This window comes from Hydrogenophaga sp. NH-16 (genome assembly GCF_004006415.1).
In the GTDB taxonomy this organism is placed as follows: Bacteria; Pseudomonadota; Gammaproteobacteria; order Burkholderiales; family Burkholderiaceae_C; genus Hydrogenophaga; species Hydrogenophaga pseudoflava.
The window spans coordinates 2462888-2569677 of record NZ_CP029344.1 but is presented as its reverse complement, the minus strand read 5'-3'; the positions used below and the strand labels follow the sequence as shown (position 1 = coordinate 2569677).

Below are 106790 nucleotides of genomic sequence, written 5' to 3'. Positions count from 1 at the left end.
ACCCACGATCAGCACCAGCCCGCGCTTGAGCATGGACAGGCGGCTGATCGACGCCGGCAGTTTGAGTGTCTCCAGCGAGGGAATGCGGGCGTTGACGTGCCGCACCACCACGGCCACCTCGCCGCGCTGGCGGAACACATTGATCCGGAAGCGGCCCAGGCCGTTGATGGCGACGGCCAGATCGCACTCCAGTGTGGCCTCGAACTCGCGGATCTGCGACTCGCGCATCGCGGAGTACGCCAGCCGCTTGATGCGCTCCGGGTTCAGGGGGTCTTCCTGCAGGCGCCGCATGACGCCATGCACCTTGAGGGCGGGCGGGGTGCCGGCCGAGAGAAACAGGTCGGACGCCCCGTGCGTGACCATGGCCGACAGGTAGTGGCTGAGGTCGTCTTCGGGCGAAGGGAAGAGGGGGTCCATGGTCAGGAAAAAGACGGCTTTTTATCCATATCGGCCGCCGGTGCCCTGTCTTGACCACTTCTGATCTGTGTCAGTTCCCTTCCGGCCGGACCGGGGCACACTGGTGCGCATCCACACCATGAGCAAGCGTTTTCCCGCCAACCCGCCCCATCCCGAGCGCAACTGCTGGGGCTGCGACCGCTATTGCGCGGCGAACAGCATGCTGTGTGGCAATGGCTCGGAGCGCACCCAGCACCCGGCCGAGCTGTTCGGGCCGGACTGGGCGGCGTGGGAGGCGCCCGCCGAAGCGGAGGCCGGAGCCCCGCTCAGCGGGGCTGAAGCACCGCCATCGTGATGCGGGAGACGCAGGTCAGCTCGCCCGCGTCGTTCTTCAGTTCGATCTGCCAGACCTGGGTCGTCCGGCCGATGTGCACCGGCCGCGCGGTGCCCGTCACCCAGCCGCTGGTGGCGCCCTTGAGGTGGTTGGCGTTGATGTCCAGGCCCACCGCGCGGTAGCCTTCCGGCACGCTGAACGCGGCGCCGCAGGAACCCAGCGTTTCCGCCAGCACCACGCTGACGCCGCCGTGGAACAGGCCGTAGGGCTGGATGGTCCGTCGGTCGACCGGCAGGCGGGCGGTGATGAAATCGTCGCCCACCTCCAGGAATTCCATGCCCAGATGCTCGTTGGCCGTGCCGCGGCTGACGGCGGTGAGGATCTCGCAGGAGATGGGTTGCTTCCACACACGCGCCATGGTTCAGGCCTTCTTTCGTCCGATCAGCGCCCACAGCAGAATGGCGCCGAAGGTGGCGGTGCCGATGCCGCCCAGCGCGAAGCCGCCGAACTTGAGCGTGTAGTCGCCGGTGCCCAGCACCAGGGTGATGGCGGCCACCAGCAGGTTGCGGTTGTCGGAGAAGTCGACCTTGTTGTCGACCCAGATCTTGGCGCCTGCAATCGCGATCAGGCCGAACACCACGATGGACACGCCGCCCATCACGGCCAGCGGAATGGCCTGGATCAGGGCGCCGAACTTGGGGCTGAAGCCCAGCAGGATGGCCATCAGGCCGGCCACCAGGAACACGGCGGTCGAGTAGATCTTGGTCGCGGCCATGACGCCGATGTTCTCGGCGTAGGTGGTCACGCCGGTGCCGCCGGCGCTGCCGGCCACCATGGTGGCGACGCCGTCGCCGATGAAAGCGCGGCCCATGTACTGGTCCAGGTTCTTGCCGGTCATGGCGGTCACGGCCTTGATGTGGCCCAGGTTCTCGGCCACCAGGATGATGGCCACCGGCGCGATCAGCAGCATGGCGTTGGCGCTGAACACCGGGGCGCTGAAGTTCGGCATGCCGAACCAGGCGGCGCTGGCGATGCCGCTCAGGTCCAGCGGCTTGCCCAGGCCCATGCCGTTGGTCAGCACGGCGTAGACGACGCTGGCGACGATCAGGCCGACCAGGATCAGCAGGCGCTGCACCATGCCGCTGCTGAACACGGCCACCAGGGCGACGCAGACGAAGGTGATGCCCTGCATCCACTTGTCGAAGTCGGTCGGCGCCATGTTCTTGATCGGGATGCCGGCCAGGTTCAGGCCGATCACCGCCACCACCGCGCCGGTCACCACCGGGGGCATGAAGCGTTCGATCCAGCCGGTGCCGATGGCCTGCACCACCACGCCGATCAGGGTGTAGAGCAGGCCGCAGGCGATGATGCCGCCCAGCGCCACGCCGATGTTGGCGTTGGGGCCGGAGCCGGCGTAGCCGGTGGCCGCGATCACCACGCCGATGAAGGCGAAGCTCGAACCGAGGTAGCTGGGCACCTTGCCGCCGGTGACGAGGAAGAAGATCAGGGTGCCGATGCCGCTCATGAGGATGGCGACATTGGGATCGAAGCCCATGAGGATGGGGGCGAGCACCGTGGCGCCGAACATGGCGATCAGGTGCTGCACGCCCATCACGCCGGTCTGCGGCCAGGGCAGGCGTTCATCGGGTCCGACGACGCCGCCGTTGGCAAGGGTGGTGGGGGATTTTTCGGTCCAGCTGAGCAGGCCCATGGTTTCTCCTTCTCGTGTTGTGATGGGCCGGGATTCTGCGCGCAAATCGGCCGGCGCACCCATCCGGTGCGGGACAGGCGGGCCGGGCCGCCGCTCAGCCGCCGATGGCCGGCAGCACCTCGCCCCGGCATTCGCCGAAGCCGATGCGCGCCGCGCCGGGCTTCTCGCACCAGCCGCGCAGCACCACGGTGTCGCCGTCCTCGAGGAAGGTGCGCGTCTCGCCCGTGGCGGCCAGGGGAATCTGCCGGGTGCCGCCCAGCGAGAGTTCCACGATGGCGCCCGCTTCCTCGTAGGTCGGGCCGGAGATGGTGCCGGTGCCCAGCAGGTCGCCGGGCTGCAGGTTGCAGCCGTTGTTGGCGTGCTGCGTCAGCATCTGTGCGATGGTCCAGTACTGGTGGCGGAAGCTCGTGGCCGACAGCCGGTCGGGCGCCACGCCCTTGGCGCGGTGCTGCGCCGATTCCAGCAGCACCTCCAGCTGCACGTCCACACCGCCCTGCGCGCTGTTGGCGGGGCTGTCCAGGTAGGGCAGGGGCTGGGGCTCGTCGGCCGGGTGGGCGAAGGGCACGCGGTAGGGCGCCAGCGCCTCCATGGTCACGATCCAGGGCGAGACGCTGGTGCAGAAGTTCTTGCCCAGGAAGGGGCCGAGCGGCGCCATTTCCCAGAACTGGTGGTCGCGCGCCGACCAGTCGTTGAGCAGGCACATGCCGAAGATGTGCTGCTCGGCCTCGGCGATCGGAATGGGCTGGCCCAGGGCGTTGCCGGGGCCGACGTAGAAACCCATTTCCAGCTCGTAGTCGAGCCGGCGGCAGGGGCCGTACACCGGCGCCGACGCGCCCGGGGCCATGGCCTGGCCGTGCGGGCGGTGGAAGGGCGTGCCGCTGATCACCACGCTGGACGCCCGGCCGTGGTAGGCGATGGGAATCCACTGGAAGTTGGGCGTGAGCGGGTCGTCGGGCCGGATCACGCGGCCCACGTTGCGGGCGTGGTGGATCGAGGTGTAGAAGTCGGTGTAGTCGCCGATGCGCGTGGGCACGCTGTGTTCCACGGCGCTTTGTGGCACCAGGCAGGCGTGCAGGGCGCCCACCACGGTGGCGTCGGCGTCGTGGCGCAGCGCCGCAAACAGCGCGTGGCGCAGCGCGCGCCAGGCGGCTGGTCCCGTGGCCAGCAGGTCGTTGAGCGAGGGCTGTGCCGCGGCCCGGGCCGCGTCGGCGGCCAGGCCGTCCAGCACGCCAGACGCCGACACCGCCGCCAGGTCGATCACCTGGTCGCCGATGGCCACGCCACCGCGGAAGGGCTCGTCCGTGCCTCGGCGGCGGAACACGCCGAAGGGAAGGTTCTGGATCGGGAAGTCGGTGCCCGGCTCGTTGGCCGAGGTCAGCCAGCTGCGGGCGGCGGGGTCGTGGGTGTGGTTGAGCGTCATGGCGGACTCCGTTCAGGCCGAGGGCATCAGGGCGTCGTCGAAGATCGCGACCGCGCGCGTCCAGCCGGCCGAGGCGCCGCGGATCTTGTGCGGGAAGCAGCTGATGTAGAAGCCGGTCGGCGGCAGGGCTTCGAGGTTGTGCAGCTTCTCCAGGTGGCAGTAGCCGATGTCGCGGCCGGCCTTGTGGCCTTCCCAGATCAGGCTGGCGTCCTTCGATTCGGCGTACTTCTGCGCGGTGTAGACGAAGGGCGCGTCCCAGCTCCAGGCGTCGGTGCCGGTCAGGCGCACGCCGCGTTCGAGCAGGTACATGGTGGCGTCGTAACCCATGCCGCAGCCGGCGCTGACGAAGTCGTTGTGGCCGTAGCGGCTGCCGGCGCGGGTGTTGACCACCACGATCTCCAGCGGGCTCAGGGTGTGGCCGATGCGCGCCAGCTCGGCCTCGACGTCGGCGGCGGTGACCACGTAGCCGTCGGCGAAGTGGCGGAAGTCCAGCTTCACGCCGGGCTGGAAGCACCACTCCAGCGGCACCTCGTCGATGGTCCAGGCCTTCTTCTTCTCGCCCAGCGCCTTGTCCATGGTGCTGTGGAAGTGGTAGGGCGCGTCCAGGTGGGTGCCGTTGTGGGTCGAGAGCTGAATCGTCTCCACCGCCCACACGTCGCCGTCGGGCAGGTCTTCCTGCTTGAGGCCGGGGAAGAACGGCGCCATCTGCTCGAACGAGTTCTTGTGGTCGAAGTACTGGATCTTGGGCGCGAAGGCCGGTGGGTCGGAGATGACGTCGTTTTCCAGGTAGATCGAGAGGTCGACGAATCGGCGGGTCATGGGGTGCTCCTTGGGTTTCTGTGTGGGGGTGCGCTCAGGTGCTCACTTGAGCAGCACCAGACTCAGCGACGGGAAGGCCATCAGCAGCAGCAGCACGCCCACCATGATCAGCGTGAACGGTCCGGTGCCGCGGAAGATGTCACCCAGCGTGATGCGCGGGTCGTTCAGCGAGCTCTTGACCACGTAGGCCGAGAGCCCGAACGGTGGCGTGAGCAGGCCGATCTCCACCGCCACCACGGTGACCACGCCGAACCAGATCAGGTCCATGCCGAACTGCTCGGCGATGGGCAGCATCAGCGGCAGCACGATCAGCAGGATGGACGACGAGTCGATCACCGTGCCCAGCAGGACGATGATGAACACATAGACCAGCATGAAGGCGAACGGGCCGAAGCCGGCGTGGCTGATCAGCTCCATCAGGAACTGCGGCATGCCCGACATGGCCAGCATGCGGGTGTAGATGCTGGCGCAGATGATGAGGAAGCTGACCGCCACCGTGACGTGTCCGGTTTCGGTCAGCACCTCCCAGAACGCCCTGGCCGTGAGCTTGCGCCGCAGCACCGCGATCAGCAGCGCCAGCGCCGCGCCCACCGCGCCGGCCTCGGTGGCGGTGAACAGGCCGCCGTACAGGCCGCCCAGCACGCCGCCGATCATCAGCACGATGGGCACCAGCTTGAGCACCATGGTCAGCGGGCTCATGTCCTCGCCGTCGGGCACCGGCATCTCGCCGCCAGCGTAGACCATCGAGGGTTTGAAGTAGGCCGCCAGCACGATGCCGATGGCGAACGCCGCGGCCAGCAGCAGACCCGGCACGATGCCGGCGGTGAACAGGTCGCCCACCGACTGGTTGGCCAGGAAGCCGTAGAGGATCATCAGCAGGCTGGGCGGGATCAGCATGCCCAGCACCGACGAGCCGGCCACCACCCCCACGGCGAACCTGGGCTGGTAGCCGAAGCGCATCATCTGCGGCACGGCCACGCGGGTGAACACCGCGGCAGACGCGATGGAGATGCCGGTGATGGCGGCGAACACCGCGTTGGACGCGACGGTGGCCACGCCCAGGCCGCCGCGCAGGCGGCGGAACAGCTGGTTGGCGACCTCGAAGGCGTCCTTGCCGATGTCGGCCCGCGCCACCAGGAAGCCGGTCAGCACGAACAGCGGCACCACGCCGAAGATGTGGCTGGCGATGGCGTCGCTCGACGCCTGCGCCAGCAGGTTGGCGGCCACGCCGATGTCGTCGCGGATGATCCAGACGCCGACGAAGGACACCAGGCCCAGCACCACGGCCACGTGCAGTCCGCCCCAGATCAGCAGCAGCATCAGCACCAGCGAGAGCACGGCGACGGTGGTGGCGCTCATGGGCGATCCTCCCGCCCGGCCGCCAGACGTTGCCCGCGCTGCAGGTCGAGCACGGCCAGCAGCACAAAGGTCAGCGCCGTCATGGCCAGCCCGATCAGCATCATCAGCCGCACCGGCCAGACCGGCGCCATGAAATCGCCCAGCGCCCCCACGTACTCGCGCGAGGCGATGGACTCGATCAGCGAGGGCCAGGCGGCCCAGAGAATCACGGCCATCAGCAGCGCCCCCAGACCGTGGTACAGCGCCTGCAGCCGCGCGGCCAGCACCGGCCGCTCGCGCTTGAGCCGGTCCAGCAGCATGTCGGCGCGGGTGAAGCGGCCGCAGCGCAGGGTGTCGGCCAGCTGCAGGAACACGATGCCCACGATGGACAGCGACACCAGCTCGGTCACGCCGCGCACCGGCGCATCGAAGCCGGTGCGCCCGACGATGTCGGTGTTGATCAGCAGCATCAGGCCGATGATGAGCAGCGTGCCCAGGGCGTTGAGCGCCTGGGTGATCCGGTGCAGCCCGAAGGGCAGGGGCAGGTTGTAGGCATCCTGCGGAGGGTGGCTCATGGGGTCTCCGGGCAGGGGCTTACTTGACCGACCAGTCGCGTGGCAACTGGGCACCGCTCTTCTTCAGGCCTTCCATGTAGGCCTTGAGAATCTCGGTGCCCGGCACGCCCTTGCCCTGCAGGTCGGCGGCCCAGGTCTGCGCCACGTTGGGAATGGTGTCGGCCCAGCGCTGGCGCTCGGCGGCGGGCAGCTCGCTGACGGTGGCGCCGGCGGCGGCCATCTTCTGCAGCAGCGCGTCGGCGGTGGAACGCTGCGCTTCGGCAAAGCGTTTGTCGTATTCCAGGCCGACCTCGCGGAACACCTGCTGCACCTCGGGCGGCAGGGCGTCGAAGCGGCGCTTGTTCATCACGATGGCGCCCGCGTACATGGAACCGAAGTTCACCTTGGTCACATAGGGCGCCACCTCGTGCAGCTTGGCACCCCAGGCGCCGGTGCTGAAGGTGATGGCGCCGTTGGACACGCCCGACTTGATGTCCTCGTAGTAGGTCGGCAGCGAGCCGGCCACGGCGACCGCGCCGGTGTTCTTGATCCAGTTGGCCGAGGGGCCGGGCGCACTGATCTTCTTGCCCTTGAGGTCGTCGATGGACTTGACCGGGAAGTTGGTCCAGAGGTGGTAGGTGTCCAGCGCGGTGCCGCCCAGGTAGACCAGGCCGCTCTTGGTCCACGTGTCGCCCATGGCCGGGATCTTCTTCTGCATGTCGGCCACGATGGTGCCGACCGCGCCCAGGTTGTCGGTGCCGAACGGCGCCACATAGCTCACGTTCTGCATCGGGAACTTGGCCGCTTCGAACAGCGTGCCGACGAAGCCGAAGTCGGCCACGCCATCGGAAATGCCCTTGGACTCGCTGCCGATCTTGATCAGCGTGCCGCCCCAGGCCTTGGTCCATTCCACCTTGTGCTTGCCGCCGGCCGCGGCCAGGCGCTTGTCCACCTCGGGGATGTAGAACTCGTCCAGCAGCTTGACCCACAGGAACACCGGCGGGTGGCCGCCCGCGGCGGTGAGCTTGATGGTCTGCTGCGCGTGCGCGCTGTGCAGGCCACCGAGGGTGAGGGCGGAGGCCAGCAAAGTGGCCTGGAAGATGCGACGTTTCATGTGTGTCTCCTACGGGATGGGGGGGCGGTTTTTGGGGGGGCTGGGACAGGGGGAGCGGGCAGGGCGGCGCGCAGGCCGCCCACGATGAATCGCACGAGCCGGTCGGCGGCCGCCGGGTCTCCGGCCAGGCTCTGCCCTTGCGACAAGCGGTGCACCCGGTCATCGACCAGGTGGTGCAACAAGGCGCCGAGCGCGAACTGGTAGGCCCAGGCCACGTCGGCCAGGCTGGCGGTTTGAAAGACGGTGCGCAGGGCCTCGATGAAACGGTGGGCCAGCGGGTCGAAGAACTCGCGCAACACGCGGTCGGCCTCCGCGCTGCCATAGGCCAGCTCGCGCCCCACCAGCTGGGCGTAATAAAAACCCTCTTCGCTGTGCCGCAGGCGGATCACCGGCCTCACGAAGGCTTCGATGATGCGGTTCAGCGTGTCGGGGTCGCCCGGGTCGCCCGAGGCGGCGTCCAGTGCGGTCAGGCGCTCTTCGATGGTCTGGTTCCAGTGCGCGAAGATGGCGTGGAACAGTTCGTGTTTGGGGCCGTAGTAGTAGCCCACCAGCGCGAGCGGGACGCCCGCCTCCTCGGCGATCTGGCGGATCGTCACGCCGTGGTAACCGTGTTGCGCAAACAGCTTTTCTGCCGCCAGCAGGATGGCGTGCTGGCGGTCAGGCCTGGCCGCACCGCGCGTCGTCGCGGGTTTGGAGCGGGCGGGGGTGGATCCGGTGACCATGGAGCGGTATTGAACGTTTGTACAAAAATATTGAACATCCGTACAAACCCTTGCGCACGCCGAGCTGACAAACGCGCGATAGGTGCCGCCGCCCACCCGCTGCTACCCTGCGCCGCAGGAGACAACAAATGGCCACGACACCGCCCCCGTACGTTCCCCAGATCCACCTCTACCGGGACTGGCTGGCCCGCGAGCGCGGCCTGCGTTTTGACAGCTACGACGCGCTCTGGCGCTGGTCCACCACCGAGCTGGACGCCTTCTGGCAGAGCATCTGGGACTACTTCGACCTGCGCTCGCCCACGCCGCACACGGCCGTGCTGGAGAAAAACGTGATGCCCGGTGCGCGCTGGTTTCCGGGAGCGCAGTTCAACTACGCGCAGCAGGTGTTCCGCCATGTCGATGCCGCGCACGCGGCGGGCTTTGCGGCCGTGATCTCGGACAACGAAAAAGGCCAGCGGCGCGAACTGAGCTGGCCCGAGCTGCGGCGCCAGGTCGCGTCGCTCGCGCTGCACCTGCAGGACCAGGGCGTGATGCCCGGCGACCGCGTGGCCGCCTACCTGCCCAACGTCCCCGAGACCATGGTCGCCTTCCTGGCGGTGGTCAGCATCGGCGGCGTGTGGAGCGTGTGCGCGCCCGACATGGGGACCAACGCCGTGCTCGACCGTTTCAAACAGATCGAGCCTGTGGCGCTGATCGCCTGCGACGGCGTGAGCTACGGCGGCAAGGACCACGACCGCCTGGCCGTGGTGGCCGAGCTGCGCGCCGCGCTGCCGACCGTGCGCCACGTGATCCTGCACACCAACCTGGCGCAGGAGCCGGCCGAGGTGGACCACGCACTGGAGACGGCGCAACCTTGTGCCGACTTCCACACCGCCACCGCGCGCGGCGATGCGGCGGTGGCCGCGTTCGAACCGCTCTGGCTGCCCTTTGACCACCCGCTGTGGATCGTCTACAGCAGCGGCACCACGGGCCTGCCCAAACCCATCGTGCACGGCCACGGCGGCACCGTCATCGTGGCCATGGCGCTCAAGACCCTGCACAACGACGTGGGCTGCAGCTACGCGCCCAACAGCTTCGGCGAGCGCTACCACTGGTACAGCTCCACCGGCTGGGTGATGTGGAACGCCCAGGTCAGCGGCCTGCTCGCGGGCACCACCTGCGTCATCTACGACGGCAACCCCGGCGGCTCGAAAGACCGGCCCGACTGGACCGTGCTCTGGCGCTTCGCCGCGCGCGAAGGCGTGACCTTCTTTGGCGCCGGTGCGGCGTTTTTTGCGAACTGCCTCAAGGCGGGCGTGGACCTCGCGCAGTGCGGCGACCTGTCTTCGATACGGGCCCTGGGCACCACCGGCTCGCCGCTGTCGGAAGACGCGCAGCGCTGGGGCACAGCGCAGTTCGCCGCCATCGCGAAGACCGACGCACAGAAGGACATCTGGTGGTGCAACATCTCCGGCGGCACCGACTTCGCGGGCGCCTTCATCGGCGGCAATCGCGAACTGCCCCAGACCCCCGGCCGCATGCAGTGCCGCCTGCTGGGTTGCGCGGTCGAGTCCTGGGACGAGCAGGGACGCCCGGTGACCGACGCCGTGGGCGAGCTGGTCTGCGCGCAACCCATCCCGTCCATGCCGCTGTACTTCGTCGGCGACACCGACCACCAGCGCCTGATCGGCAGCTACTTCGACACCTTCCCGCCAGGCCATGGGCGCAAGCCCGGTGGCGGCGATCTTGGAAAAGAGGCCGGCGCCGTCTGGCGCCACGGCGACTGGCTGCGCATCTTCCCCGACGGCTCCTGCGTCATCTATGGCCGCTCCGACGCCACCATCAACCGCCACGGCCTGCGCATGGGCACCAGCGAGCTCTACAGTGCGGTCGAGGCCCTGCCCGAGGTGCTCGACAGCATGGTGGTGGACCTCGAATACCTGGGCCGCGAGAGCTTCATGCCGCTGTTCGTGGTGCTGCGCCCTGGCCTCACGCTGGACGAGGCGCTCAACGCGAAGATCGCCGGCGCCATCCGCACCGCGCTCTCGCCGCGCTTCGTGCCCGACCAGATCCTGCAGGTCGCCGAGATTCCGCGCACCCTCTCGGGCAAGAAGCAGGAGCTGCCGATCAAGAAGCTGCTGCTCGGCCAGCCACTGGAGAAAGTGATCAACCGCGAGGCCATGGCCAACCCGGGCTGCCTGGACTGGTACGTGGCCTACGCCCGCCAGCGGGCCGGCACCACCCCCGCCTGAAGCCCCGCCGTGTACATGGTGAAACGCTTGGTTACTGGTCAAGCCGCCCGCTTTGTTGAACACTTTCGGGTGATCGCACTGCGCATGACCCATTCCGGCGCGCAGCCACCGATCAGATCGGAGGACGCAGATGAACCGCGGCATTTCTCCTGTACAGCCCGAGGGCCTGGTTGCGCCTCTGGACATCGACATCGACATCCTGGACCACGCGCTGATGGACCTCCTGACCAGCGACTGGCAGACACTGGACGACGGCGCTCCCCAAGACGCGCCCCTGGTCACTCCAGAGCACGTCCCCACCGCGCCCGACACCTTGAGGTGAGCGTGCCTGCAGGGGTGCGGGGTCTGGCGTAGCATGCCGGACCTCACCTTCCACCCGCCTGCAAGACCATGCCCATCACCCTCTCGTCCGTCAGCCTGCCCGTCTTCCAGACCGCCCTGTCCAACCTGCTGCACTGCCTGAAAAAGGCAGAGGCCAATGCGGCCGCGCGAAAGTTCGATCCCAACGTGTTCGTCACCATGCGGCTGGCGCCCGACATGCTGCCGTTTGCGGCGCAGATCCGCATCGCCTGCGACGCGGCCAAGAACGGCACCGCGCGCCTGGCCGGCATCGAGGCGCCGAAGTTCGAGGACAACGAAACCACCTTCGCCGAGTTGCAGGCCCGCATCGGCAAGACGCTGGACTGGCTGGCCACCGTCCCGGCCACGTCCATCGACGGCCGCGAAGAAGCCCAGATCACCTTCCCGGTCGGCCGCGACAAGACCCGCACCATGACCGGTGAGGCGTATCTGAAGCACTGGGCCATCCCCAACCTGTTCTTCCACGTCACCACCGCCTACGCCCTGCTGCGGCACGCGGGGGTGGATGTGGGCAAGACGGACTACCTGGCGGGGGCGCAGGCGGGGGCCTGAACCCGGTTCCCCGTGGGCGCCGGACTCCTCCGCCGAAGGGTATGACCGCTTCCCGGTTCGACGACCTGCTGCACCGCGTCCGTGCGTGCAGCGTCTGCGCCGAGCATCTGCCCCATGGGCCGCGCCCGGTGCTCCAGGCGCACCCCTCGGCGCGGCTGCTGATTGCCGGGCAGGCGCCTGGCCGCAAGGTGCACGCCAGTGGGGTGCCGTTCGATGACGCCAGCGGCGAACGCCTGCGCGACTGGGTGGGCGTGTCGCGCGAGATCTTCTACGACCCGCACCAGGTCGCCATTCTTCCGATGGGCTTCTGCTACCCAGGCGCCGGACGCGCGGGCGACCTGCCGCCGCGCCCGGAATGCGCGCCCACCTGGCGCGCGGCACTGCTCGCGGGCATGCCGCACATCCGCCTCACCCTGGTCATCGGGCAATACGCCCTGGCGCATCATCTGCCGGCGGACCCCCGCGCCCTCACCGACGTGGTGAAAGCCTGGCGCGATCTGCCCCCCGCGCTCATGGTGCTGCCCCACCCCAGCCCGCGCAACAACCCCTGGCTCAAGAAGCACCCGTGGTTCCAAACGGAATGCGTTCCGCAGCTGCGCCAGCGGGTGGCAGCGGCACTCTCGATGTGAGTGTATGAAGCACATTCTCAAGGCCGAGAAGGCGACGATCGAGCGGCTGGGGCTGGCGGCGGGATGCCCGGTGCAGTCCGTCACCTTCTGCTGTTTTTCCGCGGCCGACCTGGCGGTTTACCAGGCGGTCCTGGCCTGAGCTGCCGCCCCATGTCCCGCTTCGCCGTCCTTCTCCGTGGTGTCAACGTCGGCAAGGCCAACCGCGTGCCGATGGCCGAGTTCCGGGCGATGCTCGAAGCGCTGGGCCACAGCGATGTGAAGACGCTGCTCAACAGCGGCAATGCGGTGTTCACCTCGATCCGCCGCGGCACGGACAAGCTGGCCGACGAGATCGGCGCCGGTCTGCGAGAGCGCTTCGGCGTCACCACGCCCGTCGTCGTCAAGTCCGCCAGCGAGCTCCAGGCGATCGTGGACGGCAACCCCATCGTTCCCCCTGAAGCGGAACACGGGCGCTTCCTCGTGGCCTTCGCGATGGCGCCGGACCGGTTGACGGCGCTGGAGAGCCTGCGGCCCCTGCTGCTCCCGGGCGAGCGCCTTGCCGTCACGGCGCATGCCGCCTACCTGCATTGCGCGAACGGCCTGCTGGAGAGCCGGGCCGGGGAGGCGCTGCTGGGCAAGGTGGGCAAGGGCGTCACCAGCCGCAACTGGGGCACGGTCATCAAGCTGGCCGCGCTGGTCTGACGCCAGAATGCGGCCATCCCACCCACTCCCACCGGTGCCGCCCATGCTTCCATTCACTGTCGAACGCATCGATCACGTCGTGTTCCGCGTGCGGGACCTCGCCGCCAGTGTGGCGTTCTACGAGCGCGTGCTGGGCTGCCATGTTGTGCGCGAACGGCCGGACCTTGGCCTCATGCACCTGCGGGCGGGCGCGTCCATGGTGGACCTGGTGTCCATCGACGGCAAGCTGGGTCGGCTGGGCGGGGAAGGGCCGAGGGCGGACGGGCGCAACGTGGACCACCTCTGCCTGCGGGTGGAGCCCTTCGACGAGCCGCGCATTGTGGCGCACCTCGCCGAACACGGCGTCGTTCCCAGGGGGCCGGCGAGCACCAACTTCGGCGCGGAGGGGGAAGGGCTCTCCCTGTACTTCTCGGACCTGGACGGCAACGTCATCGAACTCAAAGGGCCGGCCCATGGCGTCGACGGGTGATGTATGAAACAAATACAATTCGTATATGTTTCATATGGAGTCCTCAAATGGGCATCGTCAAGATTTCCGACCAGATGCATGAGAACCTGCGGGTCGCGGGCACGGCGCTGAGCCGGTCCATCAACGCGCAGGCCGAGCACTGGATGCGCGTCGGCATGCTGACCGAGATGCACCCCGACCTCGACTATCGCGCCATCTGCCAGCTGCTGATACAGGCCGAACTCAGCGGCGGCCTCGACCTCACCAACGCCGCCACCCTCGGCACGGCCGCGCCACCCAAGACCGCCGCCGCGGCCACCGCCAAAGGCCGCCACTGATGGCGCGCAACGTTCCGATCCTCAGCGCCGACGAACTGGTCATGGCGCGGCGGTCCGCACAGCTGGCCGCCGAGGTGCTGGCCATGATCGAGCCCCACGTCGTCGCCGGCGTCAGCACCGAAGCGCTGGACCGCATCGCCCACGACCACATCGTGAACGCCCAGGGCGCCATCCCCGCCAACCTCGGGTACCACGGCTACCCCAAGACCATCCTCACCTCGGTCAACCACGTGGTCTGCCACGGCATCCCCGCGGCCGACAAGATCCTCAAGGCCGGCGACATCGTCAACATCGACGTCGCCGTGCTCAAGGACGGCTGGTTCGGCGACACCAGCCGCATGTTCTGCGTCGGCACGCCAAGCACCCTGGCGCGGCGGCTGGTCTACACCACCTACGAAGCCATGCTGGCCGGCATCCGGCAGGTGCGGCCCGGCGCCACGCTCGGCGACGTGGGCCACGCCATCCAGAGCGTCGCGCACCGCGAGCACTTCAGCGTGGTGCGCGAGTACTGCGGCCACGGCATCGGCCAGATCTACCACGACGAACCCAACGTGCTGCACTACGGCCAGCGCGGCCAGGGCCTGCGGCTGGAGGCCGGCATGGTCTTCACCATCGAACCCATGCTCAACGCCGGCAAACGCGAGACCCGCCAGTTGGCGGACGGCTGGACGGTGGTGACCAAGGACCGCTCGCTCTCGGCGCAGTGGGAACACATGGTGGCGGTGACGGAGGAGGGATGTGAGGTGCTGACGGTGCGGGACAAGTCGTTGATTTGAAAGAATTCACCTGTTGGATGGCGGTTTTGGTTTGCAACAGGTGAATGAGCCACGTTTCACCGTCCAGCGAACTGCCTGATTGACCTAGCTGAAGGTGCCCATAGCAGGCACGGGGCACCTCAGATGCAAACTGTCCGATGACTGATTGGCGAAGGTTTGCTGCAAGTCCCCTGTGCCAATATCGCCTTTCACTTGCTTTAGCGCGGCAACATCGATTGAGATCATGGCTGGTTGGCGCGTTTCGACTCGGGAGATCACCTTGATACCATCTTCTTTCAACCAGTTTCTGGAGGAGAGATGCAACGTCAAAAATATGCTGCGGCCGCTTTAGTGCTGTTTCTATCTGGGTGTACGTCTACAACTGGTGTCATTCAGATTGGACAAGACACCTACATGATCGGTAGTCAGGGCAAGAGTCCTGGAGGTTTTAGCGGTACGGAAGCAAAGGCATTGGCTTTCGCGGAGGCGCAAAAGCACTGTGCTGCTCTTGGCAAGAAGGTTCAGGTGATAAACACCCAACAGTCAGACATGGCCTTCGGCAAGAACGCAACTGCGGAAGTTCAGTTCATGTGTCTTGCTGAAGGTGATCCGCAACTCGGCAGACCAAGGTTGGAAAAGGTGCCGGATCAAGTCATTGAAGTGAAGTCCCCTCTTGCGTCTCAGCCATCGGGCTCCGTTCAGGCGCCCAAAGACTTGTACTCGGAACTGCTAAAGCTGGAGGATCTGAAGAAGCGAGGCTTGCTCAACGATGTTGAGTTTGATCAGCAGAAGAAGCGGCTACTGAGTGGTCAATAGTAGGTTCATTGCTGCTCCGCAGCTTATCGACCAACACTTGTGCGGGGGCTGTTGTTGCTGTGTCTATGACGGGCGCTCATGTCAACAACTAGCCGGCTGACTTTTCGCGTCCGGGCTGTAGTTCCAGAGGATGCAACGGCGATATGTGACCTACTGCGAGAGTCCATTGCGGACTGCTGCAAGGCAGACCACCATGACGATCCGGTCGTCGTTGCGCGCTGGCTTGCCAACAAAACGGTGGAGAACGTCAAGCAATGGATTGCTGCTCCGGACTCAGTGGCGCTGGTTGCATTGCGCGGAGATGACATGCTAGGCGTCGCACTGCTCTCTGGCCAGGATCTTGCGCTGTGCTACGTCGCTCCCAGGGCGCTGTTCCAGGGTGTTGGCAAGGCGCTCCTGCGGTCGATAGAAAAAGAGGCCTCAGCGCTCGGAGTTGAAACGATGACGCTCGACAGTACGAAAACCGCGCTCCCCTTCTACTCCCGCAACGGATTTTTGACGTGCGGCCCAGTGCGCAAATGGGCAGGGCTCGAAGCACAGCCCATGTCCAAACGCCTGTCGGCGAATGGCCCGTCAACAACCCTCCCCGGGTAAACCCTCCATTGACACCACCCCGCGCTGATCCGAAGGTGCAAGGCTTTCTGAAGCCTGCCAGCCTTCACCCCGGAGACGCGCCATGCAACAACACGCCACCACCAGCCCGCACCAGCACATCGCCACCGTGATGCAGGTGGCCGCGGACGGGGTGGGGGCGCAGATCGCGGCGCGGCATGAGCAGGTGATCCGAGATTCGTGGCTGCGCTGTGTGCAGCAGCACCGGCTGGACCCGACGCGCATGCAGGAGGCGGTCATCCTGCCGCAGGCGCGGCTGCGCGAGCACCAGGACCAGATGGAGGCGCTGCTGCAGATCGCGCGCCACGGGCTGGAGTCGCTCTACAGCAAGGTCGCAGGGCTGGGGTATGTGGTGCTGCTGACCGACGCGCGCGGCGTGACGGTGGACTTTCTGGGCGACCTGGTGTTCGAGCCCAGCCTGCGCAAGGCGGGCCTGTACCTTGGCGCGGACTGGAGCGAGCACCACGCCGGCACCTGTGGCGTGGGCACCTGCATCAGCACCGGTCAGGCGCTGACGGTGCACCTGGACGACCACTTCGACGCCACCCACATTCCGCTGACCTGCACCACCGCGCCGGTGTACGACAGCGCGGGGCAGCTGAGCGCGGTGCTGGACATTTCGCAGCTCAGCTCGAACCAGCCCAAGGAGAGCCAGCACCTGGCGCTGCAGCTGGTGAAGATGTACGCGCACGACATCGAGAACGCGGCCTTCCTGCACCGCCACCGGCACGACTGGGTGCTGCGCCTCTCGCACGCGCCGCAGTTCCTCGACGTACAGCCGGACTACCTGCTGGCGCTGGACGCCAACGGACGCGTGGTGGGCCACAACCGAAGGGCGCAACTGGCACTCGAAAAGGGCGGTCCGCTGATCGGCATGGGCTTCGAGCAACTCTTCGGTCTGCCCTTCGGCCAGATCGGCCGCTTCGTGATGACCCAGCCGTCGGACCAGCGCGCGGTGATGCTGGCGGGCGGCCAGCAGCTGCTGTTTCTCTCGGCGGTGCCGCCGCCCATGCGCCCGGTCGCGAGCGCGCCGCGCGAGGAGCGCCGTGTGCCCGCGCCGCTGGCGGCGCTCTCGGCCGGCGACGCGGCGCTGGACCGGCAGGTGGAGCGCGTGGCGCGGCTGGTGAACACCCCCATCAGCCTGCTGATCACCGGCGAGACCGGCTCGGGCAAGGAGTATTTCGCGAAGGCGGTGCACACCGCGAGCGAGCGGCGCGGCCGGCCCTTCGTGGCGGTGAACTGCGCGGCGATTCCCGAGCACCTGATCGAGAGCGAGCTGTTCGGCCACCTGCCGGGCAGCTTCTCGGGCGCCTCGCCCAAGGGCAAGCGAGGCCTGATCGCCGAGGCCGACGGCGGCACGCTGTTTCTCGACGAGATCGGCGACATGCCGCTGGCGCTGCAGGCGCGGCTGCTGCGCGTGCTGTCCGAGCGCGAGGTGCTGCCGGTGGGCGCGACAAAGCCGGTGCCGGTGAACATCCGCGTGATCGCGGCGACGCACGCGCCGTTGGAGCAGCTGGTGCTGGCGGGGCGCTTCCGCGACGACCTGTACTACCGCCTCAAGGGCGCGCACATCCAGCTGCCGCCGCTGCGCGAGCGCAGCGACCTGGGCGCGATGATCACGCGCCTGCTGGGCGGCCGCGCCATCACGCCCGCCGCGCTGCAGCGCCTGCTGGCGCACCGCTGGCCCGGCAACCTGCGCGAGCTGCGCAACGTGCTCGACTACGCGGCCAGCCTCTGCGGCGAGGGGCCGATTGACCTGGACGATCTGCCGGAGCTGCAGGTGGCGCGGCTGCCGGTGCGCGCTGCGGCCGGCGAGGGCGCGGCCGATGAAGGGCCGGAGGCCCTGCTGCAGGCGCTGCGCGCCGCGCACTGGAACGTGAGCGCGGTGGCGCGGGCGATGGGGCTCTCGCGCATGACGCTCTACCGCCGGATGAAGCGCGCCGGCATCGTGCCGCCCAACCGCATGGAGTGAACGCGTGGGGCTGTGACAGCTGTCACTCGGGGTGGGTGACAGGTGCACGGGGTGTGACACCCATCGCCGCATGAAATCTGCAAGCAGATCAAGCACTTGCGCGCGCCGGCTGCATGGCACGCGTCTTGTGATGCAGAAGGCACCGGCCCGCACCGAGGCCGGCATCACAGGAGACAACCCATGACTGCAAACACGCCCTCCCAGCGGGCCCAGCGCTGGCTGGACGCTTTCGGAGTCGCCCTGGCCTCCGGCCAACCCGACAACGTGCTGCCCCTCTTCGACGCCGACTGCTACTGGCGCGACCTGGTGTCCTTCACCTGGAACATCCGCACGCAGGAAGGCCACGACGCGGTGCGCGACATGCTCGCCGCGCGCCAGGCCGACGCGGGCGCGTCCAACTTCCAGCTCGAAGGCGAGGCCACCGAGGCCGACGGCGTCACCGAAGCCTGGTTCACCTTCGAGACCCGCGTCTCGCGCGGCCGCGGCCACCTGCGGCTCAAGGGCGACAAGGCCTGGACCCTGCTGACCACCATGGTCGAGCTCAAGGGCTTTGAAGAGAAGAAGGGCGCCAACCGCATCAAGGGCGCCGAACACGGCGTGCACAAGGGCCGCAAGAGCTGGCTCGAACTGAGGCAGGACGAGCAGGCCCGGCTCGGCTATGAGGACCAGCCTTACGTGGTCATCATCGGCGGCGGGCAGGGCGGCATCATCCTGGCCGCGCGGCTGCGCCGCCTGGGCGTGCCCACCATCGTGGTGGAGAAGAACCCGAGGCCCGGCGACAGCTGGCGCAACCGCTACAAGAGTCTGTGCCTGCACGACCCGGTCTGGTACGACCACCTGCCTTATCTGCCTTTCCCGGACGACTGGCCGGTGTTCGCGCCCAAGGACAAGGTGGGCGACTGGCTGGAGATGTACACCAAGGTCATGGAGATCAACTACTGGGGCTCCACCACCGCGAAGAAGGCCAGCTACGACGAGGCCAAAGGCGAGTGGACCGTGGTGGTGGACCGCAACGGCGAAGAGGTGACGCTGCGGCCCAAGCAGCTGGTGTTCGCGCTGGGTGTGTCGGGCTACCCGAACGTGCCCAAGATCCCCGGCGCCGAGACCTTCGAGGGCGACCAGCACCACTCCAGCAAGCACCCCGGCCCCGAGAAGTACGCGGGCAAGAAGGCGGTGGTGCTCGGTTCCAACAACTCGGCGCACGACATCTGCGCGGCCCTGTGGGAACACGGCGCCGACGTGACCATGATCCAGCGCAGCAGCACGCACATCGCGCCGTCGAACTCGCTGATGGAGCTGGCGCTGGGCGGGCTCTACAGCGAGGAGGCGCTGAAGAACGGCATCGACCACCACAAGGCCGACCTGATCTTCGCCAGCGTGCCCTACAAGATCATGCACACCTTCCACATCCCCGTGTACGAGGAGATGAAGAAGCGCGACGCCGACCTCTACAGCCGGCTGGAGAAGGCGGGCTTCCTGCTCGACTTCGGCGACGACGGCTCGGGCCTGTTCATGAAGTACCTGCGCCGCGGCTCGGGCTACTACATCGACGTGGGCGCGAGCGAGCTGGTGGCCAACGGCAGCATCAAGCTCAAGAGCGGCGTGAACATCGAGCGCATCAACCCGAAGAGCGTCACGCTCTCCGACGGCACCGAGCTGCCGGCCGACCTCATCGTCTACGCCACCGGCTACGGCTCGATGAACCACTGGCTGGCCGACCTGGTCTCGCCCGAAGTGGCCGACCGCGTCGGCAAGGTCTGGGGCCTGGGGTCGAGTACGACGAAGGACCCGGGGCCGTGGGAAGGCGAGCTGCGCAACATGTGGAAGCCGACCAACCAGAAGCAGCTCTGGATTCACGGTGGCAACCTGCACCAGAGCCGCCACTATTCGCAGTTCCTGTCGCTGCAACTGAAGGCGCGCTACGAAGGGCTGGACACGCCGGTCTACGGGCAGGCGGCGGTGCACCACCTGCGGTGATCGTCTGAAGGGACGTGCTGGTCAGCCCTTGCGGCTCACCAGCACGATCCCCGCCGCCACGCCCAGCAGTGCCAGCACCAGCTGCAGGGTCAGCGGCTCGCCCAGCAGCACCACGCCGAACACCAGCGCGAACAGCGGGGTGAGGAAGGTGAATGTGGCCATCTGCGTCGCGGGGTAGTGGCGCAGCATCCACATCCAGGCCAGGTAGCTGGCGAAGGCGCCCACGGCGGTCTGCAGGAAGACCGAGCCCCAGGCCAGCGCGGAGTAGTCGAAGGACCAGGTCTCGCCCAGCGCCAGCGACAGCACCGGGCAGACCACGGCGGTCACGCTCAGCTGGTAGAACAGCGACTTCTCGGCCTGCACGGTCGCCACTTTGGTCGTGCGGATGGCGATGGTGGTCAGGCCCCAGAACATGCCCGCCGCCAGGCCCATGGCGTCGCCTTTCCACTGCCCTGGCGCGGAGCCGTGCAGGAAGGCTTCGCTGAAGGCGATGCCCACCGCGCCGAAGGCGATGACCAGGCCGACCCACTGGATGCGGCGCAGCTTCTCCGACGGCACGAAGCGCGGCAGCAGCACCGCCACCCAGAACGGGCTGGTGTAGAGGAACACCGTCAGGCGCGAGGCACTGGTGTGCTGCAGCCCGAGATAGATCAGGCAGAACTCGGCCGCGAACAGCAGGCCCACGATCAGGCCGCCCTGGAGCGAGCCGTCGCGGTTGAACAGCTTCACGCCCCGGAACTGGCACCAGAACCAGAGCAGGGCGGTGGCGCCAGCCATGCGCACGGAGGCCTGCCACAGCGGCGGGATTTCACGGCCCGCGAACTTGATCAGGATCTGCTGGAAGCCCCAGAAGGCGCAGCAGGCCACCAGCACGGTGATGGCGAAGGTGTCGAGGTGGTCTTTGCGTTGGACGGCGGTCATGGGGGCAAGAGGGTAGCGCAGGCGCGACGCGACGGGTGTCGCGCTCAGCGCCTTACTGGCCGGACGCGAGCTTTTGCAGGTGTCGCTTGAGCGTTTCGGCCTCGTGCGCCGACCAGCGCGAGAGCAGGTGGCTTTCCTGCGCGCGGGCCTGTTCGATCAGCGCCGCGGCGATGCGCCGGCCTTCTGCGGTGGCGGCCACCAGGGTGCGGCGTTGGTCGGCAGGGTCGGCCAGCAGTTCCAGCAGGCCGTCCTCGGCCATGCGCTGCACGAGCTTGGTGACGGTGGGCTGTTTGGCCAGCACGTCGTGCGCCAGCTGGCCGACGGCGATGGCGCCCTGGTTCTCGGGGTGGCTGAGCGCGGCGTCGTGCAGCACGGCCAGCACGCGCCAGGCGATGTGGGTCAGGCCCTGGGCGGCGATGGCGTTCTCGAAGTCGCGGTAGACCGCGTGGCTGGCCTGGCCGAGCAGGTAGCCCAGGTAGCTGCCGACGAAGCGGCCATCGGGCGGCTGCGGCGCGCTGGCGTCGGCCGGCGCGCCGTGCAGGGGATGCTCGGTGTAGAAGCGGCCGCCGTGGTAGAGCAGGGGCGAGGCGTCGGCCCGGCGCGCGCAGCGCTCGACCTCGCCGACGAAGATCACGTGGTCGCCCTCGGTGTACTGGCTGCGGTTGAAGCACTCGAAGGTGGCGACGCTGCCTTCGAGCAGCGGTGCGCCGCCTGCGCCGTCGATGTAGGCGACCCCGGCCCAGCGGTCGACGCCGCGCGCGGCAAAGCGCTCGGCCAGCGCCTGCTGGTCGGCGGCCAGCACGTTGATCGCGTAGTGCCGGCCGTTGCTGAACACCGCCATCGAGCCGGCCGCCTTGCCCAGGCTCCACAGCACCAGCGGCGGGTCCAGCGAGACGGAATTGAACGAGCTGGCCGTCAGGCCGACGGGCTCACCCTGGTCGTTGCGCGCGGTGACGATGGTGACGCCGGTCGCGAACATGCCCAGCGTCGCGCGGAAGTCGCGCGGCGAGAAATCGGGCGGTTGGGCGGCGTGGCCGGCGGCACGGGACGGGGACATGGCTGCAATTTATATGAAAATTCATCAATAATGTGCGCAGGGCCTGCCGGACTTGCATCCGGGAGGGTATTCCAACGCATCTTTTTCAACGCGCCGGTCTGTGTGGCCAGGATGCCGTGGAACTGGCTCTGCCAGGCCACAGGCATCGCCCCCTGGGGGGTGACGCCGCAGGCGGCGCGGGGGGTACTCATATGTTGCAGGAGCGGATCGAACCCGCCTGGATCGACGCGTTTGAGGCGGTGCTGCGGCGCTGCGCGCTGCAGCCGGGCGACACGGTGGCGATTCTCAACGAAAGCCAGAGCCGTCCGGTGCTGGTCGAGCTGGCGCGTCTCGCGGCGGCGCGGCTCGGGGCCCCGGCCTTCGTGCTGACCCTGCCCTCGGTGTTCGGCGCCGCGGGCGCACCCGTGACGCGCTCCACCGGGGCATCACCGGCCATTCAACAGCAGTTGCCGGTGATCGCGGCATTGCAGGCCTGCACCTTGGTGATCGATTGCACGGTCGAGGGCCTGATGCACGCGCCCGAACTGCCGGCCATCCTGCAGGGCAACGGCATCACCCAGCCGCGCATCGTCTACGTGAGCAACGAACACCCCGAGGCGCTGGCGCGCCTGCTGCCCGACGACGCGACCGAGGAGCGGGTGAAGGCCCATGTGAAGCGCCTGCGCGGTGCCCGTGCCATGCGCGTGAGCTCGCCGGCCGGCACCGAGCTGTCCATCTCGCTGCAGGGTGCGGTGGTCGGTGGCAACTGGGGCAGCACCACGCGCCCCGGCACGCTGACGCACTGGCCCGGCGGCCTGGTGCTGGCCTTCCCGGCGACGGGCAGCGTCAGCGGCCGGCTGGTGCTGGCCGAGGGCGACGTAAACCTGACCTTCAAGCGCTACATCGAACGCCCCATCACACTGACCATCGAGCACGACTACGTGACCCACATCGACGGTGGCGGCGTGGACGCCGAGCTGCTGCGCTCGTACTTCGCGGCCTGGGGGGAGAAGGAAGCCTATGCCGTCAGCCATGTCGGCTACGGCCTGTGCGAGGCCGCGCGCTGGGACAGCATGGCGCTCTACGACAAGCGCGACTTCAACGGCACCGAGTTGCGCGCCTTCGCCGGCAACTTCCTCTACAGCACCGGCGCCAACGAAACCGCCGGCCGCTACACCCGCGGCCACTTCGACTGGCCGATGCGCGACTGCACCGTGGCGCTCGATGGCGCGGTGGTGGTCGACGCCGGAAAGGTGGTCGCGTGAGCAGCATCCCGACGTTCACCACCCTGGGCGACGGCGCCACCACCGTGCTCATGCTGCACGGCATCGGCGGCGGGCACCTGGCCTTCGCGCCGCAGGTCGAGACCCTGGCCAGCGTGGGCTACCGCGCGGTGGCCTGGGACATGCCCGGCTACGGCCACAGCGCGCCCATCGAGCCCTACACCTTCAAGGGGCTGGCGCAGAGCTGCATCAACCTCATCGACGCGCTGCAGTGCGACAGCGTGGTTCTTGTAGGACACAGCATGGGTGGCATGGTGGCGCAGGAAGTCGTGGCCAGGCGCCCAGAGAAAGTGTGCAAGCTCATGCTCTGCGGCACCTCGGCCGCCTTCGGCAAGCGCAGCGACGGCAAGTCGGCCGAGGCCTGGGCGCAGCAGTTCATCGCGCAACGCACCGCGCCGCTGGACGCGGGCCAGAGCATGGCCGACATGGCCGCGAAGCTGGTGCCGCAGATGGTCGGCCCGGGCTCGCTGCCCGAAGGCGTGCGCCTGGCCGAGCAGTGCATGGGCCGCGTGCCGGCCGCCACCTACCGCCGCGCGCTGGACTGTATCGTCACCTTCGACCGGCAGGCCGCGCTGGCCCACATCGGCGTGCCCACGCTGCTGGTGGGCGGCGAGTTCGACCGTGTGGCCTCGCCCGCGGTGATGAAGCAGATGGCGCAGCAGATCCGGAACGCGCGCTACACCGAGATGGCCGGCGTGGGCCACCTGATGAACCTGGAAGCGCCCGACGAGTTCGACCGCATCCTGCTGGATTTCCTCCGCGAGTCCGCGCCGAGGGCGCGCCCGGACCTGCACTGAATCCGACACCCCCACCAGAGGAGACAACCCCGATGAGCACCCGCCCCGTCAACCCGGTCACCGGCCTGGACTTCACCCCCGCCGTGGGCGACATGCCCTTCACGCCGCTGCAGCGCGAGTGGCTGGCCAAGGCGCACGTGCTGGGCCGCGACAAGTTCGCCGCCCGCGCCGCGCAGTGGGACAAAGAAGCCAGCTTCCCCTTCGCCAACTACGACGACCTGCGCGAACAGGGCTTCCTCAAGCTCTGCGTGCCGGTCGAGTTCGGCGGCGCGGGGGCCGACTTCCCGACCTACATGATGGTCGCGGCCGAGATCGGGCGCTTCTGCGGTGCCACCGCGCTGACCTGGAACATGCACATCTGCTCGACCATGTGGACCGGCGTGCTGGCCGACGGCATTGCGATGAGCGACGAGCAGCGCGCCGAACACGCGGCGCGGCGCAAGCTGCACTTCGCGCGCATCGTGAACGAGGGCAAGCTCTACGCCCAACCCTTCAGCGAAGGCACGGCGGCCGCGGCGGGCCGCGCGCCCTTTGGCACCACGGCGAAGAAGGTCGAGGGCGGCTGGCTCATCAACGGCCGCAAGATCTGGGCGAGCCTCTCGGGCGCGGCCGACTACTACGGCGTGCTCTGCACCGAAGACAAGGGCGACCACCACCCCGACGCCCGCGACACGCTCCACATCAGCGTGCCCGCCACGGCCGAGGGCTTCTCCATCAGCGGCGACTGGGACCCGCTGGGCATGCGCGGCACCGTCAGCCGCAACCTCACGTTCAAGGACGTGTTCGTCAGCGACGACGAGCAGCTCATGCCGCGCGGCATCTACTTCAAGGGCGCGCAGACCTGGCCGGCCATGTTCTTCACGCTCTCGCCCACTTACCTGGGCGTGGCGAACGCGGCGTACGACTTCACGGTGCAGTACCTGCGCGGCGAGGTGCCGGGCGAGCCACCGATCAAGCGCCGCCAGTTCCCCACCAAGCAGATCACGGTGGCGCAGATGCGGCTGCAGCTCGAAGCCATGAAGAGCCTGTTCACCCGCGCCATCTTCGAGGCCAAACCCAACCCGAGCAAGGACGAGAAGCTGCGCCTCTACGCCGCGCACCACGCGGTGATGGAGGGCGCCAACGACCTCGCGCGGCTGGCCATCCGCACCTGCGGCGGCCAGAGCATGCTCAAGCACCTGCCGCTGGAGCGCCTGTACCGCGACAGCCGCTGCGGCGCGCTGATGCTGCCCTGGACGGCCGAGCTGATCCTCGACCGCATGGGCCGCGAGACCTTGTACGAGCCCGGCGAAAAGGACGAGTGAGCGGGGCGGGTCCCTAGAATTGCGGGGATGACCCGACGCCGCGCTGCCGCTTCCTCTCAACGCCCGATGCGCCCTGTGCGCCGCCTGCTGGCGGCGCTGGCGCTGCTGCCAACCTTGGGTGGAACCCCCACGGCGGCGCTGGCACAGCCCTTCGCGAAGGCGCCGGTCGACCCCTGCATCGAGTTCGTCGCGCGCCTGCCCAACGTGAAGGCAGCGCTGTGCCGCGCGGCCAAGCTCAAGCCCACCAGCAGTGGCGTGTCGGTGCAGGGCCGCACGCTGTACCAGCGCGACGTGATGGCCCCCGACGCCAAGGTGCGGGTGCTGGTGGTGGGCGCCATGCACGGCGACGAGCTGTCCTCGGCCGCCGTGGCCCTGCACTGGATCCAGCGCGCCGTGGAGACACCGTCCAACGTGCACTGGCGCTTCATCCCGGCGCTCAACCCCGACGGCCTGATGGCGCGGCCGGCCAAGCGGGTCAACGCCCGCGGCGTCGACCTCAACCGCAATTTCCCGACGCCCAACTGGACGCGCGACGCCAAGATCTACTGGGAACAACGGACGCAGAAAGACCCGCGCCGCTGGCCCGGCCCCAAGCCGCTGTCCGAGCCCGAGTCGAAGTTCTTCCACGAAGAGATGGAGCGCTTCCAGCCGGACCTGATCGTGAGCATCCACGCGCCCTACGGCGTGCTCGACTTCGACGGCCCCACCGTGCCGCCGGCGCGCCTGGGCCGCCTCTACCTCGACCAGGTCGGCATCTTCCCCGGCAGCCTGGGCAACTACGGCGGCGTGCACAAGGGCATGCCGGTGGTGACCATCGAGCTGCCCAGCGCCATCCGCACCCCGCTGGACGCCGAGATGCGCCAGATGTGGCTGGACCTGCTGCGCTGGATGAGCGAGCGCGTCATCCCCACCGAGGGTGACGCCAAGGTGCTGCCGGTCAAGGTGAAGAAGACCGGCTGACCACCCCACGCGCGGAGAACGCATGAGCACCTTTGATCCCGACGCCCTGGAGTGTCTGGCCGCCATCATCGAAGAGGGCGGTTTTGAACGCGCGGCGCAGCGCCTGTCGATCACGCAGTCGGCGGTGTCGCAGCGCCTGCGCGCGCTGGAGGCGCAGGTGGGCACCGTGCTCATCGTGCGCAGCCGGCCGCTCAAGCCCACACCCGCGGGGCAACTCATGCTCAAGCACGCCAAGATGATGCGGCTGCTGCGGGCCGATCTGGAGACCGAACTCAGGGAGCTGGCGCCCGGCGCCGGCGGGGCGGGGCGGGACGAGGAGCGCATCTCGATCGCGATCAATGCCGACAGCATCGCCACCTGGGCGATGCCGGCGCTGGACGCACTGGTGCGTCAGGGCCTGCCGGTGGAAATCATCACCGACAACGAGGAATTCACCCAGGAGTGGTTGCGCGAGGGCCAGGTGCTGGGTTGCGTCACCTCGCTGGGGCAGACGCTGCGCGGCTGCAGGATGGTGCCACTGGGCTGCATGGACTATGTGGCCGTGGCGCAGGCGGATTTCGCCCGCAACCGTTGCCCCAAGGGCCTCAGCGCCCACAACTTCCATCAGCTGCCTTTTGTCGCGTTCAATCGCAAGGACTATCAGCAGCACGGCTTCGTGGAGCAGGCCTTCGGCCTGCCGCGAGTGGGGCTCAAGCAGTTGTATGTGCCGTCCAGCGTCGGGCAGCTGCGAGCGGTTCAGGCCGGCTGGGGCGTGAGCGTGCTGCCCGAGCTGCTGGTGCGCGACCAGCTCGCCACTGGCGAGCTGGTGAACCTGGCGCCGCGGCACCGGCTGAGCGTGACGCTGTACTGGCACTGCTGGAACCTGAGTTCGGGCGTGCTGGACGCACTGACTGCGGCGCTGACCGGGGCGGCCAAGCACAACCTGCTGCCCACCGGCACACAAAAAACCCCGCCGGGGCGGGGTTCGAAGCGCAGGGGTGCGGGCGTCACTTCGGCATGATGACGCTGTCGATGACGTGGATCACGCCGTTGTCGGCGACGATGTCCGTCTTCACCACATTGGCGGCATCCACCTTCACGCCGCCGGTGGTGGCCACGGTGATCTCGCTGCCCTGAACCGTCTTGACCTTGCCGGCCTTGACGTCGGCGGCCATCACCTTGCCCGGGACCACGTGGTAGGTCAGCACGGCGGTCAGCTTGGCCTTGTCCGCCAGCAAGGCATCCAGATCGGCCTTGGGCACCTTGGCGAAGGCTTCGTCGGTGGGCGCAAACACGGTGAACGGGCCCTTGCCCTTGAGCGTGTCGACCAGACCGGCGGCCTGCAGAGCCGTGGCCAGGGTCTTGAACGAGCCTGCCGCAACGGCGGTGTCGACGATGTCCTTGGCGTGGGCGGAACCCAGGGTGGCCAGGGCGATGACGGAGGCGATCAGGGACTTCTTCATGGGTAACTCCTAGGAGGGGTTGATGACAGGGGACGGGAAAAAAAGAACAGGGGATCAGGCCGGCGGCAGGATCACCCGGTCGATCAGGTGCACCACGCCGTTGCTGCACAGGATGTCGGTGGCGACGATGGCCGCCTGGCGGCCGCGGCCGTCGGTGATGCGCAGATCGCCGCCGACGGTGAAGCTCGCGCCCTGCAGGGTCGCGATGGGGGTGTTGACCGGCACCTGGTCCTTCAGCACCCGGCCGGACACCACGTGGTAGGTGAGCACGGCGGTCAGCAGCGGCTTGTCGGCCAGCAGCGCTTCCTTGGTGACGCCCAGCTCGGCCAGCAGGGCGGCGAACGCGGCGTTGGTGGGCGCGAACACGGTCAATGGCCCGGGCGCGCTGAGGGCGTCGACCAGGCCGGCCGCAACCACGGCCTCCACCAGGATGCTCAGGTTGGGCGTGGCCTGGGCGGTGGCCACGATGTTGGGTGGTGCGTGGTCGTCGTCACCGCCGCCGCAGGCGGTCAGCAGGCCCGCCGCGGCACCGGCCAGCAACAGGGAACGTCTCGGAATCGGCATCTCGGTCTCCTTCAGGCGTGGGGTGGATAGAGACAGCCGGCGCCGGGGCGGGGTGCTCCGGATTCAGGGTCCGCTGCTGTCCGGGCGGGATATTAGTCGCATAAGATCAAAAAGTGACCAATCAGTATAGAAAATATACTTTTCAGTATGGTTATCTACCTTGGCGTCCATTTGGGGCACAATGCGAGTGCTGCTCAAAGATTGACCATGACCACCGCCGTTTCCTCTCCGACTCCCCGTTCTTCCCCCAAGCGCAGTTTTCGCGAACAGATGCATCTGGCGCGCGAGGACGCGATCGTCTCGGTGGTCAACCGGCTGCTGGCCGAAAAGGGGTTCGAGTCGATGACGGTGGACGAGGTCGCCGCCGAGGTGGGCATCGCCAAGGCCAGCCTCTACAAGCACTTCCCGAGCAAGGAAGACCTGGCCGCTGCCGCGATGGTCAAGGTGATGAACCGGGCGCGGGCCTTCCTGGACACGCTGGACCCGAAGGCGCCGCCGCTGGACCTGCTGCGCCAGGTGGCGCGCTGGACCATGGAGGTGCAACTGGCCGGTGAAATGCCCTCGCTGCCCAGCGAGAACTCCAGCCTGCGCGCGGCGCTGACGACCAACAAGGCCTATGTGGACGGCTTGATGGATGTGAGCGACCGGCTGGGCGCCTGGATCGAGGCGGCCCAGCAACAGGGCAGCGTCAACCCGGCCCTGCCGCCGATCGCGGTGCTGTACACCCTCTATGCCCGGGCCTGCGACCCGGTGCTGGGGTTTCTCAAGGGGTCCGGCCTGTACAGCGACGGCCAGATCATCGACATGGTGCTCAGCACCTGCTTCGACGGATTGCGCCAGCGCTGACGCTGGCGCGGTGCGTCAGCGCACCAGCATCACCGGCACGCCGCAGTGCGCCAGCACCTGCGTGGCGACCGAGCCCATCACCAGGTTGCCCAGGGCGCTGTGGCCGTGCGAGCCCATCATGACCAGGTCGTACTTGCCGGTGTCGGCCTGCTTGGCGATCTGTTCGCCGGGTGAGCCGGTCTTGTGCACGACCTTGGGCTCGATGCCGTGGCGCTTGAGGAACTTCACCACGGGCGCCGTCACCTTCTCGGCTTCCTCGGCGTAGTAGCTGTTGGCGACTTCGGCACCGACGGCGGCGCGCGCGCGCGGAGGCAGGGGCATCTGCACGGTGAAGATGGTGAACTCGTTGTTGGCGCTGAACACCTCGAGGTGGGTGGTCAGGTAGGCCAGCATCTTCTTGGTGTATGCGCTGCCGTCCACAGCGAGCAGGATCTTCATGTTCTCTCTCCGGTTGTGTGCCCCTGAGGCGGGCGAATTGCACCAGTGTACGCGCGGGGTGCAGGGTTTTTCCTATGGGATTTCCACATGCACCGTCAGTGTGGGTCTGAAATCGGCCTGCTCACCCTTGCGCGCGTAGCCCAGCGGATTGGCCATGATGCGGCAGCGGCCGACCTGCGCGTCGGTCGCGCAATGCAGGTGTCCGTGCAGCCAGAGATCGGCCAGGGGCAGCAGGTCGTCCAGCGCATTGCAGAAGCCGGCCGTGCCGGGGGCCAGGCCGTAGCGCGGGTCGGCGCTGTGCAGAGTGGGTGCGAAGTGCGTCACCACGACCGTGGGTCCGTCGTGTGGCTTCGCCAGTGCCTCGCGCAGCCAGTCCTGGCACTCCAGTCCGAGCTCGCGCATGGCGGCCGCGTCGAACAGTGCGCCGCTGCGCAGACCGGCCATCTTGTGCAGGTAGAAATTGGCGGCGCGAAAGGCCTTCTCGCGCAGGCGCAGTCGCTCGGTCTCGGTGGCGTCTGCCGGGGCCAGCGCGTCGTAGTCGCTCCAGAGCGTGGTGCCGATGAAGCGCACCCCGTCGATCTGCAGCGTCTCGCGCTCCAGCCAGGCGATGCCGAGCCGGTCGCAGGCGCGGCGCAGGCCCGCGTGCGCCTCGTCCCAGTCGAGTCCGTCGTATTCGTGGTTGCCCGGCACGAACAGCACCGGGGTCGGCCAGCCGCCGTGCTGGGGCAGGGGCGAGAAGCGTCGCAGGCCCCAGTCGGGCTCGTCCATCACCGTGCCGTCTCGCCGTTTCTGGTAGGAGCCGATGTCGCCTGCCAGCACCAGCAGGTCGGCGTCTGCCGCGGGTGTGGCGGCAAAGCTGGCGTCGGTTTCGAGGTGCAGGTCGCTGAGCAGTTGGAGCTTCATGGCGCGATTGTCGGTGCAGCGTCTGCCGCGGCATCCGCAAAGCCCCGCCGCGCCGCGCGCTCGACCGCCTGCCGCAGCCAGCGGTGCGCGCCGTTGTGCGCCGACTGCCGGTGCCACAGGGCGTCGACGTGCACCGCCGGTACCGGCAGTGGCAGCTCGCGCAGCGTCAGCGCCGACTCGATCCCGGTGACCTCGACGAAGTGCCGCGGCAGCACGGTCAGCAGGTCGGTGCTGGCCACCACCCGACCGGCGGTGAAGAACTGGTTGACGGTGATCACCACCCGGCGCTGGCGCGACATCGCCGACAGCGCCTCGTCGACAAAGCCAAAGGGCCGCCCAGAGAAGCTCACCAGCAGGTGGCGCGCGGCGCAGTAGGCGTCGATGGTGAGCGGTTGTCCCGCCAGCGGATGGTCGCGGCGCATCACCACCACGTACTCGCCGTCGTAGAGCCGCTGGTGCAGGAAGCGCGGGGTGTGTTCCTGCAGGTGGATCGCGGTCAGTTCGGCGATCACGCCGGGGAAATGCCCGACCGCCAGGTCCGCCGAACCGGATTCCAGCAGCTCGCGCGGGTCGCGCGTGGTCAGCGGCACGACGCGCAGGTTCACTCCCGGCGCTTCCTTTTCCAGCAGGTCCACCAGCCCGGGCACCAGCTTGGCGGCAGTGGCGTCGGCCATGGCCAGCACGAAGGCCTTGCCTGCGGTCGACGGGTCGAAGTCGGCCGGCGACAGGGACTCGCGCAGCTGCGCCAGCGCGTCCCGCACCGTGGGCCACAGGGCCTGTGCCACCGGCGTCGCCTCCACACCGTAGCCGGAACGCCGCACCAGTTCGTCGCCCAGGTGTTCCCGCAAACGCTTGAGCGCGTTGCTCACCGCTGGCTGCGTCATCGCGAGGTTGTGTGCCGCGCGGGTGAGGTTGCGCTCGGCCATGACTTCGTCGAACACCCTCAGCAGGTTGAGGTCCAGCGTGCGGAAGTTGAGCTCATTCATCATCTTAGTGAATGTAATTCATCACAAAAATAAATTGGCGTGACATCAGGGTTCACCCTAGTATTCGCCTGTCCAAAAGACAAATTTTTCAAAGGAGTTCGCCATGAGCACCGTCTTCTCTCCATCTTCCGCCCCCGTCGGCATGGGCACCGCTGCCGACCGGGGTATCGGTCGCACCAGCCGCTTCGACGGCTCGCGCAGCCTGGCCACCATGCTTCTCGCCGCCGCCGTGGCCGCCCTTGTCGTGCTGGCCGACCAGATGATCGGCTCCTGGGCCGATGGTCACCTGTTCCTGGGGTGGGTCGCCCTGTGGGTCGTGATCTTCGCGGGCTCCGCCCTGTTCGCCGGCACCGCCCGCCGCGCGGCGAAGGCCACGCTGCGCTCGCTCGACAGCTGGTCGCGTTCGCTGGCCGAGGCCCGCGCCGAAGCCCGCCTCTGGGACCTGGCCCGCACCGATCCGCGCCTCAAGGCCGAGCTGATGCAGGCCCGTGCCCGCGAAGCCGAACTGGCCGAAGAACTGAACCCTTCGCCCGTTGCGGCGAAGAACGACTATGCGGACGCGCTGGCGCCGATGGGCCTGGACACGGGCTTCTCCGCACCGCTGCGCCGCTGGGCCCAGATGGAAGTGCGCCGCCAGACGGGCTACCTGCCCTACCTGTAAGCCTCCGCTTTCGCCCATGAAAAAAGCCCCCCGGCAGGCGCCGGGGGGCTTTTTGTTTTGGTCGGCCCGTACGGGCCGGGATCAGGCGGCGGTCAGGCGCTGTTCCAGGGCGTTCTTGGTGTCGATCAGGGCCTGGGGCATGTGGTAGGCCAGCTGCTCGAAGTGCGCGTCGTGCAGCTTGAACTCCTCGGTCCAGGCGGCCTTGTCGATGCTCGTGACCTGCGCGAACTGCTCGGCGCTGAAGTCCAGGCCGGTCCAGTTGATCTCGGCGTATTGCGGGGCCACGCCGAACATGGTTTCCTGGCCTTGCGCCTGGCCTTCGATGCGGTCGATCATCCACTTGAGGACGCGCATGTTGTCGCCATAGCCGGGCCACACGAACTTGCCCGCCTCGTCCTTGCGGAACCAGTTCACGCAGAAGATCTTGGGCAGGGTGTGGCCGGATTCTTCCAGCTTGTGCTCCATGTCCAGCCAGTGCTGGAAGTAGTCGCTCATGTTGTAGCCGCAGAACGGCAGCATCGCGAACGGATCGCGGCGCACCACGCCCTGGGCGCCAAAGGCGGCCGCCGTGGTTTCGGAGCCCATCGTGGCGGCCATGTAGACGCCTTCCATCCAGGTACGTGCCTCGGTCACCAGGGGCACGGTGGTGGAGCGGCGGCCGCCGAAGATGAATGCGTCGATCGCCACGCCGTCGGCGTCGTCCCACTGCGGGTCCAGTGCGGGGTTGTTGGTGGCGGCCACGGTGAAGCGCGAGTTGGGGTGCGCGGCCTTGGTGCCCTTTTCCTTGGCAATCGCCGGGGTCCAGTCCTTGCCCTGCCAGTCGATCAGGTGCTCGGGCAGCGTGCCGGTGTCCTTCTCCATGCCTTCCCACCACACGTCGCCGTCGTCCGTCAGGGCCACGTTGGTGAAGATGACGTTCTTGTCCAGCGAACGCATGCAGTTCGGGTTGGTGTGCATGTTGGTGCCGGGGGCCACGCCGAAGTAGCCGGCCTCGGGGTTGATGGCGTACATCTTTCCGTCGGCATGGGGCTTGATCCAGGCGATGTCGTCACCGATGGTGGTGACCTTCCAGCCTGCAAAGCCCGCCTCGGGCGGCACCAGCATGGAGAAGTTGGTCTTGCCGCAGGCGCTGGGGAAGGCGGCGGCGACGTGGTACTTCTTGCCCTGGGGGTTGGTCACGCCCAGGATCAGCATGTGCTCGGCCAGCCAGCCCTGGTCGCGGCCCATGTTGGAGGCGATGCGCAGCGCGAAGCACTTCTTGCCCAGCAGCGCGTTGCCACCGTAGCCCGAGCCGTAGGACCAGATCTCGCGCGTTTCGGGGAAATGCACGATGTACTTGGTGGTCGGGTTGCAGGGCCAGGTGGTGCTGTCCTTCTGGCCTTCGGCCAGCGGCGCGCCCACGGTGTGCATGCAGGGCACGAAGTCGCCGCTGTCGCCCAGCACGTCGTACACGGCCTTGCCCATGCGGGTCATCAGCTTCTGGTTCACCACCACGTAGGCGCTGTCGGTCAGCTCGATGCCGATGTGGGCGATGTGCGAGCCCAGTGGGCCCATGGAGAACGGCACCACGTACATGGTGCGGCCCTTCATGCAGCCGTCGAACAGCGGGTTCAGGGTGGCGCGCATCTCGGCCGGGGCCATCCAGTTGTTGGTCGGGCCGGCGTCTTCCTTCTTCTCGGAGCAGATGTAGGTGCGGTCTTCCACGCGGGCCACGTCGGACGGGTCGGTCCAGGCCAGGAAGGAGCCCGGGCGCTTGGCCGGGTTGAGCTTCTTGAAGGTGCCGGCGTCGACCAGTTCCTGGCACAGGCGGTCGTATTCTTCCTGGCTGCCGTCGCACCAGACCACGTTGTCGGGCTTGCACAGGGCCACCATGTCGGCCACCCAGGCGATCAGGCGGGCGTGCTTGACGTAGGCGGGGGTGTTGAGGTTGAGGCCCTGCATCACGGGAGAGTTCATCGAAAAGGCTCCGGTAGTTTGAAAGCGGCGGCCAAGAGACACCAACAGCCGCTGGCCACGGAACGGTGGCGGGCGGCTCTGCAAGATCCCTTGGACAAAAAGGGCGGTCGGCGCTCGGGGCTGCAGGGCGGTTGCGGTGCAGCGCGACAGCCAGAAAGGGGGCGGATGATCCCGGGTTCTGGTCCGCGTGTCGGCCTAACCCATCAATTTTAAAAAAGAAGGTCGGTCAGTTACCGGCAAGTTACATGCAAGACATGCATAACCTGATGCATGAATGCCGGCGGGGGTACGGTGTCGTGCAACCGCTAGAGTGGGGCCATGGAACTCGAACTCATCCTGGAACCCGGTCTGGCGTCCTTGCTGGACGAACTCAGAACCCTTGAAGACCTCTACCACGCGGCCTTCCCGGACGCGACCCTGGCCGACTTCGACCGGCTGGTGGCGCCCGGCTTCTGGGAGACCGGTGCCACCGGCCGCCGCTACAGCCGGGTCTTCGCCCGCCAGGTGCTGGCGCAGCGCCCGGGGCGTCCCGACCCCGGGACATGGCAGACCGACCAGCACCACCTGCAGCGGGTGAGTGAAGACGTCTGGTTGCTGACCTACCGCCTGCGCCAGCCGGGCCGGGTCACGCGGCGCATGACGCTGTGGCGTCGGGAGGCCGGGCGCTGGCAGGCGGTGTACCACCAGGGCACGGTGGTCGCCGGCTGAGCGACGTTCAAAGCAAAAGCCGCCCGGTGGGCGGCTTCTCTTCGCTGGCCGTGCCGGGTTTCAGGCCATGAACACGGCAATGAAGGCCAGCAGGAAGATCAGCACGCCGCCGGCCACGGGCAGCACGATGGGCATGAGCGGAACGATGGACTCGACCACGTCCTGGGGTTCATCGGCGTGGCTGTCGTGGGGGGCGTGGGCCATGGGGCGTCTCCGGAATTGAGAAAAATCAACGCGGATTCTAAAGCCGACGGCCCCGGACCGCACCCGGCCCAACCCTCACAGCAGCGCGTAGGTGGTGCTGGCGCGGCACACGCTCTTGCCGTCGTCGGCGCCGGCGATGTCGATTTCCCCGAACACCAGGTTCTTGCCGGCCCGCACCACACGGGCGGTCACCAGCGCGTCCTGGTTGGACAGCGGCTTGAGGAAGCTGCTGTTCTGCTGCACCGTGGTCATGGGCCGGCGCGTGCCCAGCCGGGTCACGATGGCCAGCACCATCGCCGTGTCGGCGGCGGCCATCATGGCCTGGCCGCAGACCATGCCGCCGATGCGCGCCAGCTGGTCGTTCTGCGGCAGGCGCAGCACCACTTCGTCCGTCTGGAAGGACTCGACGCGCAGGCCCAGGGCCTGGACCCAGGGCGCGAACCAGTCGGACAGGCAGGCCTGCAGGGTGTCGGTGCTGAGGGGGGCTTCGGGTGCGGTCATGGGGTGGTCACATCCGTTGGGTGTCGAAACCGGCGGCCTGCAGCGCGTCGATCACCTGTTGCACATGCTCGCGGCCGCGCGTCTGCAGCACCAGCTCGACCGCCACGTTCTGCGCCGCCAGCAGGGTGAAGGCGCGCTGGTGGTGGACCTCGTCGATGTTGGCGCCGGCCTCGGCGACGATGGCCGTGATGCGCGCCAGGTTGCCGGGCACGTCGCGCGCGCTCACCTGGATGCGCGCCAGCCGGCCGGCCCGCACCATGCCGCGCTCGATGATCGAGGCCAGCAGCATCGGGTCGATGTTGCCGCCGCAGAGCACCAGGCCCACCTTGCGGCCAGCGAAACGCTCGGGGTGCTTGAGTACCGCGGCCAGCCCGGCGGCACCGGCGCCTTCGACCAGGGTCTTCTCGATCTCCAGCAGCATCACGATGGCCTGCTCGATGTCGCCTTCGTCGACCAGCAGCAGGTCGTCGACCTTGTCGCGGATGATCGCCTGCGGGATCACACCCGGCGTGCCGACGGCGATGCCTTCGGCGATCGTGCTGCTGCCCTGCGGCAGGTGGGTGCCCTTGATGGCGTTGTACATCGCCGGAAAGCGCTCGGTCTGCACACCGATGATCTGGATGTCGGGGCGCATGGCGCGTGCCGCGGTCGCCATGCCGGCGATCAGGCCGCCGCCGCCGATGGCGATCACGAGGGTGTCGATGTCGGGTTGCGCGCGCAGCATCTCCAGGGCCACCGTGCCCTGGCCTGCGACGATGGCCTCGTCGTCGTAGGGGTGCACGAACACCAGGCCCTGCTGCTCGGCCAGCGCGTAGGCGTGGGCGCGGGCTTCTTCCAGCGTGTCGCCGTGCAGCACCACCTCGGCGCCGAAACCGCGCGTGCGTTCCACCTTCACGCCCGGCGTGAAGCGCGGCATCACGATCACCGCGCGGATGCCCAGGCGCTGTGCGTGGTAGGCCACGCCCTGGGCGTGGTTGCCGGCGCTCATGGCGATCACGCCGCGTGCCCGTTCGTCGGCCGACAACTGGGAGAGCTTGTTGCAGGCGCCGCGCTCCTTGAAGGACGCGGTGTACTGCAGGTTCTCGAATTTGAGAAACACCTGGCAGCCCGTGAGCTGCGAAAGCGTGCGTGATTCCACGCACGGGGTGTCCAGCACCTGGCCGTTCAGGCGCTCAGCGGCGGCATCGATGTCTCTTTTTTCAAGCATCGGCCGATTGTGCCGCCGGACGATTGTCACAAGTGAGCGGGAAAGGCCCCACAACTCGTCGGACCGCGCTGGATCATGCTCTTCCATGATGGATCAAGCTGGGTTATGGTCCGCTCCAATTCGCATTGCGGACTGCGTGCCCCGTTGTCAAGACTGGAGGTGTCCTCATGAGCAAACGCCTGTTGCAGCGCGCCACGCCGGCGACGCCGCGTCCGGCCGAAGCGCGCCCGAGCCCCGAGCCCCGGCACAGCCCGGCCTTGGAAGCGCGCGTGTTCGTGCCGTCCGGGCTGCGCCAGGCGCCGGTGCTGGACCTGATGTGCTCGCACTTCGTGCTCACGCTCGCCGCCCGCCAGGGTCAGCGCTTCAATGTGCGCCGCGATCTCAACACCCTGCTGGCGCTGGCCGGCCGCCACCTGGTGTGGCCCATGACCGTGCTGGCGCGCCTGCGCGAGTTCCTGGCCCGCCGCTGCAAGGACAACGAACTCTGGACCGGCAACGAACAGCTCTCTACGGCGGCGTTCATGGAGCGCTACGGCGTGTGGCGTGGCCCCTATGAAGAAGGCACGCTGTTCTTCTATCTCGACGAGTACGCCAAGGAATCACCCAAGGACCTGCTGTCGGTGCTGGCCGTGACGGGCGATTGGCTCAACCAGGCGCTCAAGAAGCAGAGCACCCTGGTGGAAAAGAACATCGACGCGCTGGCCAACCTGCTGCAGCTCAACCGCGCCGAGCGCGCGCTGCTGCTCTATGGCACGCTGGCGCGCTACCAGCGCGACCTGCGCTCCATCCTGGTCGAGTTCAAGGTCAACAACGCGCCCGAGGCCTACGCGGCCATCGCCGACGTGGCCGGCGTCAAGGCCAGCGAGGTGGGTGAGGCGCTGCGCGCCGGCTCGCGGCTCGAACGCATCGGCATGGTGGAGAACCTGATCTCCGAGCACAACATCACCGACCTGGCCGACCTGATGAAGGTCAGCGAAAAGCTGCCGCCGGTGCTGATGCGCGAGTACCGCAGCGAGAGCGAGCTGATGGCGGTGTTCACGCGCCCCGCCGCGCGCTCGGCGCTGACGTCCAAGGACTTCGAGTACGTGGCCGATGACGTGCGCCTGCTCAGCGGCCTGCTGCGCGAAGCGGTGGCGCGCAAGGAGCCGGGCGTGAACATCCTGCTCTACGGCCCGCCCGGCACCGGCAAGACCGAACTGGCGCGGGTGGTGGCGCAGGCCGCCGGATTGGAGCTGTTCGAGGTGGAATACGCCGACCGCGACGGCAACGCGCTCAGCGGCCGCGACCGCTACCGCTCGCTGCAGATCGCGCAGGTGTTCCTCAAGGGCACGGCCCACTCGGCGCTGCTGTTTGACGAGGTGGAGGACGTGTTCCCGCCCATCAGCAGCGAGGCGGCGCAGTTCATGGCGCGCGCCGAGCAGGTGTCGGCGCCGCACAGCAACAGCGTCAGCGGCAAGGCCTGGGTGAACCAGATTCTCGAATCCAATGCGGTGCCGACGGTCTGGGTCACCAACCGCATCGAGCAGATCGACCCGGCCTTCCGCCGCCGCTTTGCCTACCACCTCGAACTCAAGAGCCCGCCACCCGGCGCGCGCGAGCAGCTGGTGCGCAAGACGCTGGAAGGTGAGCCGGTGTCCGACGGTCTCGTGGCGCGGCTGACCGCGCGCAAGGGGCTGACGCCGGCGCAGATCCGCACCGCGGTGCGCTTTGCGCATCTGGCGGCCGCGCCCGCGAAGACGCCCGGGCGCCGCAAGAAGGTGGCGGCCGACACCGGCCCCACGCTGGACGAGCTGATCGAGCGGCAGCTGCGCAACGCCGATCTGGCGCTGGGCCGTCGGCCGGACGCCGGCCAGCGTCCGGAAGTGACGCAGTACAGCCTGGACATGCTGAACGTCGAGTCGCGCTACGAGATCGCCCGCATCGTGGCGGCGCTCAAGGCGCGTGGCCATGGCTGCCTGTGTTTCCACGGCGCGCCCGGCACCGGCAAGACGGCGCTGGCCGAGCACATCGCCCGGCAGCTCGAACGCCCGCTGATGATCCGCCGCGCCAGCGACCTGGTGAGCAAGTTCGTGGGCGAGACCGAGCAGCAGATGGCGGCGATGTTCCGCGAGGCCGAGGCCGAGAAGGCGGTGCTGCTGCTGGACGAGGCCGACAGCTTCCTGCAGGACCGGCGCGGCGCGCAGCGCACCTACGAGGTGACCGAGGTCAACGAGATGCTGCAGGGCATGGAGCGCTTCAACGGCATCTTCGTCTGCACCACCAACCTGATGGACGCGATCGACCAGGCGGCGCTGCGGCGCTTCACCTTCAAGATCCGGTTCAAGCCGCTGCGCCGGGAGCAGCGCGAGCGCATGTTCGTGGTCGAGGCGCTGGGCGGTGACGAGGCCGGCCTGACCGAGTCAATCCGTTCACGGTTGGCGAAGCTGGAGCAACTCTGCCCGGGCGACTTCGCCGCGGTCAAGCGCCAGGTGGAGATCCTGGCCGAGACCCTGCCGCCGGAGGAGTTCCTGGCGCAGCTCGAAGCCGAGCACCGCATCAAGCCCGAGGTCCGCGAAGCGCGGACCATCGGATTCACGCACTGAGCGCCAGCCGCGCAAACCGGGGCAGCACCGACGCCGCTTCGGGTGTCGGCCTGAGCGCGTCGGCGATCTGCGCCGCATCCAGCCCCTCTTGGGCCAGCGTCGGGCCCAGGCCTTCCAGGTAGGCGCGCAGCGCCTCGTCGGAAAACTCCGGGTGGAACTGCACGCCCCAGGCGCGTTCGCCGACGCGGAAGGCGTGGTGCGCCTCGTGCGCGCTGCCGGCGAGCAGCACCGCGTCTGCGGGCAGGCGGCGCACCGACTGCCAGTGCACCGCCTGGGCGGGAAAGTGCTCGGGCAGGTCGCCCAGCAGCGGGTCTGCTTCGGAGGCGGCGTGGCGCGCCACCGTCACCGTGCCGATCTCGACGCCATCGGGGTGGTGGGCCACCTCGCCGCCCAGCGCGTGGGCCAGCAGCTGGTGACCGTAGCAGATGCCCAGCAGCGGGGTGCCGGCCTCGACGGCGGCCTGCAGCCAGGGCACCAGCGCCTCGCTCCAGGGCTCGCGCTCGCTGACCATGTGGTGCGAGCCGGTGAGCACCACGCCCGAGAACCGCTGCGGCGCTTCCGGCAACCCGTCAACCTGTGCGTCGTGGGTCGCCAGCACGGTCGCACCGCCAGCGCGCAGCCCGGCGGCGATCCAGTCGTCGAAATCGCCCAGGCGGTCGCGAATGTGGGCGTGGGTGGAGCCGGTCTTGAGGATGAGGAGGGGCGCGTGGGACATGCGCCCGATTCTAGGAAGCCCCCGATGGCCCTGCCTTGTCTGGGGCGCCGGTCAGTGCAACAGGGCCATGGGACCCGACGGCAGTTCCTCGGGCGTGTGGTCCGGGTGGTGGTTCACGAAGAACATCAGCTTCTGGTCCAGCCGGGACACGCGCTGGTGGGCCACACCCTCGCAGTGGTGCTTGGAGATCAGGTTGAACAGCTTGCCGCGCAGGAACCACAGGTCCTGCGGGTTGCGGCAGGCCAGCAGCGCGACGTGCAGCCGCGTGCGCAGAGGGTCCTGGATGTCAGAGACGGCGTCCTCGAACTCGCTCACCAGGAAGTCCATTTCCAGGACCTGGGTGTCGTGGAAGCTGGGTTCTTTCCGTCCGAACCAGGGCAGCTTGAAAAACATGAACGGTCTCCGCTGAAGTCGTGGTGCCGGCACTTCACCGGCTTCCCACGTTTTTTCGGCGCAGGGGGCGGGGTCTTGAGAAAAATGGGCCGGAAAACACCCCCATTTCCGACGGGCGGTCGGGTGGTCAGACGATGGTTGACAGCCGTATCGGCGCAAGGCCGGCAGGCTTTAATCGAAAGCACTCACCACGCGCAGCACCTCGGCGCCGTAGGCCTCGCGCTTTTTCTGGCCGATGCCGGAAATGCCGTCCAGATCGGCCATGGAGCGCGGTTTCTCGGCGGCGATCGCGCGCAGGGTCGCGTCGTGAAAGATCACGAAGGCCGGCAGGTTGTGTTCGCGCGCCACCTCGGCGCGCCAGGCCTTGAGCGCGTCCAGACACTCGCGTTCGGACAGCGACAGCGGCTGGCCGTCGGGCGCCACCGCGTCGCGGGCGGACTTGCGGCTGCTGCGCCGGCTGCCTTTGGATTCGGTGACCTCGCGCAACCAGACCTGGGCTTCGCCCTTGAGGATGGGGCGGGCGCCATCGGTCAGGTGCAGGGTGTTGTACGGGGCGTCGTCCACCCGCACCGCTTCGCGCGCGATCAGCTGGCGCAGCAGGGCGCGCCACTGGCTCTCGCTGAGGTCGGCGCCGATGCCGAAGGTGCTGAGCTTGTCGTGCCCGTATTGCGCGACCTTGTCGGTGGCCTTGCCGCGCAGGATGTCCATCAGGTGGCCGGCGCCGAAGGCCGTGCCGCTGGCCTGCTGCACGCGGTAGATGCAGGACAGCAGCTTTCGCGCCGCCTCGGTGGCGTCGTGCAGGGCCGGGGGCGAGATGCAGTTGTCGCAGTTGCCGCAGGGCTGGCTGGCTTCGCCGAAGTACGACAGCAGCCGCACCCGCCGGCAGTCGCTGGCTTCGGCCAGCGCCAGCAGAGCGTCCAGCTTGCCGCGCAGCACCTGCTTGAACTCGTCGCCCGCCGGGCTCTCGTCGATCATGCGGCGCTGGTTCACCACGTCCTGCAGGCCATAAACCATCCAGGCGTCGGCCGCCTCGCCGTCGCGACCGGCGCGGCCGGTTTCCTGGTAGTAGCCCTCGATGTTCTTGGGCATGTCCAGGTGGGCCACGAAGCGCACGTCCGGCTTGTCGATGCCCATGCCGAAGGCGATGGTGGCGACCATGATCAGGCCCTCTTCGCGCAGGAAACGGTCCTGGTGCTTCTGGCGCACCGCCGAGTCGAGGCCCGCGTGGTAGGGCAGGGCGTTCAGCCCGTGGTCCACCAGCAGCGCCGCCACTTCTTCCACCCGCTTGCGCGACTGGCAGTAGACGATGCCGGCGTCGTGGCCCTGGCTGTTCATGTGTTCGTCGCGTATGAAGCGCAGCAGCTGCTGCGTGCCGTCCTTCTTCTCGACGATGGTGTAGCGGATGTTGGGGCGGTCGAAGCTGCTGACGAAGCGCCGCGCGTCCTGCAGCTGCAGGTGCGTCACGATGTCCTCGCGCGTCAGGTCGTCGGCCGTGGCCGTGAGCGCGATGCGCGGCACGCCGGCGTAGCGCTCGTGCAGCACTGCCAGCTCGCGGTACTCGGGCCGGAAGTCGTGGCCCCACTGGCTCACGCAGTGCGCCTCGTCGATGGCGAACAGGCTGAGCAGCCCGCGCTCGTGCAGCGAGTCGAGCAGCGCCAGGAAGCGCGGCGTGGTCAGGCGCTCGGGCGCGGCGTAGAGCATGGTGATCTCGCCCTTGAGCAGGCGGCGTTCGATCTGCTGCGCCTCGTCCTGCGTCAGGCTGGAGTTCAAAAACGCGGCGTCCACGCCCGCTTCGAGCAGCGCGCCCACCTGGTCGTGCATCAGCGCGATCAGCGGCGAGACCACGATGGACACGCCGTGGCCGGCGCGCTGGCGCACGATGGCCGGGATCTGGTAACACAGGCTCTTGCCGCCGCCCGTGGGCATGAGCACCAGGGCGTCGCCGCCGTCGCTGACGTGGGTGACGATGCCCGCCTGCGGGCCGCGGAAGGCCTCGTAGCCGAAGACCGCCTGCAGCACCTCGGCGCAGGCTTCCAGCGTCTCGCCTTCAGAGGAGATGTCGATCACATCTGTTCCCAGGGCAGACCGTCGAAGCGCCAGCCGTTGAGCGTGCTGCGCTTGAACCGGTCGTCCAGATCGCCTTCGAAGCCATGCACCACGTGCGCCACCTCGGCGAAGCCTGCAGCCTCCAGCGCGGCGGCGGCGTCCTGCGTGCGTTTGCCGCTGCGGCAGATCAGCAGCACTGGGCGGTCCTTGTCACCCGCCTCGGCCTCCACCGCGGCGGCGAAGGCCTGCGGATCGGCGGTCAGGTCCGGGTACTCGTACCAGGCGATGTGCACCACGCCGGGCGGCCGACCGACGTAGAGCGACTCGATTTCCATGCGCACGTCGACGAACAGCGGGGGCTCCAGGCCCTGGGCGGCGCGCTGCGCGGTCTGGTCTTGCAGCCAGGTCCAGGCTTCGGTCGGGAGCAGGTGTTTCATGGGGGCGTATTGTCGTTGAGGCCGGAGCGCCCCTGCGCCTGCCCGGCGGGCGGGTCAGCGCGCCGCCCGGGGCGTCAGCGTGATCGTGAACAGCTGGTTCTGGAACTCGGGGCGGAACACCTGGCGGTCCGGCTCCCCGAGCGAGCGGGTGATGATCGCCCCCGGCATGCGCGGGTAGGTGCCGCGCCAGTAGTACAGGACCACCGGCTTTTCCCGGGCCAGTTGCCCCGCCGTCAGGCGGGCCTCGAAGACCTCGTCGCCCTCGGCGGCGGTGGCCGCAAAACGGGCCGAGGTCGACACCAGCCGCCAGCGGCACCGGTCCTGTCCCGTGCCCACCGCCGGGTGGCCAGGGACGGTGGTTTCGTAGTGGTGCCCGCCCTGGTGGGTGAGCGGCAGCGCCACGCTCAGCTCGCCGCCACCGGATGGCGCACCCGCCGGGCAATCCTCGGCGCGGTAATCCGCGTGCCAGCTCACCTGGCCGAACGGGCCGGGCGCGCGCTCGATCACCGCCGACACTGTGTGGCTGCGCTCGGCGCCCCACGGGCCGCTCCCGTCGCAGCCCGCCAGCAGGGCGCAGAGCCCCCATACGAACACCCGGCGGCCCGGGTGATGGGCGGGTGGAGCCACACGCAGTTGCACGACACACCTCCTGGAAGCGGCGCAGTATAAAAAACAGGGCCGGCGCCGAAGTCCCTGACCACGGCTGGCCGGGGGGCGTTTCCTACAATCGCGGGATCATGAAAACGCCCGTCTACACCCGCGCCCAGGCGCTGCCCCAGATCCTGTCCCAACGCATCGCCATCCTTGACGGCGCCATGGGCACCATGATCCAGCGCTTCAAGCTGGGCGAGGCGCAGTACCGCGGCGAGCGCTTCAAGGACTTCCACAAGGACGTCAAGGGCAACAACGAACTGCTGAGCCTGACCCGCCCCGACGTGATCCGCGACATCCACGAGGGTTACCTGGCGGCAGGCGCCGACCTGATCGAGACCAACACCTTCGGCGCCACGACGATTGCGCAGGAGGACTACGACATGGCCCACCTGGCGCGCGAGATGAACCTGGCCTCGGCCCGCATCGCCCGCGAGGCCTGCGACAAGTACAGCACGCCCGACAAGCCGCGCTTCGTGGCCGGCGCCCTGGGCCCGACGCCCAAGACCGCCAGCATCAGCCCCGACGTGAACGACGCCGGCGCCCGCAACATCACCTTCGAGCAGCTGCGCGCGGCGTATTACGAGCAGGTGGAAGCGCTGGTCGAGGGCGGCGCCGACGTGCTGCTGGTGGAAACCATCTTCGACACGCTCAACGCCAAGGCCGCGCTGTTCGCCATCGACGAGTACTTCGAGAAGAGCGGCGAGAGCCTGCCGGTCATCATCAGCGGCACCGTGACGGACGCCTCCGGCCGCATCCTCAGCGGCCAGACCGTCACCGCCTTCTGGGCCAGCGTGCGCCACATCCAGCCGCTGGCCGTGGGCCTGAACTGCGCGCTCGGCGCCACGCTGATGCGCCCCTACATCCAGGAACTGGCCAAGGTGGCGGGCGACACCTTCATCAGCTGTTACCCCAACGCCGGCCTGCCCAACCCCATGAGCGACACCGGCTTCGACGAGACGCCGGACGTCACCAGCCGCCTGCTGCGCGAGTTCGCGGCCGAGGGCCTGGTGAACATCGTGGGCGGCTGCTGCGGCACCACGCCGCAGCACATCGGCGCGATCCACGACGCGGTGGCCACGCAGGCGCCCCGGGCGGTGGGGCGGGCGATGTTCTACAAGGAAGCGGCCTGAGTAAGGGAGCTTGGGTGCTTGGTCAGGTTTAGATCCTGAGTGATGACCTGATATGACTCAGAAAAAAACTGAGGCGGCCTTTCCACTGCTTGTGAAGATCTACTTTGGATTCTTGATTGGCCTGGTCTTGGCTTGTGTTGCCTATTCCATCGCCACCAGAACTCTAGAAGACTACCTGCTCTACACGGGAGTGCTTACCGGTGTGTGGATGCTCTTTTTCGTCCACTTCTCCTTGAGCTTGGCCTCACAACAGAGCTCAAAGCTGCCTGAACCAAACTTCCGGCATTTCATTCGGGTCATTTCGTCGGCGGTTCCGTCTGCAATAGCTACCTATGGCATTGGTGTTGTGGCCCGAGATGCCTACCCATGGCTTCTTACTGAGCTGAGCGGGCAAGGGCCAGTCGTCGTCGGCCTGGCCGCACTGCTATTTGGACTTCTTCTATTTGCAGTCCGCCAGTGGTCGCGAATTCTGTACGGAGTCTCCGAGGTCATTGTGGGCGTCGTCGTGGCTGTTTATCGACACGCGCCTGGCTCGTCCATCTGGAATCCAGACGCGTTTCTTCTGTTGTTGACAGCGGGCATATATCTTGTTGTCCGTGGACTTGACAACATTCAGCAGGGTAGAAGTCGCAACCCTCCTGATCCGATTGCACGGCTATGGGGAGGACTCTTCAAGCGGGATTGAGCGTAGACAGTAAAGTTCGATGACTGCCAAAGAGTTCTCCATCTTCCATTTTTTTCTGAATGACCTTCGCCTTGTGAGGGCGGTGCGCCGCCCCCACAATCGCGGCTCCCGTCAAGGGGAGTAACCAGCCCGCCACCGGACGCTCCGTCCGGCTTCGGCGGGAGGGGCATCCGTCAGTACGCGGCCTTCAGTGAAAGGCCGCCGGATGCCCCGGGCCAGGCGCCATGCCCGGTCCCGGCCAGACCTTGGAGGGTGTTCTTCATCCGATCAACACCGTCCTCAAGAAAAGGTCTTGTCCATCATGGAAACCATTGCACCCCTGTGGCTCTGGGGCGTCTTCGTCGCCTTCGTGCTCGCGGCCCTGTTCGTCGACTTTGTCGTGCTCAAGAAGCAGGGCGCCCACGCCGTGGGCGTGAAGGAAGCGCTGAACTGGTCGCTCGCCTGGGTGGCGGTGAGCTTCGTCTTCAACGGCCTGCTGTGGTGGGCCATCAAGGACACCACCGGTTCGACCGCGATGGCCAACGAAAAATCGCTGGAGTTCCTGACCGGCTACCTCATCGAGAAGAGCCTGGCGGTGGACAACATCTTCGTGTTCCTGCTGATCTTCACCTACTTCGCGGTGCCGCCGGCCTTCCAGAAGCGGGTGCTGATGATCGGCATCCTGGGCGCCATCGTGCTGCGCACCATCATGATCCTGGTGGGGGCCTGGCTGCTGGAGCAGTTCCACTGGATCCTCTATGTGTTCGGCGCTTTCCTGATCCTCACCGGCATCAAGATGTGGTGGGCCGCCGGCAAGGAAGAAAGCCTGGACGACAACCCGGCGCTCAAGCTGCTGCGCCGCGTGATGCCCGTGAGCAAGCGGTTCGACGGCGAGAAGTTCTTCACCGTCGAAAACGGCAAGAAGATCGCCACGCCACTGCTGATGGTGATCGCCATGGTGGGCCTGACCGACGTGATCTTCGCGGTGGATTCGATCCCGGCCATCTTTGCCATCACCAAGGACCCGTTCATCGTGCTGACCAGCAACGTGTTCGCCATCCTGGGTCTGCGCGCCATGTTCTTCCTGCTGCAGGCCGCGGCCAGCCGCTTCCACCTGCTCAACTACGGGCTGGCCGTGATCCTGGTCTTCATCGGCACCAAGATGATGCTGATCGACATCTTCAAGATCCCGGTGGCGGTGTCGCTGGGCGTGGTGCTGGGCATCCTGGCCATCACCATGGTCTGGAGCGCCAAGACCGCCCCGAATACTTGATGCCTACTGTCACGGTCTCCGTGACACCCTGAATGCGGAATCCTGGGGCAAAAAGGATTCAATTTTCCGTCTTTTCAACCGATGCCAGTGTGTCCGGGACCGACACACTGGCCCCATTGAAGGAGACGTGAATGCAACACTGGCTTCGGCGTTGGTCCATCGTGACCAAGCTGCGTTTCATGGCCCTGATGGGCATCGGTGGACTGGTGCTGCTGGCCACCTGGCTGGGGGCCGAGGAATACCGGCGGGCCCAGCAGGCCCGGGCCGAGGCCACGCGACACACGGTGGAGCTGGCCCACGGCGTGCTGGCCTGGGCCCATGGCCTGGAACGCGCCGGCCAGGTGGACAAGGCCGGTGCGCAGACACTGGCCCGGCAGGCGCTGGCCAGCCTGCGCTACGGCGAGGGTGGGTACTTCTGGATCAACGACATGCAGCCGCGCATCGTCATGCACCCTGAGCAGCCGGCGCTGGAGGGGCAGGACGCCAGCGGCATCCGCGACCCGGACGGGCAGGCGCTGTTCGTCCGCTTCGTCGAAACCGTGCGGCGTGAGCGGCAGGGGTTCGTGCGCTACCAATGGCCACGGCCGGGCAGCGTGGACCCGGTGCCCAAGCTGTCCTTCGTCAAGGGCTTCGAGCCCTGGGGCTGGGTGGTGGGCTCGGGTGTGTACGTGGACGATCTGCGCGACGAACTGGTGGCGTACGTCCAGCGCCTGGCGGTGGTGATCGGCCTGGCGCTGGCGATGACCATCGTGCTCACGCGCAGCATCTGCCGCTCCATCGTCGACGGCCTGAACCAGGCCATCCGGCTGGCGCAGGCCATCGCACGCGGGGACATCGCGCAGGAGGTGGCGCCGCCCGCCGGGCGCGACGAGGTGGGGCTGCTGATGCGGGCCCTGGCCGACATGACGCAGAACCTGCGGCGCATGGTCGGGCAGGTGCGCGACTCGGCCCACCGCATGGACGAAGCGGCCGGCGAGATTGCCGCCGGCAACCGGGCGCTGTCGGCACGGACCGAACAGGCGGCCTCGGCCCTGAAGCAGACCGCGGTGGCCATGTCGGACATCCACGGCACCGTGGCGCGGAATGCGCTGGCGGCGGAGCAGGCCGGATCGATCTCCCAGGCGGCCTCGGTGTCTGCCCGCGACGGGCAGGCAGCGGTGTCCGACGTGGTGGGCACCATGGGCCAGATCACCGCGTCCTCGCGGCGCATCGCCGACATCACCGGCGTGATCGACGGCATCGCCTTCCAGACCAACATCCTGGCGCTCAACGCCGCCGTGGAGGCGGCCCGCGCGGGCGAACACGGCCGCGGTTTCGCGGTGGTGGCGTCGGAGGTGCGGTCGCTGGCCACCCGGTCGGCCGGGGCGGCGCGGGAGGTCCGGGACCTGATCGGCGAATCGGTGCAGCGGGTGGCATCCGGCGGCGCGCTGGTGGACAGCGCCGGCCAGACCATGCAGCAGATGGTCGAGTCGGTGCAGCGGGTGAACGCGCTGGTCGGCACCATGCGCCAGGCCAACCAGGCACAGGCGACGGGCGTGGGCGAGGTGAACCTCGCGGTCGCGAACCTCGATCAGATGACCCAGCAGAACGCGGCGCTGGTGGAGCAGTCGGCCGTGGCCGCCGCCAGCCTGCGCGACCAGGCCGCGCATCTGCTGGAAGCGGTCCAGGTGTTCAAGCTGCGCAGAACGTGAACGGCGCGCCGCGCAGTGCCTCAGCGGCGCTGGTCGGGCGTGGGCATCAGCCGGTCGATCTCCGCCTGCATGGTCTGCACCAGTTGGCTGTAGACCTGCAGCTTGTGGCCGCTGTCGCGCAGGCGCTCGGCCAGGCGCTGGGCCACGGCGGTCATGAGTTTGGCGGCGGTGGCGGGCTGCTCGGCGGTCAGCGCCTCCAGGGCATCGCGCGTGAGCACGGCGCAGGCCACATCGGTGCTGGCGGTGCAGGAGGCCGAGCGGGCGCCGCCGTCGACCAGGGCCATCTCGCCGATCAGGCTGCCCGGGCCCAGCACGGTCACGGTGACCGGGTTGACGCGGCGCGCGATCAGCGTCTCCACCGTGATCTCGCCTTCGAGCACCAGCACCATGTAGCCGGTGTCGGTGGCCTCGCCCTGGCGGATGATGGTCGTGCCGCGCTTGAAGCGCCTGGGCCGCATGAAGCCGACCACGGTCAGCGCCTCGGCCTCGCTGAGCTGCATCAGCGCCGTGGGCGCGCGCAGCAGGTGGGCGGCCTCGTGCGCGGCGGAAGAACCGTTCACGGCGGCCTGGCGGTCGGCGGGCAGGCGCGACTCGGGGTACTCCCGGGCGCGCGCGCCGAACAGTCGGTCAAAAAGGGACATGCCGGCATTGTGCCGTGGCGGCCTGGTGCACGGTGTGACCGAATGCGCGCGGCTTTTCAGGGCAGCGGGATCCACTCGTCATGGTCGTCGGGCGGCAGCGCGAAGCGGCCTTCCCGCCAGTCGGCCTTGGCCTGCTCGATGCGTTCCCTGCGCGAGGACACGAAGTTCCAGAACATGTGGCGCTCACCCAGCGGCTGGCCGCCGAAGACCATCAGCGTGGCGCCGTCGGGGCCGGCCGTCACCGAATCACCCTCGCCGGTGAACACCAGCAGCTGGCCGGGTTCCGCGGTCGTGTCGCCGTGGGTGACGGCGCCCCGCGCCACATACACCGCCTGCTCGGCGTGGCCACCGGTCAGGGCCAGCGTGGCGCCGGGCTGCAGGCGCGCGTGCAGCGCGAACAGCGGGGAATGTGTGCGCACCGGTGTCGTCTGGCCGTAGGCGCTGCCGGCGAACAGGCGCCACCACACGCCGCCGGTCTCGTGCTCGGGCATCAGGGCCTGCGGGTAGTGGTCGAAGGCCGGTTCGCACTCTTCGTCGGCCTCGGGCAGCGCGACCCAGAACTGCATCAGCTCCAGCCCGCCGCCCGCGAAGGACTCGGGGTGGGTGAAGCGCTCGGAATGGCTGATGCCGCGGCCCGCGGTCATCCAGTTCACGTCGCCGGGTTTGATGTCCTGCCGGATGCCCAGGCTGTCGCGGTGGGTGATCATGCCGCTGAGCAGGTAGCTCACGGTCGACAGGCCGATGTGCGGGTGCGGCCGCACGTCGGCGGCGCGCACATGCTCGGGCGCCAGCGTGACCGGGCCGGCGTGGTCCATGAACACGAAGGGGCCGACGTGGCGGCGTTTGGCGTAGGGCAGCACGCGCCGCACGGTCAGGCCATGCCCCAGGTCGCCGGGGCGGGCGGTGATCAGCATCTCCAACATGTCAAAGCCTCCCCATGCGACCGGACTGGAAATCGACGAACGCCTGCTGGATCTCCTGCGGCGTGTTCATCACGAAGGGGCCGTAGCCCACGACGGGCTCGTCGATCGGCTCGCCGCACAGCCACAGCAGGGTGGTGTCGGCCAGCGCGGTCAGCTGCACGCCGGTGCCGTCGCGTTCGTAGACGATCATTTCGGCGTCGCCGGCCTCCTGGCCATCGGCGGTTTTCACGCGGCCCTGGTAGACCAGCGGCACCGTGGTGTGGCCCTCGGGCGCGGGCAGGGTGACGGTGTGGCCGGCTTTCAGCTGCACGTCCCACACCTGCATGGGCGTGAAGGTCTTCGCCGGGCCGCTGGCGCCGTCGAAGCCGCCCGCAATCGGCCGCACCGTGCCGGCGATGGCGCCGTGCACGTCGGTCAGCGGCAGCGTCGGGATCTGCGCCGCCGTGATGCCCTGGTAGCCGGGCGGGGCCATCTTGTCGCGCGCCGGCAGGTTCACCCACAGCTGCACCATGCGGAAGGGGCCGCCCGTGCGCGCATAGGCCTCGCTGTGGAACTCCTCGTGCACGATGCCCGAGGCGGCGGTCATCCACTGCACCTCGCCGGGGCCGATGGTGCCGCCGCCGCCGGTGGAATCGCGGTGCGTGACCTCGCCGTCGTAGACGATGGTCACGGTCTCGAAGCCGCGGTGCGGGTGCGCGCCGACGCCGCGCCGCTTCGTGGTCGGTTCGAACTCGACCGGGCCGCCATAGTCGAGCATGAGGAAGGGCGAGAACGCGGCGGGGTCGTCGTTGTACGAGAACAGGGTGCGCACGGGAAAACCGTCGCCGACCCAGTGGCCTTGCGTGTTGCGCTGGATGAATGACACGGACTTCATCGTGGGGAGTCTCCTGGTGAAAGCGCATTCTGTGCCGGTACTGCGTTCAGGGCGACCCTCAGGGACAATCCCGGGATGCGTATCTCTGACTTGCGCGAGCGCCTCACTGTGCTCGGCGCCCTGCCCAAACACCAGCACCGCGTGCTCCGCCTGTGGAGCAACGCCCTGCCGCAGACGGCCGGCAAGCGGCAGATCGAACACTTCCTGCCGGCCACGTTGCGCGCCGCGCTGCCGGCGCTGGAAGCCGAACTCGCGGGCCTGGCGACGCTCGAATCCGCCCACCCCGGCGACGACGGCTCCGAGCGCCTGCTGGTGAAGCTGGGCGACGGCCAGCTGGTGGAAAGCGTGCTGCTGCTGCCCGACCGCACGCCCGGCCTGTGCGTCTCCACCCAGGTCGGCTGCGCGGTAGGCTGCCGCTTCTGCATGACCGGCACGACAGGGCTGATCCGCCAGCTCGGCAGCGCCGAGATCGTGGCCCAGGTGGCGTTGGCGCGCACGCGCCGGCCGGTGAAGAAGGTGGTGTTCATGGGCATGGGCGAGCCCGCGCACAACCTGGACAACGTGATGGAGGCCATCGAGCTGCTGGGCACGGCCGGCAACATCGGCCACAAGAACCTGGTGTTTTCCACCGTGGGCGACCCGCGCGTGTTCGACGAACTGCCGCGCGGCGCGGTCAAGCCGGCGCTGGCCCTGTCGCTGCACACCACCCGGGCGGATCTGCGGCGCGAGCTGCTGCCACGCGCGCCGCTGCTCACGCCCGAAGAGCTGGTGGAGGCGGGCGAGGCCTACGCCCGCGCCACCGGCTACCCGATCCAGTACCAGTGGACGCTGCTGGACGGCATCAACGACGGCGACGACGAGATCGAGGGCCTCGTGCGCCTGCTGAGCGGCAAGTACGCCATCCTCAACCTCATCCCGTACAACACCACCGAAGGCATGCCCTACCAGCGCCCCAGCTGGGAGAAGGCGGCCGACATGGCGCGCCGCCTGCACCGCCGCCACATCCTGACCAAGCTGCGCATGTCCGCCGGGCAGGACGTGGACGGAGGGTGCGGGCAGCTGCGGGCGCGGGCGGAGAAGCCGGCGCGCCGGGTCATTCCGGTGGTCGCCGCCTGAGGCGGCGCCTCACTCCCGCTCCAGCTCCAGATACGTGCGGCTCGCGTTGCCCGGGTGCAGCTCGGCCGCATTGAGCAGGTCCATCCACGGCTTCGCGTCGAAGGCCTTGATGGCGGCGCCGATGTCCTCGCCGTTCTCCACCGCCCGCTTCATGTGCGTGCGCAGCGCCTGCAGGTAGTCGCGGGTCTGGGCCTGTGCTTTGGGCAGATCGCTCACCTCGCCATGGCCGGGCACGATGCGCGCAGGTTTGATCGCTTCCAGCGCCGCAAGGCTGGCCAGCCAGCGGCCGGTGTGGCTGACCGGGATCACGCCGAGCATGCGGTCCACGTAGACGATGTCGCCGCTGAAGACCACGCGCTGCTGCGGCAGCCAGACCATCAGGTCGCCGGGCGTGTGCGCGCCGCCGCGGTGCTTCACTTCAATGGTCGTGCCGCCCAGGTTCAGGGTCTCGTCGCTGCCCGTGAGCCAGCGCGTGGGCAGGGTGGGCACGGTGCCGTCCAGCTTCTCTTTCAGCACCGGCCTGAGGGCGGCGAGGTGGTCGCCGCCGCGGGCCAGCAGGTCCGCCTTGCCGCTGGCGTGGGCGATGACCTCGGCTCCCTGGGCGATGAAGTGGCCGTTGCCCAGCCAGCGGTGGTCCTGTCCGCCGGTGTTGATGACCCATTTCACCGGCTGGTCCGTCACCTTTTTCACCGCCGCGTGGATCTTCTGCGCGCCCTGGACGCTCGCGCCGCTGTCGATCAGCAGCGCGCCAGCCGGCGTCACCACCAGGCCGATGTTGGCGTTCAGGCCCTCGTTGTCGTAGGTGCGGCCGACCTTCTCGCCGATGAAGGCGTAGACGCCGGGCGCGACGGGCTGGAAGCGCACCTCGATGGCGTGGGCCAGGGGTGAGGTGACGGCCCAGGCGAGCAGGCCGGCGAGCATGGACAGCAGGGAAGAAGGGCGCATGAGCGGTCTCAAAACATCAGAAATCAATTATGTTGTGATGCGTGAATGTCCCGGTGCGCGGGTTTTCCCGGCATGCCCGGCTAAAATTCCCGCCTCTCAAGGAGCGCTGCAGCGCCGTCCCGTCCGCGGGCCGCGTCAGGCTTGAGTCACCGGGCGTCGACGACGCCCCCGCCGGTCCCGGCGGCCACAACGGCGCTCACCAGTCCCCGAATGTCACCTGGTGAGCCCCATGTCCGTTGCTTCCGTCGCCTCTGCTTCCGCTTCCGCCGTGTCGTCCGTCCCCCCCATGCTGCTGTCCGGCCTGGAGCCGCTGCGCATCGGCGAGGGCAGCCTGTTCGTCAACGTCGGCGAGCGCACCAACGTCACCGGCTCCAAGGCCTTCGCCCGCATGATCCTCGAAGGTCGCTACGAGGACGCGCTGGCCGTGGCCCGCCAGCAGGTGGAGAACGGCGCGCAGATCGTGGACGTGAACATGGACGAGGCCATGCTGGACAGCCAGGCCGCCATGGTGCGTTTCCTGAACCTGATCGCCGGCGAGCCCGACATCGCGCGCGTGCCGATCATGATCGACTCGTCCAAGTGGAGCGTGATCGAGGCCGGCCTGCAGTGCATCCAGGGCAAGGGCGTCGTCAACTCGATTTCCATGAAGGAGGGCGTCGAGGAGTTCAAGCGCCAGGCCGGACTGGTCAAGCGCTACGGCGCCGCCGCGGTGGTGATGGCCTTTGACGAAAAAGGCCAGGCCGACACCTACGAGCGCAAGATCGAGATCTGCGAACGCGCCTACCGCGTGCTGGTGGACGAGGTCGGTTTCCCGCCCGAGGACATCATCTTCGACCCCAACATCTTCGCCATCGCCACCGGCATCGAAGAACACAACAACTACGCGGTCGACTTCATCGAGGCCACGCGCTGGATCAAGGCGAACCTGCCGGGTGCCAAGGTCAGCGGCGGCGTGTCCAACGTGTCGTTCAGCTTCCGCGGCAACGACCCGGTGCGCGAGGCCATCCACACCGTGTTCCTGTACCACGCCATCAAGGCCGGCATGGACATGGGCATCGTCAACGCCGGCATGGTGGGCGTGTACGACGAGATCGAACCCACGCTGCGCGAGCGGGTGGAAGACGTGGTGCTGAACCGCCGGCCCGACGCCGGCGAACGCCTGGTGGAAGTGGCCGAGAGCGCCAAGGGCGCGGCCAAGGACGACTCGAAGAAGAACGAGTGGCGCGGCCTGCCGATCCGCGAACGCCTGACGCACGCGCTGGTGCGCGGCATCAACGAGCACATCACCGAAGACACCGAAGAGATGTGGCAGGCCATCAAGGCCGACGGCGGCCGCCCGCTGCACGTGATCGAAGGCCCGCTGATGGATGGCATGAACGTGGTCGGCGACCTGTTCGGTGCCGGCAAGATGTTCCTGCCCCAGGTGGTGAAGTCGGCCCGCGTGATGAAGCAGGCCGTGGCCCACCTGCTGCCCTACATCGAGGAAGAGAAGCGCCAGCTCGAAGCGGCCGGCGGCGACGTGAAGTCCAAGGGCAAGATCGTGATCGCCACCGTCAAGGGCGACGTGCACGACATTGGCAAGAACATCGTCACCGTCGTGCTCCAGTGCAACAACTTCGAGGTGGTGAACATGGGCGTGATGGTCCCGTGCCACGAGATCCTGGCCAAGGCCAAGGAAGAGGGGGCGGACATCGTGGGCCTGTCGGGCCTGATCACGCCCAGCCTGGAAGAGATGCAGTACGTGGCCGGCGAGATGCAGAAGGACGCGCACTTCCGCGAGCAAGGCATTCCGCTGCTGATCGGCGGCGCCACCACCAGCCGCGTGCACACGGCCGTGAAGATCGCGCCGCACTACGACGGCCCCGTCGTCTACGTGCCCGACGCCTCGCGCAGCGTGAGCGTGGCGCAGAGCCTGATCGGCGACGGCCGTCAGCAGACCATTGCCGAGCTCAACGCCGACTACGAGCGCGTGCGCCAGCAACACGCCAACAAGAAGCAGGTGCCGCTGTGGCCGCTGGCGCAGGCGCGCGCCAACGCCACGCCCGTCGATTTTGTGAAGCACGCACCGGTGGCGCCCAAGTTCATCGGCCGCCGTGTGTTCAAGAACTTCGATCTGGCAGAACTGGAGCGCTTCATCGACTGGGGCCCGTTCTTCCAGACCTGGGACCTGGCCGGCCCGTACCCGGCCATCTTGCAGGACGAGGTGGTGGGTGAGCAGGCGCGCAAGGTGTTCGCCGACGCGCAGGCCATGCTCAAGAAGATCATCGAAGGCCGCTGGCTGACCGCCAACGCGGTGATCGGCCTCTACCCGGCCAACCGCGTGAACGACGACGACATCGCGCTCTACGCCGACGAGGGCCGCCAGCAGCCGGTGCTGACGTGGCACGGCCTGCGCCAGCAGACGGAGAAGGAAACTGTCGATGGCGTGACGCGCCCGAGCCGCTGCCTGGCCGACTTCGTGGCGCCCAAGGGCACGCCCGACTACGTGGGCCTGTTCGCGGTGACGGCCGGCGTGGGCGTGGAGAAGAAGGAGCAGCAGTTCCTGGCCGCGCACGACGACTACAACGCCATCCTGTTCAAGTCCCTGGCCGACCGCCTGGCAGAGGCGCTGGCCGAGTGCATGCACGCCCGCGTGCGCACCGACCTCTGGGGCTATGCGGCGGGTGAAGCCCTGAGCAACGAAGACCTGATCAAGGAAAAGTACCAGGGCATCCGCCCGGCGCCGGGTTACCCGGCCTGCCCGGACCACAGCGTCAAGCGCCAGATGTTCGAGCTGCTGCAGGCCGATGAGATCGGCATGGCGCTCACCGAAAGCCTGGCCATGAGCCCGGCCGCCAGCGTCAGCGGTTTCTACCTGGCGCACCCCGAGAGCACCTATTTCAACGTCGGCCGCATCGGCGAGGACCAGGTGGCCGACCTGGCCGCGCGCAGCGGCGTGGCGGTCAGCGAGCTCAAGCGCTGGCTCGGCACCAACCTCTGACCCGGCAACGCCCGTTCGCCACGGCCGCCCGACAGCCCGTCGGTGCGCCGGGCAGCAGGGCCGGGGCTTGTGCTACAACGCCAAGCCCTTCCAGTTCCACCCTCTGATTGTCATGGCCATCGTGTGTCCTTCCTGCGGCAAGGAAAACCGGGACCAGGCCCGTTTCTGCCGGGGTTGCGCCCGCCCGCTGGACCGGCCGGGCGGGGATGCGGGCTCGGACGCAGTGGCCCGCGAGCGCGCCAGCCGCGCGCTGCGCCGCGCCCGCCGGCGCAAGCGCTCGGGCCAGCGCACCGAACAACAGCCCGCCTGGTGGCGCTGGGCGGGCGCCATGACCGCGGGCGTGCTGGTGCTGGCCATCGGCTGGTGGCTCGGTGCCCACCAGTCCACGCCGGCGCCGGTGCAGGCCGCGCCCCTGGCGGGAGCGCCCGTGGCCTCACCGTCAGCCACGCCAACAGCCGGTACCGCGGCACCGGCCACCGCCCCGCAGACCGCCACGGAACCGGTGGGCGCGGACGCCGCATCGCCGAACACCCCCGAAGCCGCCGCCGCGGTCGACCGGCTGCGCCATTCGGTCGAGCTGCTGGAGCAACAGGACCGGGAGCGTGCGGCCGCCCAGGAACAGCAACGCCAGAAGCTGGCACTGGAACAAAAACGACTGGAAGACGCGCGGCGACGGGCTGGCGCAACGCCTGCGGTGGCCAGCACCCATTCGGGTGCGTCCGAGCCCGCGCCCGTGGCGGCGCCCGCACCCGCCGAGTCCGCGCCGGTGGCGGCTGCTGCAGCGCCACCACCCCCCGCCACGCGATCGGTCGCGGGCGTCGACCAGGCGTGCGCAGGCAGCGACAACGTGTTCGCGCGCGACTTCTGCCGCATCCGCGAATGCGGCAAGGCGGTGTTTGCCAACGACCCCGTCTGCGTGCGCTTCCGCCAGATGGACGAGGCGCGGCGCCGTGAGGCCGAGTACCGCTGATCGTTCAGCCCGCGGCGCGCAGCGCCCTCCGGTACTGCACCGCCTCGGCGATGTGCGCCACCTCCACGGACTCGCTGCCCGCCAGGTCGGCGATGGTGCGCGCCACGCGCAGGGCGCGGTGGGTGCTGCGCGCGCTCCAGCCCAGGCGGGCCGCCGCCGTGTGCAGGAACTTGAGCGCGGTGGGTTCGGCCATCGCATGCCGGTCCAGCGCCTGGCCCGACAGCGCCTGGTTGCTCTGGCCCTGGCGCGCCTGCGCCCGCTGCCGGGCGGTGGCCACGCGTTCGCGCACGGTGGCGCTGGGTTCGCCGGCCGGGCTGTGCAGCAGGTCGTGCGGGGGCAGGGCGGGCACCTCGATGTGCAGGTCGATGCGGTCCAGCAGCGGGCCGGAGAGGCGCCCCTGGTAACGCGCGACCTGGTCCGGCGTGTCGCGGCAGGGCTGGCTCGGGTGGCCCAGAAAGCCGCAGGGGCAGGGGTTCATGGCGGCCACCAGCTGGAAACGCGCCGGGAACTCGCTCTGCATCGCCGCGCGCGAGATGCGGATGTGGCCGCTTTCCAGCGGCTCGCGCAGGGCTTCGAGGGCGGCGCGCGGGAATTCGGGCAGTTCGTCGAGGAACAGCACGCCGTGGTGGGCCAGCGAGATCTCGCCGGGCCGGGGCGGTGAGCCGCCGCCCACCAGGGCCACGGCGCTGGCGCTGTGGTGCGGTGCGCAGGTGGGTCGCAGGCCCCAGGCCTCCAGCCGGAAGCGCCCGGCCAGCGAGGCGACCGCGGCCGACTCCAGCGCCTCGGTGGTGTCCATGGGCGGCAGCAGGCCGGCAAAACGCTGCGCCAGCATGCTCTTGCCCGAGCCGGGTGGGCCGACCATCAGCAGCGAGTGGCCGCCCGCCGCGGCGATCTCCAGCGCCCGGCGCGCGCCCGCCTGGCCCTTGACGTCGGCCAGGTCGGCGTAGGTATCGCTGGCCGATACCGGCGTGGGCGACAGACGCGCCCAGCCCGTGTCGTCGGGCGGTGCATCGCCGGTGCCCGCGGCCCCTTCGGGCAGGAACTGCGCCACCACGTCCAGCAGGTGGCGGGCCCGGCACACCTGGGCCTGCGGCACCAGCGCCGCCTCTTCGGCGCTGCCGGGCGGCAGCACCAGCCGTGTGGTCGCGCCCGCGGAACCGTCCCGGTGCAGCGCCAGGCTCATGGCCAGCGCGCCGCGCACCGGGCGCAGCTCGCCGCCCAGCGAAAGCTCGCCCGCGAACTCCCAGCCGGCCAGCTTCGCGCCGTCGATCTGGCCCGCCGCGGCCAGGATGCCCAGCGCGATCGGCAAGTCGAAGCGACCCGAGTCCTTGGGCAGATCGGCCGGCGCCAGGTTCACTGTGATGCGCTTGTTGCTGGGGAATTCAAGCCCGGCGTTGGCAATCGCCGAGCGCACGCGTTCGCGCGCTTCTTTCACTTCCGTGTCGACCAGACCCACCAGCGTGAAGCTGGGCAGACCGTTGGCCAGGTGCACCTCCACCTGCACCGGCCGCGCCTCCAGCCCGATCAGCGCGCGGCTGTGCACCAATGACAAACCCATCCGGTCCTCCATCCCTGTTTCGGTGCATGACCGGCTGGACACCGGCATGCACGTGTTTGGTGCGGCTCTATGGCCGCGGCGCGGGGATCATGTCATGCCCACGGGGTGGGTCGCAGCCCCCGTCGGGAGGACGTTTTCCCTCGGGGCGGCCGCCTCGGGAGCGGGGTGGGTGAGCAGCTGGCACGGTCCCTGCTTCTGGCTGTAAGCGATTGCATCAACCCGTGGTGTCACCCGGCCCCGCCCCGACACCGTCCCACCCTAGAAGAGGTAACACAGCATGAAAATGGTTTCCGCCATCATCAAGCCGTTCAAGCTGGACGAAGTGCGCGAAGCGCTCTCCGGCATGGGCGTGCAGGGCATCACCGTGACCGAAGTCAAGGGCTTTGGCCGCCAGAAGGGGCACACCGAGCTCTACCGCGGCGCCGAGTACGTCGTCGACTTCCTGCCCAAGGTCAAGATCGAAGCCGCCGTCGACGACGCCCTGGTCGACCGCGTGATCGAAGCCATCGAAGGCGCCGCCCGCACCGGCAAGATCGGCGACGGCAAGATCTTCGTCTCCCCCCTCGAACAGGTGGTTCGCATCCGCACCGGCGAGACCGGCAAGGAAGCCCTCTGATCCCCGCACCCGTATCAGAAAGAGCACCCAAATGAAAAAACTGATCGCTTCCCTGCTCCTGGGGGCAGGCCTTATGTTCGGCGGGTTCTCCGCCATGGCCCAGGACGCCGCCAAGCCGGCCGATGCACCGGCCGCCACCGCACCCGCCGCCGATGCCGCGGCTGCTCCCGCAGCGGCCCCTGCTGCCGACGCTGCAGCACCCGCTGCCGCCGAGGCCGCACCGGCTGCGGCAGAAGCTGCGCCCGCCGAAGCCGTGAAGGAAACGGTGGACAAGGGCGACGTGACCTGGATGATGATCTCCACCATCCTCGTGCTGCTGATGGTCGTGCCCGGCCTGGCCCTGTTCTACGGCGGCCTGGTGCGCAGCAAGAACATGCTGTCCGTGCTGATGCAGGTCATGGTCGTGTTCTCGCTGATCGCCGTGCTGTGGGCCGTCTACGGCTACAGCGTCGCCTTCGGCGGCGAGGGCCTGATCTACGGCAACTTCGACAAGCTGTTCCTCAAGGGTGTCACCGCCGATTCGCTGGCGGCCACCTTCACGGCCGGCGTGATGATCCCCGAGTTCATCTTCATCGCCTTCCAGTGCACCTTCGCGGGCATCACCTGCGCGCTGATCGTCGGCTCCTTCGCCGAGCGCATCAAGTTCGGTTCCGTGCTGCTGTTCTGCGCCATCTGGTTCACCTTCAGCTACCTGCCGATCGCCCACATGGTCTGGGGCGCGGGCGGCTACCTGTTCGACAAGGGCGCGCTGGACTTCGCCGGCGGCACCGTGGTGCACATCAATGCCGCCATGGCCGGCCTGGTGGGTGCCTATGTCCTGGGCAAGCGCATCGGCTACGGCAAGGAAGCCATGGCCCCGCACAGCCTGACCCTGACCATGGTCGGCGCCTCGCTGCTGTGGGTGGGCTGGTTCGGTTTCAACGCCGGCTCCAACCTGGAAGCCAACGGTGGCACCACCCTGGCCTTCATCAACACCCTGATGGCCACCGCCGCCGCCGTGCTGGCCTGGTGCGTGGGTGAAGCGCTGACCAAGGGCAAGGCCTCGATGCTGGGCGCCGCCTCCGGTGCCGTCTCCGGCCTGGTGGCCATCACCCCGGCCTGCGGCACCGTTGGTGTCATGGGCGCCATCATCATCGGCCTGGTTGCCGGCTTCCTGTGCCTGTGGGGCGTGACCGGCCTGAAGAAGATGCTCGGTGCCGACGACTCGCTGGACGTGTTCGGCGTGCACGGCGTCGGCGGCATCGTCGGTGCCCTGCTGACCGGCGTGTTCTCCGCCGGCTCGCTGGGCGGCGTCAAGGGCGACGACTTCTCCATCGCCAGCCAGCTGCTGATCCAGGCCGAAGGCGTGGTCATCACCATCGTGTGGTCCTCCATCGTCGCCTTCATCGCCTACAAGATCGTCGACCTGACCATGGGCCTGCGCGTGACCGAAGAGCAGGAACGCGAAGGTCTGGACATCAGCTCGCACGGCGAAACCGCCTACAACCGCTGATCCGACCCCTGATTGCCTCCTTTGGATGTTCGACCCGCGCGCCGCAAGGCCGCGGGTCTTTTTTTTCGCCTGGTGAATGCATCACAGACAGGGCCTGGAGCAGGCGCGAGCATGCGCGCTGTCACACACTTCAGGAGGAACCCATGTCCGCACAACCGATGTCGCTGTTTGCCGTGCTCGCACTGACTCTGGGCGTCGCGCTCCAGGCGGCAGCAGCCAGCCCGCCCGCCAAGACCGGGCGCCGTCCGCCGGCCCGTGTCAGCTTCATCGAGGCGCCGTCCAGCGAAACACCGGCGGCGCGCGAGAAGCGCCTGAAACGGGAATGTCGCGGCCGGCCCAACGCCGGCGCCTGCCTGGGGCACACGCGCTGACGCAGGGGCCAGTGCCGCTGCGATTGCAGCCGGCCGTGCAAAAAATTCAAAAGCCCTCGCAGGGCCCGCCGCTACCATGGCGGCCATGCAGAACAGCCCCACGAACGACACCCCGCACGCGCTGATCGACCAGGTCCGCGCCGCCGTCGCTGCCCGCACGCCGCTGCGCATCCGGGGCGGCGACACCAAGGCCTTCCATGGCGAACCGGTGAGCGGCCAGCCGCTGGACACGCGCGCTTTCAGCGGCATCGTGGCGCACGAACCCAGCGAGCTGGTGATCACCGTGCGCGCCGGCACGCCGCTGGCCGAGGTCGAGGCGGCCCTGGCCGAGAAGGGCCAGCACCTGCCGTTCGACCCGCCCCATTTCGGGGTCGAATCAACCATCGGCGGCGCGGTTGCGGCCGGCCTTGCGGGGCCTGCCCGCGCCACCGCCGGCGGCGTGCGCGACTACGTGCTGGGCGCCCAGTTCGTCAACGGCCGGGCCGAGTGGCTGACCTTCGGTGGCCAGGTCATGAAGAACGTGGCCGGCTACGACATCAGCCGCGCGCTCGCCGGCTCCATGGGCACGCTGGGCGTGATCACCCATCTGTCGCTCAAGGTGCTGCCGGTGGCGCCGGCCGAGGTCACGCTGGTGTTCCGCATGGGTCAGCGCGACGCGCTGGAGCAGCTGCACCGCTGGGGTGGCCAGCCGCTGCCTTTGAACGCATCCTGTTGGGTGAAGGACGACACCGCACCCGATGCGCCCGAGCTGCTGTTCGTGCGCCTGCGCGGTGCGGCGGCCGCGGTGGAGACCGCCAGCGAGCGACTGGCGCGCGAAGCCGGCGGCCAGCGCATGGACAACGCCCAGGCCGGGCCCGACTGGGCCGCCTGCCGCGACCAGACCCTGCCGTTCTTCAACGCACCGTCGCCGGACCTGTGCCTGTGGCGCCTGTCGCTGCCGCAGACCGCGCCGGTGCTGGAGCTGCCGTTTGCGCAGCTGATCGAGTGGCAGGGCGCGCAGCGCTGGCTCTGGGCGCCGGCCTCGGCGGCCACGCCGATCCGTGCGGCCGCGGCCAGGATGCAGGGCCACGCGACCCTGTTTCGCGCCGGCGCCGACGGCGCGCCGGGCGTGCGCCGTTTCGATGCCGAAAACCCGGCGCTGCAGGCCATCACGAAGCGCCTGCGCGAGGCGTTCGACCCGCTGGGCCTCTTCAACCAGAACAAGATGGGCTGAACCCACGATGCAAACCAACCTCGCCCCCGAGTTCAAAGGCACGCCAGACGGCCTGGCCGCCGAGGCCATCCTGCGCAAGTGCGTGCACTGCGGCTTCTGCACCGCCACCTGCCCGACCTACCAGCTGCTGGGCGACGAGCTGGACGGTCCGCGCGGCCGCATCTACCTGATGAAGCAGGTGTTCGAAGGCGCCGAGCCGACACGCGCCACGCAGCTGCACCTGGACCGGTGTCTCACCTGCCGCAACTGCGAGAGCACCTGCCCCAGCGGCGTGGACTACGGCCATCTGGTGGACATCGGCCGCAAGGTGGTGGATGCCAAGGTGCCGCGTCCGGCCGGTGAAAAGGCGGTGCGCTGGCTGCTCAAGGAAGGCCTGACCTCGCCCGCTTTCGGCCCCGCCATGAAGCTGGGCCAGCTGGTGCGTGGTCTGCTGCCCGAGACCCTGAAGAACAAGGTGCCCGCCAGGCAGGACGCGGGGCGCTGGCCGGCCGCCACGCACGCACGCAAGGTGCTGATGCTGGCGGGCTGCGTGCAGCCGGCCATGATGCCCAACATCAACAGCGCCACCGCGCGCGTGCTGGATGCCGCCGACATCCAGACCGTGGTGGCGCCCGAGGCGGGCTGCTGCGGCGCGGTGAAGTTCCACCTGAACGACCAGGACGGTGGCATGGCGCAGATGCGCGCCAACATCGACGCCTGGTGGCCGCATGTCGAGCAGGGCGTGGAGGCGATCGTGATGAACGCCTCGGGCTGCGGCGTGACGGTCAAGGAATACGGCCACATCCTGCAGCACGACAGCGCCTATGCCGCCAAGGCCGCGCGCATCAGCGAACTGACCCAAGACCTGAGCGAACTGCTGCCCGCGTTGGTACCGGTGTTGAAACCGAAGCTGGCGAAGCAGCCCGACGCAAAGCAGGTCATTGGTTTTCATCCCCCTTGCACCCTGCAGCACGGTCAGAAGCTCAAGGGCGGCGTCGAGACCCACCTGGCCGCGCTGGGGTTCACGGTGCAGGTGGCGAAGAACGAAGCCCACCTGTGCTGCGGCTCGGCGGGCACCTACTCGGTGCTCAACCCCGAACTGTCTTACCAGCTGCGCGACCGCAAGCTGGGTCACCTGGGCGAGCTGCAGCCGGCCGTGATTGCCAGCGCCAACATCGGCTGCATCACCCACCTGCAGAGCGGCACCGCCACGCCGGTGCGGCACTGGATCGAGCTGCTCGACGAGGCCCTGCAACCGTGATCCCAGCCCTCGCCACCTTGCTGGTGTTTCAGTTGGTGGGCGAGGCGCTGGTGCGCACCCTGGCTGTGCCGGTGCCCGGTCCGGTGGTGGGCATGGCCGGGCTGCTGATCACGCTGGTGTACAAGCCCGCCTGGCTGGCCGCGCTCAAACCCACCACCGCCACCCTGCTGCAGCACCTCTCGCTGCTGTTCGTGCCCGCGGGTGTGGGCGTGATGCTGCACCTGCAGCGCCTGGGCCAGGAGGCGCTGGCCATCGGCGTGGCGCTGGTGCTGAGCACCTGGATCGGCCTGGCCAGCGCGGCCCTGACCATGGCCTGGCTGATGAAGCGCGTGGCGCCGCCGGACGAGGTCCATGAGCACTGAAGCCCCGCTGACCCAGGTGGCTGCCGGCAGCGCCATCGGCGGGCGGCTGGTGGACGTCTGGGTCTACCTCTCGACCACGCCCTTGCTGGGCCTGGCGGTCACGCTGCTGGTCTATCAGGGCGCCTTCGTGGTCTACCGCCGCAGCGGCTTCCACCCGCTGGCCAACCCGGTGGCGCTGGCGGTGATTGCGCTCGGCTCGCTGCTCTGGGTCACCGGCACGCCCTACGCCACCTACTTTGAGGGCGCGCAGTTCGTGCACTTCCTGCTCGGCCCCGCCACGGTGGCGCTGGCGGTGCCGCTGTACGAACAGCTGCCGCGCCTCAAACGCCTGTGGCTGCCCATGCTGGGCGCACTGGTGGTGGGCACGCTGGCGGCCACGGTCAGCGCCATCGGCATCGGCTGGGCGCTGGGGGCGAGCAAGGCCACCATCGCCTCGCTGGCTCCCAAGTCGGTCACGGCGCCGGTGGCCATGGGCATCGCCGAAAAGATCGGCGGGCTGCCCACGCTGACGGCGGTGCTGGTGGTCTGCACCGGCATCCTGGGGGCGGCCAGCGCGCGCGGCCTGTTCGACCTGCTGCGCATCACCGACCCGACGGTGCGCGGCTTCGCGCTGGGCACGGCGGCGCACGGCATCGGCACCGCGCGCGCCTTTCTGGTGAGCGAAGAAATGGGCGCCTTCGCCGGCCTGGCCATGGGGCTGTCCGCGCTGTTCAGCGCGGTGGCGCTGCCGCTGGTGGCGGGCTGGCTGCTGCGCTGGCTCTGAGCGGCGGCTTGTGCCGCATCCGTGGCGCCCGCGGCACAGGCGCGGGCACTGCCTCACGGTGCCGCCGCGCACCGGGCGCGCCCGACAAATTGTCATGCTTTGGTGGCACACAGGCCGTTATGCTGTCCGACCGGGGCCGACCGCGTCCGGCCCGGCAATTCCCTTCATTCGACGCCCCAGGAGCAGCAGCATGGGTTTCTTCAGCAACATCCTCGAAAAACTCGGCATGAAGGACGCGGCCGCCGCGCCGGTCATCATTCCGCCCGCCGCCGCAGCGCCCGCACCCGCTCCGGCCGCCGCACCCGCCGCGGCCCCTGCGGCACCGGTCGCGCCCGTGGTCAACCCCATCGCCATGGTGGACGTGATGGCCCTGCTCGCCGAGAAGGCCGCCAAGCACCCCGAAAAGCTCAACTGGAAGACCTCCATCGTCGACCTGCTCAAGCTGCTGGGCCTGGACAGCAGCCTGGCCGCGCGCAAGGAACTGGCCAAGGAGCTGTACTGCCCCGACGAGCTGATGGCCGACTCGGCCAAGATGAACATGTGGCTGCACAAGAACGTGCTGGGCCACATCGCGGCCAACGGCGGCAACATCCCGGCCGAGCTGCTCTGATGTGTTGATGCAGCCGCTGCCAGTCTGCTGACAAGGCGTTGGCAGCAGGGGGTCCGCAGACTCCGGGTTCTGTTCAACCACCACCTGGAGTCTTTCATGGCACACACCCTCAACTGGTTCGAAATCCCCGTCGCCGACATGGACCGCGCCGTGCGCTTCTACGAGGCGCTGACCCGCCAGTCCCTCAAACGCGAGGCCTTTGGCGGCCCTGGCCAGGAGCTGGCGGTTTTCCCGGGTGACCGCGAAGTCGATGTGCGTGGCGCGCTGTTCAAGAGTCCGGCCATGCAGCCGGCCGCGCAAGGCACGGTGGTCTACCTCAACGCCGGTGAAACCCTCGAACCCTGGCTCTCGCGCATCGAAGCCGCCGGCGGTCGCCTGGCGCTTTCCAAGGTGACTTTGCCTGACGGCATGGGCTGTTTCGCCCACATCATCGACAGCGAAGGCAACCGCGTGGGCATTCACGCGCTGGCATGAACGCCGCCACCACCCTACAGCCCCGGTGCTGGATCGCGGTGGCCTGCGCCGAACACGCGCAGCGCGGCCGCGACCATGCGCCGGTGGGATTCATGCAGGTCTGCCACGGCAAGGGTGGGCCACTGCGGCGGCTGGCACCTGGCGACGTGGTCGCCTACTACGCGCCCTCGACCACGATGGGCGGCAAGGACCGCCTGCAGAGCTTTGTCAGCCTGGGCATGGTGGAGGCGCGCCCGCCCTACCAGGCCGACATGGGCAACGGCTTCGTACCGTTCCGACGCGATGTCCGTTACGTGGCGGCCGAGCCGGCGCCCATTGCACCGTTGCTCGATGAGCTGGACTTCGTGGACGACCGCCGCCACTGGGGCCAGAAGTTCCGCTACGGCCTGTTCGAGGTGTCGGCGAAGGACATGGCGCTGATTGCACACGCGATGCGCGCCGAGCCGCAGGCGTTGGGGCTTGCGCCTGTCGAGATGACCACACAATAGATGCCCATCTGTTCAGGGAGCCCCCATGATCGCCGAGACCCATCCCCTGCGCTGCCGTTGCGGCGCGCTGCAAGGCCAGATCGAACGGGGTGGACCGACCAGTCGCATGGTGTGCTACTGCAAAGACTGTCAGGCCTTCGCTCGCTACCTCGGTCCGGCGGGGCGCGTGCTGGATGCGCAGGGCGGTTCGGACGTGGTGCAGCTGGCGCCGCACCGCATCCGGTTCATCCAGGGCATCGAACACCTCTCGGTGATGCGCCTGTCGTCCAAGGGGATGCTGCGCTGGTACGCCGCGTGTTGCCGCACCCCGGTGGGCAACACCATGAGCAGCCGCAACATGCCGTTCACCGGCCTGCTCGTGCAGTGTCTGGACAGCGCGCCGCTGGAGGCGGCCTTCGGGCCTGTGCTGGCAAGTACCAACACGCAGAGCGCACTGGGCAACCCCAAGCCGCGGGCATTCGGCCTCCCCAGAGCCTTGGCGCGCATCCTGCGGATCGTCGCAGGCAGTCGGCTGTCGGGGACATACAAGGCCAACCCGTTCTTTGACGCCACAGGCCTCCCGGTGGTCGAACCCACCGTGCTGACTGCGGAGGAGCGCACCCGACTGGACATGGTGTCGACCACGGTCTGACGTCCTGCCATGCGCCGCGCCGACCGACTCTTTGCCCTGGTCCAGCTGATCCGTGGCCGCCGACTGTCCACCGCCGCCTGGCTGGCCGAGCGTCTCGAGGTCTCGGTGCGCACGGTCTACCGCGATGTGGCCGACCTGCAGGCGCAGGGCGTGCCCATCGAGGGCGAGGCGGGCGTGGGCTACAGGCTCGGCAAAGGCTTCGAGCTGCCGCCGCTGATGTTCACCGTCGACGAAGCGCGGGCCCTGGCGCTGGCCACCCGGCTGGCGCAGCAGTGGCTGGACCCGGCGATGGCGCTGGCCGCGTCGGACGCCATGTCGCGCGTGCTCTCGGTCCTGCCCGCCAGCGTGCGGGCCGAGGTGGAGCGCCAGCCTTTGCTGATCGCTCCGGTGGGGCTGGAGCCCGCGCTGGGTCAGCGCCTGCAGGCGCTGCGCGAGGCGGCGCAGGCGCGCCACCGGGTGACGCTGCGCTATGTGGACCAGGGTGAACGCCGCACCGAGCGGCAGGTGCGGCCGCTGGGCTGCTTCTACTGGGGCCGGGTCTGGACGCTGGCGGCCTGGTGCGAGCAGCGCCAGGATTTCCGCAACTTCCGGCTCGACCGCATGGAGGCGGTGCAGGTGGAGGCGTCGGTGTTCCCGGTCGAGCCGGGCCGGACGCTGGCCGACCTGCTGCGCCGCGAGACCGGGCACAGCACCTGGCGCTGATCAGGCCCGCACCGGCACCTCGCGGCGCCGGGTGACCTCGCCCTTGCTGTTGACGCTCTCCAGCTGCACGCCAAAGCCCCACAGCCGGGCCACGTGCTTGAGCACCTCGCCCGCGCTCTCGTGCAGCGGCCGGTCGTTGTGCTGGGTGTGGCGCAGCGTGAGCGAGCGGTCGCCGCGCAGGTTGACGTCCCAGACCTGGATGTTGGGCTCGCGCGAGCCCAGGTCGTACTGGCGGGCGAGCGTCTCGCGCACGCGCCGGTAGCCCGTCTCGTCGTGAATGGCGCTGACCTCCAGCGTGTCCTGCTGGTCGTCGTCGACCAGGGCGAACAGGCGGAACTCGCGCATCAGCCGGGGGCTGAGGTACTGGCCGATGAAGCTCTCGTCCTTGAAGTTGCGCATGGCGTGGTCCAGCGCGGGCAGCCAGGGCGTGCCCGCCAGTTCGGGGAACCACTGCCGGTCCTCGTCGGTGGGCGCGTCGCAGATGCGTTTGATGTCGGTGTACATCGCAAAGCCCAGGGCGTAGGGGTTGAGGCCGCTGTAGCGGCGGTCGCCGACGCCGGGCTGGAAGATCACGTTGGTGTGCGACTTGATCCACTCCATCATCACGCCGTCGGTGAGGAAGCCGTTGTCGTACATCTCGCTGAGCAGGCGGTGGTGCCAGAAGGTGGCCCAGCCCTCGTTCATCACCTGCGTCTGGCGCTGCGGGTAGAAGTACTGGGCGATCTTGCGCACGATGCGCACCACCTCGCGCTGCCAGGGCTCCAGCAGCGGCGCGTTCTTCTCGATGAAGTACAGGATGTTCTCTTCCGGCTCGGCCGGAAAGCGCTTGACGGCCAGGGCGTCGCCCTCGGCCTCGGCGCGCCGCGGCAGCGTGCGCCACAGCTCGTTGACCTGCTGCTGGGCGTAGGCCTCGCGGTCCTTGCGCTCGGCCAGTTCCTGCGCCAGCGACTTGCGGCTGGGCCGGCGGTAGCGGTCCACGCCGTGGTTCTGCAGCGCGTGGCAGGAGTCCAGCAGGTCCTCCACGGCGTCGATGCCGTGCCGTTCCTCGCACTCGGCGATGTAGTTCCGTGCGTAGACCAGGTAGTCGATGATCGCGCTCGCATCGGTCCACATGCGGAACAGGTAGTTGCCCTTGAAGAAGCTGTTGTGGCCGTAGGCGGCGTGGGCGATCACCAGCGCCTGCATCGCCATCGTGTTCTCCTCCATCAGGTAGGCGATGCAGGGGTCGCTGTTGATGACGATCTCGTAGGCCAGCCCCATGTGGCCACGCTTGTAGTTCTTCTCGGTGAGGATGAACTCCTTGCCGAAGCGCCAGTGGCGGTAGTTGACCGGCATGCCCACGCTGGCGTAGGCGTCCATCATCTGCTCGGCGGTGATCACCTCCAGCTGGTTGGCGTAGGTGTCCAGGCCGAAGCGGCGCGCGGTGCGTTCGATCACCTCGTGGTAGCGCTCGATCAGCTCGAAGGTCCAGTCGCTGGGGCCGGGCAGGGGCTCGGGCGGCCGGGGCAACATCGGCAGGGGGTGCTGGAGACCGCTCATGCCGGCACCCCTTCCTTGCGGAACAGATCGCGGAACACCGGGTAGATCTCGGCCGCGGTCGAGACCTTGCGCAGCGCGAAGTTGGGGTGTGCCTGGCCCAGCGTCTCGTAGGCCTGCCACAGGTTCTGTTCTTCCTCGGTGACCTGGATGTAGGCGTAATAGCGGCAGGCCGGCAGCAGGCGGGAGTCCAGCAGCTCGGCGCACTTGGGCGAATCGTTCATCCAGTTGTCGCCGTCGCTGGCCTGCGCGCCGTAGATGTTCCACTCCTGCGGGTTGTAGCGCTCGCGCACGATGCGGTCCATCAGCTCCAGCGCGCTGGAGACCACGGTGCCGCCGCTTTCGCGGGCGTGGAAGAACTCGTCCTCGGTGACCTCCTGGGCCTGGGTGTGGTGGCGGATGAACACCAGGTCGATCTGCTCGTAGTGCCGGGTCAGGAACAGGTAGAGCAGCACGAAGAAGCGCTTGGCCAGGTCCTTGCGCTGCTCGTCCATGGAGCCGGAGACGTCCATCAGGCAGAACATCACGGCGCGCGCACTGGGCACCGGCACCCGCACGTGGCTGCGGAACTTGAGGTCGATCGGGTCGATGTAGGGCAGGCGCTCGATGCGCCAGCGCAGCTGCCCGAGCCGCGCTTCCAGCTCGATCAGCTCGCCGCGGACCACCGGGTCGTCACCGCGACCGCGCAACTCGGCAATGCGCTCTTCCAGCTCGGCGCACTCGCGCCGCACGGCGCCGCCCAGGGCGATGCGCCGGCCGTAGGCGCCGCGCATCGAGCGCACGATGTGCAGGTTGTTGGGCGTGCCGCTGCTGGTGAAGCCGGCGCGCCGGGTCTTGAACTCGGGCACCTGCGCCAGCTGGGTGCGGACCAGGTTGGGCAGGGCCAGGTCGTCGAAGAAGACCTGCATGAACTCTTCGCGGCTGAGGGCAAAAGTGAAGTCGTCTTCCCCCTCGCCGCTGTCGCTGGCCTGGCCGCTTCCGCTGCCCTGTCCGGTGCCGCCCTGGGGCCGCTGGATGCGGTCGCCGGCCAGGTACTCGCGGTTGCCAGTGTGCACCACCTCGCGCTTGCCGCCGGGGCCGTGGCGGAATTCGGGTTCGGACAGGTCGCGCTGCGGGATGTGGACCTCCTCGCCACGTTCGACATCGCGGATGCCGCGCCCGCTGATGGCGCGCCGAACCGCCTCGCCGATCTGCTCGCGGTAGCGGCGCAGAAAACGCTCCCGGTTGCCGATGGATTTGTTCTTGCCCGCCAGCCGCCGATCGATGATGGACTGCAGCATGGGTGTTCCTGGTGGACGCCGGCCCCCGCGGTCAGCTGGACTTGCGCACGCGCAGGTACCACTCGCACAGCAGGCGCACCTGCTTGGGCGTGTAGCCCTTGGCCACCATGCGGGTGACGAAGTCCTCGTGCTTCTTGGCCTCGTCGGCGCTGGCCTTGGCGTTGAAGCTGATCACCGGCAGCAGTTCCTCGGTGTTGCTGAACATCTTCTTCTCGATCACCGTGCGCAGCTTCTCGTAGCTGGTCCACAGCGGGTTGTGGCCGGCGTTGTTGGCGCGCGCGCGCAGCACGAAGTTGACGATCTCGTTGCGGAAGTCCTTGGGGTTGCTGATGCCCGCGGGCTTCTCGATCTTCTCCAGCTCGGCGTTGAGCGACTGGCGGTCGAACACCTCGCCGGTGTCGGTGTCGCGGTACTCGTGGTCCTGGATCCAGTAGTCGGCGTAGGTGACGTAGCGGTCGAAGATGTTCTGGCCGTATTCCGAATAGCTCTCCAGGTAGGCGGTCTGGATCTCCTTGCCGATGAACTCGGCGTAGCGCGGCGCCAGCTGCTCCTTGATGAAGCCGACGTACTTCTGCTCCAGCTCCTGCGGGAACTGCTCGCGCTCGATCTGCTGTTCCAGCACATACATCAGGTGCACCGGGTTGGCGGCCACCTCGGTGGAGTCGAAGTTGAAGACCTTGGAGATGATCTTGAACGCGAAGCGCGTGGAGATGCCGCTCATGCCCTCGTCGACGCCGGCGAAGTCGCGGTACTCCTGGTAGCTCTTGGCGCGCGGGTCGGTGTCCTTGAGGTTCTCGCCGTCGTACACCTGCATCTTGGAGAACAGGGACGAGTTTTCGGGCTCCTTCAGGCGCGTGAGCACCGAGAACTGCGCCATCATCTTGAGCGTGCCCGGCGCGCAGGTGGCCTGCGAGAGCGAGGAGTGGCGGATCAGCTTCTCGTAGATCTTCACCTCCTCGGACACGCGCAGGCAGTAGGGCACCTTGACGATGTAGATGCGGTCGAGGAAGGCCTCGTTGTTCTTGTTGTTGCGGAAGGCCTTCCACTCGCTCTCGTTGCTGTGCGCCAGCACGATGCCGTCGAAGGGAATGGCGCCGAAACCTTCGGTGCCCTTGAAGTTGCCTTCCTGCGTGGCGGTCAGCAGCGGGTGCAGCACCTTGATGGGTGCCTTGAACATCTCCACGAATTCCATCAGGCCCTGGTTGGCCAGGCACAGGCCGCCCGAGTAGCTGTAGGCGTCGGGGTCGTCCTGCGCATAGGTTTCAAGCTTGCGGATGTCGACCTTGCCGACCAGCGAGCTGATGTCCTGGTTGTTCTCGTCGCCCGGCTCGGTCTTGCTCACTGCGATCTGGCGCAGCACCGACGGGTGGCGCTTGACCACGCGGAAGCGCCGGATGTCGCCACCGTATTCCTCCAGCCGCTTGACGGCCCAGGGACTCATGATGCGGTTGAGGTAGCGCCGCGGGATGCCGAACTGCTCTTCCAGCAGGGCCGCGTCTTCCACCGGATCGAACAGCCCCAGTGGCGACTCGTTGACCGGTGAACCCTTGATGGCGTAGAACGGCACCAGTTCCATCAGCTGCTTGAGCCGCTCGGCGATCGAGCTCTTGCCGCCGCCCACCGGCCCCAGCAGATAGAGGATCTGCTTCTTCTCTTCCAGGCCCTGCGCGGCGTGGCGGAAGTAGGACACGACCTGCTCGATCGAGTCCTCCATGCCGTAGAACTCGGCAAAGGCCGGGTAGACCTTGATGACCTTGTTGGCGAACAGGCGCGAGAGCCGCGGGTCGTTGCGCGTGTCGACCATCTGCGGTTCGCCGATGGCCTTGAGCATGCGCTCGGCCACGGTGGCATAGGCCAGAGGGTTGCGCTTGCACTCCGCGAGATAGTCCTCCAGGGACATCTCTTCCTCACGGGTGCGTTCGAAGCGGGCGCTGAAGCTGCTGATCACGTCCATGGCGACCTCCTGTGGAGTTGCAACGTTGGATCACGACGCAGGCCTCAGGTTCACAGAAATTCGGTCGCGTGAAAACCCCGGTGTTGCGTATGGCGCGAATGATCGGACAGGGCGGGCAGAGGCGCTGCCCCGGGCTCAGGCCAGTGCGGCCTCGATGTCACCGGCCAGCTTCTGCGGGGCGTCCTGCGGTGCGTAACGTCTGATCACGCGACCGTCCCGGCCGACCAGGAACTTGGTGAAGTTCCACTTGATGGCCTTGCTGCCCAGCAGGCCGGGCGCCTCGGCGGTGAGCCAGCGGTACAGCGGGTGGGCCTCGGCGCCGTTGACCTCGATCTTGCTCATCATCGGAAAGCTCACGCCGTAGTTGCGCTGGCAGAACGTGGCGATTTCGCTGTCGCTGCCCGGGTCCTGGCTGCCAAACTGATTGCACGGAAAACCCAGCACCACCAGTCCCCGGTCGCCGTAGGTCTGGTGCAGCTGCTCCAGACCGGCGAACTGCGGGGTGAAGCCGCAGGCGCTGGCGGTGTTGACGATGAGCATGGGCTGGCCGCGGTACTTTGAAAGCGGCACCGGCTTGCCGTCGATCGACTGGGCCTGGAAGTCATAGATGCTGGGCACCGGAAGCACTCCTCATGAGGTGGTTGGTGGCGTGGGGCCGTTTCGCGCGGACCTCACAGGCTGGCACTGTGTCACGTTGTGGCGTTCCGCAAGCGGGCAATGGCAGAGTCCGGGACGGCCGAGCGGGCATACTCGTGGGAGTTGGGCAGTCCCTTTGTATTCGGTGGAGAGGTGAATGGCAGGCTCATTTTCGTTGGCCCTGGTCGGTTTTCCCGAGAACGAATCGGCCACGTTCGAGTCGTTCTTCCGGCTGGCGGCGCGTCGACCGCCGGCCTATGTGGTGCAGGACGAGGTGCTGGATGCGCAGGTGCTGGTGGTCAACGCCGACAACGCCCAGGCCGTTCACCTGGTGCGCCACGCCGAGCTGCAGGGCAAGGTGCTGCTGATCGGTCACAACGATGCGGGCACGGGCTGGCCGCTGCAGCGCAAGCCGGTCAAGCTGGTGGGCGTGCTGGCGGCGCTGGACGAACTGGTGGGCGCACGGGCGCGGCCGGCCGCTGCGCCCACCGCCCCTGTGGCGCGCACGCGCCGTCGTTCGCCCGACAGCGAGTTTCCGCCCACCCGCCCCATGGTCCGTGAGCGCCAGACAGGCTCCGCACCGCCGGTGCTGCGCAAGGTGGCGGCGCCCATGCCGCGGTTGCCGTCGCAGCCGGTGGGGGTGATGGGGGTCACCGACTTCGGGGCGCTGGAGCCGGTGCCCGCACCCGCGCCGTCCCCACGCGCACCTTCATCCCGCGCGCCGTCATCCCGGTCGATGCGCTCCAGGAACAGCCGGACGGCGGCGGCGGTGCCCGAGGTCCAGCGCGGCGACGTGCTGCTGGTGGCCGAAAGCCTGGTGGAAGGCCGCATCCTGCACAAGCGCTTCAAGCGCTACGGCCTGAACATCGACTGGTCGCGCGAGGCGCCCCAGGCGCTGGCCCTGCTCAAGGAGCACCCTTACCGTCTGGTGGCGATCGACCGCATCAAGGGTGACGCCGATGCCTACTCGGTCTGCCGCAGCGCCAAGCAGCGCAAGCTGCCCAATGGCAGCGCACCGGTGGTCCTGATGTTTGCGCCCACCGCCGGCAGCATGGACCGCATCAAGGCGGGTCTGGCGGGGTGCGACGCCTACCTCTCCCGCTCGGTGGGCGAGGCCGAGTTCTACCGGGTGCTGGCGCAGCACCGGCTGGTCAATCTGGACGGCTTCGAGCCGACCAACATCAATTTCTAGCCGTGCAGGTCGTCCCGGCGGGCGATCTCCAGCAGCCGCTCCAGCTCCACGCCGTGGTGCCGCTGGTTGTGCTGGTGCCACTTCATGATCAGCCACATGAATCCGGCCACGATCAGGCCGAAGATGGTGATGGCGGCGAAGGCCGAAAGGCCCATGCCGGTGGAGAAGCTGTAGAGCGCGCCCAGGACCAGGATGCAGGCCTGCTCGTTGAAGTTCTGCACCGCGATGGACCGGCCCGCGCCCATGAGGTTGTGGCCCCGGTGCTGCAGCAGCGCGTTCATCGGCACCACCAGGAAACCGCCCAGGCCGCCCAGCAGCACCAGGAAGGGCGCGGCGACCCAGACGTTGTCGATGAAGTTCATCCCGATGACCAGCAGGCCCATGCCGATGCCCATGGGCATGACGCGCGTGGCCTGGTCCAGCCGCATGCGCAGCGAGGCCACCACCGCACCCACGGCGGTGCCCAGCGCCACCACGCCCACCAGGGACGAGGCCTGGGTGGTGGTGTAGCCCAGTGCGGCGCCGGCCCATGCCAGCACGATGTAGCGCAGGTTGCCGCTGACACCCCAGAACAGGGTGGTGGTGGCCAGCGAGATCTGGCCCAGGTGGTCTTTCCAGAGGCGGCCGTTGCAGCGCCAGAAATCAGGCAGCAGCTCCAGCGGATTCCGGGGCATGGGTCGCGGGGTCACGCCGGTCAGCGGGATGCGCAGGTTGAAGGCCGCGGCCAGCGCGTACACGCTCACCAGCACCGCGATGGCGGCTTCGGCCGGGTGGTCGATGCCGGTGGTCAGCCCGGGCGCGTCGACCGATAACAGCAGCGACGACAGGTAGGGGCCGACGAGCTGGCCTCCCAGCAGCACGCCCAGGATGATGGAGGCGATGGTCAGGCCCTCGATCCAGCCATTGGCCTTGACCAGCTGGGAGGGCGGCAGCAATTCGGTGAGGATGCCGTACTTGGCCGGGGAGTAGGCGGCAGCACCCAGGCCCACCAGGGTGTAGGCCAGGAGTGGGTGCACACCCATCAGCATCAGCAGGCAGCCCGCCACCTTGATCGCGTTGCTGATGAACATCACCTGGCCCTTGGGCCGCGCATCGGCAAAGGCCCCCACGAACGGGGCCAGGGCGACGTAGAACAGGGCGAACAGGGGGACGAGGGCGGCGCTCTGCCACTCGGGGGCGTGGCGGCTGCGCAGCAGCTCGATGGCGGCCACGAACAGCGCGTTGTCAGCCAGGGAGCTGAAGAACTGCGCCGTCATGATGGTGTAGAAGCCGCGCTTCATCAAGGGTCTTGTTGTGGCCGGCGTTCGGTGTCCGGGGGGTGGCGGCTGCGGGGGGCCTCGGGCTGTCTCCAACGATCCGGCGGTTATAGCACGCCACCCTGACCGTCCCGCCCCGGTTCGGGACGGTGTTGCGCCTGGTGGCAGGGGCGCCGGCAGGCATGGCGCCGGGTGTGTCAGTTTGGCGCAAGAAAGGGGTGGAACGGGTCTTGCGGCCGGCTCCGAAACCGACAAGAGGAGACACCCACATGATCAGCATCGACAAGGCGCTGCTGCGGCAGCTGCTGTTGATAGAGCGCCCCTGGGAAGTTCGCGACTACCGCCTGGACGTGCGCAAGCGCCGCTGCGATGTCTGGATCGGACAGGAGCCCGAGCGCGGCTGGTTCGGCCGGCCCAAGTCGGCGCCGGCGGGGGAGCTGGCGGTCTGGCAGCACCTGGCGATCGGGCCGGTCCGTTTTCATCTGCACGTGATCCTGCCGCTGGGCTTCGAGTCCAAGGGGATCGGCTGGATGGGCGAGCCCGGCATGCCCTTCACCCGGGCGCTGGCGGCGCGGGTGTTCGCGCTGTTTGGCGAGGGTGTGCCGCTGCAGTCGGTGTGCACGCTGCTGGACCTGAGCCTGCAGGACGTCTGGCGCTACCGCTATGCGCTGGACACCGGCCGCGCCGGGGGCGCCGAGCCGGTGGCGCGCCCGGCGGAACCAGCGCCAGCCCCGGCGGCCACGCGTGCCGGGCCGGCCCCGGCCAGCACCGCCGTGCCCGATGTGACCGACCCGGTCTGGCTGCGCCTGCTCGACGGCGACCTGAGCCTGGACATCAAGGTGCTCAGCCTCAAGCTGATGCTGACCAAGCTGCGCTCGCAGCTGGACCTGATCCACGACGAGGAGGTGCGCCTGCTCAAGCTCAAGGAGCTGCACCGCTACTTCGTCAAGAACGAGCGCGTGCTCACCCACGAACTGGACCAGCTGCGGCTGGGTTGACCCGACATGAACGCATCCCGAACCCCGCCGGCGCGGCCCGTCAGCGGCACGCTGATGGACCTGCAGGACACCCTGGTGGCGATCCGCAGCGGCGCCTACCTCTCGATCGCGGCCGACGAGGCCTTGCTGCGCCGGCTGCCGCCGGGCAACTGGCTGGCCGGCAGCATCCCGTACTTCATGGCCCAGGACGGCGGCGAAACCTCGCGCCAGAAGCTCTTCGTCACCGAGCTGCCCACCCACGCCGGCACGCCGCAGCTGCGCTGGTACGACGCCGCCAGCCTGCACAGGGTGGCGCTGGACGCGCCGGCCCACGGGCTGACGGTGCTGATCGTGCCGGCCTTCTCCGAGGTGCATTCGCGCTTCGCGCGCGAGGCGCCGGCCTTCGAGGACATGTACATGAAGCCCCTGGTGGGCTGGATCGCGGGTGTGCATCTGGACGACCTGGGCCAGGCCGCGCCGGTGGTGGCCAACGGCCAGACCCTGGTGTTCAGCCACGACAAGGCGCTGGCGGTGCACATCCCGCTGCCCGAGTCGATCTACCCGCGCATCGACATCCTCAACCTGTTCCAGCCGGGCGGCGGCGACGCGATCCGTTTCCCGTCCACCGGCTTTTCGGCGCAGGAGTGCTTCGTCAACGGGCAGCTGGTGAACCTGGCGCAGTACCTGGCGCAGAAAGGCATCGACACCCGGCTGCCGCTGGTGGCCGACTATTCGGGCGCGATGGTCAACGTCTCGTTCAAGGCGGTGGACGCGGCGGTCGGGCGCGTGGACTTCTACGCCCCGGTGTTCGACGATGTGGAGTACCGCATCGCCGAACCGGTGCCCGACTACGCCCGCTCGTTTGTGCAGTCGCTGCCGGGCGACGCGCTGGGCGCGCGCTGGAGCTGCAACTGCATCCTCAACTACCTGTACGGCGGGCTCGAAGGCCAGCGCACCGGGCCGATCACCGGCCCCATGACCTTTGGCGAGATCGCCTACCAGCTGCTCAACCAGACCATGGTCTACGTGAACCTCGAGAAGCTGTAGAAGCCGCGCTGCTCCGGCATGAATCGCCCTGAGAAACGGTGGTGGCGAGACGGGTTTGTGCGACAGTCGGCGCTTTCCGCCGACCTTTGCTGCCACCCACCCGTCCGGTTCCGCCATGCCCCGCCCGATCCTCGCCACCGTCCATCCCGAAGCGCTCGAACACAACCTGAACCAGGCCCGCGTGCGCGCGCCCGACGCCCGCGTCTGGGCCGTGGTCAAGGCCAACGCCTACGGCCACGGCATCGAACGCGTGTTCCCGGCCCTGCGCAGCGCCGACGGTTTCGCCATGATCGACCTGGCCGAGGCCGAGCGCCTGCGTGCCCTCGACTGGCGCGGCCCCCTGCTGCTGCTCGAAGGCGTGTTCGAGCCGCGCGACCTCGAACTGTGCTCGCGCCTGAACATCTGGCACGCGGTGCACTGCACCGAACAGATCGACTGGCTCGCCGCGCACAAGACGCACACCCCGCACCGCGTCTTCCTCAAGCTCAACAGCGGCATGAACCGCCTGGGCTTCCGGCCCGACGCCTTCCGCGCGGCCTGGGCACGGCTGAACGCGCTGCCGCAGGTGGAAGAGATCTCGCTGATGACCCACTTCAGCGACGCCGACGGCCCGCGCGGCATCGCCCACCAGGTCGCAGCCTTCGAGGCTGCGACCGCCGACCTGCCTGGTGAGCGCAGCCTGTGCAACAGCGCGGCCATCCTGCGCCATGCGCAAAGCCCGCTGCGCGGCGTGGGCGTGAGCACGCTGGCGGCCGACTGGGTGCGCGAAGGCATCGCGCTCTACGGTGGCGCGCCCGACCACCCCGAGCACACCGCCGCCGGCTGGGGTCTGCGGCCCACCATGAGCCTGACCACGAAAGTCATCGGCGTGCAGAGCCTGCAGCCCGGCGACACCGTGGGCTACGGCTCGGCCTTCACCGCCGACGTGCCAATGCGGGTTGGCGTCATCGCCTGCGGCTACGCCGACGGCTACCCGCGCCACGCGCCCACCGGCACGCCGGTGCTGGTCAGCGGCGTGCGCACCCGCACCGTCGGCCGCGTCAGCATGGACATGATCGCCGTCGACCTGGCGCCGCTGGACGCCGCCGGCGTGCCGGCCGGCATCGGCAGCGAGGTGGTGCTCTGGGGTGTCTCGCCGTCGACCGGGGCCGAGCTGCCGGTGGACGAGGTGGCGCGATCGGCCGGCACCATTTCCTATGAGCTGCTCTGCGCGGTGGCCCCGCGCGTGCCGTTCGCCGATCCGGCGTAGAACCCGGTTACCACACAGGTTCATTTGCTGGCCCCGCCGGGCACCGGAGTGGTTCCCGGAAGACAATCGATTGCACAACCCGATCGAAAGCCTGATGTGAACGCCACTACCGCCTTCCTGGCCGCCCCGCTGAAACCCCTGCGCGGCCTGCCCTATGTCGCCTGGATCATCCTGTACTGCGCCCTCACCTGGGGCATCTTCGGGGCGCTGCTGGGGGCGGTGACGCCCAACCTGCGCGCCCAGATGGGCGTGTCCTTCCAGCAGATGGGCTGGCTCATGGCGATCTGGAGCGCCGGTGGCGCGGTCGGTTCGCTGCTGGGCGGTGCCATCGCCAAGCGCTTCCCGCCGCGGCGCCTGCTGCGCGCCTACACCGCGGCCGTGGTGGTGGCGCTGGCGGGCGTGCTGCTGGCGCCCAGCTTCGGCTGGCTGGCCTTCTTCATGGTGACCATCGCCACCTTCGAGACCGCACTGTTCACCGTCGGCCACGGCCTGCTGGCCGAACTGAGCGACGAGCCCGAGCAGCGCGCCCGCATCATCAGCCTGGTCGACGTCGGCTACAGCCTGGGCACCATGTTCTCGCCGCTGATGGCGGCCGCCGTGCTGGCGGCCAACCCGAACTGGCGCGGCCCCTATGTGGTGTTCGGTTTCATGGCGCTGGTGATGCTGCTGATGACGCTGCAGCGCCGCCACCTGCGCACCGTGGCGTTCCGCAGCGACCACGCGCATGCCGAGGCCACCGGCCAGGTTCACCAGCCGCTGGACTACGGGGGCCTGCTGCGCCAGCCGGTGGTGCGCTGGGTGCTGTTCGCCGGCGTGTGCAGCGGCCTGTGCGAATGGGGCCAGTACTTCTGGTTCGTGAGTTTTGCCACCGAGGCGCTGGGCGAGAGCGACCAGGTGGCCCGCATGGCCCTGGGCTTCCTGATGGCCGGCATGGTCACCGGCCGGGTCTGGCAGGCCTTCGTGCACAGCCGCTGGAGCATGGAGCAGAAGATCCAGGGCCTGGGCGCGCTGGCGGCGCTGGCGATCACGGGCGTCTGGCTGAGCCCGGCCGATGCGCCCTTCGTCTGGCTGGCGCTGTGCAACTACCTCACCGGTCTGGGCGTCTCGGTGGGCTTCCCCATCCTGCTGGGCATCGCGCTGCGCGGATTCCCGCAGGAGGCGCCGCGCCTGTCGGCGCTGCTGATGATCTCCTTCACCGTCGGGGCGCAGATTGCGGCCCTGCTGATGGGCGAACTGGCCGAACACTTCGGCCTGCGCGCGGCCTACGCGGTGCTGGTGGCGGCGGCGCTGAGCTTCTTCGGGGCGGCCTGGGTGCTGGCGCGGCAGCGCCGCTGAGGCTCTGCCGCCGATGAACGGCGGTCGAAGATGTCTTGTACCCCTGGGGGTATGTGTGTATACTGCGGCAGGTATAGGAGATTGCCATGCCCGTCCATGCACACGCCCCGTTGTTTCTGTCCCTGAACCCGGTCCGCTCCGCGCGCCTGCTGCTGGCTTCCGGCCTGCTCGCCATGGGCGCTGCACAGGCCGCCGATCCGGCGCCCGCTTCGGCGGGCCCCCAGGTGCCCGTGGTCGCCGTGGGTGCGCAGGCGGTGGCGGGCAGCGCCGAGTTCGACGGCAGCCTGCAGGCGGTGCGCCAGAGCGTGCTCTCGGCCCAGGCCAGCGGACGCATCGCCACGCTGTCGGTCAAGGCCGGTGACCGCGTGAAGGCCGGCCAGGTGCTGGCAGTGATCGACGACCGCGCGACCCAGGCCGGCGTGGCGCAGGCGCAGGCCGGCGTCGCGCAGGCCCAGGCCAGCCTGGCCAACGCCAGGGCGGCCTACGAGCGCACGAAAGAACTGCGCGCGCAGGGCTTCATCGCACAGGCTGCGCTCGATTCGGCGCTGGCCCAGTACCGCGCCGCCGAAGCCGGCGCCGCCGCCGCCCGCGCCGGCCAGACCCAGGCCAGCGTGGCCCAGGGTTTCACCCGCCTGACCGCGCCTTACGACGGCTGGGTGCTGGCGACGCACGCCGAGGCCGGCGCCCTGGCCATGCCCGGCGCGCCCATCCTCACCGTCTACGCGCCGCAACCGATCCGTGCCGTGGTGCATGTGCCGGCCTCGCAGCAGCCGCTGGCGCTGGCGGCCTCGCAGGTCGAGGTGCAACTGCCCGGCACAGACAAGTGGGTCAGCCCCGCCGCCAAAACCACCGTGCCCGCCGCCGACCCGGTGTCGCAGACGGTGGAGTGGCGCCTGAACCTGAGCGACGCCGATGGCGCCGGTCAGGTGCCCGGCCGCCAGGTGAAGGTGCGCTTTGTCGGCAGCGCCGCCCAGGCCGCGCCGCAGCGCCTGGTGGTGCCGGCCACAGCCCTGCTGCGCCGGGGTGAGCTGACCGGCGTCTACGTCGTGACCACCAAGGGCGGCGCCGCGAAAGGCTTCGCGCTGCGCGCGGTGCGCACCGGTGCCACACACGGCGACGGTGTCGAGGTGCTGGCGGGCCTGAAGGCCGGCGACCAGGTGGCGCTCGATCCTGTGCGCGCCGGTCTGGCCGGCGCAACGCCCGTGACGAAGTAAGGGGCCACCATGAGCCATCCCAACGAGTCTTCCCCGCTGGAGAAGCTGGGCTTCTCCGGTTCCGTGGCGCGGGCCTTCCAGGCCAACGCCATCACGCCGCTGCTGGCGCTGGTCGCGCTGCTGCTCGGCCTGTTCGCCGTGCTGGTCACGCCGCGCGAAGAGGAACCGCAGATCAACGTGACCATGGCCAACGTGATCATCCCCTTCCCCGGCGCGTCCAGCGCCGACGTGGAGAAGATGGTCGCCGCCCCGGCCGAACACGTGCTCTCGCAGATCCAGGGCATCGAGCACACCTATTCGGTCGCGCGCCCCGGCGTCGCGGTGCTGACGGTGCAGTTCAAGGTCGGCGTGCCGCGCACCGAGGCGCTGGTGCGCCTGTACGACGTGCTCAACGCCAACCAGGACTGGCTGCCGCAGGGCCTGGGCGTGCTCACCCCCATCGTCAAACCCAAGGGCATCGACGACGTGCCGGTGCTGGCGGCCACGCTGTGGACGGTCGACGCGCAGAGCGCGCACGACCTTGAGCGCGTGGCGCACGCGGTCGAGACCGAACTCAAGCGCGTGCCCGGCACGCGCGAGGTGGTCACCATCGGCGGCCCCGGCCGCGCGGTGCATGTGTGGCTCAACCCCAACCAGCTGCGCGAGCGCGGCGTGAGCGTGCAGCAGCTGCACGGCGCCATCGCGGCGGCCAACCAGGCGCTGCCTTCGGGGGCGGTGGTCAACCCCAACCCGGCCCCCGGCGAGCCCGGCATGCTGTCGGTGGAAACCGGCGAGTTCCTGCAGAACGAGCAGGACGTGGGGGACATCGTGGTTGGCGTGAACGCGGGTCGCCCGGTCTACCTGCGCGAGGTCGCGCGCGTCGAGGCCGGCGCCCAGCTGCCGCAGCGCTATGTGTGGTTCACGCCCGGCGTGGCGGATGCGGCGCACGCCGCCCAGCAAGGCCAGAACCACCCGGCCGTGACCATCACCGTCACCAAGAAGCCCGGCGAGAACGCTGTGGACGTGGCGCGCGGCGCCGCCGAGCGGCTGGACAACCTGAAGAACACGGTCATCCCGGACGACGTGCAGGTCAGCATCACGCGCGACTACGGCCAGACCGCGGCCGACAAGGCCAACAAGCTGATCCAGAAGCTGATCTTCGCCACCGCCAGCGTGATCGTGCTGGTGGGCCTGGCGCTGGGCCGGCGCGAGGCGGTCATCGTCGGCGCGGCCGTGATCCTCACGCTCACGGCCACGCTGTTCGCCAGCTGGGCCTGGGGCTTCACGCTCAACCGCGTGTCGCTGTTCGCGCTGATCTTCTCCATCGGCATCCTGGTGGACGACGCCATCGTGGTGGTGGAGAACATCCACCGCCACCGCATGCTCACGCCGCACGATCCGCTCAGGCTGATCATCCCGCGTGCGGTCGACGAAGTGGGCGGCCCCACCATCCTGGCCACCTTCACCGTGATCGCGGCCCTGCTGCCCATGGCCTTTGTGTCCGGGCTGATGGGCCCGTACATGAGCCCGATCCCGATCAACGCCAGCATGGGCATGGCGATTTCGCTGGCCATTGCCTTCACCGTCACGCCCTGGCTGGCCCTCAAGCTGACCAAGACGGACGGCCACGCCGACCACGGCCCGGGCAAGCTCACCAGCGCGCTGCAGAACACCTTCACGAAGATCCTCACGCCCTTCCTGCAGAGCGCCCGCAAGCGCTGGCTGCTGCTGGCCGGCATCCTGGCCGCCCTGCTGCTGTCGGTGGGTCTGGCCGTGGTGCAGTGGGTGGTGCTGAAGATGCTGCCCTTCGACAACAAGAGCGAGTACCAGGTGGTGGTGGACATGCCCGCGGGCACGCCGCTCGAAGGGACGACCGTCGCGCTGCAGGACATGACGGCCTGGCTGGCCACGCAGCCCGAGGTGGCCAACGTGCAGGGCTACGCTGGCACGGCCAGCCCCATCACCTTCAACGGTCTGGTGCGCCAGTACTACCTGCGCGCCGAGGCCGAAGGCGGCGACCTGCAGGTCAACCTGGTCGGTGCGCACGACCGCAGCGAAAAGAGCCACGCCATCGCGCAGCGCCACCGCCCCGAACTGGAGAAGATCGCCGCCGCCCACGGCGCGCGCGTGAAGGTGGTCGAAGTGCCGCCGGGCCCGCCGGTGATGTCGCCCATCGTGGCCGAGGTCTACGGCCCCGACCAGACCGGCCGTGCCGAGCTGGCGCAACGCGTGGCCAAGGCCTTTGCCGCCACGCCCGACATCGTGGGCGTGGACACCTCGCTCAAGGAGAACGCGCCGCGCGCCTTCCTGCGCATCCAGCGCCAGCGCGCCGAGTCGCTGGGCATTCCGGTGCAGGTCATCGCGCAGACGGTGTACGCCGCGCTCTCGGGTTCCGACGCCGCCTACCTGCACGACGGCCACGCCAAGTTCGCGGTGCCGGTGCGCATCCAGCTGCCGCGCGAAGCGCAGGTGGGCTTGAACGCCGTGCTGGCCCTGCCGCTGAAGGCCGCCAACGGCGCCATGGTGCCGCTGTCCGAACTGGTCACCGTCGAACGCGGCGTGATCGACCAGCCGCGCCTCACCAAGGACCTGCTGCCCGTCACCTACGTGTTCGGCGACATGGCCGGCCAGCTCGACTCGCCGCTGTACGGCCTGTTCGGCATCCGCCCGGCCATGAAGGACGCCGCGCTGCCCAACACCGGCGAGCTTGGCGAGTACTGGATCAGCCAGCCCAAGGACCCGTACCGTCAGTACGCGGTGAAGTGGGACGGCGAGTGGCAGATCACCTACGAGACCTTCCGCGACATGGGCGCCGCCTACGGCGTCGGCCTGATCCTGATCTACCTGCTGGTGGTGGCGCAGTTCCGAAGCTACCTCACGCCGCTGATCATCATGGCGCCCATCCCGCTGACCATGATCGGTGTCATGCCCGGCCACGCGCTGCTGCAGGCCCAGTTCACCGCCACGTCCATGATCGGCATGATCGCGCTGGCCGGCATCATCGTGCGCAACTCCATCCTGCTGGTGGACTTCATCGAGCTGGAAACGAAACGCGGTGTGCCCTTTGCGCAGGCGGTGGTGCAGTCGGCCGCGGTGCGCGCGCAACCCATCGCGCTGACCGGCCTGGCCGCCATGATGGGCGCCTTCTTCATCCTCGACGACCCGATCTTCAACGGCCTGGCGATCGCGCTGATCTTCGGCATCGCCGTGTCGACCATGCTGACCCTGGTCGTCATTCCCGTTCTCTACTACGCCATGTACCGCAAGAAGTACGAAGCGGCGTGACCCTGTGTGCTTCCATTTTTTTCAAGGAGTCTGAAATGACCGTCGAACGCCTCATCCGCATCATGGCCGGCACCGTCGTGCTGATCTCGCTCGCCCTGGGTTACCACGGCAGCCCCATCTTCGTCAGCGAGTGGTTCCTTGCGCTGACCGCCTTCGCTGGTTTCAACCTGGCGCAGTCGGGCATCACGGGCTTCTGCCCGCCGGCCATCCTCTTCAAGAAGATGGGCATCCGCGAAGGCGGCAGCGCCTGCTCCACCAAGTAAGCCGGTGACATGAGCAGTCCTACGCCCCTCAAATTCCTCATGCCCGGCTGGTTCTCGCTGGTCATGGGCCTGTGCGGCCTCGCGCTGGCCTGGCACCGGGCCGGGCCGTTGCTCGGCGAGATGGCCGGGGGGCTGGCGCTGGTGGCGGGGCTGGTGGCGCTGGTCGTGTTTGCCGTGCTGCTCGTGGCGTCGCTGCTGCGCTGGCAGCGCTATCCGGCGGCGCTGGCCGAGGACCTGAAGCACCCGGTGCGCCACGCCTTCGTGGCGGCGTTCCCGGTGTCGCTGCTGCTGCTGGCGACGGTCGGGGTGGCGCTGGGCGGTGCCTCGGGCGAGCTGGCGCCGGTGTGGCGCGCGCTCTGGTGGACCGGCAGCCTGATGCAGCTCTGGGCCACGCTGTGGGTGCTGGGCCGCTGGCTCGCGCCTGCGGTGGGTGCCACGCCGGGCAACACCGGGCTGTGGCCTTCGGTCACGCCGGTGCTGCTGATCCCGGTGGTGGGCAATGTGCTCGCGCCGCTGGCGGGCGTCCCGCTGGGCCATGGCGACTGGGCCGCGGCGCAGTTCGGCATCGGGGCCTTCTTCTGGCCGGTGGTGCTGGCGCTGATGCTGGCGAGGCGCATCGCGCACAGCCCGCTGCCCGACCGCCTGCTGCCGGCCTGGATGATCACCGTCGCGCCGCCGGCCGTGGTCGGTCTGGTGCTGGCGCAGCTGGTCGAGCGTGGGCAGGCGCCGCTCGGAGCGGCGCAGGCGATGTGGGGCATCGCGCTGTTCTTCCTGCTGTGGGTGCTGCCGGTGCTCAAGCGGGCGGTGGCGCAGCCCTTCGGCATCCCGTTCTGGGCCCTGTCGTTCCCGCTCGCGGCCTTCACCACCCTGACACTGCGCCTGCTGGCGCTGCAGGAGCAGCCCGGTGGTCTCATGCAGACCGCGGCGGTGCTGCTGCTGGCCGCCACGTCGATGGTGGTGCTGTGGCTGGGCTTTGCCACCGTGCGCGGCCTGCGCGACGGTTCGCTGCTCGCGCCCGAGCCGGTGGCCGCCATCACGCCGGTGTCCGCCTGAGCCGGACCGGAGCCGCCCATGACCGCGCCACGAACCCTGGCCACCGAACGCAAGGCCGAGCTCATGCACCGGCTGCGCCGCGCCGAGGGCCAGGTGCGCGGCCTTCAGAGGCTGCTGGAAGAGGGGGCCGACTGCGCCAAGATCGCCCAGCAGCTGCTGGCCACGCGCCACGCACTGGACAGCACCTATGTGCGCCTGAACCTCTCGCTGGCCGAGCAGGAGCTGACCGCCTGCGGTGGCACCACCGCCGACCCGCAGACGGTCAGCGAGGTGCTGGGACGCCTGCAGGACAAGCTCGGCCGCTCGCGATAGGCCGCCCGCCCGCGGGGCGATGCATCTGGTTGCAGCTCGGGGACGGGGGGCTTTGGTATGCTGGCCTCCCTCTGAAAACCGACCCCGCCCCATCCATGAAGACCGTCTTCGCCGCCGCCCTGTTGCTGTCCCTGGTTGCCTGTTCGTCCACCCCCAAGGCCGAGTGGGTCAAGCCCAAGGCCAGCAAGGACGACACCTACACCCAGCTCTCCGATTGCCAGTACCAGGTCGGTCTGGCCAAGGTGCCCGAGGACGAGCGCGAGCAGATGGTGGCCCACTGCATGCGCGGCAAGGGCTTCCGCTACGTGGCCATCCCCGCTGCCAAGTGAGCCCGGCCTGGACCTCCTGAGTTCCGCGCCGCTGCTGGCGGCCGCCGCGTTCGGCGCGGGGGCCCTCAATGCCATCGCCGGCGGCGGCAGTTTCCTCACCTTTCCCGCGCTGGTCTTCACCGGCGTGCCGCCCATCGTCGCCAACGCCACCAGCGCGCTGGCGGTGAGCCCCGGCTATCTCGGCAGCACGCTGGGCTTCCGGGCCGAATTGCGCGAACTGCCGGCGCAGCGGCTGCGGCGCGAGACGCTGATCGCGGCCATCGGCGGTGTCGTGGGTGCGCTGCTGCTGCTGGTCACGCCCGCCAAGCTGTTCACCGGCATCGTGCCCTGGCTGCTGCTGTTCGCCACCGTGCTGTTTGCGGCCGGTCCGGCCATCGCCCGCCGGGCGATGGCGGCCTCGGCCAGTGGTCATGGCCTGGCGCGCTGGCGCGAACCCGGCCTGATGGCGGTGGCCATCTACGGTGGCTACTTCAACGGCGGGCTGGGCATCCTGCTGATGGCGCTGTACACGGTGGCCGGCGAGACACGGCTGAACACCGTCAACGCGCTCAAGAACCTCAACTCGCTGGTGCTGTCCTGGCTGTCCGTGGCCGCCTTCGTGGTCGCGGGCGCGATCGCCTGGAAGGAAGGCCTGCTGATGATGGTCGCGGCCACGGCGGGCGGCTACTTCGGCGCGCGCTGGTCCAAGGCGCTGCCAGTGGCCTGGGTCCGGCGCGGCGTCATCGCCACCGGGCTGGTGATGAGCGCCGTCTTCTTCTCACGCCTTTGACCGGGCGTCACAGTCCGAACCACGCTCCCACGTGCTGCCAGGCTGCGAAGGCCAGGTGGCTGACCGAAATGGCGTAGCCCACGCCCACCGCGCCGGTGGCCGCGGACAGCAGCAGCGCGATGCCGTCGCGGAACAGCCAGCCCAGCGACAGCAGCATCAGGCTGGTGCCGGGCAGCACGTTGCCCAGCGGCAGCGGCAGGAAGATCAGCGCCGCCATGAGCGCAATCCACAGCGCCCACCAGAACCGGGCACGCGCGTGACACAGCGCCTGCCAGCGCGGGCACATCCAGCGTTCGGCGCACTCGTAGGTCCAGGCCAGCCCGTGCAGGCAGCGGCGCGTCCAGGTTTCGTTGAGGGTCAGCCGGGCCAGCCGCTCGGGCAGGGGCAGGGTGTCCCGCCCGCGCAGCCAGGCGCCGGCCAGGGCGAAGATGCCCAGGCTGAGCACCGTGCCCGCCCCGGCGATGGGCGCCGTGCTCAGCAGCGCCATCAGCATCAGCAGCACCGCGCCCGATCCCTCGCCGTGCAGCTGCAGCAGCTCCCGCAGCGACAGGCGCAAGGCCTGCGGTCCCTCGGAGGCCGCGCCGCGCAGGCGCTGCGCGATGCCCTCGTTCACCGGACGATCCTCCGGATGGCGCTCATGCGCCCACAGGCCTCGCGCCGGTCTGCTGCGCCGTGGTGCGCCCGACCAGCCAGTGCAGCAGGCCGGCGATGGCCAGCATCGGCACCAGCACCAGGCCCCAGCCGACCCACAGCAGCGGACCGACCCAGGCCATCAGGGCATCGCCCGAGGGCATCACCGCGCCCAGCCATTCCACCAGCGACACCACGAACGACTGCAGGGCGGCGATCGACGCGGTGTCGATCCAGGGCTCCAGCCAGGCGGGCACGGGCGGCAGCGCCAGACCACCGACCGTGCCTGCCGCGCCCTGCAGCGACCCGGTGTCGATGGCCGACAGCAGCCAGCCGGTGAGCTGGTGCACGGCGGCGATGAAGCCGGTCCACAAGGCCGCCAGCAGGGCAGTGAGACTCCAGATGAGTGTTTTCATGGCGTCACACCAGCACCGGTCGGCGCCAGGCCGCACTCAGCGCATCCAGCAGCTCCACCTCGCCATCGGCCAGATGACCGTCGGACAGCATCAGCGTCTCGCACTGCAGCAGGATCAGGTCCTGCAGGCCCCGGTCCGTGACCTCGCTCATCAGCTGGTCGCGGATGGCGGGGTCGACCGCGCCGGTCCACTGCCCGCCGCCGGCCAGCAGCAGGTCCTGGCAGAAGTCGTCCACCACCGCCTTGAAGGCTTCGGGGCTCAGGCCCAGGCGCTCGGGCGCCTGCTGCCGGTCCAGGGCACGGATCTCGGTCATCGAGTACTGGCCGTCGGCCAGCATGGCCATGGCCAGCACGCGGGCAGCGGCTTCGGGGCTGTTGACGGAATAGGCTTTCATGCGGGACTCCTGGTGGGGGTTGGGTGGCAGAACGCTCAGTCGTTGCCGCCGATGCCGAACAGGCTCAGCAGGCTGGTGAACAGGTTGAAGGCCGAGACGAACAGGCCGACCGTGGCCAGCACGTAGTTGGTCTCGCCGCCGTTGACGATGCGGCTGGTCTCGAACAGGATCAGTCCGACCGACAGCAGGGCCACCATGGCCGAGACGGCCAGCGCCAGCGCGGGCATGGTGAAGAAGTAGGCCACCAGGGCCAGCACGATGGCGATCACCATGCCGGCGAACAGGAAGCCGCCCATGAAGCTGAAGTCGCGCCGCGTGGTCAGCACGTAGGCCGAGAGGGCGACGAAGGTCGCGCCCGTGGCGGCCAGCGCGGCCACGATGGTGCCGGCGCCGCCGGGCAGTTCCAGCGTGCGCGAGAGCAGCGGGCCGAGCGTGTAGCCCATGAAGCCGGTCAGCGCGAACACGGCGGGCAGGGCCCAGCCGCTGTTCTGCAGCTTGTGCACCGCGAACAGCAGGCCGAAGTAGCCCACCAGCGTGATCACCAGCCCGGGCGCGGGCCAGCTGTTGGCGACCGCCAGGGCCGCGATGCCGGCCGCGAACAGGATCGTCAGCGACAGCAGGGCGTAGGTGTTGCGCAGGACCTTCGCGGCCTGCGGACGGTCCAGCGACAGGGAGCTGCCGGTGGACAGGGAAGGGATGCGACGGACTTGTGCCATGAGGGTTCTCCTGGGAGGGAACAAAGGGAGGCTGAAAGATAGGGTTTCGCGTTCTTCATAAAAAGCAGACAATGGCGAAGAATTTCTCCCAAAAAGGCGAAGAATGAATCAGGAACTCAACTACAAGCACCTGTATTACTTCTGGGTCACGGCCAAGGAAGGCGGCATGTCGCACGCGGCGGCCCGGCTGGGCATGGCGGTGCAGACCATCAGCGCGCAGGTGCGGCTGCTGGAGCAGTCGCTGGGCCACGCGCTGTTCAAGCCGGCCGGCCGTGGCCTGGCCCTGACGGAGGCGGGCCAGGCCGCGCTGCAGGTGGCCGAGCAGATCTTCCATCTCGGCGAACACCTGCACGCGGCGGTGCGCGATGCCACCAGCCAGACCTCGGTGCGGCTGGTGGTGGGCATCTCGGACGGGCTGGCCAAGCTGGCGGTGCGCGAGCTGCTGGCGCCCGCGCTGGAGGAGCCGCGACTGCGTCTGGTCTGCCACGAGGACGAATTCGACGATCTGCTGGCCGACCTCGCGCTGCACCGGCTGGACGTGGTGCTGTCCGACCGGCCTGCGCCGGCCAACCCCAACCTCAAGCTCTACAGCCACGCCATGGGGTCGTCGCCGCTGGGCTGGTACGCGCCGAAGGAATGGCTGGCGCAGGCGCGCAAGGACTTCCCGCGCTGCCTGTCCGAAGTGCCGGTGCTGCTGCCCAGCGCCCACGCCTCGGTGCGCATGCGCATCGACCAGTGGTTCGAGCAGCAGGGGGTGCTGCCCAACGTGGTCGGCGAGTTCGAGGACAGCGCGCTGCTGGTCACCTTCGGGTCCTCGGGCATGGGCGTGTTCCCTGCCTCCGAGCGCATGCGCGAGAAGCTCTCCAGCGGCTACGGCCTGGAGTGGTTTGCGCCCTGCGAGGGCGTGCAGGAGCACTTCTACGCCATCGGCACGGCGCGCAAGGTGCAGCACCCGCTGGTGCAGCAACTGCTGGCGTCGGTGGTGCCCTGAGGGCTGTGCGATGAACCCGACCCCGCCGTGCGGGCCTCCATCGCCATCCGCGCGCCGGGCCGCTGGGAAGACGCGGTCGATGCGTCCGGCGCCGCGGCCGCTTGATCGACCGAGCGAGGCCGTGGTGGCCTACCGCGGCATGACCGCGGTGCGCGAGCGGCTCTGCGCCGAACTCAGGCTTTCTTGACCGTCGTGCTCGGTCCGTTGGTCTGGACCGACTGGATGCCGTTGTCGCGGCCAGCGGCGTCCTTGTACAGCTGGCTGGTGCCGATGACCTGGTGGTTGCCCGCCTTGAGGTTGAAGTAGCAGCGGCCGTCGGACGCGTCCTTGCGCTCGTAGCGCGCTTCCTGCGGACTGTTGGTCTGGACCGATTTGATGCCGTTCTCGGCCGCCGCCAGGGTGTCGTACTGCTCGCTGCGCAGGATCACCTCGCCGTTGCCGGCCTTCAGGACGAAGGAAAACTTTCCCTTGTCGTTCGAAGAGAGTTCGTACCAGCCTGCCATGTCAGCTCCTTGAAGTTAGAGAGAGGATGCGCCGAAGCGGGCCCATCGTAGGCCGGGCGCGCGGCGCTGGGAAGACGGTGGGCGGCCGCCCGTGACATCCGCCCGCCTGTTGTGGCGGGGATGGCGCATGGTCACGCAGGAGGCCTGCGTGCGCGACTACCTGGCCTGAGGGCCGGGGCGTGTCAGGCGCGTTCGTCGAACAGTGTGCCGAGCATCTCCTGCCCGGTCTTCACCACCTGCAGGTTGGCGGCGAAGCTGTAGAGCGACATCTTCCCGCCGACCAGGTCTTCGGCGAGATGGCCCAGGTCGCCACCTTCTGCGGCGGCCTGGGTTTCGCGCTCGACGCGCGCCGTCACGCCACCCGGTTCGGGGTTGGCCGTCTGCACCACCTGCTGGCGCTGGAAGCCGGGCGTCTGGGCGTTGGCGATGTTGTGCGCGCCCACGTCCAGCCGCAGCTGCGCGGCGCGCAGGCCGCTCAGGCCGATGGCGGAGGCGGAAGAGGCGATGGACATCGTGGGACCTACGGATGGCTGGCCGGAATGGCCCAGCCACAATATCGGCCCCTCAAACGAATTTCTTGAGCGGCAGTGCCCACCCCACCGCCAACGGACTCCCCATGGAACTCCCCGCCCACCAGCTGAGCATGACCGTGCTCATGACGCCCGACACCGCCAACTTCTCCGGCAACGTGCACGGCGGCACCATCCTCAAGCTGCTCGACCAGGTGGCCTATGCCTGCGCCAGCCGATATGCCGGCACCTATGTGGTCACGCTCAGCGTCGACCAGGTGATGTTCCGCCAGCCGATCCACGTGGGCGAGCTGGTGACTTTTCTGGCCTCGGTCAACCACACCGGCACCTCGTCCATGGAGGTCGGCATCAAGGTGATCGCCGAGAACATCCGCACCCAGGACAAGCGCCACGTCAACAGCTGCTTCTTCACCATGGTCGCGGTCGACGAAGACCGCAAGCCGACGGCGGTGCCGCCGCTGCGCCCGTTCACGCCCGACGAGCGCCGCCGCCATGCGGGCGCCGAACTGCGAAAGGCGATGCGGCGCGAGATGGAGCAGCGCTTCGCCGCCATCCGTTCGCAGGACGTGGCGGGCGCCTCTGGCTGAGGCGCGCCCGCCTTCTGCCGGCCGCTGTCTCAGGCGATCCCGAGGACCCCGCGCACATGCGCCAGCAGCCCCTCGCTGCCGTCCTCCACCAGGTCGAGCACGTGTTCGAAGCCGTCCGGCCCACCCTGGTACGGGTCGGGCACGATGGGGCTGTCGTGCCGCTCGCAGAACTCGGCGAAACGGCGCAGCTTGCGGATGTGCCGGGGCGGGCACAGCCGCTCGGCCGCCACCTGGTTCTCCCAGTCCATCACCAGCACCAGGTCGAAGGCCTCGAAGTCGTCCGCGGTGAGCTGGCGTGCGCGCTGGTTCGAGAGGTCGTAGCCGCGCCGCAGCGCGTGCGCCTGGCTGCGGTGGTCGGGCGGCGCGCCCACGTGGTAGTTGTGCGTGCCAGCCGAGTCGACCTCGACGCGCTCGGTCAGGCCGGCCTCGCGCACCTTGGCCTCGAACACGCCGTGGGCAGTGGGGCTTCGGCAGATGTTGCCCATGCAGACAAAAAGGATGCGGTAGAGGGAAGGGGTCACTGCGTTCATGGCCTGCATTTGAACCGCAAACACGTGACTTTTCCGGGTATTCAACCCCGGGGGCGCGGGACTATGCTGTCCACTGGGGCTGGTCCGCCGCTGCGGCGCGCCGGCCCGGGCTTTCACTTCTCTTTCTGACACCGGGACCGACATGGCCAGCGATCTGGACACGGTGCGCGTGCTGCGCGCCCTCTTCAACGACCTGCCGCGCGCGCCGCAGGGCCTGTCGCACGAGGCGACGATGGACTGGATCCGTCGCACCATGACCGACTACCCCGGCGGCGACCTGGCCTACACGCTGGAGCACATCACCCGCAACTCGTTGCTGGACATCGTGCTGCGCCTGCGCGAGGACGGCTACCTCAAGGACGACGCCGCCTTCGACCAGGCGGTCGAGCAGCTGTCCACACCCGAAGGCCGCAAGACCTTCATGGACTGGATCATCAACGCGCAGAAGAGCGTGGACGCCACCGCGCGCCTGCTCAACCGCGCCAAGCGCGCCTGGAGCGAACCCGAGCCGCTGTTCGTGGCCGACCCGGTGGCGGTCAACCGCTTCATCGACGACCGCCCGACCGGGCCGGGCGCGATGTTCACCGAGTTTTCGATGCGCGACGACGCGCGCGAGGTCGGCGTGTTCGACACCGAGCCGGATGCCGTGCACGAATTCGACTGGGGCTTCATCGCCGAGGAGCCCGGCGCCTGGAACATCTACATCGCCGAAGTCTGGCGCCGGGGCACGGTGGGCCACTTCGACCGCATGCTCGGCGCCTGGCGGCTGGAAACCACCCACGCCCTGCCCGAAGGCCAGCTGCACGCACCGCACGTGCCGCCGGGCCTGACGGAGGACATCGGCATCACACGCTTCTGCGCCTTCACCCTGCACGCCAAGACCAACCCGGCCGACCCCGCCGTGCGCCGCTGGGTGGGCGAGGTGTTCATCACCCACATGCTGCCGGTGATGGCGGCGCGGGCGCTGGACGAGAACTACGACTTTCCGGCCAGAGTCATGGAGCTGAACTAGGCCCCCACGCTCCGCCGCTGCGCGGGTCGCTGCCCCCCGAGGGGGTGCGAATCCAGCTTGGGGCGGCCCGGCGCTGGATTCATCGGCCTCACGCCTCGTACAGCTCCAGCGGCAAGCCGTCCGGGTCGCTGAAGAAGGTGAAGCGCCGGCCGGTGTACTCGTCCACCCGCACCGGCTCCACCGCCACGCCCAGCGACTCCAGCCGCGCCTTGCAGGCCGGCACATCGTCCACCACAAACGCCAGATGCCGCAGGCCCTGCGCCTCGGGGTAGGACGGGCGCGGCGGCGCGCCGGGGAAAGAAAACAGCTCCACCTGCGACCCGTCGGGCAGACCCAGGTCCAGCTTCCAGGAATTGCGCGCCTCGCGGAAGTGCTCCGCAATGACCTTCAAGCCCAGGACCTCGGTGTAGAAGCGCCTGGAGCGCTCGTAGTCGGCGCAGATGATGGCGGCGTGGTGGATGCGGGTGAGCATGGCGAGCGGTACCTGATGAGACGGACATTCTGTCTCAGGATGTCACCCCCACACCGCGTCCAGCGCCCCCAGCGCCGCCGCAATCACCGGTTCGCCCGCCCGCTCGGCCAGGCAGAGGAAGCTCAGATCGCATTCCAGCGCCACCTGGTCGGCCACCACCAGCCCGTGCGCCTGCGCCTCGCGCATCGCGATCGCATCGCGCACCAGTGACAGGCCGACGCCGCTCTTGACCAGATCCAGCATCGACGCCTCCTGGTCCACCAGCGCCACCCGGCGCGGTTCGAGTCCGGTGAGCGAACCGTGGCCGAACACGCGGCGCTGCAGCCGGTGGTGCGCGCTGGCCGGGGGCGTGGCCAGCCAGGGCAGGGCGGCGAGGGCCTTCCAGTCCTTGCCTTTAACCTGCGGCCCCCAGCCGGCGGGCGCGAGCACGCGGTAGGTGAAGCGGGTCAGGGCGCGCAGCCGGTAGGGCGGGCCCAGCGGGTCGGCCGGCAGGTCGAGGAAGAAGCCCACGTCCAGTTCGCCGCGCGCGATGCGCGCCAGCACGTCGCCGCTCATGCCCTGTCCCAGTTCGGTGTGGACCTGCGGTGCGCTTTCCACCAGCTGCTTGAGGAAGGCGCCCAGGCGGGTGAACTCGGGGTCGAGGATGGTGCCGATGCGCAGCGTGCCGCGCACCGTCTGGTGCAGCGCGGCGGCGGCCTGGCCGAAGTCGGACAGGGCCGACAGCGCGCGGTCGGCCAGCGGCAGCAGGGCGGCGCCGTCGCGCGTGAGCGCCATGCCCTGCGGCGTGCGGGTGAAGAGCTGCAGGCCGGTGGCCTCGGCCAGGGTCTTGAGCTGCAGGCTCACCGCCGGCTGGCTCAGGTGCAGGCGCTGCGCAGCGCGCGAGACATTGCCCTCGCGCGCCACGGCGACAAAGGCGCGCAGGGTCTGCGGGTCGGTGGCGGGCAGGCGGTTCGGCGGGTTCATTATTTGGCGAGCTTATACCTGGCCTTGCCACATTTCATTGGAAGTCTGTGGGCGAATCGGGCAAAGTGCCTGGCAATCGTCGGGTTGCATCATGAGCCCGGCCAATGAACAACGAGGAGACCTTGCGCATGAGCGACGCCACCGCCACCTTTGACTATGTGATCGTCGGCGCGGGCACGGCCGGCTGTCTGCTGGCCAACCGGCTCTCGGCCGACCCGTCCAAACGCGTGCTGCTGATCGAGGCCGGGCGCAAGGACGACTACCACTGGATCCACATCCCCGTCGGCTACCTCTATTGCATCGGCAACCCGCGCACCGACTGGCTCTACCAGACCGAGGCCGACCCGGGCCTGAACGGCCGCAAGCTGCGCTACCCGCGCGGCAAGACGCTGGGCGGGTGTTCGAGCATCAACGGGATGATCTACATGCGCGGCCAGGCGCGCGACTACGACCAGTGGGCGCGGCTGACGGGTGACAGCGACTGGCGCTGGGACCGCTGCCTGCCGGACTTCAAGGCGCACGAGGACCACCACCGCCTCGACCGCTACACCGAGGGCCAGGGCGACGCCACGTTTGCCGCCCTGCACGGCCACCGCAGCGTGGCCAGCTCGGGCGAGTGGCGCATCGAGAAGCAGCGCCTGCGCTGGGACGTGCTGGACGCGTTCGCGCAGGCGGCGCAGCAGGCCGGCATCCCGGCCACCGACGACTTCAACCGCGGCGACAACGAGGGCGTGGGCTACTTCGAGGTGAACCAGAAGGCCGGCTGGCGCTGGAACGCAAGCAAGGCCTTTCTGCGCCCGGTGCAGGATCGGCCCAACCTCACGGTCTGGACGCAGACCCAGGTCGAGCGCCTGCGGCTGGAGCGGGACGCGGCGGGTGCGCTGCGCTGCACCGGCGCCGACGTGGTGAGCCACGGCCAGCGCGTGCACGTGGCGGCCGCGCGCGAGGTGGTGCTCAGCGCCGGCAGCATCGGCTCGGTGCAGATCCTGCAGCTCTCGGGCATCGGCCCGGCGGCGGTGCTGCAGGCCGCAGGCGTGACGCCGTTGCACGAGCTGCCGGGCGTGGGCGAAAACCTGCAGGACCACCTGCAGATCCGCTCGGTCTACAAGGTCACCGGCGCCAAGACGCTCAACACCCTGGCTAACTCGCTCTGGGGCAAGGCGGCCATCGGCCTGGAGTACGCGCTCAAGCGCAGCGGGCCGATGAGCATGTCGCCCAGCCAGCTCGGCGCCTTCACGAAAAGCGACCCGTCGCAGCCACACGCCAATCTCGAATACCACGTGCAGCCGCTCAGCCTCGACGCCTTCGGCGAACCGCTGCACAGCTTCCCGGCGTTCACCGCGAGCGTCTGCAACCTCAACCCCAGCAGCCGCGGCCACGTGCGCATCAAGAGCCCGCGCTTCGAGGACGCCCCCGCCATCGCGCCCAACTACCTGGCCACCGACGACGACCGCCAGGTCGCGGCCGACAGCCTGCGCGTGACGCGCCGCATCGTGGAACAGCCGGCGATGGCGAAGTACCGGCCCGAGGAGTTCAAGCCCGGTGTGCAGTACCAGAGCGACGAGGAGCTGGCCCGCCTGGCCGGCGACATCGCCAGCACCATCTTCCACCCCGTGGGCACGACCAGGATGGGGCGTGAGGACGACCCGTTGGCGGTGGTGGACAGCCACCTGCGCGTGCGCGGCGTGGCCGGGCTGCGCGTGGTGGACGCGGGCGTGATGCCCACCATCACCAGTGGCAACACCAACAGCCCGACGCTGATGATCGCGGAGAAAGCGGCGCGCTGGATCGTCGCCGGGACGTGAGGCGGGGCAGTGACCCGCGCAGCGGCGGAGCGTGGGGGCTACGGGCCAGCCGCCGGGCCGCCCCAAGGCAGGCCCAGCCCCCTCGGGGGGCAGCGACCCGGGCAGCGGCGGAGCGTGGGGGCTTGTTACCTCAGGCGGCCGATGTAGCGGGCGCTGGGGTCGCTGGGCGCCGCCAGGGGCGCCGGTGCCGACACCGGCGCACTACTGGGCCGGCGCACCGGGATCACCAGCGACTCCAGCCGCTCGGCCAGGGGCAGCAGTTCGTCCAGGCCGTCCTCGCGCGCCCGCTGGCGGGCAAAGCTCACCACCGCCTGCGCGTATTCCACGTTGTTCACCATCCACTCGGTGTCGGTCACGCGGCCGGTCTTGCGGCGCAGCAACACGTGCAGGTGGGCGGCGGCGGCGAATGCATCGTTTTGCGACATGGTGTTTTCCTCTTCCAACGACACGGGATGCGCTGCATTTCCTGTGCCACCGGTTCCGGGCACCAAGGGAAAGCCCGTATGCACGGGTCTGGTGCGGGCGGCTACAGTACCGCCACTCGCAAACGGCGCCAGACGCCGCGACCGCGGGGGACCGAGGAGACAACCCAGTCCTATCAGAACAAATCCTTCAGCGTCCCAAGAGATGCACCGAATCATCAGCCGACCCCTGCGGGTCGGCTTTTTTTTTGCCCGTGCGGCGGGCGGTGGCTGGACTTTTAGGTGGAAGTTTGATTTCCATTTTGTTTCAGGAAACGGAAAGTTTAAGAATCCCCTGAATGGTGGATGGCCGTGACCGCCTGTTGGTCATTGAAAATATTTGTTTCCTGACAACGGCTTACAAGCTCGTGTCGGTGTTTTCCCTTGGTGGCCCGATCGTGGCCCGCGGATTGCGAACGGTCACACACCTGCCCATTCCCAGCGTCTGCGGGCGGGACCCCGGTTTCGCCCCACACAGCCCACGGAGACACCACCAGATGGAAACCTTTTACGAGGTCATGCGCCGCAAAGGCATTTCGCGCCGCAGTTTCATGAAGTACTGCTCGCTCACCGCCACCTCGCTGGGGCTGGCACCGAGCTTTGTGCCTCAGATCGCCCACGCGATGGAAAACAAGCCGCGCACCCCGGTGCTCTGGCTGCACGGTCTGGAATGCACCTGCTGCACCGAAGCCTTCATCCGCTCGGCCCACCCGCTGGCCAAGGACGTGGTGCTCTCCATGATCAGCCTGGACTACGACGACACCCTGATGGCCGCCGCCGGCCACCAGGCCGAGGCCATCCTCGAAGAGATCATGACCAAGTACAAGGGTCAGTACATCCTGGCGGTGGAAGGCAATCCGCCGCTGAACGAAGACGGCATGTTCTGCATCCAGTCGGGCAAGCCCTTCATCGACAAGCTCAAGCACGTCGCCAAGGACGCCAAGGCCATCATCGCCTGGGGCTCCTGCGCTTCGTGGGGCTGCGTGCAGGCCGCCAAGCCCAACCCGACCCAGGCCACGCCCATCCACAAGGTCATCACCGACAAGCCCATCATCAAGGTGCCAGGCTGCCCGCCCATCCCCGAGGTGATGACGGGCGTGATCACCTACATGCTGACCTTCGACCGCATTCCCGAGCTGGACCGCCAGGGCCGCCCGAAGATGTTCTACAGCCAGCGCATCCACGACAAGTGCTACCGCCGCCCGCACTTCGACGCCGGCCAGTTCGTCGAGGCCTGGGACGACGAGTCTGCGCGCAAGGGCTACTGCCTCTACAAGGTCGGCTGCAAGGGCCCGACCACCTACAACGCCTGCTCCACCGTGATGTGGAACGAGGGCACGAGCTTCCCGATCAAGGCCGGCCACGGCTGCATCGGCTGCTCGGAAGACGGCTTCTGGGACAAGGGTTCGTTCTACGACCGCCTGACCGACATCCACGCCTTCGGCATCGAGGCCAACGCCGACGAGATCGGTGGCAAGGCCGCCGCGGTGGTGGGCGCTGCGGTCGCCGCGCACGCCGCGATCTCGGTCGCCAAGCGGGCGCGCGACACGTCCAAAGAGAAATCGAAGAACCACGCCTGAGGCCAGGAGAACACGACATGGGTGCTTACGAAACACAGGGCTTCAAGCTCGACAACTCCGGCCGCCGCGTGGTGGTCGACCCGGTGACCCGCATCGAGGGCCACATGCGCTGCGAGGTCAACCTCGACAGCAACAACGTGATCCGCAACGCCGTCTCCACCGGCACCATGTGGCGCGGCCTGGAGGTGATCCTCAAGGGCCGCGACCCGCGCGACGCCTGGGCCTTCGTGGAGCGCATCTGCGGCGTCTGCACCGGCTGCCACGCGCTCACCTCGGTGCGCGCGGTGGAAGACGCGCTGGGCATCAAGATCCCGCTGAACGCCCACCTCATCCGCGAGATGATGGCCAAGACGCTGCAGGTCCACGACCACGCGGTGCACTTCTACCACCTGCACGCACTCGACTGGGTCGACGTGGTCTCGGCGCTGAACGCCGACCCCAAGAAGACCAGCGAGCTGCAGCAGCTGGTCTCGCCCTCGCACCCGCTGTCCTCGCCCGGCTACTTCCGCGACGTGCAGAACCGCCTGAAGAAGTTCGTGGAGAGCGGCCAGCTGGGCCCGTTCAGCAACGGCTACTGGGGCAGCAAGGCCTATGTGTTGCCGGCCGAGGCCAACCTGATGGCCGTGACCCACTACCTCGAAGCCCTGGACCTGCAGAAGGAATGGGTGAAGGTGCACACCATCTTCGGCGGCAAGAACCCGCACCCGAACTACATGGTCGGCGGCGTGCCCTGCGCGATCAACCTCGACGGCGACGGCGCCGCCGGCGCGCCCATCAACATGGAGCGCCTGAACTTCGTTGAAGCCCGCATCAAGGAGATGATCGAGTTCAACAACAACGTCTACATCCCGGACGTGCTGGCCATCGGCACCATCTACAAGCAGGCCGGCTGGCTCTACGGCGGCGGCCTCTCGGCCACCAACGTGGCCGACTACGGCACCTACGAGAAGGTGCCTTACGACCACAGCACGCACCAGCTGCCCGGCGGCGTGATCCTGGACGGCAACTGGGACAAGATCCACGAGATCGACCCGCGCGACCCAGAGCAGGTGCAGGAGTTTGTGACCCACAGCTGGTACACCTACGGCAACGACAGCAAGGGCCTGCACCCCTGGGACGGCATCACCGAACCCAACTACAAGCCCGAGGGCCCGAACTTCAAGGGCACGCGCACCAAGATCGAGCAGCTCGACGAATCCGCCAAGTACTCGTGGATCAAGTCGCCGCGCTGGCGCGGCCACGCGGTCGAGGTCGGCCCGCTCTCGCGCTACATCCTGGGCTACGCCCACGCGATGAAGGGCAACAAGTGGTGCCAGCGCGTCAAGGAACAGGTGGACGCCTCGGCCGTGGCCATCAACAGCGCCATTCCCAAGGCCCTGGGCCTGCCGGAGACGCAGTACAGCGCCAAGCAGCTGCTGCCCACCACCATCGGCCGCACCCTGGCGCGCGCGCTGGAGAGCCAGTACGCCGCCGAGATGATGATGGACGACTTCCGCCAACTGGTGCAGAACATCAAGGCCGGCGACACGTCCACCGCCAACGTCGAGAAGTGGGACCCCGCCACCTGGCCCAAGGAAGCCAAGGGCGTGGGCACGGTGGCCGCGCCGCGCGGCATGCTGGGCCACTGGATCAGGATCAAGGACGGGAAGATCGAGAACTACCAGTGCGTGGTGCCCACCACCTGGAACGGCTCGCCGCGCGACGCCAAGGGCCAGATCGGCGCCTTTGAGGCCTCGCTGATGAACACGCCCATGGTCAACCCCGAGCAGCCGCTGGAGATCCTGCGCACCCTGCACAGCTTCGACCCCTGCCTGGCCTGCTCCACCCACGTGATGAGCCCGGACGGCCAGGAGATGGCCAAGGTCACGGTGCGCTGAACCCACGGAACAACGAGGAGAAACACATGCAATCGAAAACCATCCGCCGCGCCACCGCCGCAGCGCTGCTGGCCGGTCTGGCCGGCGCCGCCCAGGCCCACACCGGCCACGGCACCCACAGCCTGATGGAAGGCCTGGTCCACCCCTTCGGCCTGGACCACCTGCTGGCCATGGTGGCCGTGGGCGTCTGGTCGGTGTCTGCCCTGCCGCAGGGCAAGGCCTGGCAAGGGCCGGCCACCTTCCTGCTCGCGCTGGTCATCAGTGCGGCGCTGGGCGCGGCCGGAGTCACCGTGCCGTACCTGGAGCACGCCATCTCTTTGAGCGTGGTGCTGTTCGGCCTGATGCTGATCGTCGCCCAGCGGGCGATGCCGGTGGTGCTGGGCCTGGGGCTGATCGCCGCAGCCTCGTCGCTGCACGGCCTGGCCCACGGCGCCGAAACGCCCGAAACCGGCTTCGCGGGCTACGCCGCGGGCTTCATGCTGACCACCGCGGTGCTGCACATCAGCGGCGTCGGGGTCGGCCTGGCCATTCAGCGCTGGCTGGCCGAGCGCCGTGGCGCTGTGCTGGGCGGGCTGGGTGCCGCTGTCGGCGCCGCCGGGCTCTACTTGTTCGGCCAGCTGGCCGCCTGACCGCTACCTCTTCGCACAGGAGATCACCATGTCCTCCCTGTCTGCACAAGAACTGGCGCAGCAGCGCCTGGCCGATGTCACCGGCATCGACGAGAGCGCCGTCTCGCACGGCCAGAGCACCAAGTCGGTCTATGTGTACGAAGCGCCCGTGCGCATCTGGCACTGGGTCAACGTCGCGGCCATCACCGTGCTGTGCCTCACCGGCTACTTCATCGGCAAACCGCTGCCGACCATGCCCGGCGAGGCCAGCGCGAACTACCTGATGGGCTACATCCGTTTCGCGCACTTCACGGCCGGCTACATCCTGGCCATCGGCCTGCTGGGCCGCGCCTACTGGGCCATCGTGGGCAACCACCATGCGCGCGAGCTGTTCTGGGTGCCGCTGTTCCAGAAGGCCTACTGGGGCGAGATTTTCACCATGCTCAAGTGGTACGCCTTCCTGATCCCGCGGCCTGGCCGCTACGTGGGCCACAACCCGCTGGCGCGGCTGGCCATGTTCTCCGGCTTCCTGGTGCTGATGGTCTTCATGATCCTGACCGGCTTCGCGCTCTACAGCGAAGGCGCCGGCGTGGGCTCGTGGCAGGACACGATGTTCGGCTGGGTCATTCCGCTGTTCGGCCAGAGCCAGGACGTGCACACCTGGCACCGCCTGGGCATGTGGGCCATGATCATGTTCATCACCCTGCACGTCTACGCCGCGATCCGCGAGGACATCATGGGCCGCCAGTCCATCGTGTCGACCATGATTTCCGGTCGCCGCACCTTCAAGGACTGATGTCGTGAAGAAAGCTGCCGTTAGCTGGTCGATCCCCCCGCGCGGTGTGCCGGTGCGTGCGCCGCTGCACCCGGGTCGGCTGCTGGCGCGCACCTGCCTGGCGCCGCTCTCGCTCAACCAGAGCGAGGCGGCCCGGCTGCTGGGCCTCTCGCGCCGGCGCCTGCACGAGCTGGTGCACGGCCAGCGGGCGATGTCGCCCGACACCGCCATCCGTTGTGCGCGTCAGTTCGGCATCGACGCCGGCTTCTGGCTCGCGCAGCAGGCCGCCTGGGACAGCTTCCACGCCTGGAAGCGCCTGTCCTCGGGTTCGGCCACGTCCCCTTTCCCCCGCTGATTTCACACAGGCTTGCCTGCCATGCGCACCACTCCGACCGAATCCACCTGTCACCCCGGTGGTGACACTCTGCCGGCCCGCATCGTCGTGCTGGGCATCGGCAACCTGCTCTGGGCCGACGAAGGCTTTGGCGTGCGCTGCATCGAAGCCCTGCAGCGCCGCTGGGAGTTCGCCGACCACGTGCAGCTGATCGACGGCGGCACCCAGGGCCTGTACCTGATCCAGCATGTGCAGGAAGCCGACGCGCTGCTGATCTTCGACGCCATCGACTACGGTCTCGAACCCGGCACGCTGAAGGAGGTGCGCGACGACGAGGTGCCGCGCTTCATGGGCGCCAAGAAGATGAGCCTGCACCAGACCGGCTTCCAGGAGGTGCTCTCGCTGGCCACGCTGACCGGCAAGTACCCGCAGCAGGTGCTGCTGATCGGCTGCCAGCCGCAGGAGCTGGAGGACTACGGCGGCAGCCTGCGCCCGGTGGTCAAGGCCGCGATGGAAGAAGCGCTGGCCCTCGGCGTGGCCGAGCTTGAACGCTGGGGCGCCCGGCCGGTGGAACGCCGCACGCCGCTGGCCCCGCGCGAGGCCGTGACGCTGGACGAACTGGCTTTGACCGCCTACGAGGCGCAAAGGCCCGCAGCGGAAGAAGCCTGCCGCATCGGCGACGAACGCTTCATGCCGAAGGCCGAGGTCTGAACCATGTGCATCGGCATCCCCATGCAGGTGATCGAGTCCGACGGCCGCTTCGCGCTGTGCGAAGGCCGTGGCGAGCGCCGCCGCATCAACACCGCCCTGGTCGGCGCGGTGGTGCCCGGCGACTGGCTGCTGGTGTTCCTGGACGACGCGCGCGAGCGCATCGATACCGACCGCGCGACCGAGGTGAACGCGGCGCTGGACCTGGTGCTCGGTGCCATGCAGGGTCTGGAGGCGCAGGAAGACGCGGGCTTCGCCCTGCCGTCGCAGATGAGCCCGGAACAAATGCGCGCCCTGACCGGCGCCTGAACACAAGGAGACACCATGATTGAAACCACAGAAGCCCACGCCCCCCTGGTCCAGCGCCTCGCGCGCGAGTTCGGTGCCACCTGGGTCGACGAGACCAGCGTGGCCGAATGGACCGCCGGTGGCGGCGACCGCGTCGTGCTGCTGGCCGGCGACCCGGTGCGTTTTCCCGAAGGCGTGGACGTGGCGGCGGTGCTGCCCGAGCTGATGAAGTCCTTCCCAAACCGCTTCGCTGTGGCCGTGGTGCCGCGCGACAACGAGGACGCGGTGGCCAAGCGCTACGGCTCTCAGCGCTGGCCCACGCTGCTGTTCTTCCGCGACGGCCAGTACGTGACCGCCATCGCCGGCATGCAGGACTGGGACGTGTACCTGTCCGGCGTCGCCGCCGCGCTGGCCATGCCGCCCTCGCGCCCGCCCACCATCGGCATTCCTGTCGTCAGCCAGACCGGCGGCAGCAGCTGCCACTGACCCCACCGACCACGCCCCACCGCCGCACCAGGAGCCTCTGATGAAAGCCTTTCCCATCCCCGTGGTCGCCCTCGGCCCCGGCACCCAGACCGAGGACGAGCACCTCGACTACCTGCCCATGCCCAAGGACATGGACACCTACCGCGCGCCCATGCTGCCCGAGCCGGAGGAGATTGCCGGCCGCGCGGCCGCACGCGAGGCCCTGGTCCAGGTGCTGGCGCTGCTCGACCAGGCCGCCGACGGCGGGGCGGGCGGGCAGGTGAGCCTGCAGGCCCTGCCGTCCGAAGACCGGCAGCTGGTCAACCAGGTGATGGGCGAGGGCGAGGCCAGCGCCATCGTGCGCGAGGAGTCCTCGCCGCTGGAAGTGCGCATCCAGGAGTCGGTGTTCGCCGGCGTCTGGCGCCTCATGACCTTCAGCGACGGCGCCCTGGTCGACGACGTGGTCGAGGTCGGACCGGTGCCGGCCCTGCTGCGGGTGGTGGCCGAGGAAGACGCCGAGCGCGAGTACCGGCCCTGGCTCGGCCCGCTGCCGCCCAATGTGCAGAACGCGCCGCTGCTGGTCGACGAAGTGCGCGACCAGGTGGCGCGCTGGCAGCCGGGCCACACCTCGCACGTAGTCAACCTGACGCTGCTGCCGGTGACGCCCGAAGACATCGGTTTCCTCGACCACCAGCTGGGCACCGGCCGCGTGCTGCTGCTCTCGCGCGGCTACGGCAACTGCCGCATCTCCAACACGCGCCTGCCGCACTGCTGGCGCGTGGTGTACTACAACTCCATGGACAAGGTGATCCTCAACACGGTCGAGGTGGTGGACATGCCCGAGGTCGCGATGGCGGCCCCGGAGGACCTGCGCGACTCGCACGAGCGCCTGAGCGACGTGCTCGGCTACCTCGAACAATCATGAGCGGCTTCGACGGTCAGGGCTTTGAAGGCTCGTACCTCGGCAACCGCGAGGTGCTGCGGCCCGGTTCGCGCCTGGAGTGCAAGATCTGCTGGTGGGTTTACGACCCCGCGGTCGGCGACCCGCAGTGGCAGATCCCGCCGGGCACGCCGTTCGCCGAGCTGCCGCCGCACTGGCGCTGCCCCAACTGCGACTGCGACGCCGAGCAGTTTCTTCTGTTGCCGGACTGAGGCCATGGAACACCGCGTGTCCGCCCTGGTGCAGTTCTACCGCCTCGTGCAGACCGAGCGCATGCAGGGCGTGCCCATCCTCAATCCGGCGCTGTCCGTCGAGGCCGTCGGCTTCCGGTGGGGCGACGACGAGCAGACCGTGGCCGAGGGCGTGCTGATCACGCCCTGGTTCATGAGCCTGGTGCGCCTGCCGCGGGCGGTGGAAGGCCACGGCGGCCGCGTCGCGCGCAAGGCGGTGCACGGCTTTGGCAGCGAGCGCTTCGAGTTCATCGGCGCGCACGACCCGGCCGTGGGCTACCACGAGACCTGCGCGCTGTTCTCGCCCATGGGCGGCTTCGCCACGCAGGCGCAGGCCGTCGAAACAGCCGAGGCCTCGCTGGCTTTGCTGCGGCCAGCGCCCGCACCCGTGCCCGCCGCCGAGCCGGTGCCCGCGCGCCGCACCTTCTTCACCGGCCGCCGCGGCGCGCCGGGAGCCGTGGCATGAACACCGGTCCTGATCTGGCTGGCCGCCTGCGCGTGCGCCCCGGCGCGCCGCTGGCGCAGGCGCTGCACAGCAGCCGGCGCGACTGGGCCGGGCGGCTCGGCCAGGGCCAGCCGGTCACCGCGCTGCCGGGCCTGCTGGCCGGCCTGTTCAACCTCTGCAGCCACGCGCACCGGCTCTGCGCCCAGCTCGCGATTGCGGCGGCGCGGCCTGGCGCCATGGCGATGCCCGGCGGCGCCGCGCAGCGCCTGCGCCACGAGACCGCGCAGGAGCATGTGCGCCGCATCGGCCTGGACTGGCCGCGCCTGCTCGGCCCCGCCGACGGCCATTCCCAGGGTGCCGCGCTGCAAGCGCTTCAAACCTGCCCGCTGCTGCGGCCGGCGGCCAACGGCGACGAGCCCTGGCCGCAGGCGCTGGACTGGCTGCAGCGCGAGTGCCTGCACATGCCGGCCACCACCTGGCTGCGCGCCTGGCAGGCCTGCGGCGCCGACTGGCTGCTCGACTGGGGCACGCGCCACGGCGGCTGGCTGCCGGCACTGGTGCGCGGCGCGCGCGAGGCCGACAGCGGGCGCGCGCTCGACATGGAACGGGCTCTGCGGGTGCACGGCCAGGACGACCAGCTGCGCACGCTGGCCGCGGCGCTGGCGCTCAAGCCGGGATTTGCCATGCAGCCGCTGTGGCACGGCGCCTGCGCCCACACCGGCCCCTGGGCGCGCCTGCACAGCGCCGACGACGGCCTGCCGCTCACGCCCTGGGCCCTGCTGGGCAGCCGCCTGGCCGAACTGGTGCGGCTGTGCCTGCCGGACGCGCCGGGGCAGGGCGCCGGCTGGCTGCGCCATGGCGCGCTGCACACGGCCGACGGCCAGGGCCTGGCCTGGGTCGAGATGGCGCGCGGCCTGCTGGTGCACCAGGTGGAGCTGGAGCCCGATGTGCCGGTGGTGCGCGCCTGCCGCGTGCTGGCGCCGACCGAGTGGAACTTCCACCCGGCCGGCGAGGTGGCGCGCCGCATCGCCGCGCTGGACAACACCCTGCCGCCCGCGCTGCGCACGCGCCAGCTGAACCTGCTGATGGCGGCGTTCGACCCCTGCGTGCCGTTTGAAGTGGACGCCGCGCCAGCGGTGGAAGGGGAAGTGGCCCATGCATGAAGCGAGTCTGGCTGGCGGCGTGCTGCAGCTGGTGGAAGACACGGCGCGGCGCGAAGGCTTTGCGCGCCTGCTGGAGCTGCGGCTGGAAGCCGGGCAGCTGGCCGGTGTGGACATCCGTGCGCTGCGTTTTGCGCTGGAGAGCCTGGCGCCCGGCACCCTGCTGGAGGGCGCGAGCATCGAGATCGACGAACCGCCCGGCCAGGCCTGGTGCATGGCCTGCGCGCAGACCGTGGCCATCGCCCAGCGCGGCGACGCCTGCCCGGCCTGCGGCGGTTACCAGCTGCAGCCCACGGGCGGCATGGAATTGCGCGTGGTGGACATGCGCGTGAGTGATGATTGAAGCAACGTTGAAGGAGACCGACCATGTGTGTCGTGTGCGGATGCAGTGACAACAGCCCGGCCCATGCCCGGCATGTGCAACAGAACGCGGGCAGCGAACCCGGCGTGATCACGGTCAACCCGGCCAACGGCGACTTGCACTTCGGCGCCGGTGCGGCCCGCGTGTCGGTGCCGGGAATGAGCCAGGAACGGGCCATCAAGCTGGAGACCGATATCCTGGGCGCCAACAACCGTGTGGCCCAGCAGAACCGGGCGCATTTTGAATCGCACGGTGTGACCGCGCTCAACTTCGTCTCCAGCCCCGGTTCGGGC

The 106790-nt window shown here is 68.7% G+C and carries 116 protein-coding genes and 1 pseudogene (2 of these 117 running past the window's edge); 72 read left to right on the top strand and 45 right to left on the bottom strand.

What is annotated here, in order from left to right; genetic code table 11:
* Window positions 1-417: the 5' portion of a PilT/PilU family type 4a pilus ATPase gene (locus DD542_RS12510; RefSeq protein WP_127805899.1), read on the bottom strand. Its footprint begins 708 nt before the window's first position; only the first 417 of its 1125 coding nucleotides appear in the window; its start codon is at window positions 415-417; its stop codon lies beyond the left edge, outside the window.
* Window positions 418-535: 118 nt separating this feature from the next.
* Here DD542_RS12510 and DD542_RS12505 point away from each other — a divergent pair, with 118 nt between their 5' ends.
* Complete coding sequence (locus tag DD542_RS12505; RefSeq protein WP_127805898.1) at window positions 536-751, top strand: DUF3079 domain-containing protein; 216 nt, start codon at window positions 536-538, stop codon at window positions 749-751.
* On the opposite strand, the gene DD542_RS12500 is transcribed toward DD542_RS12505, so the two are convergent.
* The 8 genes from DD542_RS12500 to DD542_RS12465 all read right to left on the bottom strand — a co-directional run bounded on the left by DD542_RS12500 (window position 723) and on the right by DD542_RS12465 (window position 8408).
* The gene (locus tag DD542_RS12500; protein WP_127805897.1) at window positions 723-1148 is read right to left on the bottom strand and encodes a hotdog fold thioesterase; all 426 of its coding nucleotides are present in this window, start codon (window positions 1146-1148) and stop codon (window positions 723-725) included. The genes DD542_RS12505 and DD542_RS12500 overlap by 29 nt on opposite strands.
* A gap of 3 nt (window positions 1149-1151) precedes the next feature.
* Window positions 1152-2441, bottom strand: a complete 1290-nt coding sequence (locus DD542_RS12495) for a solute carrier family 23 protein (RefSeq protein ID WP_127805896.1) — start codon at window positions 2439-2441, stop codon at window positions 1152-1154.
* Between the two features lie 94 nt (window positions 2442-2535).
* Window positions 2536-3861: a fumarylacetoacetase gene (fahA, locus tag DD542_RS12490; protein ID WP_127805895.1), complete on the bottom strand. Its 1326-nt coding sequence runs from the start codon at window positions 3859-3861 to the stop codon at window positions 2536-2538.
* Window positions 3862-3873: 12 nt separating this feature from the next.
* On the bottom strand, window positions 3874-4680 hold the full coding sequence (locus tag DD542_RS12485; RefSeq protein ID WP_127805894.1) for a cyclase family protein: 807 nt from the start codon (window positions 4678-4680) through the stop codon (window positions 3874-3876).
* Window positions 4681-4722: 42 nt separating this feature from the next.
* The gene (locus tag DD542_RS12480; protein ID WP_127805893.1) at window positions 4723-6039 is read right to left on the bottom strand and encodes a TRAP transporter large permease; all 1317 of its coding nucleotides are present in this window, start codon (window positions 6037-6039) and stop codon (window positions 4723-4725) included.
* Window positions 6036-6593 carry a TRAP transporter small permease gene (locus DD542_RS12475; protein ID WP_066152245.1) on the bottom strand — a complete coding sequence of 186 codons (558 nt, stop codon included), beginning with the start codon at window positions 6591-6593 and terminating at the stop codon, window positions 6036-6038. The genes DD542_RS12480 and DD542_RS12475 overlap by 4 nt, the downstream gene beginning before the upstream one ends.
* A gap of 19 nt (window positions 6594-6612) precedes the next feature.
* A complete protein-coding gene (locus DD542_RS12470; RefSeq protein WP_079366398.1) occupies window positions 6613-7686 on the bottom strand; it encodes a C4-dicarboxylate TRAP transporter substrate-binding protein in 1074 nt (357 codons plus the stop codon).
* Window positions 7683-8408 carry a TetR/AcrR family transcriptional regulator gene (locus DD542_RS12465; protein WP_079366399.1) on the bottom strand — a complete coding sequence of 242 codons (726 nt, stop codon included), beginning with the start codon at window positions 8406-8408 and terminating at the stop codon, window positions 7683-7685. The genes DD542_RS12470 and DD542_RS12465 overlap by 4 nt, the downstream gene beginning before the upstream one ends.
* A 128-nt stretch (window positions 8409-8536) precedes the next feature.
* Here DD542_RS12465 and DD542_RS12460 point away from each other — a divergent pair, with 128 nt between their 5' ends.
* From DD542_RS12460 to DD542_RS12405, 13 genes are all read left to right on the top strand, one after another.
* Complete coding sequence (locus tag DD542_RS12460) at window positions 8537-10639, top strand: acetoacetate--CoA ligase (RefSeq protein WP_127805892.1); 2103 nt, start codon at window positions 8537-8539, stop codon at window positions 10637-10639.
* A gap of 130 nt (window positions 10640-10769) precedes the next feature.
* On the top strand, window positions 10770-10961 hold the full coding sequence (locus DD542_RS12455; protein WP_079366401.1) for a hypothetical protein: 192 nt from the start codon (window positions 10770-10772) through the stop codon (window positions 10959-10961).
* Between the two features lie 68 nt (window positions 10962-11029).
* The gene (locus DD542_RS12450; protein WP_127805891.1) at window positions 11030-11551 is read left to right on the top strand and encodes a DUF1993 domain-containing protein; all 522 of its coding nucleotides are present in this window, start codon (window positions 11030-11032) and stop codon (window positions 11549-11551) included.
* A gap of 41 nt (window positions 11552-11592) precedes the next feature.
* Window positions 11593-12180 (top strand): uracil-DNA glycosylase family protein, encoded by a 588-nt coding sequence (locus DD542_RS12445; protein WP_127805890.1) that lies wholly within the window; start codon window positions 11593-11595, stop codon window positions 12178-12180.
* Window positions 12181-12184: 4 nt separating this feature from the next.
* Window positions 12185-12319, top strand: coding sequence for a hypothetical protein (locus DD542_RS24210; protein WP_277750650.1), 135 nt, complete (start codon window positions 12185-12187; stop codon window positions 12317-12319).
* Window positions 12320-12330: 11 nt separating this feature from the next.
* A complete protein-coding gene (locus DD542_RS12440) occupies window positions 12331-12861 on the top strand; it encodes a DUF1697 domain-containing protein (RefSeq protein WP_164868391.1) in 531 nt (176 codons plus the stop codon).
* 43 nt (window positions 12862-12904) lie between these two features.
* The gene (locus DD542_RS12435) at window positions 12905-13330 is read left to right on the top strand and encodes a VOC family protein (RefSeq protein WP_127805888.1); all 426 of its coding nucleotides are present in this window, start codon (window positions 12905-12907) and stop codon (window positions 13328-13330) included.
* 47 nt (window positions 13331-13377) lie between these two features.
* Window positions 13378-13647 (top strand): ParD-like family protein, encoded by a 270-nt coding sequence (locus tag DD542_RS12430; protein WP_079366406.1) that lies wholly within the window; start codon window positions 13378-13380, stop codon window positions 13645-13647.
* Window positions 13647-14423, top strand: a complete 777-nt coding sequence (gene map, locus DD542_RS12425) for a type I methionyl aminopeptidase (RefSeq protein WP_127805887.1) — start codon at window positions 13647-13649, stop codon at window positions 14421-14423. The genes DD542_RS12430 and map overlap by 1 nt, the downstream gene beginning before the upstream one ends.
* 231 nt (window positions 14424-14654) lie before the next feature.
* Window positions 14655-15218, top strand: coding sequence for an SHOCT domain-containing protein (locus DD542_RS12420; protein WP_127805886.1), 564 nt, complete (start codon window positions 14655-14657; stop codon window positions 15216-15218).
* Window positions 15219-15296: 78 nt separating this feature from the next.
* Entirely contained in the window at window positions 15297-15812 is a 516-nt protein-coding gene (locus DD542_RS12415; RefSeq protein ID WP_127805885.1) for a GNAT family N-acetyltransferase, read from the top strand.
* Window positions 15813-15942: 130 nt separating this feature from the next.
* The gene (locus DD542_RS12410; protein ID WP_241559796.1) at window positions 15943-17802 is read left to right on the top strand and encodes a sigma-54-dependent Fis family transcriptional regulator; all 1860 of its coding nucleotides are present in this window, start codon (window positions 15943-15945) and stop codon (window positions 17800-17802) included.
* 180 nt (window positions 17803-17982) lie between these two features.
* A complete protein-coding gene (locus tag DD542_RS12405) occupies window positions 17983-19779 on the top strand; it encodes an NAD(P)/FAD-dependent oxidoreductase (protein WP_127805883.1) in 1797 nt (598 codons plus the stop codon).
* Window positions 19780-19800: 21 nt separating this feature from the next.
* On the opposite strand, the gene DD542_RS12400 is transcribed toward DD542_RS12405, so the two are convergent.
* Window positions 19801-20700: a DMT family transporter gene (locus tag DD542_RS12400; protein ID WP_127805882.1), complete on the bottom strand. Its 900-nt coding sequence runs from the start codon at window positions 20698-20700 to the stop codon at window positions 19801-19803.
* 538 nt (window positions 20701-21238) lie between these two features.
* A pseudogene (locus DD542_RS23985) lies at window positions 21239-21757 on the bottom strand (flavin reductase family protein); the annotation flags it as partial.
* 191 nt (window positions 21758-21948) lie between these two features.
* Between DD542_RS23985 and DD542_RS12390 the strand changes: the two are divergent.
* Genes DD542_RS12390 through DD542_RS12370 form a run of 5 tightly spaced genes read left to right on the top strand, consistent with a single transcriptional unit; the run spans window position 21949 to window position 27080 of the window.
* Window positions 21949-23001, top strand: coding sequence for a peptidase M29 (locus DD542_RS12390; RefSeq protein WP_127805881.1), 1053 nt, complete (start codon window positions 21949-21951; stop codon window positions 22999-23001).
* Entirely contained in the window at window positions 22998-23816 is an 819-nt protein-coding gene (locus DD542_RS12385) for an alpha/beta hydrolase (RefSeq protein ID WP_127805880.1), read from the top strand. Before DD542_RS12390 ends, DD542_RS12385 begins: the two co-directional genes overlap by 4 nt.
* Window positions 23817-23848: 32 nt before the next feature.
* Window positions 23849-25120 carry an acyl-CoA dehydrogenase family protein gene (locus DD542_RS12380; RefSeq protein ID WP_127805879.1) on the top strand — a complete coding sequence of 424 codons (1272 nt, stop codon included), beginning with the start codon at window positions 23849-23851 and terminating at the stop codon, window positions 25118-25120.
* A gap of 27 nt (window positions 25121-25147) precedes the next feature.
* A complete protein-coding gene (locus tag DD542_RS12375) occupies window positions 25148-26080 on the top strand; it encodes a M14 family zinc carboxypeptidase (protein ID WP_127805878.1) in 933 nt (310 codons plus the stop codon).
* 22 nt (window positions 26081-26102) lie between these two features.
* On the top strand, window positions 26103-27080 hold the full coding sequence (locus DD542_RS12370) for a LysR family transcriptional regulator ArgP (protein WP_127805877.1): 978 nt from the start codon (window positions 26103-26105) through the stop codon (window positions 27078-27080).
* On the opposite strand, the gene DD542_RS12365 is transcribed toward DD542_RS12370, so the two are convergent.
* On the bottom strand, window positions 27067-27522 hold the full coding sequence (locus DD542_RS12365) for a fasciclin domain-containing protein (RefSeq protein WP_066152297.1): 456 nt from the start codon (window positions 27520-27522) through the stop codon (window positions 27067-27069). The two genes, DD542_RS12370 and DD542_RS12365, sit on opposite strands and share 14 nt — an antisense overlap.
* A 54-nt stretch (window positions 27523-27576) precedes the next feature.
* Window positions 27577-28086: a fasciclin domain-containing protein gene (locus DD542_RS12360; RefSeq protein WP_127805876.1), complete on the bottom strand. Its 510-nt coding sequence runs from the start codon at window positions 28084-28086 to the stop codon at window positions 27577-27579.
* 207 nt (window positions 28087-28293) lie between these two features.
* Between DD542_RS12360 and DD542_RS12355 the strand changes: the two genes are divergently transcribed.
* Window positions 28294-28932: a TetR/AcrR family transcriptional regulator gene (locus DD542_RS12355; protein ID WP_241559542.1), complete on the top strand. Its 639-nt coding sequence runs from the start codon at window positions 28294-28296 to the stop codon at window positions 28930-28932.
* A gap of 15 nt (window positions 28933-28947) precedes the next feature.
* On the opposite strand, the gene DD542_RS12350 is transcribed toward DD542_RS12355, so the two are convergent.
* The 3 genes from DD542_RS12350 to DD542_RS12340 form a co-directional block, all read right to left on the bottom strand.
* Window positions 28948-29370 carry a universal stress protein gene (locus tag DD542_RS12350; protein WP_066152303.1) on the bottom strand — a complete coding sequence of 141 codons (423 nt, stop codon included), beginning with the start codon at window positions 29368-29370 and terminating at the stop codon, window positions 28948-28950.
* A 72-nt stretch (window positions 29371-29442) separates the two neighbouring features.
* The gene (locus DD542_RS12345; protein ID WP_079366418.1) at window positions 29443-30273 is read right to left on the bottom strand and encodes a metallophosphoesterase; all 831 of its coding nucleotides are present in this window, start codon (window positions 30271-30273) and stop codon (window positions 29443-29445) included.
* Window positions 30270-31259, bottom strand: a complete 990-nt coding sequence (locus tag DD542_RS12340) for a LysR family transcriptional regulator (RefSeq protein ID WP_066152582.1) — start codon at window positions 31257-31259, stop codon at window positions 30270-30272. The genes DD542_RS12345 and DD542_RS12340 overlap by 4 nt, the downstream gene beginning before the upstream one ends.
* A gap of 103 nt (window positions 31260-31362) precedes the next feature.
* Here DD542_RS12340 and DD542_RS12335 point away from each other — a divergent pair, with 103 nt between their 5' ends.
* The gene (locus tag DD542_RS12335; protein WP_066152309.1) at window positions 31363-31920 is read left to right on the top strand and encodes a hypothetical protein; all 558 of its coding nucleotides are present in this window, start codon (window positions 31363-31365) and stop codon (window positions 31918-31920) included.
* Between the two features lie 81 nt (window positions 31921-32001).
* On the opposite strand, the gene DD542_RS12330 is transcribed toward DD542_RS12335, so the two are convergent.
* A complete protein-coding gene (locus DD542_RS12330) occupies window positions 32002-33876 on the bottom strand; it encodes a phosphoenolpyruvate carboxykinase (GTP) (protein WP_127805875.1) in 1875 nt (624 codons plus the stop codon).
* 318 nt (window positions 33877-34194) lie between these two features.
* Between DD542_RS12330 and DD542_RS12325 the strand changes: the two genes are divergently transcribed.
* Window positions 34195-34584, top strand: coding sequence for a DUF4440 domain-containing protein (locus DD542_RS12325; RefSeq protein WP_127805874.1), 390 nt, complete (start codon window positions 34195-34197; stop codon window positions 34582-34584).
* Window positions 34585-34644: 60 nt separating this feature from the next.
* On the opposite strand, the gene DD542_RS23585 is transcribed toward DD542_RS12325, so the two are convergent.
* The 3 genes from DD542_RS23585 to DD542_RS12315 form a co-directional block, all read right to left on the bottom strand.
* Window positions 34645-34788 (bottom strand): hypothetical protein, encoded by a 144-nt coding sequence (locus tag DD542_RS23585; protein WP_164868389.1) that lies wholly within the window; start codon window positions 34786-34788, stop codon window positions 34645-34647.
* A 75-nt stretch (window positions 34789-34863) separates the two neighbouring features.
* Window positions 34864-35289 carry a PaaI family thioesterase gene (locus DD542_RS12320; protein ID WP_079366422.1) on the bottom strand — a complete coding sequence of 142 codons (426 nt, stop codon included), beginning with the start codon at window positions 35287-35289 and terminating at the stop codon, window positions 34864-34866.
* Between the two features lie 7 nt (window positions 35290-35296).
* Window positions 35297-36496 (bottom strand): threonine ammonia-lyase, encoded by a 1200-nt coding sequence (locus DD542_RS12315; RefSeq protein WP_079366423.1) that lies wholly within the window; start codon window positions 36494-36496, stop codon window positions 35297-35299.
* Window positions 36497-36663: 167 nt separating this feature from the next.
* On the opposite strand from DD542_RS12315, the gene DD542_RS12310 reads away from it, so the two are divergent.
* The gene (locus tag DD542_RS12310; protein WP_127805873.1) at window positions 36664-39078 is read left to right on the top strand and encodes an ATP-binding protein; all 2415 of its coding nucleotides are present in this window, start codon (window positions 36664-36666) and stop codon (window positions 39076-39078) included.
* Here DD542_RS12310 and DD542_RS12305 read toward each other — a convergent pair.
* From DD542_RS12305 to DD542_RS12285, 5 genes are all read right to left on the bottom strand, one after another.
* Window positions 39068-39793, bottom strand: coding sequence for a glutamine amidotransferase (locus DD542_RS12305; RefSeq protein WP_127805872.1), 726 nt, complete (start codon window positions 39791-39793; stop codon window positions 39068-39070). The genes DD542_RS12310 and DD542_RS12305 overlap by 11 nt on opposite strands.
* A gap of 51 nt (window positions 39794-39844) precedes the next feature.
* Window positions 39845-40186: a hypothetical protein gene (locus DD542_RS12300; RefSeq protein WP_127805871.1), complete on the bottom strand. Its 342-nt coding sequence runs from the start codon at window positions 40184-40186 to the stop codon at window positions 39845-39847.
* A gap of 171 nt (window positions 40187-40357) precedes the next feature.
* Entirely contained in the window at window positions 40358-42253 is a 1896-nt protein-coding gene (gene recQ, locus DD542_RS12295; protein ID WP_127805870.1) for a DNA helicase RecQ, read from the bottom strand.
* On the bottom strand, window positions 42250-42669 hold the full coding sequence (locus DD542_RS12290) for a rhodanese-like domain-containing protein (protein ID WP_066152339.1): 420 nt from the start codon (window positions 42667-42669) through the stop codon (window positions 42250-42252). The genes recQ and DD542_RS12290 overlap by 4 nt, the downstream gene beginning before the upstream one ends.
* Before the next feature lie 54 nt (window positions 42670-42723).
* Window positions 42724-43308: a hypothetical protein gene (locus DD542_RS12285; protein ID WP_127805869.1), complete on the bottom strand. Its 585-nt coding sequence runs from the start codon at window positions 43306-43308 to the stop codon at window positions 42724-42726.
* 98 nt (window positions 43309-43406) lie between these two features.
* Here DD542_RS12285 and DD542_RS12280 point away from each other — a divergent pair, with 98 nt between their 5' ends.
* From DD542_RS12280 to DD542_RS12265, 4 genes are all read left to right on the top strand, one after another.
* Window positions 43407-44453, top strand: coding sequence for a homocysteine S-methyltransferase family protein (locus tag DD542_RS12280; RefSeq protein ID WP_127805868.1), 1047 nt, complete (start codon window positions 43407-43409; stop codon window positions 44451-44453).
* Between the two features lie 52 nt (window positions 44454-44505).
* On the top strand, window positions 44506-45138 hold the full coding sequence (locus DD542_RS12275; protein WP_127805867.1) for a hypothetical protein: 633 nt from the start codon (window positions 44506-44508) through the stop codon (window positions 45136-45138).
* Between the two features lie 301 nt (window positions 45139-45439).
* A complete protein-coding gene (locus tag DD542_RS12270; RefSeq protein WP_127805866.1) occupies window positions 45440-46390 on the top strand; it encodes a TerC family protein in 951 nt (316 codons plus the stop codon).
* A gap of 131 nt (window positions 46391-46521) precedes the next feature.
* Window positions 46522-48081 carry a methyl-accepting chemotaxis protein gene (locus DD542_RS12265; protein WP_127805865.1) on the top strand — a complete coding sequence of 520 codons (1560 nt, stop codon included), beginning with the start codon at window positions 46522-46524 and terminating at the stop codon, window positions 48079-48081.
* Window positions 48082-48101: 20 nt separating this feature from the next.
* Here DD542_RS12265 and DD542_RS12260 read toward each other — a convergent pair whose 3' ends face one another.
* From DD542_RS12260 to DD542_RS12250, 3 genes are read right to left on the bottom strand one after another with little or no spacing between them, the layout of a single operon-like run.
* Complete coding sequence (locus tag DD542_RS12260; RefSeq protein ID WP_066152348.1) at window positions 48102-48722, bottom strand: cyclic nucleotide-binding domain-containing protein; 621 nt, start codon at window positions 48720-48722, stop codon at window positions 48102-48104.
* A 56-nt stretch (window positions 48723-48778) separates the two neighbouring features.
* A complete protein-coding gene (locus DD542_RS12255) occupies window positions 48779-49645 on the bottom strand; it encodes a pirin family protein (protein WP_066152350.1) in 867 nt (288 codons plus the stop codon).
* A 1-nt stretch (window position 49646) separates the two neighbouring features.
* The gene (locus DD542_RS12250) at window positions 49647-50519 is read right to left on the bottom strand and encodes a pirin family protein (protein ID WP_127805864.1); all 873 of its coding nucleotides are present in this window, start codon (window positions 50517-50519) and stop codon (window positions 49647-49649) included.
* A gap of 75 nt (window positions 50520-50594) precedes the next feature.
* Between DD542_RS12250 and DD542_RS12245 the strand changes: the two genes are divergently transcribed.
* The gene (locus DD542_RS12245) at window positions 50595-51635 is read left to right on the top strand and encodes an RNA methyltransferase (protein ID WP_127805863.1); all 1041 of its coding nucleotides are present in this window, start codon (window positions 50595-50597) and stop codon (window positions 51633-51635) included.
* Between the two features lie 9 nt (window positions 51636-51644).
* On the opposite strand, the gene DD542_RS12240 is transcribed toward DD542_RS12245, so the two are convergent.
* The gene (locus DD542_RS12240) at window positions 51645-52580 is read right to left on the bottom strand and encodes an MBL fold metallo-hydrolase (protein WP_127805862.1); all 936 of its coding nucleotides are present in this window, start codon (window positions 52578-52580) and stop codon (window positions 51645-51647) included.
* A 229-nt stretch (window positions 52581-52809) separates the two neighbouring features.
* On the opposite strand from DD542_RS12240, the gene metH reads away from it, so the two are divergent.
* Window positions 52810-55560, top strand: coding sequence for a methionine synthase (metH, locus tag DD542_RS12235; RefSeq protein WP_127805861.1), 2751 nt, complete (start codon window positions 52810-52812; stop codon window positions 55558-55560).
* 112 nt (window positions 55561-55672) lie between these two features.
* Window positions 55673-56530: a zinc ribbon domain-containing protein gene (locus DD542_RS12230; RefSeq protein WP_127805860.1), complete on the top strand. Its 858-nt coding sequence runs from the start codon at window positions 55673-55675 to the stop codon at window positions 56528-56530.
* A 4-nt stretch (window positions 56531-56534) separates the two neighbouring features.
* On the opposite strand, the gene DD542_RS12225 is transcribed toward DD542_RS12230, so the two are convergent.
* Window positions 56535-58088 carry a YifB family Mg chelatase-like AAA ATPase gene (locus DD542_RS12225; RefSeq protein WP_127805859.1) on the bottom strand — a complete coding sequence of 518 codons (1554 nt, stop codon included), beginning with the start codon at window positions 58086-58088 and terminating at the stop codon, window positions 56535-56537.
* A gap of 277 nt (window positions 58089-58365) precedes the next feature.
* Here DD542_RS12225 and DD542_RS12220 point away from each other — a divergent pair, with 277 nt between their 5' ends.
* The 12 genes from DD542_RS12220 to DD542_RS12165 all read left to right on the top strand — a co-directional run bounded on the left by DD542_RS12220 (window position 58366) and on the right by DD542_RS12165 (window position 67050).
* Window positions 58366-58704 (top strand): P-II family nitrogen regulator, encoded by a 339-nt coding sequence (locus tag DD542_RS12220; protein ID WP_066152377.1) that lies wholly within the window; start codon window positions 58366-58368, stop codon window positions 58702-58704.
* 31 nt (window positions 58705-58735) lie between these two features.
* A complete protein-coding gene (gene amt, locus DD542_RS12215) occupies window positions 58736-60196 on the top strand; it encodes an ammonium transporter (RefSeq protein ID WP_127805858.1) in 1461 nt (486 codons plus the stop codon).
* A 143-nt stretch (window positions 60197-60339) separates the two neighbouring features.
* Window positions 60340-60567 (top strand): hypothetical protein, encoded by a 228-nt coding sequence (locus tag DD542_RS12210; RefSeq protein ID WP_127805857.1) that lies wholly within the window; start codon window positions 60340-60342, stop codon window positions 60565-60567.
* 85 nt (window positions 60568-60652) lie between these two features.
* Complete coding sequence (glcE, locus tag DD542_RS12205) at window positions 60653-61780, top strand: glycolate oxidase subunit GlcE (RefSeq protein ID WP_127805856.1); 1128 nt, start codon at window positions 60653-60655, stop codon at window positions 61778-61780.
* Between the two features lie 7 nt (window positions 61781-61787).
* Entirely contained in the window at window positions 61788-63020 is a 1233-nt protein-coding gene (glcF, locus tag DD542_RS12200) for a glycolate oxidase subunit GlcF (RefSeq protein WP_127805855.1), read from the top strand.
* Window positions 63017-63382, top strand: coding sequence for a CidA/LrgA family protein (locus tag DD542_RS12195; RefSeq protein ID WP_127805854.1), 366 nt, complete (start codon window positions 63017-63019; stop codon window positions 63380-63382). The genes glcF and DD542_RS12195 overlap by 4 nt, the downstream gene beginning before the upstream one ends.
* The gene (locus DD542_RS12190) at window positions 63372-64145 is read left to right on the top strand and encodes an LrgB family protein (RefSeq protein WP_206610667.1); all 774 of its coding nucleotides are present in this window, start codon (window positions 63372-63374) and stop codon (window positions 64143-64145) included. Before DD542_RS12195 ends, DD542_RS12190 begins: the two co-directional genes overlap by 11 nt.
* A gap of 190 nt (window positions 64146-64335) precedes the next feature.
* Window positions 64336-64755 (top strand): DUF3597 domain-containing protein, encoded by a 420-nt coding sequence (locus DD542_RS12185; protein ID WP_127805853.1) that lies wholly within the window; start codon window positions 64336-64338, stop codon window positions 64753-64755.
* Between the two features lie 96 nt (window positions 64756-64851).
* Window positions 64852-65229 carry a VOC family protein gene (locus DD542_RS12180; RefSeq protein WP_079366445.1) on the top strand — a complete coding sequence of 126 codons (378 nt, stop codon included), beginning with the start codon at window positions 64852-64854 and terminating at the stop codon, window positions 65227-65229.
* The gene (locus DD542_RS12175) at window positions 65226-65717 is read left to right on the top strand and encodes an EVE domain-containing protein (RefSeq protein ID WP_079366446.1); all 492 of its coding nucleotides are present in this window, start codon (window positions 65226-65228) and stop codon (window positions 65715-65717) included. The genes DD542_RS12180 and DD542_RS12175 overlap by 4 nt, the downstream gene beginning before the upstream one ends.
* A gap of 25 nt (window positions 65718-65742) precedes the next feature.
* On the top strand, window positions 65743-66348 hold the full coding sequence (locus tag DD542_RS12170; protein ID WP_079366447.1) for a DUF6151 family protein: 606 nt from the start codon (window positions 65743-65745) through the stop codon (window positions 66346-66348).
* A gap of 9 nt (window positions 66349-66357) precedes the next feature.
* Complete coding sequence (locus DD542_RS12165) at window positions 66358-67050, top strand: YafY family protein (protein ID WP_127805852.1); 693 nt, start codon at window positions 66358-66360, stop codon at window positions 67048-67050.
* Here DD542_RS12165 and DD542_RS12160 read toward each other — a convergent pair whose 3' ends face one another.
* From DD542_RS12160 to DD542_RS12145, 4 genes are all read right to left on the bottom strand, one after another.
* Window positions 67051-68589, bottom strand: a complete 1539-nt coding sequence (locus tag DD542_RS12160; protein ID WP_127805851.1) for a SpoVR family protein — start codon at window positions 68587-68589, stop codon at window positions 67051-67053.
* Window positions 68586-69866, bottom strand: coding sequence for a YeaH/YhbH family protein (locus tag DD542_RS12155; protein ID WP_206610666.1), 1281 nt, complete (start codon window positions 69864-69866; stop codon window positions 68586-68588). The genes DD542_RS12160 and DD542_RS12155 overlap by 4 nt, the downstream gene beginning before the upstream one ends.
* Before the next feature lie 31 nt (window positions 69867-69897).
* A complete protein-coding gene (locus DD542_RS12150) occupies window positions 69898-71820 on the bottom strand; it encodes a PrkA family serine protein kinase (RefSeq protein ID WP_066152405.1) in 1923 nt (640 codons plus the stop codon).
* 135 nt (window positions 71821-71955) lie between these two features.
* Window positions 71956-72438, bottom strand: coding sequence for a glutathione peroxidase (locus tag DD542_RS12145; RefSeq protein WP_127805850.1), 483 nt, complete (start codon window positions 72436-72438; stop codon window positions 71956-71958).
* A gap of 175 nt (window positions 72439-72613) precedes the next feature.
* On the opposite strand from DD542_RS12145, the gene DD542_RS12140 reads away from it, so the two are divergent.
* Window positions 72614-73648, top strand: a complete 1035-nt coding sequence (locus DD542_RS12140) for a response regulator (protein ID WP_127805849.1) — start codon at window positions 72614-72616, stop codon at window positions 73646-73648.
* On the opposite strand, the gene lplT is transcribed toward DD542_RS12140, so the two are convergent.
* Window positions 73645-74928: a lysophospholipid transporter LplT gene (gene lplT, locus DD542_RS12135; protein ID WP_127805848.1), complete on the bottom strand. Its 1284-nt coding sequence runs from the start codon at window positions 74926-74928 to the stop codon at window positions 73645-73647. The genes DD542_RS12140 and lplT overlap by 4 nt on opposite strands.
* Window positions 74929-75173: 245 nt before the next feature.
* Here lplT and DD542_RS12130 point away from each other — a divergent pair, with 245 nt between their 5' ends.
* The 11 genes from DD542_RS12130 to DD542_RS12085 all read left to right on the top strand — a co-directional run bounded on the left by DD542_RS12130 (window position 75174) and on the right by DD542_RS12085 (window position 86716).
* Entirely contained in the window at window positions 75174-75902 is a 729-nt protein-coding gene (locus DD542_RS12130; protein WP_206610665.1) for a hypothetical protein, read from the top strand.
* A gap of 6 nt (window positions 75903-75908) precedes the next feature.
* Window positions 75909-76928: a hypothetical protein gene (locus DD542_RS12125; RefSeq protein ID WP_127805847.1), complete on the top strand. Its 1020-nt coding sequence runs from the start codon at window positions 75909-75911 to the stop codon at window positions 76926-76928.
* A 115-nt stretch (window positions 76929-77043) separates the two neighbouring features.
* Window positions 77044-78177 (top strand): alanine racemase, encoded by a 1134-nt coding sequence (gene alr, locus DD542_RS12120; RefSeq protein ID WP_127805846.1) that lies wholly within the window; start codon window positions 77044-77046, stop codon window positions 78175-78177.
* Window positions 78178-78273: 96 nt separating this feature from the next.
* Entirely contained in the window at window positions 78274-79512 is a 1239-nt protein-coding gene (locus tag DD542_RS12115) for an MFS transporter (protein ID WP_164868388.1), read from the top strand.
* Window positions 79513-79598: 86 nt separating this feature from the next.
* Window positions 79599-80726, top strand: coding sequence for an efflux RND transporter periplasmic adaptor subunit (locus DD542_RS12110; RefSeq protein WP_241559541.1), 1128 nt, complete (start codon window positions 79599-79601; stop codon window positions 80724-80726).
* Between the two features lie 9 nt (window positions 80727-80735).
* Window positions 80736-83990, top strand: coding sequence for an efflux RND transporter permease subunit (locus DD542_RS12105; RefSeq protein WP_127805844.1), 3255 nt, complete (start codon window positions 80736-80738; stop codon window positions 83988-83990).
* 35 nt (window positions 83991-84025) lie between these two features.
* Entirely contained in the window at window positions 84026-84253 is a 228-nt protein-coding gene (locus DD542_RS12100) for a DUF2892 domain-containing protein (protein WP_066152427.1), read from the top strand.
* Window positions 84254-84262: 9 nt separating this feature from the next.
* The gene (locus DD542_RS12095) at window positions 84263-85306 is read left to right on the top strand and encodes an SLAC1 anion channel family protein (protein WP_127805843.1); all 1044 of its coding nucleotides are present in this window, start codon (window positions 84263-84265) and stop codon (window positions 85304-85306) included.
* A gap of 18 nt (window positions 85307-85324) precedes the next feature.
* Complete coding sequence (locus DD542_RS12090) at window positions 85325-85618, top strand: metal-sensing transcriptional repressor (protein WP_066152432.1); 294 nt, start codon at window positions 85325-85327, stop codon at window positions 85616-85618.
* A 95-nt stretch (window positions 85619-85713) separates the two neighbouring features.
* Window positions 85714-85947, top strand: a complete 234-nt coding sequence (locus DD542_RS23580) for a hypothetical protein (protein WP_133155517.1) — start codon at window positions 85714-85716, stop codon at window positions 85945-85947.
* 16 nt (window positions 85948-85963) lie between these two features.
* Entirely contained in the window at window positions 85964-86716 is a 753-nt protein-coding gene (locus tag DD542_RS12085) for a sulfite exporter TauE/SafE family protein (RefSeq protein ID WP_079366570.1), read from the top strand.
* Window positions 86717-86723: 7 nt separating this feature from the next.
* On the opposite strand, the gene DD542_RS12080 is transcribed toward DD542_RS12085, so the two are convergent.
* From DD542_RS12080 to DD542_RS12065, 4 genes are read right to left on the bottom strand one after another with little or no spacing between them, the layout of a single operon-like run.
* Complete coding sequence (locus DD542_RS12080; RefSeq protein ID WP_164868387.1) at window positions 86724-87329, bottom strand: exopolysaccharide biosynthesis protein; 606 nt, start codon at window positions 87327-87329, stop codon at window positions 86724-86726.
* 22 nt (window positions 87330-87351) lie between these two features.
* Window positions 87352-87762 (bottom strand): hypothetical protein, encoded by a 411-nt coding sequence (locus tag DD542_RS12075; protein ID WP_127805841.1) that lies wholly within the window; start codon window positions 87760-87762, stop codon window positions 87352-87354.
* A gap of 4 nt (window positions 87763-87766) precedes the next feature.
* A complete protein-coding gene (locus DD542_RS12070; RefSeq protein ID WP_066152447.1) occupies window positions 87767-88156 on the bottom strand; it encodes a hypothetical protein in 390 nt (129 codons plus the stop codon).
* A 35-nt stretch (window positions 88157-88191) separates the two neighbouring features.
* Window positions 88192-88872 (bottom strand): Bax inhibitor-1/YccA family protein, encoded by a 681-nt coding sequence (locus DD542_RS12065; protein ID WP_079366458.1) that lies wholly within the window; start codon window positions 88870-88872, stop codon window positions 88192-88194.
* A 103-nt stretch (window positions 88873-88975) separates the two neighbouring features.
* Here DD542_RS12065 and DD542_RS12060 point away from each other — a divergent pair, with 103 nt between their 5' ends.
* Window positions 88976-89863 (top strand): LysR family transcriptional regulator, encoded by an 888-nt coding sequence (locus DD542_RS12060; protein WP_066152452.1) that lies wholly within the window; start codon window positions 88976-88978, stop codon window positions 89861-89863.
* A 173-nt stretch (window positions 89864-90036) separates the two neighbouring features.
* On the opposite strand, the gene DD542_RS12055 is transcribed toward DD542_RS12060, so the two are convergent.
* Together DD542_RS12055 and DD542_RS12050 are read right to left on the bottom strand one after the other, a co-directional pair.
* Window positions 90037-90366 (bottom strand): YegP family protein, encoded by a 330-nt coding sequence (locus tag DD542_RS12055; protein ID WP_127805840.1) that lies wholly within the window; start codon window positions 90364-90366, stop codon window positions 90037-90039.
* 182 nt (window positions 90367-90548) lie between these two features.
* Window positions 90549-90878: a flagellar basal body protein gene (locus tag DD542_RS12050; RefSeq protein WP_127805839.1), complete on the bottom strand. Its 330-nt coding sequence runs from the start codon at window positions 90876-90878 to the stop codon at window positions 90549-90551.
* Between the two features lie 104 nt (window positions 90879-90982).
* Between DD542_RS12050 and DD542_RS12045 the strand changes: the two genes are divergently transcribed.
* Complete coding sequence (locus DD542_RS12045; RefSeq protein ID WP_079366462.1) at window positions 90983-91483, top strand: acyl-CoA thioesterase; 501 nt, start codon at window positions 90983-90985, stop codon at window positions 91481-91483.
* Between the two features lie 29 nt (window positions 91484-91512).
* Here the strand turns inward: DD542_RS12045 and DD542_RS12040 are convergent, their stop codons facing one another.
* The gene (locus DD542_RS12040) at window positions 91513-92013 is read right to left on the bottom strand and encodes a low molecular weight protein-tyrosine-phosphatase (RefSeq protein WP_079366571.1); all 501 of its coding nucleotides are present in this window, start codon (window positions 92011-92013) and stop codon (window positions 91513-91515) included.
* A gap of 142 nt (window positions 92014-92155) precedes the next feature.
* On the opposite strand from DD542_RS12040, the gene DD542_RS12035 reads away from it, so the two are divergent.
* Window positions 92156-93025, top strand: coding sequence for a hypothetical protein (locus DD542_RS12035; RefSeq protein WP_127805838.1), 870 nt, complete (start codon window positions 92156-92158; stop codon window positions 93023-93025).
* A gap of 88 nt (window positions 93026-93113) precedes the next feature.
* Here the strand turns inward: DD542_RS12035 and DD542_RS12030 are convergent, their stop codons facing one another.
* Both DD542_RS12030 and DD542_RS12025 read right to left on the bottom strand, forming a co-directional pair.
* On the bottom strand, window positions 93114-93497 hold the full coding sequence (locus DD542_RS12030) for a VOC family protein (RefSeq protein WP_127805837.1): 384 nt from the start codon (window positions 93495-93497) through the stop codon (window positions 93114-93116).
* Window positions 93498-93539: 42 nt separating this feature from the next.
* Window positions 93540-94460 (bottom strand): LysR family transcriptional regulator, encoded by a 921-nt coding sequence (locus DD542_RS12025; protein ID WP_127805836.1) that lies wholly within the window; start codon window positions 94458-94460, stop codon window positions 93540-93542.
* Between the two features lie 128 nt (window positions 94461-94588).
* Here DD542_RS12025 and DD542_RS12020 point away from each other — a divergent pair, with 128 nt between their 5' ends.
* The gene (locus DD542_RS12020; RefSeq protein WP_127805835.1) at window positions 94589-96265 is read left to right on the top strand and encodes a GMC family oxidoreductase N-terminal domain-containing protein; all 1677 of its coding nucleotides are present in this window, start codon (window positions 94589-94591) and stop codon (window positions 96263-96265) included.
* 125 nt (window positions 96266-96390) lie between these two features.
* Here the strand turns inward: DD542_RS12020 and DD542_RS12015 are convergent, their stop codons facing one another.
* A complete protein-coding gene (locus DD542_RS12015; RefSeq protein ID WP_127805834.1) occupies window positions 96391-96690 on the bottom strand; it encodes a hypothetical protein in 300 nt (99 codons plus the stop codon).
* A 533-nt stretch (window positions 96691-97223) separates the two neighbouring features.
* On the opposite strand from DD542_RS12015, the gene DD542_RS12010 reads away from it, so the two are divergent.
* The 14 genes in view from DD542_RS12010 to hypB are tightly spaced (at most 40 nt apart) and all read left to right on the top strand, a layout consistent with a single transcriptional unit that may run on beyond the window.
* On the top strand, window positions 97224-98306 hold the full coding sequence (locus DD542_RS12010; RefSeq protein WP_066161125.1) for a hydrogenase small subunit: 1083 nt from the start codon (window positions 97224-97226) through the stop codon (window positions 98304-98306).
* Window positions 98307-98323: 17 nt separating this feature from the next.
* Window positions 98324-100183 (top strand): nickel-dependent hydrogenase large subunit, encoded by a 1860-nt coding sequence (locus DD542_RS12005; protein ID WP_127805833.1) that lies wholly within the window; start codon window positions 98324-98326, stop codon window positions 100181-100183.
* A gap of 26 nt (window positions 100184-100209) precedes the next feature.
* Window positions 100210-100812, top strand: a complete 603-nt coding sequence (locus DD542_RS12000) for a HupE/UreJ family protein (protein WP_127805832.1) — start codon at window positions 100210-100212, stop codon at window positions 100810-100812.
* A gap of 28 nt (window positions 100813-100840) precedes the next feature.
* The gene (cybH, locus tag DD542_RS11995; protein ID WP_127805831.1) at window positions 100841-101587 is read left to right on the top strand and encodes a Ni/Fe-hydrogenase, b-type cytochrome subunit; all 747 of its coding nucleotides are present in this window, start codon (window positions 100841-100843) and stop codon (window positions 101585-101587) included.
* 4 nt (window positions 101588-101591) lie between these two features.
* Window positions 101592-101921: a HigA family addiction module antitoxin gene (locus tag DD542_RS11990; RefSeq protein ID WP_218016612.1), complete on the top strand. Its 330-nt coding sequence runs from the start codon at window positions 101592-101594 to the stop codon at window positions 101919-101921.
* Window positions 101922-101942: 21 nt separating this feature from the next.
* Window positions 101943-102611 (top strand): HyaD/HybD family hydrogenase maturation endopeptidase, encoded by a 669-nt coding sequence (locus tag DD542_RS11985; protein WP_127805830.1) that lies wholly within the window; start codon window positions 101943-101945, stop codon window positions 102609-102611.
* A gap of 3 nt (window positions 102612-102614) precedes the next feature.
* Window positions 102615-102917: a HypC/HybG/HupF family hydrogenase formation chaperone gene (locus tag DD542_RS11980; RefSeq protein WP_127805829.1), complete on the top strand. Its 303-nt coding sequence runs from the start codon at window positions 102615-102617 to the stop codon at window positions 102915-102917.
* 15 nt (window positions 102918-102932) lie between these two features.
* A complete protein-coding gene (locus DD542_RS11975; RefSeq protein ID WP_127805828.1) occupies window positions 102933-103382 on the top strand; it encodes a hydrogenase in 450 nt (149 codons plus the stop codon).
* Window positions 103383-103422: 40 nt separating this feature from the next.
* A complete protein-coding gene (locus DD542_RS11970) occupies window positions 103423-104286 on the top strand; it encodes a hydrogenase expression/formation protein (protein ID WP_127805827.1) in 864 nt (287 codons plus the stop codon).
* The gene (locus DD542_RS11965; RefSeq protein WP_127805826.1) at window positions 104283-104513 is read left to right on the top strand and encodes a rubredoxin; all 231 of its coding nucleotides are present in this window, start codon (window positions 104283-104285) and stop codon (window positions 104511-104513) included. Before DD542_RS11970 ends, DD542_RS11965 begins: the two co-directional genes overlap by 4 nt.
* Window positions 104514-104517: 4 nt before the next feature.
* Window positions 104518-104997 carry a [NiFe]-hydrogenase assembly chaperone HybE gene (gene hybE, locus DD542_RS11960; RefSeq protein WP_127805825.1) on the top strand — a complete coding sequence of 160 codons (480 nt, stop codon included), beginning with the start codon at window positions 104518-104520 and terminating at the stop codon, window positions 104995-104997.
* Complete coding sequence (locus DD542_RS11955) at window positions 104994-106139, top strand: hydrogenase formation protein (protein WP_127805824.1); 1146 nt, start codon at window positions 104994-104996, stop codon at window positions 106137-106139. Before hybE ends, DD542_RS11955 begins: the two co-directional genes overlap by 4 nt.
* Window positions 106132-106479, top strand: coding sequence for a hydrogenase maturation nickel metallochaperone HypA (locus DD542_RS11950; protein ID WP_127805823.1), 348 nt, complete (start codon window positions 106132-106134; stop codon window positions 106477-106479). Before DD542_RS11955 ends, DD542_RS11950 begins: the two co-directional genes overlap by 8 nt.
* Before the next feature lie 23 nt (window positions 106480-106502).
* Window positions 106503-106790, top strand: the start of a protein-coding gene (gene hypB, locus DD542_RS11945; protein WP_127805822.1) for a hydrogenase nickel incorporation protein HypB. 702 nt of this gene lie beyond the right edge of the window; the window shows 288 of its 990 coding nt (coding positions 1-288); the start codon lies at window positions 106503-106505; its stop codon lies beyond the right edge, outside the window.

What these genes read in the sequence shown, in the direction of transcription:
- DD542_RS12365 (WP_066152297.1), bottom strand. Translation starts at nt 27,522, where the DNA reads ATGAAGAAGTCCCTGATCGCCTCCGTCATCGCCCTGGCCACCCTGGGT.
- map (WP_127805887.1), top strand. Translation starts at nt 13,647, where the DNA reads ATGGCGCGCAACGTTCCGATCCTCAGCGCCGACGAACTGGTCATGGCG.
- metH (WP_127805861.1), top strand. Translation starts at nt 52,810, where the DNA reads ATGTCCGTTGCTTCCGTCGCCTCTGCTTCCGCTTCCGCCGTGTCGTCC.
- DD542_RS12250 (WP_127805864.1), bottom strand. Translation starts at nt 50,519, where the DNA reads ATGAAGTCCGTGTCATTCATCCAGCGCAACACGCAAGGCCACTGGGTC.
- DD542_RS12265 (WP_127805865.1), top strand. Translation starts at nt 46,522, where the DNA reads ATGCAACACTGGCTTCGGCGTTGGTCCATCGTGACCAAGCTGCGTTTC.
- DD542_RS12275 (WP_127805867.1), top strand. Translation starts at nt 44,506, where the DNA reads ATGACTCAGAAAAAAACTGAGGCGGCCTTTCCACTGCTTGTGAAGATC.
- DD542_RS12430 (WP_079366406.1), top strand. Translation starts at nt 13,378, where the DNA reads ATGGGCATCGTCAAGATTTCCGACCAGATGCATGAGAACCTGCGGGTC.
- DD542_RS12315 (WP_079366423.1), bottom strand. Translation starts at nt 36,496, where the DNA reads ATGCTTGAAAAAAGAGACATCGATGCCGCCGCTGAGCGCCTGAACGGC.
- DD542_RS12155 (WP_206610666.1), bottom strand. Translation starts at nt 69,866, where the DNA reads ATGCTGCAGTCCATCATCGATCGGCGGCTGGCGGGCAAGAACAAATCC.
- DD542_RS11985 (WP_127805830.1), top strand. Translation starts at nt 101,943, where the DNA reads ATGCGCACCACTCCGACCGAATCCACCTGTCACCCCGGTGGTGACACT.
- DD542_RS12370 (WP_127805877.1), top strand. Translation starts at nt 26,103, where the DNA reads ATGAGCACCTTTGATCCCGACGCCCTGGAGTGTCTGGCCGCCATCATC.
- DD542_RS12175 (WP_079366446.1), top strand. Translation starts at nt 65,226, where the DNA reads ATGAACGCCGCCACCACCCTACAGCCCCGGTGCTGGATCGCGGTGGCC.
- DD542_RS12095 (WP_127805843.1), top strand. Translation starts at nt 84,263, where the DNA reads ATGAGCAGTCCTACGCCCCTCAAATTCCTCATGCCCGGCTGGTTCTCG.
- DD542_RS12105 (WP_127805844.1), top strand. Translation starts at nt 80,736, where the DNA reads ATGAGCCATCCCAACGAGTCTTCCCCGCTGGAGAAGCTGGGCTTCTCC.
- hybE (WP_127805825.1), top strand. Translation starts at nt 104,518, where the DNA reads ATGGAACACCGCGTGTCCGCCCTGGTGCAGTTCTACCGCCTCGTGCAG.
- DD542_RS12185 (WP_127805853.1), top strand. Translation starts at nt 64,336, where the DNA reads ATGGGTTTCTTCAGCAACATCCTCGAAAAACTCGGCATGAAGGACGCG.
- DD542_RS12170 (WP_079366447.1), top strand. Translation starts at nt 65,743, where the DNA reads ATGATCGCCGAGACCCATCCCCTGCGCTGCCGTTGCGGCGCGCTGCAA.
- DD542_RS12100 (WP_066152427.1), top strand. Translation starts at nt 84,026, where the DNA reads ATGACCGTCGAACGCCTCATCCGCATCATGGCCGGCACCGTCGTGCTG.
- DD542_RS12025 (WP_127805836.1), bottom strand. Translation starts at nt 94,460, where the DNA reads ATGAACCCGCCGAACCGCCTGCCCGCCACCGACCCGCAGACCCTGCGC.
- DD542_RS11955 (WP_127805824.1), top strand. Translation starts at nt 104,994, where the DNA reads ATGAACACCGGTCCTGATCTGGCTGGCCGCCTGCGCGTGCGCCCCGGC.
- lplT (WP_127805848.1), bottom strand. Translation starts at nt 74,928, where the DNA reads ATGAAGCGCGGCTTCTACACCATCATGACGGCGCAGTTCTTCAGCTCC.
- DD542_RS12270 (WP_127805866.1), top strand. Translation starts at nt 45,440, where the DNA reads ATGGAAACCATTGCACCCCTGTGGCTCTGGGGCGTCTTCGTCGCCTTC.
- DD542_RS12350 (WP_066152303.1), bottom strand. Translation starts at nt 29,370, where the DNA reads ATGAAGATCCTGCTCGCTGTGGACGGCAGCGCATACACCAAGAAGATG.
- DD542_RS12150 (WP_066152405.1), bottom strand. Translation starts at nt 71,820, where the DNA reads ATGGACGTGATCAGCAGCTTCAGCGCCCGCTTCGAACGCACCCGTGAG.
- DD542_RS12255 (WP_066152350.1), bottom strand. Translation starts at nt 49,645, where the DNA reads ATGTTGGAGATGCTGATCACCGCCCGCCCCGGCGACCTGGGGCATGGC.
- DD542_RS12495 (WP_127805896.1), bottom strand. Translation starts at nt 2,441, where the DNA reads ATGGGCCTGCTCAGCTGGACCGAAAAATCCCCCACCACCCTTGCCAAC.
- DD542_RS24210 (WP_277750650.1), top strand. Translation starts at nt 12,185, where the DNA reads ATGAAGCACATTCTCAAGGCCGAGAAGGCGACGATCGAGCGGCTGGGG.
- DD542_RS11975 (WP_127805828.1), top strand. Translation starts at nt 102,933, where the DNA reads ATGATTGAAACCACAGAAGCCCACGCCCCCCTGGTCCAGCGCCTCGCG.
- DD542_RS12015 (WP_127805834.1), bottom strand. Translation starts at nt 96,690, where the DNA reads ATGTCGCAAAACGATGCATTCGCCGCCGCCGCCCACCTGCACGTGTTG.
- DD542_RS12320 (WP_079366422.1), bottom strand. Translation starts at nt 35,289, where the DNA reads ATGACCGCACCCGAAGCCCCCCTCAGCACCGACACCCTGCAGGCCTGC.
- DD542_RS23585 (WP_164868389.1), bottom strand. Translation starts at nt 34,788, where the DNA reads ATGGCCCACGCCCCCCACGACAGCCACGCCGATGAACCCCAGGACGTG.
- DD542_RS12470 (WP_079366398.1), bottom strand. Translation starts at nt 7,686, where the DNA reads ATGAAACGTCGCATCTTCCAGGCCACTTTGCTGGCCTCCGCCCTCACC.
- DD542_RS12010 (WP_066161125.1), top strand. Translation starts at nt 97,224, where the DNA reads ATGGAAACCTTTTACGAGGTCATGCGCCGCAAAGGCATTTCGCGCCGC.
- DD542_RS12000 (WP_127805832.1), top strand. Translation starts at nt 100,210, where the DNA reads ATGCAATCGAAAACCATCCGCCGCGCCACCGCCGCAGCGCTGCTGGCC.
- DD542_RS12040 (WP_079366571.1), bottom strand. Translation starts at nt 92,013, where the DNA reads ATGAACGCAGTGACCCCTTCCCTCTACCGCATCCTTTTTGTCTGCATG.
- DD542_RS12130 (WP_206610665.1), top strand. Translation starts at nt 75,174, where the DNA reads ATGATCAGCATCGACAAGGCGCTGCTGCGGCAGCTGCTGTTGATAGAG.
- glcF (WP_127805855.1), top strand. Translation starts at nt 61,788, where the DNA reads ATGCAAACCAACCTCGCCCCCGAGTTCAAAGGCACGCCAGACGGCCTG.
- DD542_RS12505 (WP_127805898.1), top strand. Translation starts at nt 536, where the DNA reads ATGAGCAAGCGTTTTCCCGCCAACCCGCCCCATCCCGAGCGCAACTGC.
- DD542_RS12445 (WP_127805890.1), top strand. Translation starts at nt 11,593, where the DNA reads ATGACCGCTTCCCGGTTCGACGACCTGCTGCACCGCGTCCGTGCGTGC.
- DD542_RS12410 (WP_241559796.1), top strand. Translation starts at nt 15,943, where the DNA reads ATGCAGGTGGCCGCGGACGGGGTGGGGGCGCAGATCGCGGCGCGGCAT.
- DD542_RS12140 (WP_127805849.1), top strand. Translation starts at nt 72,614, where the DNA reads ATGGCAGGCTCATTTTCGTTGGCCCTGGTCGGTTTTCCCGAGAACGAA.
- DD542_RS12450 (WP_127805891.1), top strand. Translation starts at nt 11,030, where the DNA reads ATGCCCATCACCCTCTCGTCCGTCAGCCTGCCCGTCTTCCAGACCGCC.
- alr (WP_127805846.1), top strand. Translation starts at nt 77,044, where the DNA reads ATGCCCCGCCCGATCCTCGCCACCGTCCATCCCGAAGCGCTCGAACAC.
- DD542_RS12375 (WP_127805878.1), top strand. Translation starts at nt 25,148, where the DNA reads ATGACCCGACGCCGCGCTGCCGCTTCCTCTCAACGCCCGATGCGCCCT.
- DD542_RS12020 (WP_127805835.1), top strand. Translation starts at nt 94,589, where the DNA reads ATGAGCGACGCCACCGCCACCTTTGACTATGTGATCGTCGGCGCGGGC.
- DD542_RS12485 (WP_127805894.1), bottom strand. Translation starts at nt 4,680, where the DNA reads ATGACCCGCCGATTCGTCGACCTCTCGATCTACCTGGAAAACGACGTC.
- DD542_RS12435 (WP_127805888.1), top strand. Translation starts at nt 12,905, where the DNA reads ATGCTTCCATTCACTGTCGAACGCATCGATCACGTCGTGTTCCGCGTG.
- DD542_RS12500 (WP_127805897.1), bottom strand. Translation starts at nt 1,148, where the DNA reads ATGGCGCGTGTGTGGAAGCAACCCATCTCCTGCGAGATCCTCACCGCC.
- DD542_RS12480 (WP_127805893.1), bottom strand. Translation starts at nt 6,039, where the DNA reads ATGAGCGCCACCACCGTCGCCGTGCTCTCGCTGGTGCTGATGCTGCTG.
- DD542_RS12030 (WP_127805837.1), bottom strand. Translation starts at nt 93,497, where the DNA reads ATGCTCACCCGCATCCACCACGCCGCCATCATCTGCGCCGACTACGAG.
- DD542_RS12005 (WP_127805833.1), top strand. Translation starts at nt 98,324, where the DNA reads ATGGGTGCTTACGAAACACAGGGCTTCAAGCTCGACAACTCCGGCCGC.
- DD542_RS23580 (WP_133155517.1), top strand. Translation starts at nt 85,714, where the DNA reads ATGAAGACCGTCTTCGCCGCCGCCCTGTTGCTGTCCCTGGTTGCCTGT.
- DD542_RS12465 (WP_079366399.1), bottom strand. Translation starts at nt 8,408, where the DNA reads ATGGTCACCGGATCCACCCCCGCCCGCTCCAAACCCGCGACGACGCGC.
- DD542_RS12325 (WP_127805874.1), top strand. Translation starts at nt 34,195, where the DNA reads ATGGAACTCGAACTCATCCTGGAACCCGGTCTGGCGTCCTTGCTGGAC.
- DD542_RS12065 (WP_079366458.1), bottom strand. Translation starts at nt 88,872, where the DNA reads ATGGCACAAGTCCGTCGCATCCCTTCCCTGTCCACCGGCAGCTCCCTG.
- DD542_RS12340 (WP_066152582.1), bottom strand. Translation starts at nt 31,259, where the DNA reads ATGAATGAGCTCAACTTCCGCACGCTGGACCTCAACCTGCTGAGGGTG.
- DD542_RS12455 (WP_079366401.1), top strand. Translation starts at nt 10,770, where the DNA reads ATGAACCGCGGCATTTCTCCTGTACAGCCCGAGGGCCTGGTTGCGCCT.
- DD542_RS12220 (WP_066152377.1), top strand. Translation starts at nt 58,366, where the DNA reads ATGAAAATGGTTTCCGCCATCATCAAGCCGTTCAAGCTGGACGAAGTG.
- DD542_RS12475 (WP_066152245.1), bottom strand. Translation starts at nt 6,593, where the DNA reads ATGAGCCACCCTCCGCAGGATGCCTACAACCTGCCCCTGCCCTTCGGG.
- DD542_RS12125 (WP_127805847.1), top strand. Translation starts at nt 75,909, where the DNA reads ATGAACGCATCCCGAACCCCGCCGGCGCGGCCCGTCAGCGGCACGCTG.
- DD542_RS12245 (WP_127805863.1), top strand. Translation starts at nt 50,595, where the DNA reads ATGCGTATCTCTGACTTGCGCGAGCGCCTCACTGTGCTCGGCGCCCTG.
- DD542_RS12290 (WP_066152339.1), bottom strand. Translation starts at nt 42,669, where the DNA reads ATGAAACACCTGCTCCCGACCGAAGCCTGGACCTGGCTGCAAGACCAG.
- DD542_RS12310 (WP_127805873.1), top strand. Translation starts at nt 36,664, where the DNA reads ATGAGCAAACGCCTGTTGCAGCGCGCCACGCCGGCGACGCCGCGTCCG.
- DD542_RS12045 (WP_079366462.1), top strand. Translation starts at nt 90,983, where the DNA reads ATGGAACTCCCCGCCCACCAGCTGAGCATGACCGTGCTCATGACGCCC.
- DD542_RS12405 (WP_127805883.1), top strand. Translation starts at nt 17,983, where the DNA reads ATGACTGCAAACACGCCCTCCCAGCGGGCCCAGCGCTGGCTGGACGCT.
- DD542_RS12360 (WP_127805876.1), bottom strand. Translation starts at nt 28,086, where the DNA reads ATGCCGATTCCGAGACGTTCCCTGTTGCTGGCCGGTGCCGCGGCGGGC.
- DD542_RS11980 (WP_127805829.1), top strand. Translation starts at nt 102,615, where the DNA reads ATGTGCATCGGCATCCCCATGCAGGTGATCGAGTCCGACGGCCGCTTC.
- DD542_RS12380 (WP_127805879.1), top strand. Translation starts at nt 23,849, where the DNA reads ATGAGCACCCGCCCCGTCAACCCGGTCACCGGCCTGGACTTCACCCCC.
- DD542_RS12225 (WP_127805859.1), bottom strand. Translation starts at nt 58,088, where the DNA reads ATGGGTTTGTCATTGGTGCACAGCCGCGCGCTGATCGGGCTGGAGGCG.
- DD542_RS11950 (WP_127805823.1), top strand. Translation starts at nt 106,132, where the DNA reads ATGCATGAAGCGAGTCTGGCTGGCGGCGTGCTGCAGCTGGTGGAAGAC.
- DD542_RS12305 (WP_127805872.1), bottom strand. Translation starts at nt 39,793, where the DNA reads ATGTCCCACGCGCCCCTCCTCATCCTCAAGACCGGCTCCACCCACGCC.
- DD542_RS12190 (WP_206610667.1), top strand. Translation starts at nt 63,372, where the DNA reads ATGAGCACTGAAGCCCCGCTGACCCAGGTGGCTGCCGGCAGCGCCATC.
- DD542_RS12240 (WP_127805862.1), bottom strand. Translation starts at nt 52,580, where the DNA reads ATGCGCCCTTCTTCCCTGCTGTCCATGCTCGCCGGCCTGCTCGCCTGG.
- DD542_RS12075 (WP_127805841.1), bottom strand. Translation starts at nt 87,762, where the DNA reads ATGAAAACACTCATCTGGAGTCTCACTGCCCTGCTGGCGGCCTTGTGG.
- DD542_RS12165 (WP_127805852.1), top strand. Translation starts at nt 66,358, where the DNA reads ATGCGCCGCGCCGACCGACTCTTTGCCCTGGTCCAGCTGATCCGTGGC.
- DD542_RS12280 (WP_127805868.1), top strand. Translation starts at nt 43,407, where the DNA reads ATGAAAACGCCCGTCTACACCCGCGCCCAGGCGCTGCCCCAGATCCTG.
- DD542_RS12390 (WP_127805881.1), top strand. Translation starts at nt 21,949, where the DNA reads ATGTTGCAGGAGCGGATCGAACCCGCCTGGATCGACGCGTTTGAGGCG.
- DD542_RS12230 (WP_127805860.1), top strand. Translation starts at nt 55,673, where the DNA reads ATGGCCATCGTGTGTCCTTCCTGCGGCAAGGAAAACCGGGACCAGGCC.
- DD542_RS12355 (WP_241559542.1), top strand. Translation starts at nt 28,294, where the DNA reads ATGACCACCGCCGTTTCCTCTCCGACTCCCCGTTCTTCCCCCAAGCGC.
- DD542_RS12160 (WP_127805851.1), bottom strand. Translation starts at nt 68,589, where the DNA reads ATGAGCGGTCTCCAGCACCCCCTGCCGATGTTGCCCCGGCCGCCCGAG.
- DD542_RS12070 (WP_066152447.1), bottom strand. Translation starts at nt 88,156, where the DNA reads ATGAAAGCCTATTCCGTCAACAGCCCCGAAGCCGCTGCCCGCGTGCTG.
- DD542_RS12110 (WP_241559541.1), top strand. Translation starts at nt 79,599, where the DNA reads ATGCCCGTCCATGCACACGCCCCGTTGTTTCTGTCCCTGAACCCGGTC.
- DD542_RS12345 (WP_079366418.1), bottom strand. Translation starts at nt 30,273, where the DNA reads ATGAAGCTCCAACTGCTCAGCGACCTGCACCTCGAAACCGACGCCAGC.
- amt (WP_127805858.1), top strand. Translation starts at nt 58,736, where the DNA reads ATGAAAAAACTGATCGCTTCCCTGCTCCTGGGGGCAGGCCTTATGTTC.
- fahA (WP_127805895.1), bottom strand. Translation starts at nt 3,861, where the DNA reads ATGACGCTCAACCACACCCACGACCCCGCCGCCCGCAGCTGGCTGACC.
- DD542_RS12055 (WP_127805840.1), bottom strand. Translation starts at nt 90,366, where the DNA reads ATGGCAGGCTGGTACGAACTCTCTTCGAACGACAAGGGAAAGTTTTCC.
- DD542_RS12060 (WP_066152452.1), top strand. Translation starts at nt 88,976, where the DNA reads ATGAATCAGGAACTCAACTACAAGCACCTGTATTACTTCTGGGTCACG.
- DD542_RS12050 (WP_127805839.1), bottom strand. Translation starts at nt 90,878, where the DNA reads ATGTCCATCGCCTCTTCCGCCTCCGCCATCGGCCTGAGCGGCCTGCGC.
- DD542_RS12035 (WP_127805838.1), top strand. Translation starts at nt 92,156, where the DNA reads ATGGCCAGCGATCTGGACACGGTGCGCGTGCTGCGCGCCCTCTTCAAC.
- DD542_RS11970 (WP_127805827.1), top strand. Translation starts at nt 103,423, where the DNA reads ATGAAAGCCTTTCCCATCCCCGTGGTCGCCCTCGGCCCCGGCACCCAG.
- glcE (WP_127805856.1), top strand. Translation starts at nt 60,653, where the DNA reads ATGCAGAACAGCCCCACGAACGACACCCCGCACGCGCTGATCGACCAG.
- DD542_RS12330 (WP_127805875.1), bottom strand. Translation starts at nt 33,876, where the DNA reads ATGAACTCTCCCGTGATGCAGGGCCTCAACCTCAACACCCCCGCCTAC.
- DD542_RS12415 (WP_127805885.1), top strand. Translation starts at nt 15,297, where the DNA reads ATGTCAACAACTAGCCGGCTGACTTTTCGCGTCCGGGCTGTAGTTCCA.
- DD542_RS12440 (WP_164868391.1), top strand. Translation starts at nt 12,331, where the DNA reads ATGTCCCGCTTCGCCGTCCTTCTCCGTGGTGTCAACGTCGGCAAGGCC.
- DD542_RS11965 (WP_127805826.1), top strand. Translation starts at nt 104,283, where the DNA reads ATGAGCGGCTTCGACGGTCAGGGCTTTGAAGGCTCGTACCTCGGCAAC.
- DD542_RS12210 (WP_127805857.1), top strand. Translation starts at nt 60,340, where the DNA reads ATGTCCGCACAACCGATGTCGCTGTTTGCCGTGCTCGCACTGACTCTG.
- DD542_RS12090 (WP_066152432.1), top strand. Translation starts at nt 85,325, where the DNA reads ATGACCGCGCCACGAACCCTGGCCACCGAACGCAAGGCCGAGCTCATG.
- cybH (WP_127805831.1), top strand. Translation starts at nt 100,841, where the DNA reads ATGTCCTCCCTGTCTGCACAAGAACTGGCGCAGCAGCGCCTGGCCGAT.
- DD542_RS12335 (WP_066152309.1), top strand. Translation starts at nt 31,363, where the DNA reads ATGAGCACCGTCTTCTCTCCATCTTCCGCCCCCGTCGGCATGGGCACC.
- DD542_RS12300 (WP_127805871.1), bottom strand. Translation starts at nt 40,186, where the DNA reads ATGTTTTTCAAGCTGCCCTGGTTCGGACGGAAAGAACCCAGCTTCCAC.
- DD542_RS12260 (WP_066152348.1), bottom strand. Translation starts at nt 48,722, where the DNA reads ATGTCCCTTTTTGACCGACTGTTCGGCGCGCGCGCCCGGGAGTACCCC.
- DD542_RS12400 (WP_127805882.1), bottom strand. Translation starts at nt 20,700, where the DNA reads ATGACCGCCGTCCAACGCAAAGACCACCTCGACACCTTCGCCATCACC.
- DD542_RS12460 (WP_127805892.1), top strand. Translation starts at nt 8,537, where the DNA reads ATGGCCACGACACCGCCCCCGTACGTTCCCCAGATCCACCTCTACCGG.
- DD542_RS12180 (WP_079366445.1), top strand. Translation starts at nt 64,852, where the DNA reads ATGGCACACACCCTCAACTGGTTCGAAATCCCCGTCGCCGACATGGAC.